Here is a 113,194-nt window from a genome sequence, read left to right on the forward strand (position 1 = left end):
GGCGCCTCTGGGGCAGATGGTCTTTCTGACGCTGGGTAATCTGGTCGGCATCCCCATCACCATGTCCATTTATGCGGGCCTGACGGGCCTTTTTGCTCTGTCGATTTTCTCTACGGGATTGCTGGGCATGAATGCCAAGGATCCGACTCCCGAAATGGGACGAAAGCAAAAGTCGGGCTAGCCGGATTTGAACCGGCGACATCCTGCACCCAAAGCAGGCGCGCTACCAAGCTGCGCTATAGCCCGGCGCCCATCGCTGTCACTGCATGGGCACAATGTATCAATATAGCACACGGTCGGGTCCCGGCTGGTCCTGCGAGGATGAGCAGGGAGCGCGAACAGCTCTGCGCCTGCGGTTACCATGGTGACCATGACAGTGGAAGAGATATGGGCGGCACCGCAGGCTGATGGCCCCTTGGATGCAACGGTGACCATACCGGGGAGCAAGTCCCTCTCGAACAGGTATCTGATCCTGGCGACCCTGGGAAGTCGTCCGGTCAGGCTGACTGGTCTGCTCAGATCGCGTGATACGGACCTGATGATTGGGGCCCTGGAGGCCCTCGGCGTGGATTGTCGGGTTGATCCGGACGACCCTACGAATGTAACGGTCATTCCACCGTCAGGCGGACGTTTCCGTGGCGGCGCCCGGGTAGACTGCGGACTGGCTGGAACCGTCATGCGCTTCGTGCCGGGCCTAGCCATGCTGGCTGATGGCCCCACGCACTTCGATGGAGACCAGCAGGCCTATCGGCGTCCCATGAGGCCTCTCTTGGACGGCCTGACCCAGCTGGGAGCCAAGATCGAGTACCTAGGCCAGGAGGGCTTCCTGCCCTTTGTGCTCACACCCCCGAATCGCCTGGTGGGCAGGGAGGTGACCATAGACTCCTCGGCATCCTCGCAGTTCATTTCCGGCCTCCTGCTGCTGGCTGCCAGAGCTGATGGCACTATGACCATCGTCCACTCTGGTCAGCATCTGCCCAGTCTTCCGCACATCGCCATGACTGTTGAGGATCTGCATCAGGCTGGAGTCCAGGTTCAGGCCAATCCTGATCGTTGCAAGTGGAGCGTTGAAGGCAGGGGATCTGCTGGGACGCAGCTGCCCGATCGGGTCCAGGTGGAGCCCGACCTGTCGAATGTGGCTCCCTTCCTGGGAGCAGCCCTGATAGGAGGCGGGCAAGTCAGTGTGCCCAACTGGCCAGAACGGACCACACAGCCAGGTGGCTTGCTGCCCGGGTATCTGAAAACTATGGGCGCGAAGGTAGACATGGTTCCCGACGGTAAGGGTAGCGCCACCTGTCGGGTGACCGGGGGGGAAGCCATTCATGGACTCGGCGACTTCGACCTGTCCCCAGCAGGGGAGATCGTTCCCTCGATTGCGGCCATCCTGGTCTTTGCCGATGGGCCCAGCCGCCTGCACGGCATTGACCACCTGCGCGGTCATGAGACCAATCGGCTGAAGGCACTGGCCACCGAAATCACCAGAATAGGCGGCCAGGCCCGTGAGCTGGACGATGGCCTGGCCATCGAGCCCGTGCCTGTGCACAGTATGCATGGGGCCGTCATGGAGACCTATGCCGATCATCGCATGGCCACCTTTGCCGCCATGATCGGGCTCAAGATACCTGGCATCCGAGTGCGTAATATCGGCACCACGGCCAAGACCATGCCCGACTTCCCGGGTATGTGGAAGCGGATGCTGGCAGACGAGGGTCAAGGCTGAGCTACAGCGATTCGAGCGAAAGGAGCCGTGTTATGAGCGTCGAAGCTGAAAGGCAGACCTGGCAGGAGGATCTGGACCTGGCCATCGCCATGGTTGACCAGGCGGATCAGGTCACCATGGGCTACTTCAAGTCGCCGGATCTTCACGTGGAACGCAAGTCGGACAATACCCCGGTCACCCAGGCTGACAGGGAGGCGGAGGCGGTGATTCGTCGCGTGCTGGCTCGGGCTAGGCCGGACGATACCATCTATGCCGAGGAGCTGGGAAAGCAGGAGTCCAACGGCAGGCGGTGGATCATCGATCCGATTGACGGGACCAAGAACTATGTGCGCGGGGTCCCCGTCTGGGCGACCCTGATCGGCTTGGAGGTAGACCACCAGATGGTAGTCGGCGCGGTATCGGCCCCCATGCTGGGCACCCGTTGGTATGCTGCGCAGGGTCAGGGAGCCTACATGGCGCGCCAGGGCGAGGCCCCCAAGGCCATCCACGTATCAAGAGTGGATCGGATGGAAGACGCTTCCATGTCCTTGTCGTCGCTGACAGGGTGGAAGGCCATAGGCCGCCGGGAGCGGCTTCTCGACCTGACTGACCGGATCTGGCGTCTGCGCGGATTCGGCGACTTCTGGCAGTACATGCTCCTGGCCCAGGGTGCCATTGATCTGGCGGCCGAACCGGAGCTGGACCTCTATGACATGGGTGCCCTGGTCCCCATCGTGACCGAGGCAGGCGGCAGCTTTACCGATCTGGCAGGCAACCCGGGTCCATGGGGTGGCAATGGTCTAGCTAGCAACGGTCTTCTGCACAAGGAGGCATTGGCGGCTTTGGGGGACTGACCTAAACGATATATAGAAAAAGGTCGGTGACCACATGCATTGCTGTGGTCACCGGCCTCTTTCTGCTCCTAGGACCAGGTTCCTAGAACCAAACCTTGAACTCAATCATCCCTTATTCAATCATCAATCAGATTGAGGGGACAGGTCCGGTTAACGGTCAGGCCTGGAACTTGTTGCCGTAGGCATCGCCCTGGCTGGCGACGACCTCGGCCTGGCGGGCGATGGAGAGCTCCTCGTTGGTGGGGATGACGCAGACGGCGACCGTGCTGTCAGGAGCGGAGATGATCCGGGCCTCCTTGGACCGCTGGTCGTTCTTCTCCTGGTCCAGCTTCACGCCGAAGGGCACCAGCTGCTCGATGACCCGGCGGCGCACAATCTCATCGTTTTCGCCCACGCCGGCCGTGAAAGTAATGGCATCCAGGCCGCCCATCTGGGCCGTGTAGTTGCCGATGTAGCCGACGATGCGGTGAACGTAGATGTCCAGGGCCAGCTTGGCATCCTCGTCGCCCTCGGCGATCAGCTTGTGGACCTCGCGCATGTCGCCATGGCCGGTCAGGCCGGTCATGCCGGAGCGCTTGTTGAAGAGGGTGTCCAGCTCATCCACGCTCATGTGGGCGTTGCGGATCAGGTGGAAGACAACGGCAGGGTCGATGTCGCCGGTGCGCCCGCCCATGACCAGGCCCTCCAGAGGGGTCAGGCCCATGGAGGTCTCGACGGGATGCCCGGAGACCTGTGCCGAAGCGGAAGCCCCGTTGCCGATGTGCAGGACAATCTGCCGCAGGCCCTCTGCAGGCTTGCCCAGCAGGCCGGGAACCAGCTGGCCAACGTACTGGTGGCTGGTGCCATGGGCGCCGTAGCGACGGATGTGGTACTGCTTGGCGATGTCCTTGTTGAGGGCGTAGGTGGAGGCCTTCTTGGGCAGTTCGAAGAAGAAGGAGGAATCGAAGACGAAGACCTGGGGGGTCTGCGGCATCAGTCGGCTCATGACCTCGGCGCCTTCAGCCTCGGGTCCGTTGTGCAGGGGGGCCAGCACGGCCAGATCCTTGACCTGGCTCAGGGTCTTCTTGGTCAGGAGAGCGGGCTTGGGGAAGATGGCTCCACCCTGGACGACACGGTGGCCGACGGCGATGATGCCGGCCTTGTCCAGATCAGGGCCATACTCCTTGAAGAAGCCCAGGACACGCTTGAGCCCGACCTCATGGTCGTGGATGGGCTCCTCAAGCTCGTGTTTTTCGCCGTTGACCTCATGCTTGTAGTGGCCGTCGGTGGGCTCGCCGATCTTCTCGACCAGACCCGAGGCCAGGCTCTGACTGGTCTCCAGATCGACCAGCTGGTACTTGATCGAGCTTGAACCCGAATTGATGACTAGGACGGTTTTCGCCATTGGGGCATCCTCCTGATGTGCTTGTATAGAGCCAGTGCTCCTCAATCAGTCTTCAAGATTACTCGTCGGCCCTTACAAGCCGCGGTATATAGCCAGGCCGACATGGTTTTGGGGCTGCTACCGGAACCTTCTAGAGATAGGATCCAGCAGCAGCCCCAGAGGTTCATAAAGACCTTATAGGGACGGCGATCAGTCCTGGGCCTCGACGGCGGTCAGAGCCACGGTGTTGATGATGTCAGCCACCAGAGCGCCGCGCGAGAGGTCGTTAACCGGCTTGTTCAGCCCCTGCAGGACCGGTCCGATGGCCAGGGCACCCGAGGTGCGTTGTACGGCCTTGTAACCGATGTTGCCGGCGCTCAGGCTGGGGAAGACGAAGACGTTGACCGTTCCGGCGACCGGATCGCCCTTGGCCTTGGTGGCCGCCACAGTGGGGGACCAGGCCGCGTCGAACTGGATGGGGCCCACGATGGGCAGGTCCGGCGCCTTCTCCTTGGCCAGGCGGGTGGCCTCTTCCACCAGGTCCACATCCGGGCCCTTGCCTGATCCCAGGGTGGAGTAGGAGAGCATGCCTACTCGCGGTTCCACGCTGAAGGAGCGGGCCGTCTGGGCCGACTGAATGGCTATGTCAGCCAGCTGTTCGGATGACGGGTTGAGATTGATGGCGCAGTCGGCGAAGACCGCCACATGGTCGGGGAAGCACATGAGGAATGCTCCGGATACCAGCGAGGCACCCGGCTTGGTCTTGATCACCTGTAGGGCTGGGCGGACCGTATTGGCGGTTGAGTTGATGGAGCCGGACACCAGGCCGTCGGCCTTGCCAAGCACCACCAGCATGGTGCCGAAGTAGGAGGGATCGGCCAGCTGCTTGCGCGCTTGCTCCGGGGTCATGCCCTTCTTGGCGCGCAGCTGGCAGAGGCGATCGACCATGGGTGCCAGCACCTGCTCGTCGTCCATGGGCTGGAAGGAGGCCTTGTCCAGGTTGTTGAGGCCAAGCTCCTTGCCGCGGGCCAGAATGGAATCCTTGTCTCCCACGATGATCAGGTCAACGATGTTGCGGGCCAGCAGGTAGTCGGCCGCCTTGATGATGCGGTCCTCGCCGCCTTCGGGCAGGACAATGGTCTTCCTGTTGGCCTTGGCCTTGGCCAGCAGATCGTTCTGGAAGGCTACAGGCGTGGTGGCCTTGGGGCTGGCAGCGTCGGCGGCCTTCAGCACCTGGTCGACGTCCACCTCCTGCTGGAATGTCTGGCTGGTGGCCTGGCGGGCCTGATCGGCGGACGGATCCGTGTCGAAGTCCATCTTGGAGACGGTCCAGGTCGGCAGATCATACTCTTGGAAGGCCCGAGCAAGAGGTGCCTTCTGCTCAGACTGGCATCCGGTGATGAAGATCCCGGCAAGCACGGCTCCCTGGGCCTCGATGGTCCGGCGGCAGGCAGCCACGGTCTTCATGACCTGGCCGGGTTCCCTGCCGATGGTGCAGACGGCCAGCATGACCGGGGACCTCAGGTCGGCGGCGATCTGTGCATTGAGAGCAAACAGGCCGGGGTCGAAGAGCTTTGAGGCATCGCTGCCCACGATCAGGACGCGCTCTGGATGGGTGGCCTCCACCAGACCGTCATAGGCGTTGAGGACATCGGCCCGGGTCTGCATGGTGTCCTCAGTGGCGTGCCCAGGGCACTTGCCACGGCAGATCTCCGGATCCGTGCCGGGGAATGAACTGGCTGCAACCAGTTCCGGGGTCAATGGGTGCTTCCTGCAGGCGATTGGCCTGAATACGGCCGTTTTGGCTTTGGCGCTCAGGGCCTTGGTCAGGCCGTAGGCCACGACATTGCGGCCGTTGGCGGCTTCTGGGCTGATGATGGTGATGCTTGCAAGACTCACTGTGTCTTCTCCTGTCCGGATGTGGTTGCCTTGATGACTGCTTTGTTCACAACCTTGTCCAGTATACAGAAACCGCCCGCCATGCGGGCTGCGCATGACGGGCGGTTTCAGGGTCGGATCAGCGTATCACTCGTTGTCTCCGGCGGTCGCGGCGGTGGCGGAGATGGTCTCCTGGCCGGCGCGGTTGGCATCGGGCCAGACCCAATCGGTGTAATCGGGGTGGTCGTAGCCCTTGTCCACGGCGAACTGGAAGGCCTCGTCGCGGAACTTGGTCCACTTGTCGATCTGGTCGGCGTACTTGCCGGCATCCACCAGCTTCAGGGCGGAGGCGGCCAGGCACCAACGATCCATGTTGTTGACGCGCACCATGTCGAATGGCGTGGTGGTGGAGCCCTGCTCCTCGTAGCCGTGCACGGAGAAGTTGTCGTGGTTGGGACGTCCGTGGATCAGGCGGTAGATGGAGCCGGGGTAGGCGTGGAAGGCGAACAGGACCGGCTTGTCCTTGCTGAAGAGCTCGGTGAACTCCTCGTCGGACAGGGCCTGATCGTTCTCCTCGGTGTCCTGGATCTTCAGCAGGTCGACCACGTTGACGAACTGAACCTTGAGGCCCAGCTTCTGCAGCATGTCGTCGGCGGCCAGGGCCTCCTGGGTGGGGATGTCGCCCGCGGTGGCGATGACGACATCAGCATCCTCGGCATCCTTGGCGTTGGAGGCCCAATCCCAGCGGGCGGCCCCCTTCTCCAGCTCGGCGGCGGCCTCGTCCACGCTCTGGTAGGTGGCGGCGGGCTGCTTGCCGGCGAAGATGGCGTTGATGCAGTTGGTCGACTTGTAGCAACGCTCGCCCACGTTCAGCAGCATGTTGGCATCGGCGGGGAAGTAGATGTTGACCACGTGATCGTTGTTGAAGTTCTTGTTCAGCAGGATGTCGACGAAGCCGGGATCCTGGTGGGAGAACCCGTTGTGGTCCTGACGCCAGACGTGCGAGGTGACCAGGAGGTTCAGTCCGGCGATGGGCTTGCGCCACGGGATTTCGCGGACGGTGGCCTCCAGCCACTTGGCGTGTTGGTTGATCATGGAGTCGATGACGTGCACGAAGGACTCGTAGGAGCTCCAGATGCCGTGGCGCCCGGTCAGCAGGTATCCCTCCAGGAAGCCTTCCATCTGGTGCTCGGAGAGCTGCTCGATGACCTGGCCGGTGTGGGCCATATGCTCGTCGGTCAGCTCCGACAGGTAGTCGGCATCCCACTGCTTGTTGGTCACTTCGTAGGCAGCGGCCAGACGGTTGGAAGCCGTCTCATCGGGCCCGAAGATGCGGAAGTCGGTGGGGTTCTTGGCCAGTACGTCGCGGGTGTAGTAGCCCAGGACGCGGGTGGCCTCGGTGGCGCCCCAGCCGTGGCCGTGCTTCTTGATGTCGATCTCGTAGTCGTGGATGTCAGGCAGCTCCAGCGGCTTGAGCAGCCGGCCGCCGTTGGCGTTGGGGTTCTCGCCGATGCGCAGGTCGCCCTTGGGCATGAAGCTGGTGACCTCGGGACGCAGGGTGCCCTTCTCGTCGAAGAGCTCCTCGGGCTTGTAGGAGGCCAGCCAGTTCTTGAGGATCTGGAAGTGGGCCTCGGTGTCGCGGGCGGAGGTCAGCGGCACCTGGTGGGCGCGCCAGGATCCCTCGGTCTTCTTGCCGTCGATGAACTTGGGGCAGGTCCAGCCCTTGGGTGTGCGGAAGATGATCATGGGGTAGAAGGGACGGGTCATGTCGTCGGTTTCGGCCCGGGCCTTGATGTCGCAGATCTTGTCGAAGACGGTCTCCAGCATGTCGGCGAAGCGGCGGTGGATGGACAGATGGTCCTCGTCGTCGAACCCTGCAACGAACTCGAAGGGCTCATAGCCCATGCCATGGAAGTACTCATGCAGCTCCTCGTCGGAGATGCGCGAGAGGATGGTCGGGTTGGCGATCTTGTAGCCGTTCAGGTGCAGAATGGGCAGGACGATGCCGTCGGTGCGGGGGTTGACCAGCTTGTTGGACTGCCAGCCGGTGGCCAGAGGGCCGGTCTCGGCCTCGCCGTCGCCCACGATGCAGGGTACGAAGAGGCTGGGGTTGTTCATGATGGCGCCATAGGCGTGGGAGAGGGCATAGCCCAGCTCGCCGCCCTCGTGAATGGATCCGGGGGTCTCAGGCGCGAAGTGGGAGGGGATGCCGCCCGGGTAGGAGAACTGGCGGAAGAACTTCTGCAGGCCGGCCTCATCGTTGGTGATCTTGGGGTAGTACTCGCTGTAGGTGCCATCCAGGTAGGACTGCGAGGTGCCGGCGGGGCCGCCGTGGCCGGGGCCCATGATGATCACGGTGTTCTGCTGATGGTCGGCGATCAGACGGTTGATATGGCCCAGCAGGAAGTTCAGGCCGGGGGTGGTGCCCCAGTGGCCGACCAGACGATGCTTGACATCCTCCCGAGTGAAGGGCTCCTTCATCAGGGGGTTGCTGCGAAGATAAATCTGTCCGATGGAAAGATAGTTGGCCGCCCGCCAATACTTGTCGACGGCCTCGAGGGTCTCCTCGGCGATTGGGGTCTCCAGCTTCGCCCAAGGGGTGCCGATAACAGGATTCGTCATGTGTACTCCTGCACTATAGTGCGATTGTTTATTTACTTCGGTTACGGGCTCGTACGGTGTCATTTCAGGCATCCGTCGGGTTCGTACCCAATGCCTACATGGTACGTGAACGAGCAGACTTTTCTGAACGTTTTCTTGCAGTGTGTGTTCGCTCTTGTGAGAAAATGCGAGGGAATTGTCTGCTTGCAGACAGGAATTTCCGCCGGGGGTGCCGATGAGGGCTCAATGACGGTAGCATTGTCGAAAACTGCAACCATACTGGACTTGTCCGAGAGCGTTGAATCGTCGCTTCCGGACATCCGTGGCAGATACAGCATACATATATATAAGGAGTCTTATGGCACAGGGTCCCGTCCTGGTGGTCGATTTCGGTGCGCAGTACGCCCAGCTGATCGCTCGTCGAGTCAGGGAGGCGGGGGTCTACTCCGAGCTGGTGCCTCATTCGATGAGCCTGGATCAGATGCTGGCCAAGGATCCAAAGGCGGTCATCCTCTCCGGCGGACCGGCCTCCGTCTACGTGGACGGGGCGCCGACCATCGACAAGAGGATTTTCGAGGCGGGTGTGCCCGTGCTGGGCATCTGCTACGGCTTCCAGGTCATGGCCCATGAGCTGGGCGGCGAGGTGGACAAGGCGGCCCTGGGGGAGTACGGCAAGACCGAGGCCTTCATCGACAGCGCCAAGGGAATACTGCAGGATTCGCCGGCGCGGCAGGATGTATGGATGAGCCATGGCGTCGCCGTCAACCGTGCGCCCGAAGGCTTTGAGGTTTTGGCGCATACCGAGGGTGCTCCGGTGGCGGCCATGCAGGATCCTTCCCGGGGGCTGTACGGGGTCCAGTGGCATCCCGAGGTCACCAACACCCCTCTGGGGCAGGACCTGATCGACCGCTTCCTGCATCAGTGCGCCGGACTGCCGTCGGATTGGAACGCCTCGGGTATCATCGAGCAGCAGGTGGAGAAGATCCGTCGCACGGTGGGTGACGACCAGGTCATCTGCGGCCTGTCGGGCGGCGTAGATTCAGCCGTGGCGGCCGCTCTGGTCCACCGGGCCGTCGGCGACCAGCTGACCTGCGTCTTCGTGGATCATGGGCTCTTGCGTAAGGGGGAGGCCGAGCAGGTCAAGCATGATTTTGTGGCCGCCACTGGCATCAAGCTGATCGCCGTGGATGCCTCGCAGGACTTCCTGACTGCCCTCAAGGGCGTTTCCGAGCCTGAGCGCAAGCGCAAAATCATCGGCGAGAAGTTCATCCGCACCTTTGAAAAGGCCCAGCGGCAGGTGATCGAGGAAGCCGGCAAGACCGGCAAGGAGGTCAAGTTCCTGGTGCAGGGCACGCTCTATCCGGACGTAGTCGAGTCCGGCGGCGGAGACGGAGCGGCCAATATCAAATCCCACCACAACGTGGGCGGTCTGCCCAAGGATGTCAAGTTCAAGCTGATCGAGCCCCTGCGCACCCTCTTCAAGGATGAGGTCCGGGCCATCGGCACCGAACTGGGCCTGCCTGACCAGATCGTCTGGCGTCAGCCTTTCCCGGGCCCCGGTCTGGGCATCCGCATCATCGGCGAGATCACCCAGGAACGCTTGGAGACCTTGCGTGAGGCCGATGCGATTGCCCGTGAAGAGCTGTCCAAGGCTGGGCTGGATCGGCAGATCTGGCAGTGCCCGGTGGTGTTGCTGGCCAATGTGCATTCAGTAGGTGTGCAGGGCGACGAGCGTACCTATGGTTCGCCGATCGTGCTGCGTCCGGTCTCTTCCGAGGATGCCATGACTGCCGACTGGACCCGTCTGCCCTACGACGTGCTGGCCACCATCTCCACGCGCATTACCAACGAGTGCCCGGGCATCAACCGCGTGGTCCTGGACTGCACCTCCAAGCCTCCGGCAACCATCGAGTGGGAGTAGGCTGATAGGGTTTTGACCTGCATTTTTGAGTGCCGCACTGTGCCGCTGAGTTTCGTTTCGTACGAGAGTCATGGCAAAGCCGCCAGCGATGTTGGTGAGTAAATACGATAACCGAGCCTCCGTTCCCGCGTTGGGACGGAGGCTTTTTCTTTGTCGTTTTACTCCCTTTCACCTGCGATTTCGCAATTTACTCCCCCGTGTTTCAAGACGGCAAGGCACGGTGCGGCATTCGGAGGAACGGGAGTAAGGATTCATCCCAAGTGAGTAGACGCGCGATTTTTGTCTCCGAGAGCCAAACGGGGCCGTTTCGGGGCCTGTGAAACTCAAATCGAACTCAATAGGCTTTTCGGCGGTCTTCTCACAGCGTTTTCCCAGGTGGTTAATGGGGAGTAAAGAATCTCGCCGCCTCAATGAAAACGGGAGTAACCAGGGGAAATGCCGCGGCGTACTGCCGCGTGCCGCCGTGTAAGCCACCGCGTCATTTACTCCCCAGGTGCGCCGGAAATGCCTTGGCATGCAATGGGGAGTAAAAACTCAGCTTACGCAGGCCCGAGCGGCGCTCGCCGCCTGGTCCACCGTCCTGATTCGGTTGCGTTGATCGCGAAATGCGGAGAGCCGCTACAGCGAGGCTTTCCAGTCCTCGTATTCGTCGGCGTCGATCTTGCCGTTTTCGAGCTGCGCGCGCTTCTCTGCCCACAGTTCGATCGCCATCGCGGCTTTGGGCGCGTGCGGCGCCTTGGGGTTCAGGGAGAGGCCCGTGCCGTCGGCTGCGGGCACGATGCCGAAGGAGTCCTCGAGCCGCACGAGCAGCGACATGAGGTCGCCCGCAGTCTCGACGCCGTAATCCTTGAGGGCGTTGACGGACACGCCGAGCGCCGCGGAGATGGACTCGAGCAGCTCGGGCTTCACGGCGCGGATGCCGCTCTCGTAGTGGCGCACGGCCCCCTCGGTCAGGCCGACCGCCTCGGCGAGCTGCGCCTGCGTCATGCCGCGCGACTTGCGGTACCGCCTTATGTTCTCGCCTACGGACATGAGCCCTCCTCCTGGAATTACGTACCAGCACATCTTATCAGCGTACGCAAATGTACGCAATTCTATTGACAGTACAGATATGTACGTTTACTCTGAATCTGTGAAACGTACGTATCCGTACGCCATTGATTGGAGGAGCCATGGACGAGAAGGTGGCGAAGACGCCGAGGCCGCACATGCTGGACGCCGACGAGGTCGCGGAGCTGCTGAGGATCAAGAAAGGCAGCGCCTACGAGGTGATCAGGAAGATAAACGCCGAGCAGGAGGCGCGCGGGCGCGTGGTCATCCGCGGGCGCGTTCGAAGCGACGTCTTCGACGCCCTGTACTTCCCGGAGGTGGACTGACATGCCCGTGTACAAGGACGACGGCAACGGCACGTTCTACGTGCAGTGCTACTACCGCGACGCCCGCGGCTCGAAGCGCCACAAGACGAAGCGCGGCTTCTCCTCCGAGGTGGAGGCCGCAGTGTGGGAGAGCCAGTTCAAGAGCCTTAACGGCGGGGCCATGGACATGACGTTCTCCGAGTTCGTCGAGGTGTACGCCTCCGAGGTGAAGCCGCGCATACGCGAGCACACGTGGATCACCAAGGAGTACATCATCAACGACAAGCTCGTGCCGTTCTTCGGGGACATGCGCATGTGCGACGTGAGGCCGATCGACGTCATCAGGTGGCAAAACGAGCTCACCGAGCACCGGGACGCCGACGGGAAGCCCTGGGCACCGACGTACCTGCGCACAGTGAACAACCAGCTCAACGCCATCTTCAACCACGCCGAGCGCTACTACGGCCTCAGCGACAACCCGGTGCGCAGGGTCGACAAGATAGGCTCGAAGAAGGGCGGCGAGATGCAGTTCTGGACCAAGGACGAGTACCTGAGGTTCAGCGAGGCCGTCATGGACAAGCCTCTCTCATTCCACGCCTTCGAGCTGCTTTACTGGACGGGCATACGCTGCGGCGAGCTCCTGGCGCTCACGCCGTCCGACTTCATGCTGGAGAGCTCGCGGCTGCGCATCAACAAGTCGTACCAGAGCCTCAACGGCGTTGACACCGTGACCGACCCCAAGACGCCCAAGTCCGTGCGCACGATCGTCATGCCCGCCTTCCTGCGCGACGAGATGGCGGACTTCATCGAGATGCGCGACGACGTCGCCCCCGACGAGCGCCTGTTCGCCGTGACCAAGCACTTCCTGGCCCACGAGATGGAGCGCGGGTGCAAGGCGTCGGGCGTGAAGCGCATCCGCATACACGACATACGCCACAGCCATGTGAGCCTGCTGATAGAGATGGGCTTCTCCGCGCTGGCCATCGCCGAGCGCATGGGCCACGAGGCGGTGGACATCACCTACCGCTACGCGCACCTGTTCCCCACGAAGCAGGACGAGATGGCCGCCGCGCTCGACGGGGCGAGGGGGTAAGAAGGATGCCGTGCGAGAACAGCGCCCGCAAGCGCAGCAAGACGATGGCGTTCCGCTGCACGCCCGAGGAGCGCAAGCTCATATGCGAGATGGCAGCCTGGAGCGGCATGAACAGGCAGGACTACATCATCGCCAAGCTCACCGATACCCAGGTCGAGGTGAGGCCCTCCGTGAGCGTGCAGAAGGCACTGAGGGACTCGATGGCGGAATTGGCCAAGGAGGTGCGGCTGGCGGCCTCCTACGGCGAGCTGAGCGAGTCCCTGCAACAGAGAATTGAGCACGTGATGAGGTTCTTCCTAGCGCTCGGCGAGCCTCTTGACGCGCCGACGGAAGAGACATCGCCACGAACTACGTTTTTGGAAGAGCCGGTTCCATCCGTCATCGATGCGGGTTCCGACACCGCAAGCATCTTCGAGATGGGACGCAGGTAGGGCCTAGCGCCAGACCTCCAACGCCTTGTCCGCAAGCCATTCGGCGCGATCGGCGATATCGCCCTCGTTCCAAGACTCCTTCTCTAGGGCGCCGGCCATGGTCGCAAGGCCGGCGGCGCAGAGGGCAAGGCCGTCCTTGTATCCCTTTCCCTGCTTCTTGGTGGGCCAATCGGCATCGCGGATGGAGGCGTTGAGCGAATGCGTGATGATGGCGAGGTTGCCGAGCGTGAGGAGCTTCCGGTCCCTTCGCGTGGCAGCCTCATCGTCGAGGGCTCCCCATTTGTTGCGCCACTTCTTGGGCATCATGTGCTCGAGGGTGTCTGGTTGAACCCGAGCAGGGCCGTGCTGCTCATGCCCGGACGAATGGCGCTTTCCAGCAGATAGAGGACGCCCTTGGACTGGAGGTTGTACAGACACGATTCCTCGAATGCCGCTCGAACCTCGGCGTCGCCGGGCATGTACGTCGTCGCCTCGTCATTGGCTTCGAGAGCCTTCCTCAGCGCCTCCGCGTCCTTCACCTCGTTCAAGATCAGCGAGGTGAACAGCCTGTTGTAGTTCTTCGTGGTCGCCTGAACCAGCATTCGGCGGACGATGTAGCTCTCAAGCAGGGCGTAGATCTTAGATTCCTCGCTCGAAGACTCCGCGTTCTTTCGAACGTAGAGCACGTACGGGATGAGCGTCGAGTTCTTGAGGCCGAATATCAGCACGTTCAGGCGCTCGACGCCGGAAGCGGAGGGGATGTCCGCGTCGCAGTAGCCAGGGTCGAACGTGGACTCGAACGCCTCGGCATACGCCTTCATGTTGTCGAGAATCTCGACCTTGTCGCCGTTGCAGTACCTGCCGATGAAATCCTTGTAGGACTGGAAGAGGTTCGAAGTACGCGAATAGAAGAGCTTGTCCTCGGTCGTGACGCCACGCCTCTTGTCCTGGACCAGAATCTGGAGGAACGCGTCGAAGAAGAGGTCGACGAGCGTGCGCTTGATGCGCCCGGTAACGATCTCCTGCTCCCAATACTCCCTCTTCTCAGCCGTGGGCTCGAAGACGTCTTCCCAGCACTCCTTGAACGCCTGCTCGTTCTCGCGGTTGAAGAAGTAGTTCTTAAGGAGCTCCGCCGTCGTCAGGCGCACCCCGAGCGAGTTGATGGTGTCGAATATCTGCTGCTCGTCCTCGCCCTCGGTAAGATCGATGCAGACGAACTGGACGTTCGACTTGATCGTGTTCCTGTCGACCTTCTCCGGGTCGATATTCTTGAGGAAGTAGTTGTAGGCAAGGACGATGGCCGAGGAGCCCTCGAGGGGTTCGCAGCCCGTGGCGCTGACGACCTTTTCGAAATCCTGCCGGTCGTACTTGCCGTGCCGCAAGGCGACATCGCCGGTCTCCAGGACGAAATCTCGCTCAAACAAATTGTTGGTGCCGTTTTTTGCACAGAGTGCCTTGAAGAAGATGACCATGGTCGTGAGTCGCTGCTGGCCGTCGATGACGGTGCGAACCTCGGAGACCTCGGACCAGGTGTTGCCGGAGGAGGCCTGCTTCAGGATGATGGAGCCCAGGAAATAGGGCCGCTTCGAGGCCGTGACGAACTCCATGTCGCCGAGGAAACGCTCCCATTGCTCTTCTCCCCAGACGTACGCCCTTTGGTAAAAAGGTATTTCGAGCAGGCGCGATCCGTTGAACACGCCGCTTATCGTTGCTTTTCCTGCATCCATCCTTAAAGCCCTATCTATCCTTTGCGGTTATTGCTGGCGGGGTCAATTTTATCAATACGCTGCTTGACCCTTTAATGTTCCCGGTCCTTGCCGTCTTCTCCCCAGAAGGTGCTCGAAGATGATGCGCAGGTCCTCGTCATCAAGGCAGCCGCCCTCGAGGCAGCCACGGTCGATGGTATCGATCATCGTCTGCCCCTTCTTCTTCGAGCGGTCGTAGATCACTGTGTCGAGGGATAGCTCCCTGCCGTCGCGCGTGAACATCTCGTGCATGAATTCGGCACTGTTCGCTTGACTTCAATCGCGTACCGCGTGCTCGAGCGGGCCGCTTCCCCTCGATATGGCGACATCCCAATGCTCGCAGTTAAGCAGAAGAAGTCGGTTCATGAACTCGACGCCCGAAAAACCGAGTCTCGCAAACGGCGGAAATAGAGGGTCATCTGAAAAGACCGCAGCATACTCACTGCTCAACGGCATATACGCGAGATGAAAATCGTACGAGTCGTCCTCGGGCCCGATGATGAACATAGGCATCGACGTCGTAACGAACCCTGAGCCGACGGGTGCCCTAAGGATGGAGAAGCTCTTCTCAAAAAAAGCCTTTCGAATACGGTTAACTGGCACAATATCATCGTTGGAGAAGAGCATGGTTGCGGCGGCGGCAAGCTCGACCACCGCTTGGGAATCCCCGCGCCAATCCGACCAATCGAGCAAGCCGAGCTCATAGGGTGTCAGATGAACGTTTCTGAGCAGCTCTTCGGCAGTCTCGCGTGACCATTTCTTGTCGACGCGCATACTGATAGGGTGCCGGACGATGATATTTGCTGCCAGCTCGCAAACGGCGGCTTTCCCATCAGAATACCCTTCGTCTTCGCACTGGTCTTCTTTCTGGCGTTCCAAAAAGCGATCGTAAAGCGGCGCGATGCGGCTCTCGAGCTCAGATAGCTTAACCTCGATGAGGTTCTGCGCATAGAATCTGTCTGTCGCATCGCCTGTCGCATCGGCATGCTCGACCTCATAAAGATCGCGCATGCTGCAAAGGTTCTCGCAATTCGTGCGGAAGAAGGAGCCCTTCTGTCTGCTGTAGGCATGAAGCTGCCCGGAGGAATCCGCGAAATGGCGCAGGTAGAACCGCGGCACCCAGTGCTGCTTTCGCGTCATCTTTCCGGGCAGCTTCGACATCCTAAGCCTTCACCGCCTCGTATTGGTAGGTCGTGCGCACGTTGTAATGGAAGTCGTTTCCGAGGTCCAGCGCCTCGAAGTGCTTCTTGGCGCAGCCGATCTTGATCTTCTCCGCGTCGCGCAGGGCGGGCTCGCCGTTCTTGCCGCCCTTGGTCTCGGTCACGAAGTACACGCGGCGCTCGCCGTCGGCCTCCTCGACGTACGCCCAGTCGGGGTTGTAACTGCCGAGCGGCGTGTCGATCTTGAACGCTGAGGGCAATTTCGCGAACACGAGAACCTCCTCCTGCTTGTCTAGAGCCTCGGCAAAGGAGCGCTCGACCCCCGCCGAGTCGTAGACCACGTAGTTGTACAGGCTCTTGCTCGTCATGTCCGGCTTCCACGCGTTCTGCCCAAGGTAGGCCGTGTAGTCGTCAAGCTCGAGGTCGCGCATGGTGTACCACTCGTCCTCGGGAAGGCGCACGTACTTGATGCCCTGGGCGATGAGGTCGTTCTTCACGCGGTTGATCTTGTCGCCGACCTGCGCGAGGAAGGTCGCGGGGTCGATCTCGAACTCGTCGAGGCGGCTGCAGCCCTCGAGGATCGCCTTGATGGTGCCGCGGGTGAGCCCGACGGCGTCCTGCAGCTCTGCGATCGGGTCGGGAAGGTCGTATTTCACCTTTCCCGAAACGGACACCACGGAGGTGCCCGTGCCCTCGGCGCTCACGCCCGCGTCGTCGATGCCCAGCGAGGCACGCTCGCTCGTCACCTGGGGCGGGCGCACGGCGAGCATGCCGTCGACAGCTTCGATGGCATGTTCGATGAGCTTGCCGGAGTCGACCTCGACCTGGAAGCGCGTGCGCTGGCGGATGCGGTCCCACAGGGCCTGGAACGCAGGGTCGAGCGTGACGTCCTTCTGCAGCTCGACCGAGACCTCCTTGGCCTTGTCACGGATCTGGACCCTCTGGGACTTGTGGATGATGATCGCCTCGACCTGCTCCTTGGCAGGCTCGAGCTCGGCGGGGAGCTCGACCTTGCCCTCCTCGGCGGCCGCCTTCAGCTCGGGCGTCACCGCGCCCTTGTCGTCGACCATGCCGGTCGCGACGAGGTGGTCGTAGACCTGCTTGGACTTCTCGTAGCCCAGGCGCTCCTCGACGCCATCATCGCCCTTGACCGTGACCTTCGTGAAGCTCTCCGGAGTGATGACGCCGAACTTGAAGTCCTCAGCCTCAAGCTCCTTCTGCAGGCCGTTGGCGAAGTCGTCGTAGCTCTCGTTCGCGATGACGGTGAGCACGTTCGCCTCTGGGTCGTACAGGCGCTCGCCATCCTGGTTCACGCACAGGCGCAGACCGCGGCCGATCTTCTGGCGCTTGGTCAGGTTGTCCTTTGTCTCGACGAGCGTGCAGATCTGGAACACGTTGGGGTTGTCCCAGCCCTCCTTGAGCGCGGAGTGGCTGAAGACGAAAGAGACGTCCTTGTCCGCGTCCTTGCCGTCCGGGAAGGAGATGAGCGTCTCCTTCTTCTGCATGATGAGCTCGAAGGCCCCGGCGTCGTCGGCGGTGCCGGCGGCTCCCTTGGAGTCCTTGAACTTGCCCTTCTTGTCCTTGGCGAAGTATCCCTGGTGCACGGCGTGGGGGTCGCGCACCAGCGGGGCGCCGACGGCTTCGTAGCACTCGAGCCACGTGCCCTTGCCGATCCCCGCCGCCTTTGCGATGCGACGAGGCGCCTTCGAGTTCAGGGCACCTGCGTACTCCTCCTCAAACATCAGGGCGTACAGGCCGCCGTGGACTTCGGGCTCGTAGACGCGGTATCGGTCGACGCGGTCGATGAAGAAGAGCGAGAGCACCTTCACGCCGCGCGGCCACAGCTCGAACTGGCGGGCCAGGTGGTCCTCGATGGTGCGGCGGATCTGCGCGCGCTTGACGACCTCCTCGTTGACGTCGCCCAGCGCCTCGCCGAGCTCGAGCACCTCGCCGTTCTGGAACTCTATGAACTCGTCGCCCACTGCGGCGCCGATGTTGTTGACCACCCAGCCGCTCTCGTAGTCGCTGTTCTCGCCGCTCTTCTGGTAGAGGTCGTTGCCGGTCTTCACCGTGACGGCCTTGCGCTTCTGCGTGCCGTCGGCCTGGCGCACGTCGATGGACACCTTGGCGGAGAACGGGTCGGACTTGACGGACTCGAGCCTCACGTACGCGCCGTTGAGGTTCGCCTCGGCCTTGATCGAGTCCACGCAGATGCCCTTCACCAGGTGGCGCTCGAAGGCGTCGACCGGCGTGAGGCGGTAGATCATGTTGTAGGCCTGCTTGTGCGTGGCCGAGTAGCGCAGCACGAACAGCGGGTTCAGGCTCTTGATGGCGGCCTTGGCCTGCTTGGTGTTGTCGACGCTCTGGGGCTCGTCGATGATGACGACGGGCTTGCAGGCGCTCACGAGCTCGCGAGGGCTGAAGCCGCCGGTGAGCTTCTCGCTGGGACGGTGGAAGAGGTTGCCCTCCTTCGCGGTGCCATCCTTCTCGAGGCCCTTGTTGAACGCGTCGATGTTGATGACCATGACCTGGATGGAGCTCGACGTGGCGAAGTTACCCACCGGCCCCATGTCCTTCGAGTCGTACACGAAGTAGTCGAGCGGCGTGCGGTCGTAGAGCGTCTCGAAGTGCCTGCGGGTGGTCTGGAGGCTCTTGAGGACGCCCTCGCGGATGGCCACGCTCGGCACGACGATAACGAACTTGGTGATGCCGTAGCGGCGGTTTAGCTCGTAGATGGAGCGGATGTAGACGTAGGTCTTGCCGGTGCCGGTCTCCATCTCGACGGTGAAGTCTCGCAGGCGCCCATCGGTGAGGACGTCGGTTGCCGGGAGGCAGCCCTCCTCCTGCACGGCGTGCAGGTTGTCGAGGAGCTGGCCCGGCGCCACGCGAAGCTCGTTGCCGTGGCCGACCATGAGCTCGCCGATTGCCGTCTGGCCTTTGCGGCCGGAATCGGCGGAGAATACGCTGCCAATAAATTGTTGTCCGCGGAACAGGTCGCAGGTTGCTTCGATGGCCTCCAGCTGGTGCTGCTGGTCGGATGAGAACTTGAACTCGAGCGCCGCCATGCTAGACCGTCCTCAATTCGATCTCACAGCCCATGCGCTCGCCGGCGTGCTTGAAGATCTGCACGGCGTTGAGCTTGAGGGTGTCGTCGAGGACGGAATCGAGGATGAGAACGCGCCTGGGCTCCATGTCGGCGATGGCCTCGAGCGCCTCAATGGTGAGGCCTCGGGACATGCAGCAGACGAGCTCGTCGCAAGCGACGGACCAGATGGGATAGCCCGCGGCTTCAGACTTCTCGACGGGCAGCGTGAGCTCGAGGCCCCATTTGAGCATCATCTCGAAGACGATATCCATATCGGAGCGATCGGGCTTGACCACGTCGAAGAGGAGCTGACCGGGCTCGGGCTTCTCAATGCCGGACTCATCGAGCTCGAACACACGGAAGCCGATGTCGGGAAGCTGCTTGGGTCCCTCGCCAAGCTTGAGTTGACGGTTGGATTCCTCGAGCTCGGTTTTGATTTTGTCGCCTGCGCGGCGAATGCGTCCTTCGCCTATGTCGCAGAGAGTCTCATACCCGTCCTTGTAGGCGTCGCGTTTCGGGTCACAAGGCTCTGGAAGCTGGACAAGGATAAACTGATAGCGATCATCTTTTCCGAGCTCCTGCAGGAACATGGCATGGGCGGTCGATGCTGAGCCTGAGAAAAAATCAAGCACAATATCACCCGTGCTTAAATGCTCATGTACGGTAAAGAAGCAAGCAACCGAAAACAATAGATAGACCGCCAGCACTACACTATTCCGAACCAAAGACCAAAAGATAAGCATTTTGAGAAAATCTAAACTTTTGGATTTTCCTACAATGCCGACTACGGCGGAATCCCTCCCACTCCTTATATATTTCTTTCTGTATACATTGAATTTGTATTTAGTAAAATGCAGACAACACCACGGATCGGCTTTTGGCTGGACAATTCCAACCAAACACCGCAGCAGACAGTAGAAACCATTCTGAACGTTAGGAAGCCGGTATGATTGTTACATATAAGGGGAAGAAAAATTTCTTTTAGATACTTGTTTTCCTAAAACTGATGTGATATAATAATTCAAGTCCAGAAAAGGAGTAAAAAATATGCGGCAAGGTATTCTTAAATAAAACTATAATCAAATAGTGGGAACAAAGGATTATGATAGTCCATTTTGTAGGGGCTTAGTTTTTTGTACCCAATTTAAGAATACTTTTGCCTTATCAATTTTGACATATCCCCAAAAACAGCACTCACAAACAGGTGTATGCTGCATATGTGTATGTCCGCAAATTATCATCCCCAGTGGTAAAAGTATTTTACTGCTGGGGATTTTTATGCCCTTCGGGGCAGTAAAGGGAGGACAATCACATGAAAATAATCAATATTGGAATTCTTGCCCATGTAGACGCTGGAAAGACGACCTTGACGGAGAGCCTGCTATATGCCAGCGGAGCCATTTCAGAACCGGGGAGCGTCGAAAAAGGGACAACGAGGACGGACACCATGTTTTTGGAGCGGCAGCGTGGGATTACCATTCAAGCGGCAGTCACTTCCTTCCAGTGGCACAGATGTAAAGTCAACATTGTGGATACGCCCGGCCACATGGATTTTTTGGCGGAGGTGTACCGCTCTTTGGCTGTTTTAGATGGGGCCATCTTGGTGATCTCCGCTAAAGATGGCGTGCAGGCCCAGACCCGTATTCTGTTCCATGCCCTGCGGAAAATGAACATTCCCACCGTTATCTTTATCAACAAGATCGACCAGGCTGGCGTTGATTTGCAGAGCGTGGTTCAGTCTGTTCGGGATAAGCTCTCCGCCGATATTATCATCAAGCAGACGGTGTCGCTGTCCCCGGAAATAGTCCTGGAGGAAAATACCGACATAGAAGCATGGGATGCGGTCATCGAAAATAACGATAAATTATTGGAAAAGTATATCGCAGGAGAACCAATCAGCCGGGAAAAACTTGTGCGGGAGGAACAGCGGCGGGTTCAAGACGCCTCCCTGTTCCCGGTCTATTATGGCAGCGCCAAAAAGGGCCTTGGCATTCAACCGTTGATGGATGCGGTGACAGGGCTGTTCCAACCGATTGGGGAACAGGGGAGCGCCGCCCTATGCGGCAGCGTTTTCAAGGTGGAGTATACAGATTGCGGCCAGCGGCGTGTCTATCTACGGCTATACAGCGGAACGCTGCGCCTGCGGGATACGGTGGCCCTGGCCGGGAGAGAAAAGCTGAAAATCACAGAGATGCGTATTCCATCCAAAGGGGAAATTGTTCGGACAGACACCGCTTATCCGGGTGAAATTGTTATCCTTCCCAGCGACAGCGTGAGGTTAAACGATGTATTAGGGGACCCAACCCGGCTCCCTCGTAAAAGGTGGCGTGAGGACCCCCTCCCCATGCTGCGGACGTCGATTGCGCCGAAAACGGCAGCGCAAAGAGAACGGCTGCTGGACGCTCTTACGCAACTTGCGGATACTGACCCGCTTTTGCGCTGCGAGGTGGATTCCATCACCCATGAGATCATTCTTTCTTTTTTGGGCCGGGTGCAGTTGGAGGTTGTTTCCGCTTTGCTGTCGGAAAAATACAAGCTTGAAACAGTGGTAAAGGAACCCACCGTCATTTATATGGAGCGGCCGCTCAAAGCAGCCAGCCACACCATCCATATCGAGGTGCCGCCCAACCCGTTTTGGGCATCCATCGGACTGTCTGTTACACCACTCCCGCTTGGCTCCGGTGTACAATACGAGAGCCGGGTTTCGCTGGGATACTTGAACCAGAGTTTTCAAAACGCTGTCAGGGATGGTATCCGTTACGGGCTGGAGCAGGGCTTGTTCGGCTGGAACGTAACGGACTGTAAGATTTGCTTTGAATACGGGCTTTATTACAGTCCGGTCAGCACGCCGGCGGACTTCCGCTCATTGGCCCCGATTGTATTGGAACAGGCATTGAAGGAATCAGGGACGCAACTGCTGGAACCTTATCTCTCCTTCACCCTCTATGCGCCCCGGGAATATCTTTCCAGGGCTTATCATGATGCACCGAAATACTGTGCCACCATCGAAACGGTCCAGGTAAAAAAGGATGAAGTTGTCTTTACTGGCGAGATTCCCGCCCGCTGTATACAGGCATACCGTACTGATCTGGCCTTTTACACCAACGGGCAGAGCGTATGCCTTACAGAACTGAAAGGGTATCAGGCCGCTGTCGGCAAGCCAGTCATCCAGCCCCGCCGTCCAAACAGCCGCCTGGACAAGGTGCGCTATATGTTTCAGAAGATAATGTAACGTCTTGCGCAATGCAAGCGTTCATTGCTGGCTATTGCGAAATATCATTGATAAAATCAGTATCAGAGAGGAGAAACTATTTTGAACCAGGAACAGACGAATAGAACCGCAAGCAGGACTGTTATATCTGCGGCAGCTACAAGAAGCGTACCCGTGACTGTACGGCACACTTTATCCGCACCGACCTTTTGACGGCGGGCGTGCTTTCCAATCTCCGGCAAGTGACGGAATACGCCGCCAGGCATGAGAGCCGCTTTGTAAAGCTGCTCATCCAGCAGAACGAAATCGGCGGCAAGAGAAAGACCGCCGCAGCCACGAAGCAGCTTGAACAGGCCCAGACACGCATTGCCGAAGTGAACCGCATTATCAAGCGGCTGTATGAGGACAATGTAAGCGGCAAAATCAGCGACGAGCGTTTCATGGAGCTGTCGGCGGACTATGAGCAGGAGCAGCGGGAACTGAAAGACCGGGCTGCCGCTTTGCAGGAGGAACTTTCCAAGTCGCAGGCCGCCACCGTCAACGCCGAGAAATTCATGGGGATTGTGAGAAAGCACCTTGCTTTTGAAGAATTGACCCCCACCCTCTTGCGGGAAATGATTGAGAAAATCGTCGTGCATGAGTGCAGCTATGACGAGAACGGCACCCGCAGGCAGGACATTGAGATTTATTACAGCTTTGTCGGCAAGATAGACTTGCCGGAAGCCTAACGCCTGACCTATCCGACACAGCCCTAAGTGCCGGATAGGAACGGCAAAATTTTTTACACTTCTATTACTTCTTTATCGCACATTAGCAGATTCGCAAGGGTTATCAGGCGCTGAAGTAGTTTCGTCGGTTTCGGTCCATCGAAATAGCCCTTTCCGTCAAATAGAGATACGAGCTCCTTGGCGCCTTCCTGGCTGTGACCCACTTCTTTGTAAAACATGATTGAAGTTGGAGCCATTCCATCATATTTGAGCTCTGTTAGGAAACGCTTGATGCAAGGGACGCTGTCGCCGTTTGGGCCAAACCAAATGCGGTTATCCTGGAGTCTCTCGCGAAACGCGTTTCGCGAGAGCCTCCAGCAGCGTCCTGCTGGAGGCTCTACAACACGCCCCGAGGGCGTTGTGATTGGATAGTCGGAATCTGGGCTGTAAGTCTTTACACTGAGGTCGCTTGGCTTCCAAACGCCTCGAGGGTCGTTGTCTGGATTCTTGTAGCGGGCGTTTGCCTCGTCTGTTCTCGGCAGGCGTCCAATCACAAAGCGCTCAATGGATTTGGCGTATACGAGAACATAATCATGGCTATTTGAAACGTATTTGGCGTCATTCTTGGGCGAGTAAGCTCGTTCCCAGATTAGCTGAGAAACGAAATTTGCCTCTCCGAACACCTCGTCACAGAGGATGCGCAAATTGCGGTCTTCGTTATCGTCAATCGAAATGAAAATGACGCCATCGTCGGTTAGGAGCTCTCGAGCCAGTCTCAACCTAGGGTACATCATCGAGCACCAGTCGCTATGGTAGCGGCCACTTGTGTCGGCGTTGGACTGGCCGGCGAGTCCCGCCTGCTCCTTATAGTTATCGACAGAGTTGCCGAAATTGTCCTTGTAGACAAAGTCGTGACCCGTGTTGTAGGGTGGGTCGATGTAGATCATCTTGACCTTGCCGTGGTAGCCGCGCTGTAGGAGCTTCAGCACCTCGAGATTGTCGCCTTCGATATAAATGTTGTCCGAGTCGAAGGACCCATCCTCTCCATCGCGGCTGCGGCTTTTCTCGATACGGGGACGCAAAGTAGCAGTGCTGGACATCTGCGACTGGCGGATGGCATCGGCCTTGCCGGGCCACGTGAACGCATAGCGCTCCAGGCCCTCGTCTACCTCGTCGCCAAGCTCCAGCCGCAGTTTGTCGAAGTCGATTCCGCTCTCGGAGAACACTTCGGGCATCAGCTCCTTGAGCTTATTCAGGCGGTCGTCAATAAGACTCTCCGATTCAAGAGTCATCTTTTCTATCTCGCCCATGAGGTCTCCTCCTAGGAAAGTTGAGATTTGATTAGTTGAACTATGTAGGGCATGGCGGCAATAAAAACGTCGGTGCCCTTGCCGGCAAGCCAGCTCAGGAGTTTGTCAAGCTTGCTGCCCCGTTTGCTTTTATCTTTTGTGTTGAGATCGCCCATCATCCCTTTGAGCAGCGTCTTCTCGTCATCGGAAAGCGTTGTCTCTGGCAATTTGTCAATCTGTTCAAAGGTTGCCTCTAACGTGACCTGTACGTTGCTCGTGGCGGATGCCGTGAGGCTGACGCTAGCGCCCTGCGCTTCGGCGATTTTCAGCTTACGGAGCTCCTCATCACGGAAATGCTTCAGTTTGTCGATACGTAGTTGCGTCTGTTCATCGTTGAAATCATTGCGATTGGAAGACCCATAGGAATAGGAGGCTAGTCCGTCCGTGTAGGAGTCGTAGCCCCTCGCGTTTGCGTAGACGTAGTCGATTGAGTCGTATACGGCTTTGAGCTCGTCGTCTTTCACGCCCTCTTCAAGAGCTTGCTCCAGTCTCCTGATATGCTGCGTTATAGTTGCGCAGAATGCGGCACCGAACGCTTTGTCGTCTGAGTCTTCCCGCTTTAGGCGCAGCTTCTGGAGAATCATCCCTAGGTCGCTTTTCGAGTAGCGAAATGAGCTTGAGGAATTGATATATTTTAAAGCCTCGGGGTTAGTGTAGTCGAGGTCGAAGACCTGCATGATTTCACGGCAGAGCGCATCAACATCCTCATCTGCAGCATCACTCAAAAGGCGCGCCGCTCGCAAAATATACTCATCTAGAACGGCCATTGCAGATCTCCTTTATCTCATCGGCGACCGCCCTCAGGCGTCGCTCCTCTTCCTTCATTTCCATCCTCAGCTTCGCGGACTCGTTGAGCGTTATGTCCTTCGACCGCCGCTGCTCCTTCAGCCGCTTGACGGAGGCTCCCATCTCATCGTAGCGCGACGTGAGGGCGATCAGCTTTTCCCGGTCTCGAGCGGGGCATACGGGGTAGAACCCCAGGCCGCCAATCGCGCGGGACAGCGCTACGGTGCGCGACAGGTCGACCAGGTACTCCCAGAGGTCGCCCTGCGAGAGCCGCCCGAATGCCAGCGCGCCTAGGAAGTCCGCGTATTCTGAACGGCCAGGATCGAACGCGCCCGTCGACTCGACTCGGTCGACGACCGTCGCGCCCTGCTCGGCCTGGCTCCTCCGCGTGAGGGCGACCGATATGCACGCGCAGCCGCCCGCCTCGACCAGGAGCACCGTCGGGTTCGGGAAGCACTTGTGCACGAGCTCCGCCACCTCGGCCACCGCCATGGTCCCGGCTGTCATCTCGCAACGGAGGAAGACGACGCTCTGCACGTTGCGCTCGTCGTCCTCGTACGGCGGGATGCGCGTCGTGGACTTCTGGACCGTGGCGAAGTGCTCGAGGCGCGCGACCTTGTCGAGCCTCTTCTGCTCGGTCTTGGTGAGCATGGCCTGCTTGACGAGCACCGTCTTGGGAATGCGGCGGCATCCCGCGAGCGCCGCTTCGGGCAGGCGCAGGATTCCGTTCCAGTCGATGCCGCTCATCGCAGCACCGCGAAACATACCAACGAGTAGTCGTTGAAGCCCATGACGGTGCCGCTGCCGACCTCTCCCAGGCTGAACAGGCTCTCGATGCCTTTGTCCTGCTGCGTTCCGGTGATGGCCGCAACGACATCGTCAAGCAGGTCGGTGTAGGCGTCCATCCTCGTCCCGTCGCGGGTCTCGCGGTTGAACTCGCGGCACAGCTTAGCGATGGGCTCGGGATGCCCAGAGCAGACGGCGCGCATGATGTCGAGCGCCGGCTTGGGCTGGGTGTGCTTCGTCATGACCTCGCCGTCGGCCGACACGTACACCACGTAGTACGGGAAGACAGGGTTCGTGTCCCTGGGATCGTTGCCCTCGTCGTTCTGCTTGAGGCAGAAGACCACGCCTGGCTTCACGTCGCTGCGAAGCTCGTCGGGGATGGGGGCCACGGCGTGCAGTCCCGCCGGCGAGTTCTCCAACGCGCCGGGATGCTCCTTGGCGTAGCGCTGGAGCTCCACGCGGAAGTCGTCGAAGGCGAAATCCGTGATCGAGATGCCGCCCGAGATGTCCTCGAGGTCGAGCACCTCGCTCTTGAGCTGCTGGAGCTGCCGGCGACGGTACTTGAGGTCGTTCATCTCTCCATTGCCCTTGGCCTCCAGCACGTTCTCCTCGCCGGTTGCCGACGCGTCGAGCAGCGCCATGCGCCCCTTCACGCGGCCCTCGAGCTGGATGTACTCGTCGAGCGCGATGTCCGGCCAGAAGTTGACCAGCTGGATCTGGGAGTTCTTCGATCCCAGGCGGTCGATGCGGCCGAAGCGCTGGATGATACGCACGGGGTTCCAGTGGATGTCGTAGTTCACCAGGCAGTCGCAGTCCTGCAGGTTCTGGCCCTCGGAGATGCAGTCCGTCGCGAAGACGACGTCGATCTCGCCGAGCTCCCGCTGGCTCTCCGGCAGCTCCTTTGAGACGGGAGAGAACCTCGCGAGGATGTTCTCGAAGGTGGTCCTGGGAAGCTTCAGCGAGTAGGTCCGGTTGGAGCTGCCCGCCACCTCGGCGCACTCGATTCCGAGCTCGCGCTTCAGCCAGGGCGCCAGCTGCTCGAAAAGGTACGCCGTCGTGTCGGCGAACGCGCTGAACACCAGCACCTTGCGGTTGCCGGGGTTGTACGGCTCGCTGACCTTGCCCGCGATGAAGTCGCGCAGCTTCACGAGCTTGGCGTCGCGCTCGGGCGTCACCGCGTCGGCATAGGTTAGCAGGGCCCGGAGCACCTGGATGTCGAAGTCGAGGTCCTGGCCCAGGCGCAGGGCGTCGACGTCTCGCAGGTCGACTCGCACCTTGCCGCCGGCCTCGAACTCCTCGGCATCGTCGTCGTCGAACCCGTCCTCGAGGCCCTCGGTGCCGTAGGCGACCCCCGACGCGTCGGCGTCGAGCCTCGCGCGCAGGTCGACGCAGCCGTCGAGGATTCGTCGCAGCGTGATGCGGAAGCTGTTCACGGAGGACTCCATGCGCTTGAGGACGTTGACGCGCATGAGGTTGGCCACCGCCGTCGTGCGGTGGACCTGGCTCTCGAAGTCCTTGCCCCACGTGTCCCCGTAGCGGTCCTCGTACTTGCGGCGCTGGTCGGCGCGCACGTAGGAGAGCACCTGGTACTGGGCGAACGTGAGCTGGGCGATCATGTCGTTGAGCACGGCAATCGGCGGCAGCTCGCCTTCTAGGTCAATGGGCGTCTGAAACGACAGGGGCGGCCGGCGCGCCGGGAAGGTACCGCTCGCGGCGCCGTAGTACTTCGTGATGTGCTTGCGGCTGCGCGCGATGGTCAGCACGTCGAGCAGCTTGAAGTAGTCGGCGTTCACCGCGTTCACGAAGCTCTCGGTCGTGCGCTCGGAGTCGGAGAGCTTGCTCCACTCGTTGAACCTCTGCTGGGCGACGCGCGTCACGTGGGTGATCGACGGGATGCCATCGGTATCGGCGAGGTACGCGTCGTCTCCCTCGGTGATGAGCTCGATCTGGTTTCGCAGGTCGAGCAGGCGGTTGTTCACCGGGGTGGCAGAGAGCATGAGCACCTTCGTGCGCTGGCCCGACTTGATGACGTCCTCGATGAGGCGCGTGTAGCGGTCGGTCTTGTCCGCGTCGGTGCTCTTGTTCCTGAAGTTGTGGCTCTCGTCGATGACGAGGAGGTCGAAGTGGCCCCAGCGCAGGTGCTCGAGGTCCACCTCGCCGCTCATGCCGTGGTAGCGCGACAGGTCGGTGTGGTTGAGCACCGTGTAGCTGAAGCGGTCGTCGGCCAGCGGGTTGCGGTCGTCGTTGTCCTGCGTCCACAGGGTCCAGTTGTCCCGCAGGCGCTTCGGGCACAGCACGAGGATGCGGTCGTTGCGCTCCTGGTAGTACTTCATGACGGCGAGCGCCTCGTAGGTCTTGCCCAGGCCCACCGAGTCGGCGATGATGCAGCCCTTGTACTTCTCCAGCTTGCGGATGGCGCCCACGACGGCGTCCTTCTGGAAGTCGTAGAGCTTGCTCCAGACCACGGACTCCTCGAACTTGAGGCCGGGGCGGATGCCGTTGTCCTCGTCGTCCTCCATGAAGTCGCGGAACAGGTGGTACAGGGTCAGGAAATAGATGAACTCGGGCGGGTTCTCGCGGTAGAGCGTCTCGACCTGGGCGGCCACCTGCGCGGTGACCTCCTCGACCATGGCAGGGTTGTCCCAGACCGACTCGAACATCATCTTGAGGCCGACGGCCTCGGTCGCGTTCTCGAAATGGCTCACGCAGGTCACGGTTCCCGGACGGCGCTCGTAGCCGAGGCCCTCCTGCGTGAAGTTCGCGGCGGCGCCCATGAAGGCGTGGTCGTCGCCGGATGGGTTCTCCACCACGTAGGTGCCGCCCGGCTGAATGGCGCCGGACGTCTTGGCGGACTTGAAGACGCCCTTCTCGCGGATCCACTCGGCGCATTCGCGGGCGAGCGCGCGTTGGTTTAGGTTGTTGCGCAGCGTGAGCTCGAGCCCCGAGCCGCCGACGCCGACCTCGCGCGCGCGGCGGGCTACCTCGAACTCGCGCGGCTCCTTCGAGTCGGCCATGCGCTTGATGAAGGTGGGCTCGCTGAACAGGAAGCGCACCTCGTCGACCTTGGAGAGCTCCTCTTTGAGCTCCCCGTAGGCGAACACGGTGAAATACGAGCTGATTATCGACAACTTCGCGCCGTCGTCGATGGATTCGCCGAGGGCGTCTCCCAGGCGCTCCGCGCCGACGTTGCTTAGCGACTTCACGCCTCTATGCCCCCTTTTTCGCGAGCTCTTCGATCATGCAGGTGCGCACGAAGGCGGAGAAGCTCATGCCCCGCAGGGCCGCCTCCTCCTTCGCCGCGTCGCGCAGGGTGTCGGGGATGCGCAGGGTCACGGAGACCTGGTCGCCGTCCACCAGGAAGCTTCTGATCTCGGTCTCGTCGGGATTGCTCTTGATGAGCTCCTTGTAGCTGTCGGGCATCTGCGCTCCCATCGCTCGAAATGCAATACAAATGCGTTTGCAGCATTATAACGCGACGGCACGCGGCGGCACTGGGAATGCGAGGACAGCCGATGTCCAGGCTTTATATGAGCGCGGACGGCGATGGACGCCCTGATCGGGCTTGGATGGCCGCTTTCGTTCGGGTCCTCATCTCTCGTTTTCGCGAGGTTTGGCGTTTGCCCATTCCTCGGCGTAGAGAACCTCGTTCTGAGCCTCCAAGATTCGCGCGGCGTCGCCGATGCGCTCGGCGCACCTCTCACTTATCGACTTCAGGGCCAGAATCCCCTCGACGTCGAGCGGGTCCAGCTGGTCGGCATGCGCCAGGGACTCGAGCAGCTGGTCCAGGCCCCTCGCCAGCCTCCCGGCATCGCACACGGCATCGATGAGCTCGATGCGCTCCAACTTCTCTTCGTGGCTCAACATCAGCTCGCCTCCTTCTCTCAACGGACGTGTCGCGCAGCACCGTAGCCGTTCCATGCGGAGAACCATCTCGCCGCCCGCGGTCCCGTGCGCATATCGGCCGCAAGCGGCACGGGAAAGCCGTCCGTCCCGACTCATGCCGCGGCGCCGCGACTCGGGAACCCGCCTCCGTCCCCGCCACGACGTCGTCGTCAATCCCCGCGGGAGCCCAGCAACCGCCGATGGGCCGCATCCCATGCCCGGAGGGTCTCGGCGCCCACGCCGGATTCCATGCCGCACGCCTGCGCCCCTTTGATCCGAATACCCGCCCCGGCGCTCCTTGGACGCGCAGGGTCGCACGCCGGCAGGCGGCCAGCAAGGGCCGCGACACTTTTTCGGGTTCTTCGCCCCATGCGCTCCGCGCGCGAACAACGCGAAAAACTGCCGTCGGGAGACTTCTATTTCCATGCCCGACTTCGCTTCCTCCCTTGCAGGCACGCCCGCGCTGCATGCGACTCACGCGGCGCAAGGCACGCCACAGGGGCGGGCCTCAGAGTCTAAGGAGCAAGACATGAACGACATGAAGGAAAAGGCGATGGGCGCGGTCAAGGCCTTCCTCGAGCGCAAGGGCTACGAGATCGTCGACGAGGCCTGGCAGGGACCCGAGGGCATCGGCGGGATCGACCTCGTGGCGGTGGACGAGGACGGGACCCTGGTCTTCGTCGACGCCACGGTCCGGATCGGGACGGACGGCTTCCCCGAGGCCCACAGGGCGCGCGGGCTGCGCGAGGCGCTGGCGGCGAGGTGGCTCGCCGGCAACGGCGACGACTACGCCGACACCCCGGTCCGCTTCGACGAGGTGGCGATGATGGTCGTCAAGGAGAACCGCGCACTCCTTCGCCACCACATCAACTGCTTCGGCGAGATGGAGCCGCTCTCCTAGGCGGCGCGCCCGGCCCCGGGCTCCCGGGGCCGGGCTTTCCCCCGAAACCGGCCCCTGTACCACGAAAACGTACATATACGTACGTTTTCGTGGTACACTCCGCTTGTCGGACAAATCCGTACGGTTTTGTCCCGACGCTCCGAGACTCGGGGCGCGCCGGACCGGATGCGGCGAGGCGCGCCCCACGCTAGAGAGGACGCGACCCATGCGCACGATAGCCATTTCCAACTACAAGGGCGGCGTCGGCAAGACGACGACCGCCGTCAACCTGGCGGCCATCTTCGCCGCCAGGGGCCTTCGGACCCTGCTCGTCGACCTCGACCCGCAGGCGTCTGCCACCGACTTCTTCGGCCTCTACGACCGCGCCGCCTCCGAGCGCCGCACCTCGGTCGAGCTGCTCTACGGCGGCGCGCCCGTGGAAGAGGTCGCTTACGCCGCCGGGGAGGGCCTCGACGTGGTGGCCTCGACCATCGACCTCGTCGACCAGAACGAGATGCTCCTGCGCGAGCAGCGCCTCAAGTTCGCCCTCGACGACGCCTCGGGCTCCTACGACGTCTGCCTCATCGACTGCAGCCCCGTGATGCGCAGGCTCGCCTTCAACGCCTACCTCGCCGCAACGGAGGGCGGCATGGTCGTCATCCCCGTGAAGCTCGACTCCACCGTGATGCGCGGCACGGCGCTCACCGTGGAGGCGACGCGCTCCATCGCGGACGCTCTGCGCATGCCCACGCCCAGATGGAAGATACTGCGCACCTGCGTGCCCGGCCGCATGACCAACGCCGAGGCCACGGGCGCGGCCGTGCTCGACGGGTTCTTCCCGGGCGAGCAGTTCGAGACGGTCATCCACGCGAGCAGCAAGGTCTGCGAGGGCAGCTGGCAATGGAAGCCGGTGGCGGCCTTCGAGCCGGGGAGCCGCCCCGCACGCGACTACGAAGCTCTCGCCGACGAGGTGTCCCGTGAGCTCGCCTAGCCAGGTGGCCGCGGGCTTCACCATCACGGGGCTTCTCGACGGCGCGTCGCGCACCCGCGGGCGCTACCCGGTGTCCGAGATAGCGGTGGCCGACATCGCCGACCACCCGGCGAACGCCGCCTACTCCATGGACCCAACGGGGATAGCCGAGCTCGCCGAGTCCATACGCGAGGACGGCCTCACCGACCTGCCGCTCGTGCGCAAGGTCGGCGACGGCTCGTGGCAGATGGTCTCCGGGCACCGGCGCAAGGCCGCCTACGCGCTGCTCGCCAAGGACGACCCCGCCTACGAGAAGATGCCCTGCCGCGTGATAGAGGGCATCGACGACGAGCGGGCGGTGACGCTGCTCCACGCCGCGAACTACTTCACCCGCGCGCTCACCGTGACCGAGCGCGCCGCAGCGACCGAGGCGCTCAGGGGCGACGCCGTGCGCCTGCGCTCCGAGGACCCGTCGCTTTCCGGCATGCGCGTCGACGACGTGAAGGCCGCCATCATCGAGCGGCAGACGGGCCGCAAGGTCTCCGGCAAGACCATCGCGCGCGAGGAGAGGCTTGCCCGCCGCATCGCCGAGGACCTCTCGCCCGAGTGGGCCGCCGAGGCCGACCGCGGCAACCTCAGCGCCGAGGCGGTGCGCACGCTCGCGGGCATGCCGAAGGAGCGCCAGGCGGAGATGCACGCCGCGATGGAGCCCTGGCGGCGCACCAAGCGCGAGCTCTCCGACTACGTGAGGAGCGAGGGCAAGACGCAGGCAGGCCCCGACGGCCGCATCGCGAAGGCCGCGAGGCTCGTCGCCGACTTCCTGGAGAGCCCGCCCGAGAGCCCGAGCCCGGCCGACCTCTCGCTGCTGCGGGAGATGGCGCTCATGACCGCGCCCTACACGGATGCGGGCACCGATGCCCGAAAGCGCCGCAGAAGGGCCTCAGGCCCGAAATCCAGCAAGTAGCCTATGGCGTCCGACATCGCGTCGGGCGTCCATAGCACTTGGGGACCGGGCGGCCTCGGACCCGTCATGCCGCGGGCCGTTCGGGAGCCCGCTTTCGCGAGGCCCGGTCCCAGAGGCGGCGCCCGAGCCGGGCCGCCGCCTGCGGGGGATCCCCCGCACCCCTAGAGAGACGCGCCCGCCGCGCGGCGGGCCCGAGGAAAGGAATCCGCCATGGAAGAGGAAGCCGGCGCCGCCAAAGGCAAGGAGCGCCGCGTCACGTTCCGCATGGAGGGAGGCGACTACGACGCGCTCTGCGAGCGGTGCGAGCGTGCCGGCCTCAGCAAGTCGGAGTACCTGCGCTACCTCGTTCGCATACCGCTGTCGACGGAGGCCAACGCGGGAGACGAGCACCGCATACTCGTGGACCGCAGAGCCCTGTGGGCGATGTCGCGAGAGCTCACGAAGTGGGGCTACCACTACAACCAGGCCGTGCACGCGATGAACCTCATCAACTTCCACGCCCGCCACGGGCACGTCGACCGCGACCTCGTCGCGGATAGCATCCCGACGATCGAGCGCGAGCTCGCCGACGTGAACGCCGCGGCCCGAGAGATGGCGGCGGAGCTCGGTCGCATCGGCGCCGACTCGCTCGTGGAGGGCTCGCCATGCCGATCCTGAAGCCGATAAGCGGCCACGGCTCGACGGGCGGCATCCGCCGCTACCTCGAGAAGGGAGGCCGCGCCCTGGCGCGCGACCTGTTCAACCTGAGCTACGACGAGCGCGACGCCGGCGCGCTGGGGGAAGACGCCAAGGAGGCCTGCGCCTGGGACGCCGAGATGGACGCCACGCGCGCCGCGTTCGGCACGGACGCACCCTGGAGGGGCAAGCCCGCGCGCACGTTCAAGCACTTCGTGCTCTCGCCGGACCCCGGCGACGACATCGACCTGGCGACGCTGCGCGAGCTCGCGTGCTCGTGGGCGCTCAGGCACTTCGACGACCACGAGATCGCCATCGTCTACCACGACGACAACGCCCGCGGCATACCGCACGCGCACATCGTCGTGAACAACGCCAACCTCCGCACCGGCTACCGCATGCAGACCCAGCACCCCGAGGACCTCAACCGAGACCTGCAGGACATGGCGCGCGAGCGCGGGCTGTCGGGGCTCTCCAACGACCGGGCGCCCGAATCTCCGTCGAAGGCGCGCGGGCGGGCAGGTGCGGGCGGGCCCAGGAGCCGCAGGAGCGTCTACCTGGGCCGGGCCGAGAAGGAGATCATGCGCTCGGGCGGCTACTCGTGGGTCGGCGACATCCGCGCCCGCGTCGCGCTCGCCAAGACCACGGCGCGCGACGAGGCGGAGTTCTTCGGCATCCTCGACGCCCTGGGCGTGCACGTCGCCGACAACTCGGCCAAGGCGCGGCGGGACGACTGGGTGTTCAGCCTGGCGGAGGAACCGTCCAAGAAGGTAACCGGCGAGCGCCTGGGGTTCGTCTACGGCAAGGAGATGCTGCGCCGGCGCTTCGAGCGCGAAGGCGCCTACCGCCCCACGGACGCGAGCGCCGCGCGGATCCGCGAGGCCGCCGAGCGAGCCCTCGAGCTCAACGACCTCTCGGAGCTGAGCAGGCTCTCCTCGGCGCTCGAGACGTGCGCGAAGTTCGACGTCGAGTCCATCGAGGAGTTCGGGCTCAGGATGGCGACGCTCGAGCGGCGCGGCCAGGCGGGCGGCGAGGGATACCGTCGCCTCGAGGCCGCCCGCGCCTACATGGCCGAGAACGGGCTCATGCCGCTCAAGACCCGCTACGGGGACGGTGAAGGGCGCGACGATGCCAGCGGCAATTCGCGCCAGTGCCACCGAGCGGACGAGCAACAGCGCATCCTCGCCGCCGAGCGGCAGCGGGCCCAGCAGGACCAGCGCAGGGAGAGGGGCCGGAGATGATGGTGAGGATAGAGTACGAGGGCGGCAGGACGACGCTGTTCGACACGCTCTCGTTCACGGAGGGGTCGCCGTTCTCCGGCGCGAACATGCTCACGGAGTTCGAGCTCGAGATGCGGGAGGAGCCCGAGAAGGGGCTCTGGCTCACGGCGAACTGGCACCAGGTGCGCGACGACTGGCGCGCCGACGCGCCCGCGGACGGGATACCGGCCGCGCGCAGGTCCCGTGGCTGGCGCTTCATGCTGGCCTCGGAGGCCGAGCTGGGGCGAGCCCGCCGCGTCCTGCTCGACGGCGACGAGGCGTTCGCCCGGGTGCGGGGCTTCCTGTGCGACGCGGCCGCGATCGGCGCCTGCTACCGCGAGCACGTGGGCCCTCCCTCAAAACCGCTGAAATCGCAGATAAGGGACCTGCAGCGCGCTCTGGGGAGGGCAGAGGTCCCGGGCGTGCCCGACGAGCTGGCGAGGCTGCTCGCGCAAGAGAAGGAGGAGGGCGCCGACGAGGGCGCCCGCAAGGTCAAGGAAGATTGGGGTGACGTCGATGAAGAGGCTTGGTAGGTTCCTCATGGCGGCGCTTAAGGTCACGCTGGGCTTTTTCGTCTGGCTGTTCCGTGCCGTGTTCAAGTGGGTGATGTGAGAAGAGGCGGGCAATTGCCCGCCTCTTTCCGTTGTGCGATTTCGATTTCCCACGGCTAGTCCCGGTCGTCGTCGCCGGCTGCGCAGCAGGCGTAGGCCGTGAGCGTGAGGAGCCCCATGAGGAGCCCTATTCCGAAGGGCGCGAATCCCATCCTTCCACCTCCTTCGCGTAGACGACGGTGCGCGAGTTGCTCGTCTGGTAGCTGCACGTCACGAAGGCCCAGGCCTGCGCGATGTCCGCCGGCTCTTCCAGGACGACCTCGCACCGGGACAATTTGTCCCCGAGGTAGGCGGCGAGCTCCGCCGCGTCGGCGAAGTCGGTCCGCTTGCCCTCCGAGCTCGCGTCGACCACGTCGGCCGCGAAGACCTTGAGCTCGATCGCCTTCTCGCGGGTGTAGATCCGGATGGTGCGGTGCCCCTCGGCGAAGTCGCGCGACGAGTACTGCGCGAGCGGCGCGAACATGGTGCCGTCGGACATGTGGTGCCCGTAGACGATGACGAGCGGGCTCTCGGCACCCTGCGCGCACCCGGCATCTATGTAGGGAGCGCCCCACGCGGATCTTTCGCCGCCGGCGTCGTGCGTGAGGTAGAAGTCGGGCGATTCGGGCCGGCCCTGGACGATCGGGTAGTCGACGGTCGTGCCCGGCACGCGCACCCAAGCGACGACGGAGGCGGGAAGGGCGTCCCAGTCGATGCCGCCTCCCGTCTCTTGAGCCTCCATTGTCGCGTCCTCTTCCGCAGTAGGCACCTCGTGCACCTCGTAAGGGTTCCTCTCGGACAGCGGCAGGACGGCGAGCGCCCCCATCGCCAGCAACGCCACGGCAATGGCGAGCGCCGTGGCGGCTTTCCCTTTGTTCATGTCCTCCCCCGTTCGCAGGGGAGGCCCCGGGCGAGCGCCCAGGGCCTCCGGTTCGGTATCGATGCGGCGCCGCTACTCTTCCGGCTCTTCGTCTGCCGCGTCCTTGCTTGCGCCGGCCGTCTTGCGCTTGCGGTACGCGAGCGCCCCGCCCGCACCCGCCGCAGCTGCCAGAGCGATGCCCGCGGCCACGGCGTAGCCGGTGCCGTCGGGGGCGTCGGCCCCGGTCTTGGCGTAGGGCTCCTCGGGGACCTCGGGCGTGCCGGGGTTGTCCACGACGACGCTCTGCTCGGCGGAGTCGATGTCCTCGTGGGCCGCCACGACGTTGCCGGCGGAGTCCAGGACCTTCTCGAAGACGACGAGCTCGTCTCCCTCGGCCAGGCCCTCGGTGTCGAACTCGAAGGTCACCTCGACGGTGCCGGAGGGTGCCTCGGGCTCGAAGGGCGTGCGCGCGGTCACCTCGTTGCCGTCCTTGTCGAGGAACGGCTCTCCGGTGCCCTTGTCCATGAGCGTGCCCACGGCGATGTAGGTCTCGCCGGGGACGAGGCCCTTGTAGGCCACCGTGTCGATGACCTTGGCCTTGCCGGCCTCGATGACCTGGTCGCCGTCGGCGGCGTCGGCCGCCTGCGTGCCCACCTCGACGGCGACGTGGACTGTCTGGCCCTCGTCGGAGAGGTCCGCGTGCGACGCCACCTCGGCCTCGTCCTTGCGTAGGCTCTCGAACGCGACCAGGTCGCGGCCGCCGAGCAGGCTCGCGTCGAAGGCGATCTCGACGTCCTGGCTGCCGGTCGAGAGCGCGGGGGCGAACTCGGCCTTGGCCTCCACGGGCACGCCCGAGGCGTCGGCCACGGGCTCGCCGGTCGCCTTGTCGACGAGGGTGGCCGAGAGCTCGTACTCCTCGCCGGCCTTCAGGCCCTCGTAGGCGACGGTGTCGACGACCTTGGCCTCGGCGTCGGCCGAGACGTCCTTGTCGCCGTCCGCCCCGTCCTTTGCCGTGGTGGAGATGCGCGGGCCCTCCTGGTCGTCGAGGCCCATCCACACGGCCTTCGCGACCGTCGAGTCGCGATCGACCCAGAAGCTCCTCGTGATGAGCTCGAGGCCCTCGTTGGCATCGCAGCGCAGCTCGGTCATGGTGTAGGCGCCGTACGGCAGGGCCGCCAGCGAGTCGTCGACCGGCGCCGAGGAGCCGTCCTTGCCGAGCGAGAACCAGATGCCGGCCTTCGGGTCCATTTCGGCGGGCTCGATCGGACCCTCATGGCCGAGCAGGGCGTCGTTGGCGTTGGTGTCCCTCGAGTGCCTGTTCCAGCTGCTCGCGGTCGACGCGTCGCCGTTGCGGTCCGTGACCAGCACGTGAGTCTCGCCGGTGGCCGCGTTCTCGATGGCGAACGGGACCATGAGGCCGGCGTTGTCGGACTCGCTCTTCTTGGAGAGCTCGAGGTCGTTGCGCACCACCTGGTCGCGGAACTCGAGCGCGGCGCCGTCCGCGGAGGCGCTCACGATCTCGCCGCCGGTGCGGACCTCGAAGGTGCGGGGCTCGCCGTCGGTCAGCAGGTAGCTCCCGTTCGTCGCCGTCTCCCGCACGTCGTAGGTCCCGTACGGCAGTGCGTCGGCCGCGGTCTGCGCGGTGTAGGCGCCGGCCTCGTCGTTCCATGCGGTGGTCAGCGTGGCCACGGCTTCGCCCGGCTCGCGCCATTCGCCGTCAACGAGGACCTTGTGCGCCGAGCGGTTCGTGACGGTGAACTCGATCCCGTCGAGGCCGGGGTGCTCGCCAGGCGCCTCCTTGTGGCCGCTGCCCGCGAGCGCCTCGGACGCCTGCAGCTCCTTGTCGGACTTGGTCACCTGCACGCCGCCGCGGAAGACCTCGTCGGTCACGGGGTCGCCCGTGAGGTCGCGCATCTCGTCGGCCTTCACGGTGAACGTGACGGAGGCGTCGCTGGCGTCGTAGCCCTCGGGCGCGCCGGACTCGACGATGCGGTAATTGCCCGCGGGGAGGGTGTCGGCGCCGGTCGCGGCGACGTGCGACCCGTCCTCGGGCGCGGTCTTTATCGTGGCGCATACCTCGCCGTCGGCGTAGTACTTGCCGCCGACCAGCACGTAGCGGCCGGTCTCGTTAACGACGGAGAAGCTCGCGCCGTCGAGCGAGGCGTCGCCCTGGGGCTCCGCGCCCGCCTCGGAGTCCGTTTTGGCGACCTTGACTCCGCCCGTGGACCAGCTGAAGCTCACGAGCGTCTGAGAGCCGCCGCCGGTCCTGACGCAGAATGCCTCGAACCCGGCGGATACCTTGCCGGCGCCCGCCTTCATCTTGGCGAAGGTCCCGCCGATCAGCTCGGATTTCGCCCAGGAGGCGAACTCGGCGCTCGTGCCGTGCGTGGCAGCCGACTCGGACCCAGAGTAGGCGTAGGCGATGAGCACATGGCTCGCCGCGGCGTACTTCGCGTCGTCCCAGCCGCCGCCGTCGTACCAGCTGCCCGGGAACATCGACGCGTCGAAGCCGGGAGAGCCGAACGAGTACCAGATCGCCGCTGTCACGTCGCCGCTCGGCACGGGGCTCGTCGAGTAGGAGCCCGGCGCGGGCGTCGGGGACGAGGGCTCGGCGCAGTAGGCGATGTTCCCGTCGGCGCTCATCCACGTGGTGGCGAAGCCGCCGTAGGGGATCTTGCCGCCGATGGACACGTCTACCGTGCTCGGCGCGGCGTAGGCGGGCGAGGCCGCCACGGAGGCGAGCAGCGCCCCCGCCGCCAGGATGAGCGCCATGGCGCATCGGAGGAGCTTTTCCTGCAGGGTGCAGTCTTTCGCTGCGTTCATCTTTCCGCCTCCCTATCTCTCGACGCTTCGCTGTGCGCGGGGCGCCTCGTGCTCGGCGGCGCGGCTCGCCTGGCGGGCGTGCTCGGCGCGCTCCGCGAGGTAGCGCGAGCGCCCTGCGTCAACGGCCTCCTTGAGCTGCGCGGGCATGACCTTCACGGTGTCCTTGACCGCGCGGCCGTCCTCGTCGAGCTCGGGCTGGCCGTCCGGGCCCATCACCGTCTTCCTCAGCCACACCTCGCGGTTCGCGAGCAGCGGTATGTCCCGGAAGTCGGCCCCCTTGAAGCGGCTCTCGTTCACGAACATGGGGCTGAACTCGTAGCCTCCCACGTCCACGCCGTCGACGACGGTGCCCTTGGGAAGGGTCGCCGAGTTGAAGGTCCTGGTCTCGCCGGTCGCGCGGTCGGTGTACTCGATGCCCTCGCGCACGAAGCTCTTGTGCAGCGAGAGGTACACGTTCTTCCTCTCTTCCATGTCTTTCCTCCTTTTCGTTTTCAATCGGTCCTTGTCTTCATCCGCCGGGACGCGTGCCCCGGCGCGGTGCCCCTATCTCATGGCGACCGCCCCCTTCCTCGCTTTTCCGCTAGAAGCCGCTCACGATGTCGCGCGCCCAGGAGCCGCTCTTCACGAGGGCCAGGATGAGCAGCACGCACATGGCCAGGTACTGCAGCGCGTAGGTGAGCCCGTTTGCGACCGCGTCGGCCGGGGTGCCCGTCCCGGGGTTCGCCCCGGTGAGCCCGCCGAGCACGAGCGGGAACGATATGAGCAGCACGAGGATGATGACGCCGGCGATGCAGACCGCCCCGAAGCTCTTCAGGTAGCCAAGGCCTATCTGGCGCGTGGCGTCCATGCCGAGGAACGCCAGCGGGATCGGGGCGAACGCGGCCATGATGTAGAGCTGGAGCGCGCGGGCCCAGCAGACCACGAGGGCGACGACGTAGGCCGCCAGCACCACGACCCAGCTGATGAGGCTCACGACGAGCATGGCGATGAGCGACGGGATGTCGTCGTCGGTGGTGACGACGGACACCTCGGGCAGGTCGAGCGCGCCTCCGGCGCCGAAGAGCGCCTCGACTCGGTCGATGGCGAGCCCGCAGACCTCGTAGATCGACGCCATCAGGTCGAAGCTGTTCTGTATGAGGAACAGGAACACGGCGAAGAACACGAGGAGGAAAACGACCTCCTTGACGCCGGGAAGGCTCTGGCTGCCGTCCATGCGCTGGGAGATCTCGACGAGCTTCAGGGTGAAGACCAGGCCGAGCACCCCGCACCCGATCGGCAGGATGGCAACCTGCCATACGCCCCGGGCGACGTCGTGCATGGTCAGGTCGCTCGAGCTCGTGAGCATGTGCGCGAAGTCGGCCGAGAGGATCCCGTTCGCGCCGATCGACCCGAGCACGCCCGTCTGAGCCTTGAACATCCAGTTGCAGCAGTCGCGCAGAAGGCCGCACAGCCAATCGTTGACGTCCCCGGCTATGTCGGCGTATGCCGGCTGCGCGGGGACGAGCAGGAGCGCGCAGAGGGCGAACGCCGCCGCGGCGGAGATGGCGAACGCCCTGCGGCGCTGCGCCTTGAGCGCCCGCACGGCTACATCGCCTCCAGCGAGCCGCCGCGCGAGACCACGGTGACCACCGTCGAGGCGGGGTCGTCGAGCGTGAAGGTCGTCGACGCGACGTTCCCGGCGTAGTCGAGCCACACCTCCTTGTCCCAGGTGGCTCCCGCCGCCTGCGGGGACACCTCCGCCGCCTTCCCGGCGACGGCCTCCTCGATGGCGGCGGCATCCGCGCCCAGCGCCTCGGAGAGGCGGTCGTCGGTGCCGGTCACGGAGAACGCTCCGTCTTGCGCCTTCTGGGGCACGTAGGCCTGCGTCAGGAGGTCGCATGCCAGGGTGCGGGCGTCCCCGTCGCCCGAGACCTGGATGAGCGAGAGCCCTCCCGCCTTGTCGCCGGTTCCCTTGACCTCGATGGGCACGCTGAGCACGCCGCCGGCCTCGGAGGGCTCCTCGGCCGAGAAGAACCAGGCGCGCTCGGTGCCGCCCGCGCTCTCCACCATGGCGCCCTCGACGATCCGCAGCGTGGCTGTCGGGTCGTCGGCGCCCGTCCATGCGGTGTTCCAGAGCGCCTCGGCGCCCGAGGCGGCCTTCCCGGTTGCCGCGTCGGCGCCTGCAGCCGCGGGCTGCTCTTGCTCCTGGGGACTATCCTGCGCGCCTTCCTGCGGGGCGATGGCGCAGCGCGCCGCGCCCGCGCCGAGCGCCACGGTGAGCGCGCCTGCCGCGACGGCGGCCATGACCCTTGACTTTCCCTGCATTGGTTTCTCCTATCTCGCGGTGAGCGCGCAGCTGAAGCTGCCGATGCCGCTCGCTATGCGGCACACGTCGCCCGTTCGCGGCTCGTGTATGTACCTGTCGTCGCCGATGTAGATGGCCACGTGGCCCGAGCGGTAGAGGATGTCGCCGGGCTTCGCCTCCGAGAGCGGTATGCGCCTGAGCTCCTCGTACTGGGAACCCGTGTAGTGGCTTATGCGGATGCCCGCCTGCGCGTAGCAGTACTGCGTGAGCCCGCTGCAGTCGAGCGCCTTGCCGGGGGTCGAGCCTCCCCACACGTAGGGCACGCCGAGCTGGCTGTACGCCGCCTCGACGATCGCGTTCCCGTTCGCGGTCGAGTCCTTCAGGTCCTCGACCGTCATGGAGTCGAGCCGGTAGAGGCCCCATTGCGCCATGATCGACTTCAGGGACTCGACGTAGGACGAGTCGGTCGCCCAGCCGGCGTCCTTGAGCCCCTCGGCCATCCTGTCCGAGTCGTGCCTCTCGATCGCCTCCCGGATGAGGGCGTTGCCCGAGTAGCGCTCCGCCTGCAGGAAGACCCTGCTGCGGAAGCGGATGCACTCGGCGTCGCCGGTGAAGCGGATGAAGCTCGCCGTGATCTGGGTGTGCTCGCCGGGCACGTACTCCTCGCTGGTGGCCCAGTTCGCCTTGCCGGCCACCTCGGGGCAGCCCGCGTAGCCCGACCACCACTTCATGCCGAAGAGGTTGTGGTCGCGCTCTGCGAGCTGGCTCATGCGGTCGCCCTGGCCGGACTCCTGGATGATCTGCGCGATGGTGCAGCCCGCCGGGTGCCCGTACTCCTCCTGGCACTCGAGCGCCGCCTCGACCATCTCGTAGGTGATGTAGGGCGGCAGCCCCTCGAGGCCCTGCTTGGAGGCCGCGTCGTCCCAGAAGCCGAACAGCGCGCTCAGCAGCTGCGCGACGGCGAGCGCGCAGGCGACGAAGGCCACGATGCCGGCCACCGCCCCGAGCAGGGCGGGCGCTGCGCCCGAGACCGCGCCCGCGATCGCGGAGGCGGCGCCCTTCGACCCCGCGGCTCGGGCCGCCTCGCCCGACGCCTGCGCGGCCGCCTGGGCCGCCTGGTGCTTGGCCGGGGCGGTCGCGCCGGCTGCCTCGGGGCCGCGCGCGCCTCCCTTTGGGGCGCCGAGCGCGGTCGCCGCCTTGCGGCTGCCTTGGGCTGCTTTCTTCGCCTTCCTCTGCCGCAGCCTTCCCGCGGCCTTCTTGGCCGCACGCCCCGCGTCGTACATGCCCGAGGCGCCCTCGAGCTCCTCCGAGTCGTCGAGCTGGGAGACGGCCTCCCGGGCGATCGCCAGCTTCGCCGCATCGACGCGCGAGCGCATCGCGGCCGCCGCGCGCCGGTCGCCGGCTGGTTGGGACAATTTGTCCCCGAGCCCGCCTTCCGGCGCGTCGGGCCTGGAAGGGCGCCCCTTCGCCGTTGCGGCGGGGCCTCCCGCCTCGTCGAGCGGGCCGGCACCCTCCGAGACGTTTCCCAGGGCGTCGCGCTCGGTCTCCGCGACGTCGCCCGCGGTGAGCACGTCGCGGCGCTGCGCCCCGACCACCTCGAGCATCCCGCCGCCCTCGCTCGGGCCGGCCATTCCTATTCCTCCGCCTCTCGCGCCGCCCGGCGCATCTCGCGCTCGGCGACCTCTGCGGGCTTGGTGTTCCACAGGTCGTAGAGCGGGCCTTTCGGGAAGTCGTCGGTGATGGGCACGCGGATCCCGGCGCTGATGAGCAGGCCCTCGCCGGGCTTGACGGCGTCGCCGATGTAGCCGCGCTCCGTGGCGGAGAGCTGGAGCATCTCCGCCCATGCGTCGAGGTCGGCGGTGGACTGCTTGTGCAGCAGGAAGAACTCGGAGTTGAGCACCATGTCGCGGGCCTCGGCGTTGGCCAGCATGTGGCTCGTGTTCTGGCTGATGCCGGTGCAGATGAGGCCGAACTTGCGCCCCTCGCGCCACAGGCGGGCGAAGTACTCGACCACCGTCGGGTGCGCGAAGAGGCTCTGCACCTCGTCGATGTAGAGCCAGGTGTAGTTGGGGCGCGGCGGCGTTACCATCACGCGGTTGCGCACCATCTCGAGCGCCGTGATCATGCCGAACACGCGCATGTTCTGGCCGAGGCCGTGCATGTCGATGTTGGTGATGCGGTTGTCGAGCGCCACGTTGCTCTGGCCGTTGAAGAAGGAGAACGCGCCCTTCACGTAGCGCTCGTAGCGCAGCGCGATGTCGGCGGCCTCGGGCTCGGGCTGAGCGAGCAGCGCCGCGTGGAAGTCGCCGAGCGTGGGCAGGCGGCCGTCCCTCGCGCACTCCCGGTACGCCTCGTCGACGCAGCGGGCGATGATCGAGCGGTCGCGCTCCGGCAGGCCCTCGCGGCCCTCGGCCATGAGCGCGCTCGAGAGCGCGAGCACCGCGTCGGTCTTGTACGCGAGCTTGGCGGCGTCGGCGCGGTCCGCGACGTCGGCGGTGTCGAGGGGGTTGAGCACCGCCGAGCATCCCGGGGCGAGCTCGACGTTCGCACCGCCGAGCGCGCCGACGAGGTTGCCGTACTCGCCGGCCGGGTCGAAGATCACGACCTCGTCCTCGGGGTGCGCGAGCACGGTGTTGGTTATCTCGCGCTTCACCGAGAAGCTCTTGCCCGATCCGGGCTTGCCGCACACGAAGCCCATGGGGCTCGCCAGGCGCTTGCGGTCGCACAGCACCAGGTTCCCGCTCTCCCTGGACTGCCCGTAGTAGCCTCCGCCCGCCTCGTCGAGGCTCTGGCTGGCGAAGGGCATCTGCATGGCCACCTGCCCCGTGGTGAGGTAGCGGCTCACGGTGACGTGGTTGTCCCCGAGCGGGAGCACCGAGTTGAGAGCCTGGCGCTGCCGGAAGTGGAGCGGCTCGAGGCCGATCGTGCAGCCCTGCGCGACGCTCGTCACCTGCTGGACGCGGCGGTCGAGCTCCTCGAGGCTGTCGGCCCAGGTGTAGACGAGGCCCGTGTAGACGAACAGGCGCTCGGACTTGTTGCGCAGGAAGTCGAGCAGCTCCTCGGCCTCCTCCTTCGAGAAGCGCAGCTCGGGCGGCAGGATCTGGTAGTCGTAGCCCTTCTTCACGGCGCTCATCTGCTCGTCGATGATCTCCTTGTCCATCCAGTCGATCTGGCGCTTCACGAGCGCGAGCGCCTCGCTCTGCGCGATGGGCTGCACGTGCAGCGTCACGTTGAGCGGCAGCGGCAGGTCGATGATGGAGGCGAGGTAGGTCTCCTCGATGACTGACCCGAAGCTGCGCACCGCGAGCACCGCGCCGTAGCGCCCGTCGCTGCGGAAGCAGTCGGACCTGCCCTCGGGCTTGAAGTCGAGCGTGGAGGGCATGACGAAGTCCTTCGTGCGCGCTCCCGACGTCGGGGACAATTTGTCCCAGGAGAACTCGAAGCGCGACCCCGGGCGCAGCTGCCCCTGCAAAAGCTCGAGCCTCTCGACGCCGTCGAGGGCGCGCGACGAGCAGCGTATGCGCGCGAGCGTCTGCTCCACGTCGCCCCGGATGCGCGCGAGCTTGGGCACCGCGGCGTCGACGTCGTCGGCGCCCACGGCGTAGGTCAGGTAGCGGTGGCGCACGAGGTTCGAGACGCCCTCGCGCATCTTGTCGTTGAGGATCCGGTTGTACTCTTCGGCGAGCCCGGCGGTGGCGCGCTCCCCGGGCTCGAAGAAGACCTTGCGGCCGACCTCGTCGGCGGGGATGGGCGCGTTCACTACCTGGAGCTGCACGTGGGAGTCCGCCGGGAAGTAGTTGAACAGCGAGCTCATCACGGTGAAGGCCGTCTCGCGCGCCTCCTTGCGCGCGGACTGGTAGCTGATGTCGGAGAACTCGACCGTCTGGCTGAACACCCCGGGCATCACCTGGGCGATGCCGTCCCTGTACATGGCGTCGTAGCCGACGTAGGCGGCCATCTCGCGCGAGCGGTCGCGCTCCCGGCGGCGCCTCTGCCGCTCGGCCTCCGCGCCCTTCGAGGCGTCCTTGCGCCCGCCCGTGCCGCCGAGGAGCAGCCCGAGGGTGCTCGGGCGCTTCGGCCTATTCTCCTTGTTGCTTCTTGCTCGGCTCATAGAGCTCGGCTCCTTTCTTCCTTGCCCTGCGCCTCGCGCGACGTCCCGGGCGGCCCGGGCGCGGCGAGCCCTCGGGGAGGCTCCCGGCGAGGCAGGGCTCGTACGCGAGCAGCTGCGGGGAGAGCTCGTGTGCCGCCAAAAGCGGCAGCAGCTCCTCGGCGCGCATGCCGAAGGGCCGCCAGAACCCGGCGAGCCAGAACGGCATGCTGCAGAGCATGATCGGGAAGGCCGCGTCCGCGACGTCGGCGTGCAGGCCCAGGTGGACGAAGGCCGCCGCCCCGACCGCGCTGCCGAAGCCGAGCGACACGCATGCGAGCGTGCGCAGGCTCATCTTCCCGACGATCTTCTCCTCGTACTCCCCGATGTCCTTCTGCACCGGTATCCGGAGCGCCATCCGCGACGCCCCCTATGCCGGCAGCCAGGACGTGTCCAGCTGCCCGAAGTAGACCGACGCGGCGATGATGATCGCGCCGCCGGCGATGGTGGAAATGGCGGTCGCGATCTGCGGGCCGCCCTGCTGCTCCCTGATGGCCAGGCCGAGCGAGACCGCTCCCCACACGACCAGGAAGCCGCCGAGGAAGGTCACGCAGCCCGACACGAGCTTGATGACGTTTGCGAGCATGCTGCTCTCCTTTGCTTTCGGTTGACGATGTTCCTTGCTGCTCCTCCCCCGCGGCGGGGGAGGCCCGCGCCCTCCGCGGCCCCGTCACGAGGCGCCGTCCTTCCGCCTGCGGTACTCCGCGAAGTCGAACGGGCCGCGGCGCGTGGCCTCCTCGAGCAGGCGCGAGCGCGGGTGGCGCTCGAGCCGGTACTTCCGGTCCATGAGCGGCATGCACCCGTTCACGAGCACGAGCGCGTCCTCGCGCGGCATGCGCGCCACCTCGGCGGGCTGTATGAGGTCGCGCTCGGAGATGCCGCGGTTCACGGTCCGGGTCCAGCCGGCGCCCCGCGAGTCGCTCTGCGTCTCGCTCGCCACCGTCTGCTTGCCGGCCATCTTGCTGATCTCCTCGTTGGTCTCGTTCGCCTTGCCGCCCAGGTAGAGCAGCGTGTCGCAGGCGTTCACGATGGTCTCGGCGTTGTTGTCGCCGTAGGTCTCCTTCAGCTGCGAGAGCGACTGGGCGATCATCGAGACGGCGATGTTCCTGCTGCGGGTGACGGCGATGGTCCGCTCGAAGTCGGGTATGCGCCCGATGTTGGCGAACTCGTCGAAGACGAAGTGCACCGTCGTGGGCAGCGAGCCGCCGTGCGCCTCGAGCGCCTCGGCGCAAAGCGCGCTCACGGCCGTATCCATGAGCAGGGCGAACAGGAAGTCGAAGGTCGAGTCGGTGTCGCTCATAGACGCGAAGAGCGCGACCTTGGCGCCCTCGTCGCCCATGTGGGCGAGGTCGAGCTCGTCTTTGGAGGTGAGGTCGCGCACGGCGCGGATGGAAAGCGGCTTCAGGCGGACGTTGCAGCTCGAGAGCATCGACTTCATGGTGTCGCCGGCGGCCACGCGGAACTCGCGGTAGCTCGCGAGCGCGAAGTCGTCGGGCGGCGCGGGCTCGCGGACCTTGACCCACTCCCACGCGCCGTCCTCCTCGGAAAAGCCGCGCAGCGATCCGCCCTCCGCCGAGGCGCCGCCGCGCCTGACGTAGCGCTCGCCGGTCTCCAGCTCGCGGAACACCATGTCGAGCGGGCTCATGTAGCCTGGGTCGTCGCGGGCGTCGGCGAGCGAGAGCAGCGTGAGCAGCCCGTCGAGGTTTCGGTCGGCGGGCTCGCAGTGCATGACGAGGTAGGCCGTGAGCGCGGTGTAGACCAGGCGCTCGGCCTTCTCCCAGTAGGGGTCGCCCTTGTGGTCGGCGTCGCCCTCGGTGTTGGCGACGATGCCGCGGGCGAAGCGGATGACGCCCGCCTCGTCGCGTATGTAGGCTATGGGGTTGAAGCGCATGGAGCGCGTGAAGTCGATGGTGTCGAACGCGCGGATCTCGTAGCCGAGCTCCGCCAGCGCGCTGCCCATCTCGCGGATGAGCGTGCCCTTCGGGTCGGTCACGAAGAAGCTGGCGTTGGCCTGCAGGAGGTTCGGCTTGACGTAGTAGCGCGTCTTGCCGGTGCCGGGTCCTCCCACCACGAGCACGTTGTCGTTGGTGTCGGTGGAGAGGTCGAACCTGCGGCTCACGAGGCGGATGCGCGCGTTGTCGGTGAGGATGATGTTGTTGTCGGGGTCCTTGGGGTCGCCGAAGGGCGCGATGTCCTTGCGCGTGGCCCACCTGGAGCTACCGTGCTCCTCGCCGTCGCGCCGGGCCCCCTTGGTCCCCAGTGAGCGGGCCCAGGCGAGGAGCGCGCCGCACGCGCAGGCGGTCCCGGCGCACAGGGGAACCGCCTCCGCGGAGAAGACGCGCCCCGCGCGGAGCGCCGCGGGGATCGCCGCCATGGCGGCCTCCGGGTCGAGGATCGGGCTCGTGCCCGACGCCGCGATTGCCGCGGCCGCGAAGTCTCCCGCGGCGAACGCCGCCGCGGCCAGCGCGGCCGCCGCCTGCCACCTCATCTCTCGGGCCCCTCGATCTGGCGCGGGCCGCGGTCCCGGCCGATGCCCTGGCTGTGGGCCCTCGACGCCTCGCGCGCCCGCTCGGCGCGCTCCGCCAGCCGCTCGGGCGCCTGGCGCCTCTCGGCGATCTCGGAGAGCCGCTCCCTTGCGCGATCGGCGGCCTTTCCCGTCTCTTGCTCCAGCTGGCGGAAGGCCTCGTCGACCTCGGGGGCGTCCTCCACCTTGAAGAGCAGCCAGTCGCGGCCCTCGCCGGGGATGATGTGGTGCTCGACCGACGCGGCGCGCAGCTTGTCGGAGACGACCTCCTTGATCGTCGCGTACTCGGGAAGCCCAGAGAGCTCCTCGAGGCTGAGCTTCGCGTAGGCCGGCACGCCGTCGGCCGCGATGGGCTCGGCGCGCCCGCCGGCGATGGTCCCGCGGATTCCCGCGAGGCGCTCGGAGAGCTCCCTCGCGCTGCGCGCCATTGCCTCGGCGCCGGCCTCCTGGCCGATCCTCAGCATCCAGTCGAGCAGCTTGCCGCCCGCCTCGTCCCCGTAGTCGCTCGCCATCCCGCGCCTCCCTTCCAGTCGAGATGAAAAAGGGCGCCTTCGCGCCCCGGTCGTCCCTATTCGACCCCGACGGCCCTCTCGCGCGCCATTGGGGCGCGGGCTTCCTGCCCGGCGTGCGCGCGGCTCGCCTCGCGGGCGGACGCGGCGCGCTGCGCCAGCGGCTCGGGAGCCTTCTCGTGCAGATGGGCCCACTCGCCGCTGCGGCACTGCTCCGGCGTCGCCTCGCACATGTCGCGCATGGCGCGCTCGAACCGCTCGGGCTCCTGGGCGATGGCGCCGAAGCTCCAGCTCTCGAAGCCGGTCCACGCGTCGCCGTCGCGCTTGAGCGTCCACCACTCGTCGCCGCCGTTCACCTGCTGGATGAACGCGAGGTCGCGGTAGCAGAACCCCTGGCGTATGGCCCAGTTGCCCGAGCCGAGCGCCTCGCGGAGCCTGTCGACGCTGTCCGTGCGGGAGAACTCGTAGGGGTACTCCTCGAGGAACGGGTCGTCCTGCCAGTCGAAGCCGCCGACCTTGAGCCAGCCGTTCTCCTGGCACTTCTCCACGAGCCCGTCGTGCTCGCGGCCGGTTATCCTCTCGAAGCCGTCCATGGGCCCTCCGCCTTTCGTTTGTTGCTTGGCGGGCGGCGTCCTCGCGATGGGGGCACGGTGCGAGTCGGAGCAGGCGTGCGTGCCGGCGCGTCGGCGCCGCCCAAGACGTGTATAGCGATTTCGATTGCGGCGGGCATCGGGGCCGCCTGCGATGGGTCGAGCTGGGTCGAGCCGTCCGCGCCTCCACGGGAAGCGCACAAGCTAGCCGAGGCGGCGCCTGTCCCTTCCGCCCAGGTAGACGGTCCTGCAGGTCTGGGAGATCCTGCTCGCGATCGCCTCTGCCGTGACGCGCTCGCCGCGCCTTGCGAGCCTGTCCGCCAGCGCGCCCGGCGCGTAGTTCGACGTGACGATGGTCGGGCGCATGTCCTCGTAGCGCGCATCGAGCACGCTGAACACGGTGCCGACGGACCATTCCGTCGCGTCCTCCTTGCCGAGGTCGTCGAGCACGAGGACGTCGCACTTGGCGTACCGCGCGACGGCGGCCTCGGTGCCGCCCTCGTCGAACGTGGCCTTCACGCGCTCGAGCATGCCCTTGGCCGTCGTGAAGGCGACGTCGTAGCCGGCCTCGGCGAACAGCCTGGCCATGGCGGAGGCGGCGTGCGTCTTGCCGGCGCCGACGCCCCCGTGTATGTAGAGCCCGGCGCCCCCGTTGCCCGCGAACGAGGCGATGTACTCGGCGAACTCGGGGCGGTCGGCCTCGGCGGCCCAGTAGCGCCTGGGGATGCCCGCGCGCGAGAGCGCCTTCTCCCGGCGGGCGGCCTCCTCCTTGGCGGCGAGGGCCGCGCGCCTTCGCGCCTCGGACTCCCGCTCGCTGGCTGCGCCCTCGCACGGGCAGGGGGCGGCGGAGACCCAGGCGACCCTGCCCGCCAGCGCCGCGCCGAGCGGATCGAGGGCGGCGCCGCAGTGCGGGCACGCCCTCGGCTCCGGCTCGTCGAAGGAGAGCCCGGCCGCACGGGCCTGCTCCAGGGTGATGAGTCCCGCTCGGTCCATCGGGCGCCCCTTCCTTATCTTCTGAAGTCCTTGTTGTCCCTTTTGCTTATTGGGTGGCATATCGTCAGGGGTTTCCCTGTCATCTCGTCAGGGGTTCGGGCTGCGAACCCTGACGGTTCGTCACCCTTGTTCTCGGCGAACCCTGTCATTTCGTCACCCTTTCGCGCCGGGAACCCTGACGAATCGTCAGGGGTTGCCAGCGCTCCGGGCGGCAGCCTCTCGCGCACGATGCGGTACCGCTTGGTGGCGTGCCCGCGCGCCGGGGCGTGCACGCCGCATTCCTCGATGAGGCCCCGGTCGAGCAGGTCGCGGATGGCGCGGTGGACGCTGCGCTCCTGCACGTTGAGGAATCGTGCCAGGCCACCCTTGCTCTCGAAGTAGCCGCACCCGGCGTCGCAGAAGCCGAAGATGCGCGCGTAGACGAGCAGGGGAAGGCCGGAGAGGCCCAGGTCCGCCATCATGAAGTGCCGTACCGCCGTGAACTCGCGCGGGGAGGGGCCGTCGCGTCCCCTCGGGCCTGCGGCTGCCATCGGCGCTAATCCCTTCTGGGCGAGCCGACGATGCTGTTCCGCTCGACCCATGCGACGAGCTCGTCGTGCAGAACGATGCCGTCGCGCGTCTTGCCGCCGATGTAGCGGATCGGGAACGGGTCGTCGGGGTCCTTGGCGAGCCGGTACATTGCGTCGCGGCTGATGCGCAGCATCGCGCACGCCTCGTCGGCGCCGAATATCGCGTTGGTCGATGCGATGAGCCTCACCTGGCTCCTGCTAATGCTCTTGGTCATGGTCGTCCTCGAGCTCCTTTCGTCTCGAGGCTCCCTCGCGTGCCCGGCCGCGGGCGGCTCCCGGGGCGGTCGCCGCCGTCATTTCCTGCCGCTCCTCGACTCGATGTAGGCGTCCACTGACGCCCTCGACACCAGGAGCTTCCTTCCGAGCCTGTACGAGTCGATCTCTCCCGACCAGATGAGGTCGTACGCCTTGTTTCGGCTCGCCCTCATGTACTCCTGCATCTCGATCACCGTCATCCATTCGTCCCGATCTCGGCTTCCCTCGGGCGCGGCGCATTCGGCTGTGCGTGCCATGGTTCCTCCAATCTTCCCGTGCGGCACCGCGCGAGGACACCGCACGACACCGTGTGCCTTTTCGTCTGCACGACGATTGAACCGCCTGATGGCGATTGGTGAGCACGGCAGGAGCGGAGACGGGTCGAAGTGGGTCGAGCTGGTCGTGCCTTCACGAAACGGCCATGAGCCGCGTGCCTTAGCTCGCGGCTAAGTCCCTGAAAAGTAAAAGGCACCCATGCGGGCGCCTGCCTAGTAGCTGGAGTTGTTCGGTTGTGGTCGGAATGCTCGTCTTCCGCGGTGCTGTCGTCCGGGGTCCGGCATCTGTCGTTCGCCTCTTCTGTCGTGTTTGATGTTGCGTGTTCTGCGAGCGACCTTGTGCAGGTTCTTCAACCCGTTGCCCCAGGTGCACCCGGATAAATGGTACCCATCCGTTGGGACACGACCTGCTGTGGTTGTCATTTCGGACGAATGGGAGCAGACGAACGGCGCGAGGATGCGAGCCGAATTCGAGTTAGTCAATATTGGCTTTTGAATCGGACCGATTGGGATTGCCTCATTGCCGGCAGCTCTTCGAGTCCAATCGTGAAATAGCTGCATCCAGTGCGGCTTTGTAGCCCTCTGATGCTGCTTCGTAATCTTGGATATAGGATTCTAGGTCGGAGGCGACGGCATTCGGGAAGCTCTCGACCCACCGTTTCCCCTTAGGCTTCGCCAGCCTCACCGCGCCGTCCATCCCGAATAGCCACCTGTAAAAGGTCGGAGACGGCATCACGCTGACGCAGGCGTAGCCGATGACGTTTCTTTCGTCGCTCTCGTCGATGTGACAGAATTTGAGGTCGTGGCCGAACCTTTCGTAAACGTACTTGGCATGAGTGCCGGATACTTCCAGGAACAGCTTTCTGGCGGTGCCCGAGCCGAACATGTCGACCCGCTGGCGCGTGTCCGCGACCACGCGCGTCCTCAGCGCCTCTACCTTATCCCGATCCGACACCGGTTTTCCTGTGATAACTAGGTCTGTGATGTCGTCTAGTCGATGGAAGTGGGGGATGGGAAAGCCGCTTTCATCGAGATGCATACTCTCGAGATAGTAACGGCCGAAGCTGAACACGATCGCAACCGGGTCCTCCTCATAGAACCCGACTTTTACGGTGGGTCCGCTCATCAGGTGAACCTGCTTCTTGAAGGCGACCTTTTCGTTCATCCGGATTGCTCGGGATACGGCATGGAGGACGCCAAAAAACATATCAGTGTCTTTACCGGCTTTGCGGTCGACAAACACGGTTTCTATGCTTTCGTCAACGTCGTAGTCGGAGGAGAAAACGAGCACCTTCGAGGAAATTGCTTCCTTCTGCGCCTCGCCGATGAAGGAGCTTGTCCCCACTACGTCGGAAATCAGGATTGCCTCCTCGGATGACAAGGGCTTGTTTATAGCTCTGAACCCAATGTTCTCACCGTGGCTTGGTATCGCTACGCGGATTCCCATTGGCATGCTTTCGCTTATCTGGTGGAGGTCCTTGAGAATGGCATTCTCCGACGTCGGCCTCTCGGAGCAAATGCCTATGACGCGCGCGATTTCCGATGCGGATATGCCCGTCCTCTCATCGGTGAAGCGGACGAGGAGGTCGAGAACGGACAGGATCCTGCTTCTCGATGTGCCGCTCGCCGCGAATCCGGCTTCCTTTAACTCGGAGATCTCCTCCTCGGTGAATGTCCTAGACATTGCAGGTCCTCCATAAACAGCTTTATTGCCTATGAAATTGTAGGCAATCCAAACCAGTCAGAGGAGACGAAATTCCGATGACGGTTGAAAATAAGGGTCGAAGCAATGGAAGAGAGAGTAGGGAGCCAACTATGAACGACGCCGGACGGGCGGTGAACGCCCCGACGATTTCGTCAGCCGATGCCGTAGCGGAGGCGGCGTGCGATAACGGAAGGAGGATCCTCGGCTTTTCGCCGGAGCAGCTGATCGCCGCTTGCGGTCTGGCCTTGATGGGCATCGCTGTTTTAGTCGGGTCGAACTACAGCCTCTCTATCGCCAAAGGTGATTTCAGGCTTGATCTGCGCCCTGCGTGCTAGGCGATGCGCCCACGCGGAAGCAACAACCGCTGTTGTGGGACGCGGCGTCGTCGACGCGTGACGCGCCCCAAGGAATTAACTCTCGATTCGAATGATAGGAGACGATATGGAATGCAATGATTTCCCCGAAGTTGGCACCAGGTTGACGTACGGGGAGGCGATCCCCGTTTACGATCGCTTCGAGCGGTCGATGCTCGAGAAGGCGTACGGGGCCGGGCTCCTGCCCGCGGTGGGGCTGTACGACCTGCTCTGGCAGCTTGAGTCGCTCGCGCAGAAGTTCGGAATCGAGGGCAAGGGGGGCCTTCTCAAGGCTCAAGAAGGAGATTCGGTCGTTTTCGAGCGAGAGGACCGCTCTGGCGAACGGGGTGAACGGCGAGAGGTTCTACCTTTTGCAGAACCAATCGGCGCTCAAGCAGCATGATGAGACTCATCTTTTCAAGGTCGGAATCGACGGAAACAAGCTTGCTGATGACCTCGACGAAGCTCTCGAGCTGCTTTCGAAAGAGGCCTCAAAGAGCGACGAGTACGGCGATACGTATTCGCGCGACTGGATGGAGCGAGCTTCCGACAAGCAAGAAAAAGACCCTTTCTTGAAATGGGCCGGAATCGGGTTTTGCGCGATGATGGTCTGCCTCGGAATCTCGATGCTCGTCCATTCGGTCTTCCAGATCGGCTTCTGCTCCAAGTGGTTTCTCTGATGCGGAAGCTGGCAACTAGGACGACCGTCGTTCAGGTCATCAACTCATAGACGCGTCAACGTGGGGCTTCTCGTTTCGTCGATAGATGACGGAGATGTTTGACCTGCGAATTTGCCACCAGCGTGCAAGCCACGGCGCTGCCTCACCTGCGGTTACGGACTGGTGGCTTGCGCCCGGGAAGGCATGAACCCTACGGACATTCCTCGCGCTCCCGCCCTTAAAACCGGCCACGATGGTCTTTAGGGCGGGAGCGCGAGGTCCACGCCCTGGGTTCGAAGTCACTCTGCGCTCGTGTCCCCAAGGTAATTTCCGTCTCTGTAGATGACCTTTTGAGGCCCCATGAGCTTCAGCCCCTCACCGCAGATAATCAGCATCCCTTGTTCAACCAATGAGGGAAGACGGTCAGTTGGGTACGAGATATCGTAACGCTTATGCGATCCGATTCTCTTGAAGTACACACCCGAGAACGATTGGGCTTTTCCATATCGGTCGGGATCGGATTCTTCGTCGTCGGGGCAAGCAAACAAGGCGGCCTCGGGGGAATCGTCGCCATCGAGATAAAAAACGGGAAACTCAAGAGGATTGCCTTTAGGAACGGCCGCCGATGCCACGTAGTTGCAGAGCTTCCACTCCTCGCTTTTCTGCACGCAATCGCTTTCGATGCCGAGGAGGCTTCGCATTTCAGTATCGATGCTGTAAGAACCTAGGACTAAGTAGAAAGCCAAGAGGACTGACGACCGGGCGCTTTCCATCTCGGTCCAATCGTAGAGATTGTCTTTGTGAGCAATGCCGTTCCTCATCGTTCGAGCGCTTTGGAGTGCGCGAATTATCGACTCGTACGTATCCTCGCTTATCGCCGTATCGAGAAGGTCTTCATTGCGGCTGTACAGCTGCTGCTTCTCGCAAACATAGTCGCCGAAGAACCTTGTGAGCCTACCGAGGTCTAAGACATATTCGAAACCATCCGTGAAAAGCTCATCGTTGATTTCGATTTCTCCGTCCTTGACTTCTATGTGTCGCGATTTGTCGGGAACGCCATCTCTTTTCGCAGGCAGGTAGTAAGGGTTTTCTCCGAGCTTTTTGCCGTAGTAAATACGCCTACTCTTCGATTTCGAAGTCTTATGTATGGCGTAAAGAAATCTGTACAGGAATTGTTCGAGCGATTTGAAGTACTCCAACGCGATGGGGGCGAAATCTATGCATCCTGCATGCGTTAAAGAATCCCTTAGCCATTCTGCGGTCTGGAAGCTTACTGCGAAATCCGTGTCACCGGTCAACGCCGAGTATCTGCCGTCTACGACAAAGCTCTTGTCTATGGCCATTCTCTGTTCGGACCCCAATTCCACGTCTGGTTTGTAGCCGATCAGACGGTCTCGGATGTCTCTCCTGAAATGGCCCATGCGCAAATGGTTAAGCGATTTGGTTATGCTCAAGCCATAGTAGGAACGCGCTTTCTGCCTAAGCTCAACCACAGCCTCCTCGAATTTGTCGAACTCCTCTTGTGGAAAGAACAGGCGGAAGAACTCTTTAACCGAGATGTAGGGCGTAGCGTCCTTCACCGACTCGTAATTGAGAACCTCCCTCTTCGCTCCGTCCATAACCAAAGAGACGTAGGTGATTTTCGATACCCCAAAGTTTTCCCTCAGCGAATCCTCAAGCTCTTTCGGGAGACTCTGGTCTAATCCAGGTTCCTTGAATACAAAAACGCTCGGGGAGCCATCGACATCCACCTTGATTATGCGGACCACCCTCTTGCTCGCTTTGAGGACGGTCGGCCCGGCTAGGCCGTCTTTTGGGAGATATTGGTAAGCATCGCTTCTGCGAACGCGGGCACGTAGTGTTATGTATCCATATTCTGTAAGAAGCATGGAAATCGACTCGCAAATCAGTCGATACATGCACTCATTGGCTCTGTCCATGATGAAGGTATAGTTAAGCCGTTCGGACCCTGAGACATTGCATAGATTTTCAGGTATTAAAGAGGTTCCTCCCCTCGACTCGGAATAGCCGCTTTCATCCCTCCAGCCATCTCGAATTTTCTTCAACTCGCTTAAGCCTTCTCCAAGAAGGAATTCTTTGTAGATCGGTTCGCTATTCATCCAATACCTCGTTTTCTCTGCGTGTTTACAGCCTTGCACGAGCGAATCGCTCCCATAGGCGTATCGCGGACCGCATATGAAAAAGGAGGCTACGGAGGCGGGCCAAAAGTGCTGGCTCGGGCCATGCCGCCGTCACCTATATTTTCAGGCTCCATTGCCTGCGTTGGATGGCATTATCTCACCGCGTTGCCTCGGGAGCCATCCCGTGCGGCGGACAAAGGCAAACCCAGGGGCAGTTAGTGGAGAAGCCGCTATTAGGCCCCTAATCGCGAAAGCGGTTCAACTCATGAGTAAGCCACCTGAGACTACTCACTTTTCCCACGAATGGCGAAGGGTCGCGACCTGGGGTTTTGCAAATGGCGCGCAAACCACCCGCGCTGATTCACTTACGATTGCAGCTGGCGGCTTGCGGGTTAAAGGGCGGTTGAGTTTCAAAACGGGCGCTTTCGGCGCTATTGAGCCTCCAAAGTCGGCCCGCTGCACTCTTTGGGACAAAAATAAAAACTCAAAGCCCTGAGTTCGAAAAAAGTATTTGAAGTTGTCCCGACTTTTGTCCCCGAAGCCGACGAAGCGCGACATGGCGTTACCTGGCGGCACTCGATTCGAGACGGCACCGAAAACTGGATGCAACTGGAATGACGGGACATCAGAACTGCTGCCATCGAGTGGGAGTGAGCATCTGGGCCGACAAGTCGTACGGCAATACGTCAAAAACAGTATGGTCATATGGCATGTCGGCTTATCCGGTTATCTTCTGACTACTCGAACGCCGATGGTCGATTGAAGAGCTTGGGTGCTGTAATCCGTCGTTTACTGCTTGGTGATGGCCGCGTTGATCCGGTCAACCAGCTCGCGGGGATGTTCCACCCCGAGCACCAGCCGATCATAGTGCTCGTCCTTGAGTTGGATGACGATGGGGCTTTCCGGTCGGGTGACATTCCAGAATGTCTTTTCCCCATGCTCAATGTATGTGCCGGCCCATTTACCGGGAACATGAAGGCCGGGCGAACGCAGCCCCTTGGCATCATCAAGAATGCCCGGATCCTCGCTCGCACCCAGAACATGCTCGAGCGGCACCACCAGTTTCCCTTTGAACGACCACATCTTATCCAAGCCCTGCGGTTCAACTTCCAGCGTCCGCCCGACAATTGCCACCTTGTTGTTCATGACTTGCTTCTTTCATTATCAGACTGAAACCGAATATGTGCACGCTGCAGCAGCGTCTCGCCAAGGAGCGTGGCGACATCAACGGTCACAGCATTGGTATCGTCAGATTCCGAGCTGGACAGCTTCGCAAGGTAATCCCTGACCAGCCCACGAACCTCAAGATCATGATCTGACAGCTCCATGAGTGCCACCAATACCAGATTGAGCACTCCTGAATCGCCCGACTCAGAATCCGTTGCATCACGTAGCGCGGCCACGAACATGCCACGCTTGCTGCCGAAGGCACCGTAGAGGCTGCCCCGGAGCAGACCCGTGGCCTTGACGAGGGCATCAATCGAAGTGCCCTCATAGCCATGCTCCAGGAAAACCTCGCGGGCACGGGCAAGGACCTCATCATTATCGAAACTTCTCTTGCGACCCATGCTCGCTAAGATAGCATTAGTTGACTAATCAGTCAAGAATGATAAGTGGTCATTTGATGAACGCCTTCAGCAAGCGTTCATATTCCCGCAACTATTCCTTGGCCACTGGTTCGATTCGTGTTCCGCCCTTGCCGTCCGGATTGGCCATGAGTATGCGTGTCGGCTTGTCCTTCTGGACTGTGCAGAAGGTGAATTCCACGTTGGTGGCGACCCCCCATTCACCTCTCTTGTTGAGAGCGATCATGGAGATCTCGCCTACCTTGCCGTAGCGGTTCCTCAGGAGGTCGTCAAATTTGTAGACTGCGGAATCACAGGCTTCCTGCGGGCTCAAGCCGCTTCCCATCAGGGCGACGATCCGATAGGAGAGGCACCCTTTCATGATGTCTTCTCCCAGCCCGGTGGCGGCCGCCCCTCCGATGGCGCTGTCCACATAAAAGCCCGAGCCGGGCAGGGGAGAATCGCCTACTCTGCCAGGTTCCTTCATGAAGAGCCCCGATGTTGATGTGCCGGCAGCCATCGAACCATGCGCATCCAAGGAGATGGTCCCGACAGTATCGTGCCCTCGATAGGGACCGGCAGACTCCGGTGTTGTGGTCTTGGCGGCTTCCAGCTCCCAGCGCTCTCTGGCCCTATCCGTCAGCATATTGCGCATTTCGAACCCGCTGACCTGGGCGTAACGGGTCGCCCCCTGCCCGACCAGAAAGCTGCTGGTATGGCGCCGGCTCAGCTGCCTGGCCACAGATATGGGATGGAGTACATGCTGGATGCCGGCCACGGCGCCCATTGCCATGCTGTTCCCGTCCATGAAGGCGGCGTCCATCTCCATCTCACCTTCCCGGTTGGGCAAAGCTCCATAACCGACGGAGGTGTAATCGGGGTTGGCCTCAACCTCTCGGATCAGCGCCTCGACAGCATCACCCGCCTGGCCACCCTCCTCAAGACCGGAACTTGACTTGACCATCCCTTCATAGGCCATCCGCCATGTAGCAATAGAGGCCCAGGTGGATTGATCGTGGATGACTATCTGTGGGGATGAATCACTCATTTCCTTGGTTCTTTCTGTCGGTGCAGTCGTTGACTGCTCTTGGGTGGAGCACAAAACTTTTTTAGAGCAGAAGAGCAGGCGAGACCTCAGCCGGTCGATGAATGATCGAGCTGATGGACCATGCTCCTGAGGGGACAGCCGTCAGTAGCGGGCTTACCTCGCCCGCATGCAGACAGCAACGATGTCCTCTGCCTTATCTCTTCTGTCAATGATAATTAATAAAGATACTTTTGTTTCGGAATGTCTTGCCAGCGTTCCAATTGCTTTATCGGCGTTAGCTTTTGCGTACATCCCTTAAGGCTGATTTAAAAGGCCGAGGTCCAACAATTTGTTTGGTGATCGCTGGACGGCAGATCCGGCCGATTCGGCGGGACGCGACACTTTGGACATGTATAGTTTCCAATTTGATATATACTATTAACAAACTATTGTCTCTTGAAATAGTTGAGGACCAAGACGGTCCATGGAATTGAGTTGTTTGCAGTACATGAGTGAATCAATCGCTCGCCATCGCGAAGGGCATGCGATGACAGTTCCGAGGAAGGGACTTTCATGGAGTCGAAAGAGCAACAGGTGAACACCAGTTCACCGATTTTGATGCTGGGCATCTTGTCCATATCGTTCCTGATGTCGGTTTCCAACGCCGTCTCAGGGACTATCCCGTTGATGAAGCAGTACTTTTCCAACATCTCGGAGGCCAACGTCGAGCTGCTGGTCGTCATCCCCACAGGTGGCGTCCTGCTGGGGACCGTGGTCAGCGGCCTGATATCCAATAAGCTGGGCAAGAAGTACACGGTCCTTTTGGGGCTCATCGTCTCCTTGGTCTTTGGCGTCATTCCAGCATTCTTCTACAATTATCCGGCCATATTCCTGTCGAGGGCCATGTTCGGCGTGGGCATGGGCATCTTCACCCCACTGAGCGTCTCCTACATCACCGATGTCTTCCCTGAGAAAATCAGGAACAGGCTTCTGGGTTGGAGGAACTCCGTCGGCGCCATCGGCGACTCGATCATGCTCTTCATTGCAGGATTCCTGATCAACATCTCCTGGCACGCCACCTATCTGGTCTTCCTCTTCCTGATCGTGCCCATTGTCCTTGTTTCCCTTTTCGTCCCCAAGCGGCTTGATCGGGTCATTGTGGAGGATGGCAAGGAGGTCGAGGAGGACACCTCCATCAAGCCGTCCACCAACGGCGGCGTTATCCAGCTGGCTATCCTCTTCCTCTTCGTCTGCCTCTTCTATTCGGCTATCTCCCTGAAGCTGGCCAGCCATATGGTCGATTCACATATAGGCTCTGCAGCTGATGCCACCAGGATCTTCGGCTTCCTGGTGCTCTGCTCGATCGTTTCAGGCATCGCCTTCGAACAGCTCGCCAAGTGGTGCGGACGATACACCGTCTTCATCTTCGAGGTTTTGACGGCAGTGGTCATGATCGCCATGCCCTTCACCAACTCCATTCCGGTCTTGCTGGTTCTGGTCTTGGTGGCAGGGTTCTGCAACGGCATCATCAACCCGGCCCTGACGGCACGCATGGTGGCCTATTCGCCCAAGGGCTCCATGAACCTGACCACTTCGATAATCCTGATCGGCATCAACATCGGCTCCCTGGTGGCTCCCTACTTCTTCCAGGCACTGGGCGGGGTGCTTGGCAAGAATGACCCAGGTTTCATGATCATGTGTGCAGGGGTCTGCTACGTGATTCTGGCCCTTTACGATGCCTTCGTCGTCAAGAAGGACAAGCTGACCATCTGAGGCGGTCATGGCAATTCGTGTCAATCAACAGAAACAGAGGTAAATAATGAGCGATACCGTGGAATGGTTCAAACAGGCCAAATACGGCATGATGATTCACTGGGGTCTCTATTCACTCCTGGGAGGGGAGTACCAGGGGAAGTCGTCAAGCAACTATGCGGAATGGATCCAATCCAAGCTCCAGATCCCCAACAAGGAGTACGAACGCCTGACCCAGGCCTTCAACCCCATTTATTTTGACGCTGATGCCATAGTTGACCTGGCCAAGCGTTGCGGCATGCAGTACCTGGTCGTCACTACAAAGCATCATGACGGCTTCGCCATGTACCGGTCGCTGGTGGATCCCTACAACGTCTATGACGCGACGCCGTTCCATAGGGATGTGATCGGCGAGCTGTCTTTGGCCTGCCGCAAGGCTGGCCTGCGATTTGGTCTCTACTATTCGCAGGATCTGGACTGGCATGAACCGGATGGCGGCGGATACCTCTCGAACGACATCGAGACTGCAGGCACCACCTGGGACAACAGCTGGGACTTCACAGGGGAGAAGAACTACGACCGGGCATTCGAGCACAAGATCATGCCGCAGATCGAAGAGATCATGAGCAACTATGGGGAGATATCTGTTGCCTGGTTTGATGTTCCCATGACCCTCAGCGACGAGCAGAGCCAGACCATTTACGATACGGTCAAGCGTCTGCAGCCTGACTGCTTGATCAATTCCAGGCTGGGCAACGGCCGCTACGACTATGTCTCTCTAGGGGACAACGAGATTCCCGAAGATTCGGACGCCAGCGACAAGGCCGCCTCGGATGGCAATGTTGACTACAACTCGATCGAAGGATTCAAGCCCTCAAAGCTTGGCCTCTACGAGACCGCCGGGACCATCAACGATTCCTGGGGATTCTCCTACCATGACCAAAATTGGAAGAGCCCGCAAACCATTCACGATTACAAGGCCCATCTGAACAAGTACGGCATCAACTACCTGCTCAACGTCGGTCTGGATGGATTGGGACGCGTCCCTATGGCTGCTGAGCAGGCACTCCTGGGAGCGCGAGCTCTGGAGGCCTAAAGAAAACTGAATTCTGTGAATCAGCCAGAGGGTCTTGTCGGAAGGATGCCATTCCAATCCGACAAGGCTCTTTGCTGGCTGCTTGTTGAGCTTCACAGTCTGGCGACTTCACAAAATCGGACTTGTGTGTTTGGGGGTCTATGGAGCCTATAAGTTCAATCATACGTATAGCGGTACTTTGACAACTGTGAAAGCTGATGTTTGATGAATACCGTGTTTGCGCGAACCTTTATTTTGGAAGGAATTTAATTGCTTTCGCTACAACAGAGGTGATTGTCCTACCGTTTTTTGCGACGAGACCACCTGCTGCCAACAAGCCTCCGCCGATGGTGCTTATGTTTTTCTTCGCATGATCTGCGCTTTTTCTTCGCATGATCTGCGCTGTCTTTTCTTTTTGCTAAACAGCGAGCGCAGTATATGCCATCCGGGTTATCGATAAAAGTGTGGCATCCATGGGATTTGCATACGGCCATCAGTTTTGAGCCGCATTTTGGGCAGTAATCATAGTCTTTTTTATATTTGTCGTTCTTTTTGTAAGAGTCGCATTCCTGGTTGGTGCAGCCTCTAACGCTCTTCATGGCTCTCATCCTTTTCATCAGATACCTTAAGGTACAGGTGCTTCTCAGGCAATGCTAGGGCCTCGCTTAGATTGGAAACATCAAGCTGAAGTGCGGCTCGAGATCGCCAAATTCCCTGTTCTGTTCCTGTATCAGAGCGATCGCATTCCGCTAGAAGGCCCGCATTGTCTCCCACAGTCGTCTTTATGAAGTGCGAATATGTTTCCAGGGATTTCGCCATGGCCTTGGGCTCTCCTTGCTCGCAAAAAATGGCTGCTCTGGCAATCGACGCCTGGTGTATGGCAGGAAAGCAGCTGTTGATGCTGTCCATTCTTTCATCGATGCGTTTTGTGCGTTTGCCTTTTTCATGCTCATAGTCGCCATTAGCGAGATATTTCACGTCAGACTCCATCTTCAGCTCGAGCTGGGCCTCTGCGTCCGATAGAGCGCGTAAGGACTGAGACACAAGGAGCTTTCTCAGAGAGTCGTCATCAACTTCACGAGCCTGCAGATAAAGGCGCATGCCGCTCTGTAGGAGGCCGAGCCTATCGCTCTGCTGCCCCTCGAGGACTTCCTGCACGCGCACATCTATGACTGCAATCTGGTGGGCGATGTCTTCAAGCTGACCTTGGATTGCCCTGAGTTGTATAGCGTTCGCCGCTTGAACGGGATCAATTCCCCCGCTGAAATCCTCGCGCTTGATGGGCAATTTCCTTCCATATCGCCCGTTAGAATCCAAAAGCTGGGCAAAGGTATTGCCTGTTCTATCGGCAGTCAGTTTGATGTCACCATTAGCGATGGCGTCGAGCGTATTTTTTGGAGCATCTACCACCAGGCGAAAATCACTATTCCTGGCCTTATATGCCAAGGCGAATCCGGAGGATTCGCGTTCCAGTGCATGAACTATGTCTTTAATGGCGGCATTGCTTTTATTGACGCCATTCCTTATTCCGTTCAGGAAAAATGCCAAAGGCGAGTCCGGATCGGCGTTGAGCTCAGATTCTTCAGGCTTCAATGAAACCCCCTATCGAAGGACATGCTGGCTGCACGCTAATACATGACGATAATTAATTAGATTATAACTGTCCATTGCTCGAAGGCGCTTAAAGCAACTGCTTTGTTTGGAAGTAGTCAGAAACTCAACCAAATATCAACGAATAGGCATGGCAAGGTACTTGCAATGCCCCAAGCCAACGTCGTTCACATGGCTGTTCCGGACAATGCCAGCCTTGGCAGGGAAATCGAGGTACATCAGACTGTTGGTATTTCACAATAGCTAGGCCAGTACTTGACTTCGGCGAGCTTAAACTTCGTGCATGTATCTGGCTTCAATGTAAACACCGCTCTGGGTACGTAGTTTTAGCGTTTACAGGTCCTTGGCATGGACCATCAGGTAGTCCCAGGCACGGGCAGGGAGCAGGGCATGAAGGGCGACCAGAGGTTTGGCTCCAAAGCCCAGAAGGTAGCGTGGACGGGGATGGCGTACCGTCGAAGCACGGACGATGGCCTTGGCAATGGTTGATGGTCGGGTCAAATGCCTGCTGGAGTAAAGCTTGCGCAATCCAGCAGCAGCTTGGAACCCTGACTTTCGATAGGCACTCTTGCGGGTGACCTTCTGAAGATGGTCGGCGGCGATTGCGCCCCAGTTGGTGGCGATGGCTCCAGGCTCGATCAGGACCACGTCGATGCCGAAGGGGCGGGTTTCCATGCGTAAAGCGTCGCTGAAGGCTTCAAGGGCGTACTTGGTGGCATGGTACCAGGCACCCATGTAGGTGACCATTCGGCCAGCCATGGATGAGGTATTGACGATTCGGCCGCTTCCGGCTCGGCGCATGGCTGGCAGCACCAGCTGGGTCAATCGGGCGAGTCCGAAGAGGTTGACTTCGAATTGTCGACGGACCTCGTCAATAGAGACCCGCTCGACCGGACCATAGGAGCCGTAGCCGGCGTTGTTGACCAGCAGGTCGACACGCTTTGCCCTCTGCAGAATTCGTGCGACGGCCTTCTCAATGGAGGCAGAATCGGTCAGGTCCATCTGCACGGCTGTCACCCCCTTGTCAGCCAGGGGCTTCAATCGTTCGACTCGTCGTCCTGCCGCATATACCTGGTATCCATGATCGGCGAGCAGGCCAGCGGTTTCATACCCGATGCCGCTAGTGGCTCCAGTGACCAGCGCCACTCGATTGGTCATACTTATCACCCCTTCTGGCAGGTGTCTGTGAATCGTGGCGCCTGCTTTGCTTTGAGGCACAGTATATGACAGCATTTCGTTGCAAGGACATAAAAAAGCCAGACGCGGGCGGTCTACCCGTCCACGCCTGGCAATGCGACCATAGCGAATACCTTATGCCTGCACCCTTTCCAGCAGGAGGTCTTTGAGCTCGGCGGCTGTTGGATAAGCTTTCTGGGTACCGCGGCGTGTGACGCTGATTGCAGCGTATCTGTTGGCGTGGCCCAGAGCTGTTGGCACATCCTCGCCCTGCGTGTAGTAGTGGGCGAAAGAGCCGATGAAGGCATCGCCGGCGCCAGTGGTATCCACGGCTTCAACCGTGACTGCAGGCACCAGCAGCTCCTGGTCGGCGCTGACCCATAGGGCGCCCTTGCCGCCCATGGTGACAATCAGGTTGCCTACTCCGCGCCTTACCAAGTTCCGTGCTGCGGCCTTGATCTCATCCAATGTCCCTGTGGGCATTCCTGTGAGCGTGGCCAGCTCGGTCTCATTCGGTGCGAAGAAGGCCACTCTGGAGACATAGTCGATGTTCAGATCATCATTTGCTGGAGCAGGGTTCAGCAGTACAGGCACGCCGTAGTCCTCTGCCAGTTCAATGGCATGGTAGTTGGTCTCCAAGGCGATCTCCTGTTGGAGAACGACCAGTTTCGATCCCTTGATCAGGTCTTTTTTATCGTCCAAGGCGGCAGGCGTGAGCTGTTTGTTGGCGCCTTTGACGATCAGGATCCGATTGTCGCCGCTGGTGTCCACAAAGATCGGCGCCACGCCGCTGCTTCCATCGGCGATGCCGATTCCATCAGAGCTGATGCCGTTGCTGCGGTAGTTCTCCAGCTGCTGTCTGCCGAATTCGTCCCTGCCGACCATGGTGATGAAGTTGACCTGTGAACCCAGGCGGGCGGCGGCGATGGCCTGGTTGGCCCCCTTGCCGCCGAATCCCATCTCGAATTCAGGAGCTTCCACAGTCTCTCCTTCCACCGGCATGCGATCGACAAAGGTGGTCAGCTCATACATATTGGAGCCGATGACGGTGATGTCAGCCATGATGTCCTTTACCTTTCCAGGCCGGTGGTTACCAGGAATGAGCGTGTTTCCTGGGGCTTCAGGTGGATCAGGGTGCCTGCCTTCTCAGCGGCGGCGCGGCCCTCGGGTGTGCTGGTGCCGGGCAGTGCAAAGGCCGCCACCTGTTGATCGGCGTTGTACAGGATCCAGCGGGTGACGATGGGGAATTGCTCCGTGCTGAACCGTGTCAGGAAGTTGTGTTCGGCATTCAGATGGAGCCGGAACTCGGCCACATCCGTGAACTTGGTCAGGTTCTGGGAGAAGAAGACGATCTCAGGATCGTAGTGGCTCTCGTCGTTCAGGTTGTTGATCAGATCACCGCTGGCCTTGAGCTCTTCGTTGTAGGCCAGCCACTGCGGGGTGGGATGGACGTGGGCGGGAACGGTCTGGCGCAGACGGAAAGCCTCGTCAGGCACGTTCTGTTCCATATGCCCATCATGCACGTAGGCATAGTTCATATGGCACATGTATTGCAGAGGCATGGTCTGGTAGTTGGAGAGGTTGGTGACCTCCAGGCCGATGTCGAAAAGACCGGAATCCGTGTGCAATGTTACGGATGGCCTACTCAGGTAGTGGTCGCCGAACCCTTTGACATATTCGAATTGCCCATGTATTGACATGGTCCCATCTCCGAATTCCAGCCAGGCACTGTCCATGCGGCTGGTCGGGGCCTCGCCGTGGAGTTGGTAGTCGTCCTCCGGGGCCGGGGTTCCGCCGCCAAGGAGTCCTGACGTGAACTGGAAGCAGCCGTAGGTATCTGCTATGGCCGTGCCGGGAAGGGGCTGCGAAAACATGTCCTTCATCTTTAGGCTGATGGAGTCGAAGACCGCATCCCAGATGATCAGGCCCATGTAAGGCAGGACGGTGAGCTGGCCGCGGGAGTTCTCCAGACGGACCGCTTCAACTCCTGATGGGTAGGTGAAGGTGACGGCTTTGAAATCGTCGTCCTCATAGAGGGTGAATTCGGCCGGGCCGAACATATCATGATTGAGGTGAAGCTGTTGCATGATTGGTTTTCCTTTCATTGGTTTTTCTGAGCGCCTTCAGCCTTGAAAGCGCGCATCTTTGCTGTGGAATAGACGCAGACGACCGCGAAGCAGACCACATCGACGAGGAAGGACAGGGACATGTTCGAGATGTCCGCGACGAATCCCTGCGCTACAGGGATGAAGGCCCCGCCCACGATGGACATGACGATGATGGCTCCCGCTGTTTCCGTATGGCGTTTGTCGGTCACCGTATCCAAGGTCTGCGAGTAGATGGTGGCCCAGCAGGGTCCGAACAGGCCCGAGACGATGATGGCCGCATAGACGGCGCTCATGTTGCGCACCAGGAGGATGTAGACCAGGGCAGCCAATCCGAATGCCGAGAACCACTGCAGGACCCGGGAGGGGTGCATGGACTTCATCATGAAGTTGGCGATCACCTTGCCTACGAAGAAGGCGACATAGCTGTAGATCATGAAAGTCGATGCCGAACGTTCATTGATTGAGGTATTGAGCTCCATGGCTAATCTGATGGTGAAGGACCATACAGCCGTCTGCATTCCTATATACATGAATTCGGTGAAAATTCCCCAAAGGAAGCGGCGATTGTGCGCAAGATAGGCCAGTGTCTCGCCGATGCGCGCCTGAGGCTGCTGCTTGGTGGAATCCACCCTGGGCTTGCCTGAAGGGAACTGCGTCAATGCGAAAAGCACTAGGGCGACCAGCAGGACGAAGATGATGTATTTGTAAGGCAACAGCGTATGTTGAAGGGCGCGCTCGCCGAAGGTGATGCGGGCCTGTCCGTGAAGCCCTTCCATCTGCTTTTCCAGGCTCTGGCCTGCACCGAAGATCAGGTATTTGCCCAGCAATATGCCCGCTATGGCGCCGAGCGGGTAAAAAGTCTCAGAGATGTTAAGCCGCAGAGTGGCATACTTCTTAGGTCCCATGAGGGAGCTGAAGGTGTTGGCCGAGGTCTCCAGGAAGCTTAAACCGCAGGCCAAGGCGAACAGGGCGATCAGGAAGAAGCCGTAGGTGGCCATGCGCGAGGCTGGGAAGAAAATCGAACAGCCGATGGTGTACAGCGAAAGGCCGATCATGATGGCGACCTTGTATGAGGTCTTCTTGATGATGAGTGAAGCCGGTATGGCGATCAGAAAGTAGCCCAGATAAAAGGCTGTCTGTACAAAGGCGCTGGCGACATTGGACAGGGTGAAGATGGTCTTGAACTGGGTTATGAGTATGTCATTGAGACTGGCGGCCGCTCCCCAAAGGGGGAATAGACAGGAGAGCAGGATGTACTGGAGCATCGGCGTCCTGTCCAGGTATCCATCATCCAATTCCTGCGCGCGCAGTCTGAATGGATGAAAGGATGCTTTTGGACGCTTCTGTAAGGTTGTTGATTGCATGAACCCCTCCTTGGGTTTGCATTCGGTGGCCGCCGCATTGCGTGTGCCGAGAATATTAAGAGTCGGTCCGGGGGGCCGGCCCCCGGACGCCGATGTCAGGCCTTGCCGATGATGGCCATGCTGGAGCTGGTGCCCAGCCGTTCCACACCTGCCTTGATCAGGGCCTCAGCCTCTTGCCTGGTGTGGATGCCGCCGGCGGCCTTGATGTGAATTCTGTCGCCGACTGCTTGTTTGATGACTTCGATGTCGTGCACACTGGCGCCACGGCTGGCGAATCCAGTGGATGTTTTGACGAAATCAGCGCCTGCGTCGGCCACCAGCCTGCTGGCCCGCGCGATCTGCTTATCGTCAAGCAGAGCTGTCTCGATGATGACCTTGATGACTTTTCCTGCCTGATGCACGGTCTCGACGACTGCACGAATATCCTTGGCAACGAGCTCCTCTCGACCGCCCGTCATTTCGCCGATGTTGATCACCATATCCAGCTCATCGGCTCCGTTTGCGATGGCTTCCCGGCTTTCGGCGACCTTGCTGGCTGTGGTGTTGGCACCCAGGGGGAAGCCGATGACGCAGGCAGTCAGGACATCCGAACCTTTGACCCGCTCATGGACGTGGGAAACCCAGTAGGGATTGACCATGACCGAATAGAAATGATTGTTCAGGGCTTCGTCGATGACCTGGTCGATCTGAGCGAGTGTTGCCTCCGGCTTGAGCAGCGTGTGATCGATGAGGCGATTGATCTGCATGATTGTTACCTCCTTGTGGGCATCACTGTAACAGTCAATGCACGGAAGTAAAATGCTAAAATGAACATATGTTCAAAAACTGAAGCTCGAATATCACATGACGTGACGCTGTCATTGGCTGCTGTTTCCGCACGACTAGGAGAAGAGGAAGTTTCATGATCGACGATGAACAGCATAGGAATCAAGCTGTCACAGTCTGTCACTGGTATTACGAGGAGGGCTTGGGTCAAAACGCCATCGCCCGCAGACTGGGCGTTTCTCGCCCGACGGTTTCGCGTCTTCTGGCCTACGCCAGGCAAGAAGGGCTTGTTCGGGTTATCATCGCGGACCCTCATGCTGATTTGCAATCCCTGGCCAGAAAACTCAAAGTGACTTTCGGCCTGCGAGATGTCAGGCTGTCATATGATTCGACCGGTGACGAAGAGGCCATCAGAGATAGACTAGGCGCGGTTACAGCGGATTATCTGGCGGAGATTGTCGGCGATCACGACCGTTTGGGGATCAGCTGGGGGAGGACCCTCAAGGCTGTAGCCGATCATCTGCGACCTAATGAGCACAAGGATGTATCGGTGGTGCAGCTCAAGGGAAGTGTCTCCGCATCTGACTTCAACAACTATGCCGCGGATATCGCCCTGAAATTCGGCATGGCCTTCGGCACCACCACTACTGTGCTGCCCTTGCCGGTCATTTTCGACAATGCCTTGACTCGGGACATTGTGCTCAAGGATCGTTTCATAGACGAGATCGTTCGTCAGGGGGAACGGACCGATATCGCCGTGTTTACCTGCGGAACCGTTCGTGACGATGCCATGCTTTTCAAACTGGGATATCTCTCCCGCAGAGAGATCACCATGCTGCAGCATAAGGCTGTCGGCGATGTGCTTTCACGATTCATAGCTGCCGACGGCTCCATTGCGGATGATGGCATTAACGCGAGAACGGTGGGGATACAGCTTGATCGGTTGCGCAAGAAGCCATGTTCCATATTGGTGGCGGGAGGGCCTTCCAAGATAGCATCCATGCGTGCGGTGCTTCTGGGCGGCTATGCCAATGTGCTGATTACGGATTCGCAGGCTGCCATGCGTCTGCTTGAGGAATGAGCGGGTCTGTGCAATTAAGGGGGTTACGCCGTCTGGTGTGGCTCTTCAGATGCCTATCGCGTCCATAATCACGCAATGGCTTGGTCAAATAATGGTCGCCTTTTTGGATTGCTGAAACTTCGCTGTACGCTAATTGCTAATGCTGATTGTAGATTCCGCAGGAGGTTTCAGCATGCAGGGCACACGATTTACCTATTGGTGGCACGGATTCGATCTGTGACGCCGCGTGCCTTGTAGGAACGGTTGCACGGATCGGAACCCACCGGCCCTGCAGTCGTCGACAGCATTTCCCGTGCATCGTCACCGCATAGTCGGTAGGGCAGCACCAGCGACAATGGTTGTAATAACCGCATGGGAAAGGACAAGCCAATGACATTGGCGGATCATATGAATGCCAGGGTCAAAGCTCTGGCGCCGAGCGACATTCTCGAGTTCAACAAGGAGATTGCCGGAATAGACGGCATCGTGAAGTTGACCCTGGGGGAGCCGGACTTCTTCACCCCTGAGCACGTCAAGCAGGCGGGCATTCAGGCCATCCAGGACAACCACAGTCATTACACCGAGAGTCGCGGTATGCCCAGCCTTCGCCGGGCGGCGGCCGACTATCTCCACGCCAAGTACGGGCTGGACTACGACCCCGACACGCAAATGGTGATTACAGCCGGAGCCACCGGGGGTATCTTCTCGGGCCTGACCGCCATGATCAACCCGGGGGACACGGTCATCCTGCCCACGCCCATCTTCCCTCTCTACATCCCCATTGCCCAGCTGAGCGGTGCCAGGACCGTCTTCGTCGATACCTCCGATGACGGCTTCATTCTCAAGCCGGACAAGCTGGAGGCCGCCATCGAAAACAGCGATGGTCCGGTCAAGGCCCTGGTGCTCAACTATCCGACCAATCCCACCGGGGTGACCTATGCCCGAGAGGATCTGGAGGCTCTGGCCCAGGTGGCGCGCAAGCACGGCTTCTTCGTGCTCAGCGATGAAATCTACGCCGAGCTGACCTACCAGGGTACCCATGTGTCCATGGGCACCATCCTGCCCGAGCAGACGGTCGTGCTTGGCGGGGTTTCCAAATCCCATGCCATGACTGGATGGCGGGTCGGCATCGCCGCTGGCCCCGCCGACGTTATTGACCAGATCAGCAAGGTCAACGAGTTCAGCATCACTTCGGTAACCACCAATGCCCAGTATGCGGCCCAGGAGGCTCTGACCAAGGGGATGAATGACACGGATCCGATGCGCGAGGCCTACCGCAAGCGGCGGGACTATCTGGTCAAGGCCCTGCCCGAGGTCGGTCTGGACGTCATCGATCCCAAGGGCGCCTTCTACATTTTCGCCCGGTTGCCCGAGGGCATGCGCGACAGCTGGAGCTTCGTCTACGACCTGGCTCGAAAAGCCAAGGTGGCGGTAATCCCAGGAGCAAGCTTCGGGCCTGGGGGAGAAGGCTACGTCCGCATCTCCTACGCAGCCTCCATGGAGGATCTGCATACCGCCGTGGAGCGGATTGGCGACTACATGCGTGAAAATCGCAGCTGATATCTCTGACGATTCAAATTACAACCATCAACGAAGACAGTTACCAAGGACTAGAAAATGACCAGCATTCTCATGTATTCAGTACGACCCGACGAGCAGGAGGCCATTCAGGCCTGGGCGCAAGCCAATGACATTCAGGTGGATACCACTGACCACGATCTGGGTATGAACACCGTGGACATGATCAAGGGTTACGACGGCATCGTCATCCAGCAGCACGCGGCCCTGCCCGAGCCGGAGCTCTACCAGCGGCTCAAGGACTATGGCCTCAAGCAGCTGACCCTGCGGATCACCGGCTATGACATCGTCAACCTGCAGGCCGCTCGGGAGAACGGGCTGGTCGTGACCAACGTGCCTGCCTACTCGCCCCGGTCGGTCTCCGAACTGGTCCTGGCCCAGGTCATGCGCCTGGTCCGGCATCTGGGGGAGGCCAGCGCTCGCGAGGCCAAGGACGACTATACCTGGGATGGGCTTCAGGCCCATGAGATCCACAACCTGACCGTGGGGATCATCGGAGCCGGCAAGATCGGATCGGCCGTGGCCAGGATCTTCCGGGCCCTGGGCTCCACCGTCATCGCCAACGATCCGGTTCACCGCCCCGAGCTGGCAGACACCCTGGATTACGTGGACCTGCCCACCATTTTGAAGCGGGCCGACATCGTCACCGTCCATACGCCGCTGGACGAGACTACCCACCATCTGATCAACGCGAAGGCCCTGGATGCCATGAAGCCCTCGGCCTTCCTGGTCAACGCCGCCCGCGGCCCCATTGTGGACACCCCGGCGCTGATTGAGGCCCTGCAAACCAAGTCCATCGCCGGTGCAGCCATCGATACCATCGAGGGGGAGGCTGGCATCTTCGAAAAGGACCTGAGTGGAGCCAGGGTCGGCAACCAGGCCTTGGAGACCCTCAAGGCCATGCCCAATGTGGAGGTTTCACCCCACATCGGCTTCTACACCGATGCCGCTGTGAACGCCATGGTCAACATCTCACTGAATGACGTCAAGACCATTCTGGAGGGCGGCACCAGCGAGCATCAGGTGGACTGACGCTATGTTTCCGCGACCCGGACCGGGCGCCGGCCTGCTCAGGCGGGATTGTGCGCAAAGGTGATGGTGCCCTGGTCCGGGTCCATGTTTTCCACAATGGCCAGGGACTTGAGGTTGTAGCCCTCTTTGCGCAGGGTACGGCCGCCCTCCTGGAAGCCCTTCTCCACGGCGATGCCGATGCCTTCAATGACGACCTTGGCATCATGGCAGATGTCGATCAGACCGTGCAGGGCGTTGCCCTTGGCCAGGAAGTCATCAAGGATCAGCACATGCTCGCCCTCCGTAAGGAAGCGCTTGGCCACAATGACGGGGTACTCGCGCTGCTTGGTGAAGGAGTAGATGCGGGCCGTGTACTGGTCGCCGTCAAGGTTGATGGACTGGGTCTTCTTGGCGAAGACCACCGGCACGTCGCCGAAGTGGCGGGCGGCCAGGCAGGCGATGCCGATGCCGGATGCCTCAATGGTCAGAATCTTGTCGATCCTGTGACCAGCGAATAGGCGGGCCCATTCAGCGCCCATGTGGTCAAAGAGCCGCACGTCGCACTGATGGTTGAGGAAGGCGTCCACCTTGAGTACATTGCCAGGCTTGACCGTGCCTTGGCGGCGGATTCGCTCCTCGAGTTCCTGCATGTCATCGTCCTTGTCGTCATGAATGCGGGGCCCCTGTGGTCCCGGCGGATAGACACCAAGATAACCCGGTTCTGGGACTGTGGTCAGGCCGCCCTGATCCGCCAGGTTTCACCTCCAGCGGATTGGAGTGTCTTCCTGGCGTGTCAGCCCGTCAATCCGCGGATTCAAGGTCCTGACTGTTACAGTGAAAATTGACCGCATTGGTCGCGCATCGTCGCGGTGCGTTAAAGGACCTAAGGAGGACCATATGGGGATTCTGGATGATGCAAAGGATGCCATGAAGTCTGCCGGCGAGAAGATTTCCGACGTCGCAGGCGATGTAAAGGACACCGTTATGGACAAGGCATCCGATGCCAAGGATGCCGTTGCCGACAAGATGGGCGACGCCAAGGACGCTGCCCAGGACAAGGCATCCGATGCCAAGGACGCCGCTTCGGACAAGATGGACCAGGCCAAGGCCGATGTCAAGGTGGGCAAGGCAAAGGCTGAGCAGGGCGCCACTGAGGCCGCCAACAACGCCAAGGACCAAATGCGCAACTGACTGGGTCATCTGACTTCCCCGATTTACCCCCGTTCGCTTTCCCCGTCGAAAGCGGACGGGATTTTTATATCTGCTGGCTGACCCCTGAGCCAAGGTCGATGACACCGCTTTGTGGTAGAAATAGTTGGTTGCCGGGTGTGCGCCATCCGGCCTGTGACGGTGACCGAGACCAGATGGCAAGAGGTGGCTTGTGAACGAGGAACCGGACTTGATCCAGCGCAGCGCCAAGGAGCTGCTCAAGGGGCTCAACGATCAGCAGGCCGAGGCTGTTCAATACCAGGGGCCGGCCCTGCTGATCGGGGCAGGCGCAGGCTCTGGCAAGACCCGAGTGCTGACCCGCAGGATCGCCTGGATTCTCAGTCAGTTCGGCGCCTGGCCCAGCCAGATCTTGGCCATCACCTTCACCAACAAGGCAGCTTCCGAGATGCGCGAGCGTCTGCGTCGGCTGATCGGACCCGTGGCCGACCGCATGTGGGTGTCCACATTCCACTCGGCCTGCGTGCGCATTCTGAGGAGGGATGGCAAGGAGATCGGTCTGCGATCGGGCTTCACCATCTACGATACGGCCGATTCCGAGCGCCTGATCAAACTGATTGGCAAGGACCTCAACATCGATCTGAAGCGTTACACGCCCAGAAACATTTTGAGCCACATATCCGACTACAAGAACAACCTGCAGGATTGGCGCACGCAGCTGCAGGAGTATGCCCCCGACTACCGGCCCGGGCAGCGCGGCCAGCAGATTACCGCCCGCTTCGGCAACGAGGAGGAGCTCTACTCCGTGATCTACGCCGAGTACGAGCATCGGCTGGCTCAGGCCAACGCCGTCGATTTCGACGATTTGATTGTGCGCACCGTCCAGCTGCTCCAGCAATCCCCGATGGTGGCGCAGTATTACCACCATCGCTTCCGCTACGTGCTGGTGGACGAGTACCAGGACACCAACCATGCCCAGTATGTGCTCATGCGCGAGCTTGCCGGTGCCGATGCAGGCAAGCAGGAGCAGGCCTGGATCACCGTGGTGGGGGATTCGGATCAGTCCATCTATGCCTTCCGAGGGGCCGATATCAGCAACATCAGGGACTTTGAGAAGGACTTCCCTGGGGCCCGGACCATCCTCCTGGAGCAGAACTACCGTTCAACCCAGACCATTCTGGATGCAGCCAATGCCATCATTGTCAAAAATGAAGGCCGCAAGCCCAAGAAGCTCTGGACCGCCCTGGGCAAGGGGGAGCCCATCGTGGGCTACGCAGCCGACAACGCCCAGCAGGAGGCCGCCTGGATCGCCACCGAGATCGCCAGACTGCGCAGCGAGGAGGGCATTCCCTACTCCGACATGGCCATCATGTACCGGGCCAACGCCCAGTCCCGCGCCCTGGAGGAGGGGCTGATCAACGCCGGTCTGCCTTATCAATTGGTGGGCGGGACCCGCTTCTACGAGCGCAAGGAGATCAAGGACGCCCTGGCCTACCTGCACGCCATCGCCAATCCCCAGGACGACGTGAACATGCGTCGGATACTCAACGTGCCCAAGCGGGGCCTGGCCGCACGTGCCGAGGCGGCGGCGACCTCCTATGCGGATCTGCATCAGGTCTCCTTCTGGGAGGGGGTGCAGCATATTGAGGAAGTGCCCGGAGCTTCCACGCTGATGGTCAAGCGGATGAAGACCTTCAGGGATCTGATCAGCTCCCTGACCGACTTTGCCTCTGAGCACGATGCCAAGCCATCGCAGATTGTTGAGAAGGTCCTGGAGGAGTCCGGCATGTTGGACGAGCTTCGCAAGTCCGTTGACCCGCAGGATGCCTCTCGGCTGGAGAACCTTGGCCAGCTGCAGTCTGTGGCTGCCGAGTTCGAGCAGAAGACTCCTGACGCTACGCTGGCGGGCTTCCTGGAGACCACGGCACTGGTGGCCGATTCAGACCAGCTGCCAGGCTTGGGCGACGACTCAGGCAAAGTGACCCTGATGACCCTGCACACGGCCAAGGGCCTGGAGTACCCGGTGGTCTTTCTGACTGGCATGGAGCAGGGAACCTTCCCTCACTCCCGCTGCCTCGAGGATGCCGACGAGATGCAGGAAGAGCGTCGGCTGGCCTATGTGGGCGTGACCCGTGCCAAGAGACGTCTTTACCTGACGCGGGCGGCCGTCCGCTCACAGTGGGGGCAGGTCAATGAGATGCTGCCCAGCCAGTTCCTGGACGACATCCCTGACGAGCTGATTGACTGGAAGCGTCGGCAGGCGGGCAATGAGCGGATGCGCGCAGGCTGGGACCTTGGTGACGACGAGGACGAATTCGGCGGCTTCGAGGATGAAAGCGATAGCCGTGCATTCGGTCATCGTTCATTCGGCGGGTTCGGCTCCGGCTCCGGTTTTGGCTCTTCCCATAATGTGCATGGGCGCTCGCGGACCTCCTCGCAGCGGCCGTTCGGATCATCCGGATATGGCTCTCGTAGCTCCTCTTCCAGAAGCGGAAGAGTTACGACCAGGCACAGCACAGCAAGCTCATCGTCATCCGCACGCACTGGCAGGGCCTCGGGCCAGCCCAAGTCGAATGGCCTGTCCATTCAGGACTTCTCTTTGGGCGACAGGGTGGCCCACGATCAGTATGGCCTGGGCAAGGTGGTCGATATTCAGGACAAGGGGCACAACTCGGTCTTGACCGTGGACTTCGGTTCCGAGGGAACCAAGAGGCTGATGCTGCGCTTGGCACCGATAGAAAAACTCTGAACGATCGAGACTCGGAGCCTGTCCAGGGACGAGACCGCCGAAACTATACACTCATGACTCTTGCGAGGACAGCCATTCCACGGCTAACTGGGTGCGGTTGGCCAGGTTGGTCTTGGCCAGGATGGCTGAGATGTGATTGCGGACAGTGCCCTCGCTGAGGCAGAGCCGCCTGGCGATGGCTTGGTTGTCGAGGCCGCCGGCCACCAGAGCGACGATTTCGCGTTCGCGGTCGGTCAGTGTTTGGAAGCGCCGGGGAACAGGCTCAGCCGGATTCTTTTGCGACTGTTTGTCCTTATTGCCTAGTGACAGATTAGCCACGGCCTCAGCTCCAAGAACCGTCTGTCCCGCCATGACGGCTTGCAGAGCCGGCACCACTGAAGCCACGTCCTGCTTGATCACATACCCCTTGGCGCCCAAGGCCAGGGCGCGTGAAATATATTCCTTGTCTGCAAAGGTGGTTAGAAAGAGCACACGGGCAGCCGAATCCATGGCGATGATGCGTTCCGCCGCCTCCAGACCATCCATGCCAGGCATCTGCACATCAAGCAACAGAACGTCTGGCTTTCCTCCAGCTGCCTGAAAACTCTCGAGGGCTGACTGGCCGTCACCGGCAGTCCAGAGCACATCTGCAGTACCGGTTGCCGTCAAAATCGTTGACAGGGATGAGCAGACGATCGGATCATCATCAGCGATAGCGACTTTCATGCCATTACCTTCCTACCCTCTTCATGCTCGGCTGGGGTGTGGTCGAACCAAGGCTCCTTAGGCAAGGATACGAAGACCTTCCATCCTTGCTGGTTGGGGCCGCTGTTGGCCGTGCCGCCCAAGGCCCTGGCCCTGGCCTCCATATCGGCCAACCCCATGCCGCGATGGAGCTCTGGCTTCTTTAAGTGCGAGCTGTCAGGCTGCGATTGCTGAATCCCGCCGTCGTCCTGCACCACCATCTGCCAGAAGGCTGGGAGGTCGCGCAGGATAACCTGCGCTGACTTGGCTGAAGAATGGCGGACCGTATTGGTAAGGGCCTCGCGAACAATGGTGGCCAAGCAACGGCACACTGGTGCAGGCGCTGCCTCAATGCCATTGTTCAGATCGACCTGCAGCTGCCCCGTCGAAGCTTCGGAGCTGGCTTCCTGCATCTGGGATGCGAAGTCAGTGCCCTCATCCTCCAAGTCATGCACGGAACGACGAATTGTGGTCATGGCCTCGTCCAAGGTCTTGCCGACACTGTCCAGTAGCTGCTCGGCACTCTGATCACCCTTGCTTTGAGCCACCACGCAGCCAGCCTGGATCTGCACGATGGCACGGGTGAGCTGGTGTCCCACATTGTCGTGAATGTCTCGGGCGATTCGGGTCCGCTCGGATAAGTGTGCCATCCGGGTCGCCTGGGCCCTCTCCTCGTCCAGGTCGTTGATGCGGCCGCGCAGTTGGCGAATCTGGTAGCGCTCGGTGTCTTCAATCTGCCATACACGCTCCTTAGCCTCCGCCAAGCGCGCACATGCCAGACCGCCGCCTTGCGCCAGTGCTGATGTCAACAAAGTCAGCAGCGCATAGCGCTGGGTGAAGCCTCTGAACAGTATGAGGTCAGTGATGGCAGGTATCAGCCAGAAGAATGCCGGCAACAAGTCCAAGAGCAGCCTTGAGTCCTTGGCCAGGGAGTCTTTCATGCCGACTGATCCGGCAGTCGGGACTATGGCTCCGAGTCCAACTCCCGCCTCGAAAGCCAGCGCTGGCAAAAAGAAAAGCCAGACTGGTATGAATGTTGCCAAAAGCGACACCAGGGCACCACCCAACATGGAACCTGGCGCTGGCAACGTCCATTCACACAGGGCTCCTACTGCTACCGAGGCCAAGAGGCCAGCGATCAGGGTTGCTGAAACCCCTGAACCATACCATGATCCGCATAAGGCCCCCAGACCAACCAGGGCCAGCCAGCCAGCTATCCTGCCCATGAATGTCTCCTCGCCCTGTTGCTCTATTGTCCTAAATAGTAATTGGCGGACTACCCGTTCCTGCGCCGATCCACAGGCGGGAGCACCCATGACAGATGTCATTAATCTGATTCGAGCATTTACAATTTTGATGACAACTGTCACGGTGTTGGGCCAGCTGCAGCTGGGATGATGGAATCATGAACAGTTCACATGAGCAAGAGCCGGCCTTGAAGGTCAGCGCATTGGTGAAGCGCTACGGTGACACGGTGGCCTTGGACCACTTCGACATGGAAGTCGGTCGTGGCGAGGTATTCGGACTGCTCGGCCCTAACGGTTCAGGCAAGTCAACTGCCATCAACTGCATCCTGGCCTTGCTCAGCTTTGAATCGGGAACGGTTCGCATATTCGGGCAGGAGATGACCCCGACCTCCTACGATCTCAAAAGTCATATCGGCGTGGTTCCACAGAATGTGGCCGTCTTCAATGAACTGAGCGTTCAGGAGAACATCGACTATTTCTGCTCCCTCTACGTGCCCAAGAAGGCCGACCGCAAGGACCTGGTCGAGCAGGCCATCGACTTCGTGGGGCTGGGCGATTTCCGCAAGTTCCGCCCGGGCAAACTGTCGGGCGGCCTGCTGCGCAGGCTCAACATCGCCTGTGGCATCGCCCACCAGCCCGACCTCATCTTTTTCGATGAGCCCACCGTCGCCGTTGATCCCCAGAGCCGAAACGCCATCCTGGAGGGCATCGAACGGCTGAACGACCAGGGGGCCACCGTGGTTTACACCAGTCATTACATGGAGGAGGTGGAGCAGATCTGTACGCGGATCATGATTATGGACCATGGCCGTCAGATTGCCCTAGGCGCGGCTGAGGAACTCAAGGGCATGGTCCAGGCCGGTGAGCAGGTCACCGTCGAGACTCTGGACCTGCAGGAGTCCACACTGGCCAAAATCCGCGCCCTGCCTCTGGCTCAATCTGTCGACTATGACGGCAAGGAGCTGGTCATCCGCTGCCGCCAGGGCGAGCACAACCTGCAGGACGTGTTGACGGTCCTGGAATCCACCCAGACCAGCTACGGCCACCTGACCAGCCGTCCGCCATCCCTCAACGACGTTTTCCTGGAGCTGACCGGCAAGGAACTGCGTGACTGAGCGCGGTCCATAGGCTCAATTGCCGTAAGGAGCACATATCTATGTGGAACTCATTCCTGATCAACGTCAAGACCTCGATACGCAACACCTCCTCCCTTTTCTGGGTCCTGGCCTTTCCGGTCATTCTGGCCGCTCTGATGCTGGGCATCATGGGCAACCTGCAAGACGGCTACACTGCCGAGGCACAGCATTTCGCCATAGTCTCGGACAGCAACTGGAAAGCCAGCCCAGGTGCTGACGAGCTGGTTTCCTCACTATCGAAGAAACCCAAGGCTGGGTCCGACGACACTCAGCTGCTTATCCCGACGACGGTGGCTACCAAGGCCGAAGCAGACACGCGTCTGGATAGCCGGAAAGACATCGGATACCTGTACGCGGGCTCTGACGGTCTGGTCAACATGGTCCTGTGCGACCGTGAAGCAGCCAGCATCCAATCCGATTCAACCGCTTCCGAAGGCATAGCGGTCTCCATTCTCTCCGCTTCGCTGGGCAGCTTCAACCAAGCAAAATCCGCAAGGTCTACCAAATCCTCACCGAGTACTCAAATTCTGGTGCGATCCGGCGGACAGACCTACACCAAGCAAATCCGCCTGACGCACATCCACCCTTCGATGACCGCGCCCTACTTCTTCGCTGTGCTCGCTATGGCCTGTCTTATCGGTGCCAGCACCGCAGCTGAGATGATTGCCAGGACTCAGCCCAACCTTTCAGCCTTGGGAGCCCGACGGGCCAGTTCTCCCAGCCCCAAGTGGCGGCAGGCAGCGGGTGCCTTTCTGGCCTCCTGGCTCTTCTCCGCAGTCAGCCTCCTAGTCGCCTATATCTTCGTCCGAACAGTCTGCGGCGTGCAAATCGGCGGTCGTGACCCGATAGCACTCATAGCCATCGCCGTGGGCACCTTTATGGCTACCGCTTTCGGCTCTATGATGGGTGCGATTCCCAAACTCCCCATCGAAACGAAGGTTGGTTTGGTCGTCGGCATCGACTGCACCCTGAGTGCCTTTATCGGCCTCTATGGCAGCTTGGCTATGGACCTCAACAATGCCATACAGGAACGCGCTCCGGTCCTGCACCTGATCAACCCCGTCAAGCAGGTCTCCAACCTTTTCTACGACATCGTCTACTACGACAGCCTGGCACCCTTCGCCCGCACCTGCGGCATCCTGGTCATTATGGCCGCCATCTTCCTGGCTGCCTGTGGTCTGCTCCTAAGGAAACAACGGTATGAATACTTGTAAAACAGCACTGCGCGTCATCTGGGCGCATAAGTTCTACCTCCTCCTGTATCTGGTGGGCATGAGCCTGATCATGATTGTCATCGGTTCCACGAATATGCAGGCCGCGGTGCGTGCCAATGCCTCAAGCTCGGTTGGGCGCTTCGAACCCGCACGTGCGAAGGTAGCCGTCATCAACAGGGATTGCGGTGACCAGGTCGGTTGCGAGCTGGGCCGGGGTCTGGAGCAGTATCTGGGCAAGTCGGCCCAGCTGGTGACAGTCGAAGATAGGCCACAGGCTTTGCAGGACGCAAATGTATCCGGCAAAAGCGATTTGACCATTATCATCCCAGCCGGATATGGGCAACGCTTCCTTGAGGCGCTTGAAGACACTGCTGCCCAAGCTCCCAGCGGCGGTAAGACGCTTGGTTTTCCGAAAGTTGAAACGGCGGCCTCCTATAATTCCAGCCGTGGCAGTCTGGCACAACTGCAGGTGGACAGCTATTTTGATGCTCTTCGTTTTGCTGTGCTTGCAGGTCGAGGACAAAACGGCTCGATGGAGCTGCATTCGTCGGCAGTGTTCAAGGATGCGGCCGCCTATGCAGTGGCCCACTATGCCGACAACCAGCCACATGTGGGCATCCATGCCAGCCCAAAGGGCGACAATAGAGCACTGTCGGAAGGCTTCGCTACGACAGTTGGCCTGGCTGCCTTTCCCTTGATGACAGCGCTGACGGTCAGCGTCGCCACGCTCTTCGCCGCGTTCAGCTCTCCTGACCGACGTCGGCGCCTGCTTGCCTCCCCAATGCGATCAAGCAGTCTGAATGGACAGGAGCTCACGGCAGCCCTCATCCTGGCAGGCATCTCCTGGGCCTACTATGTGGCACTCGTTGCCTTCAGTATGGCGGCTTCTGGGGTGTCCTTGGCTTCACTGGGCTGGGGGAGGGTGCTGCTGAGCTTTGTCGCCATGCTGATATTCGCGGTATCGGCGGCATCCTTCGGATTCATGCTTGCTCAGTTCAATCCTTCCTCTTCGCTCATAAACTCTGTAGGCGTCATCTTCGGCCTGGTGGTTATGTTCACCTCCGGGTCAAGTACCGGCGGCAGCCTGCCTCCGGTCATGCAGACCATCGGTAAACTGACTCCGGGCTGGTGGTACAACACCGCTGTCCAATCAATAGTGGATGCAAGTGCGGCAGATTTGGCCTCCTGGGGTCTTCCGCTTACTGTGGTTGCCTTGTTCGCACTGGCCTATTCCTGCGTTGGTCTCATGGTCTCCCGCCTGACACGCACCCGGGCCACCCTGGTCGCTCCTGCTGGCTCCGATCCTAGTATGATCGGGTAGCTTACCTGCATTCATATAATCTTCAGGCCAGACCCATCGCTGTCCAATCTGTCGACGGTTTTGCTCGCGGTAAGTTACCGAATATAAAATTATTATTGAATAATAGAGCCAGCTGAAGTTTTAGATAGCGCCAAAGCCAAATGCAGTACAACTGAAGAAGTAGATGACATGAACATACTTGTTATTCAAGGATCACCCTATGAAGGTAGTTTTAGCCATGCCAACGCCCAGGCTTACGCACTAACTGCCCGGCGTAAGGGTCACGCGGTCGAGATGATCGACCTCAGCCAAGAAGACTTCGACCCGGTGCTTCGTTACGGCTATGCCAAGCACATGGAGGACGAATCAGCACCTAAGCGTTATCAAAGCATGGTTGCCCGAGCCGATCATCTGGTCTTTGTCTTCCCCATTTGGTGGGCAGGTGAACCAGCCATCCTCAAGGGCTGGTTGGATAGGGTACTCACGCCACAATTTGCCTACCGGTACGGGAGCAGTCTCAAATCGGAGGGACTGCTCAAGGGCAAGACGGCGCAAATCATCAGCAGCAGCCATGGGCCGGCCTTCGTCTCCAAGATGCATGGTTCCACCGTGACCCGATGGAAGTATTCCATCCTAAAATTCTGCGGTATCAAATTTACTGGGGCCAGCATTCTGGGCCGCATCGACTCGAAGGTTGATACGCCTGGACGCCGCAAGGCCTTCACTCGGAAGATTTGCAAGACAGTGCCTTCAGCAAAGTAAGACCTGTCAGCCTTTAAGCGATGGACCTTTGACCGTCAATGACGAAAAGCGCTGGCGCGGCATTCAAAGGGCATACGCCATGCCAGTCATTCGTCCGGTTTCATGGCCAGCCTGGCGATCAGACATGTCAGCAGTGTCACCATGACCACTCCAGTGATGATCAGGGTCATGGGGCAGTGGTCGATCAGCGGGCCGAAGGCGGCTTGTCCCAGCGGAATCGCACACATGCATAGACTATTGGTCAGCCCTATCACCTTGCCTATCAGCCTTGCAGGGGTATGAATCTGCTCATAGGACAGGGAAGTGATGCTGACCGTCTGCACTATTCCCGCTGCCAGAGCTATGCATCCGGTTACCAGTGCGAAGAGGACATGAGTAGGCGAATGCAGAAGCAGTCCTGCTGCAATGGGCAGGAGAACCAGGGCGCTGGCCGAGAGCAGCATGGGTATTCGTTGCAGATTGAACCAGGCTGGACGGATGGACACCAAGACGGCTCCAAGCAGGCTTCCGCAGGCCAGTATTCCTTCGGCCAGCCCCTGCATGGCATTGCTCAGGCCCAGCGTGCGAGTGACCATATAGGGCAGGGCCACGTTGATGTAGGAGGCAAAGATCAAGTTGGCCGCCAGGCTGAGTCCTATGACCACTTTGAGGTTGCCATGCCTGACCAGAAATTGTGCAGCCGCTTTGGCATCCGCGGCCAGATGGCTCACCAGTGCTCTTGGGCCTTGGGAGGAGCCCTGTGCTGGTTCGGGAATACTGACGGCGATCCTGATCCAGACAGCAGAAATAAGACAGACCAAGGCGGCAATCCCGACCGCTTGCATGATTCCGAAGAATCCCATGACCATGCCGGCCAACACTGGTCCGATCATTCCTACGAGGGAGATCGCCTGGGAAACCAGGGCTGATGCACGGGTCAGGTCTTTTCTGTCTACCAGGCAGTGAAGGGCTGCTTGCACCGTTGGGCTGTAACAGGCCCTATAGGCGTTGACCAGCATCATGCAGGCCACGGTCAAAAAAACGGGGTCGATTTTGTGGCCGATCAGAATGTACAAGAAGGCGGTCAATGCCGACAGAATGTCCAGCACTGCCATGGTGGACTGCTTGTGCAGTCGGTCAGCCAGAGCTCCGCCCAGGGGGGTCAGGAGTATGGATGGAAGGACGGCCAGAGCGGATGCCATGCCATAGAGGGATGCCGATCCTGAGATGTTGAGCAGATGAAGGGGAAGGGCGAAGACCAAGCATGTCTGCCCCTAGATTGGAGAGAATCTCAGTCGTCAGAAGAGCAATGAACGGCGGTGCCAGCAACCCTTTGCCTGAGGTTTGGTTGTGAGCGAGCGGGTTCATATGCTCCCCTCGCCTTCGGTCTTTTCATTGCCGCCCCCTTTGGCATCGGTGCCGAAGGAGGCCAGCAGGTCGGAGAACCCTTGGCCCTCCAGGGGGATGCCCAGGCCCTGCAGGATAGAGAAAAAGCAAGCGGCTCTGGTGCGCAGTTCCGCCTGTGTTCCCCTACGAAAGAAGGGAAGGAGCCACATATTAGCCAGCAGGCGGAAGATCTCTGCAGTTTGTTCGACGTGGTCCACATGCATTGAACCGTCCTGGTTGCCCTGCTTGATCAGGTCGACAAAGTCGTCCCGCTCATCCACCAAGGCGGTGAATTCCATGCCGATCATCTTAGGATTGGCCTTTGGGTTGAATTCGCGGAACATCAGATCCGCGGCCTCCAGCCTCTTTCGCGCCCGCTCGGGAGAGAAGAGCGACTGCAGCTGCTTCAAAGCCGTGTCTTGCTTCGACCGGGCATGGGCCTTGCTGGTCGTCTCGCTCACAGTGTTCATCAATCTATTGGCCACAGCGTCGAAGAGGTCTTCCTTGGACTGGTAGTGATGGTAAACAGCTCCCTTGCTCAAGCCTCCTGTTGCATTGATGATGTCCTGCATGCTGGTTTTGTCGTAGCCTTGGCGGGTGAAGAGCTCGGTAGCGGCTTTGATGATTCGCTCTTGCGTCAGTTCAGGGTGAGCATTGCGGGCCATAGGCGTCTTCCTTTCAGGTCGATGACGATAGGTCATCGTCGGTTGGTTGGGGGAGTCTGCTTGTCATGACTCGATATCATACCGACCGTTGGTATGAATATATCACAACATACTCTTTGCCCCAGGTCGGGCACATGTGGTTTAATGAACACTTGGTTTGCGCATTTGTGCGCAAATCTATCTGGAGTCTCAGCCCATCAATGGGTCGGCGGCCGCAAGGTCGTTCGTGCTTGGCACGGTGAAGCATTGGAGAGGCCTGACTCGACGGTTTCGGCCGTCTTCGTTCAGATAACGACAGAAGCAAGTAAGGATTGCATCAATGACTAACATTCAGCGTGCGCGTCGCCAGGTCCGCCTGTCCCGCGCTCTGGGCATCGCCCTGACCCCCAAGGCCCAGCGCCTGTTCGAAAAGCGCCCCTATGGCCCAGGCGAACACGGCCGCAGCCGCCGTCGCACCGAGTCCGACTACGCTGTCCGTCTGCGCGAGAAGCAGAGGCTGCGCGCCCAGTACGGCGTCTCCGAGAAGCAGCTGCGTGCCGCCTACGAGCGGGGCACCCACGAGTCCGGCCAGACCGGTGCAGCCATGCTTCGCGAGCTGGAGTGCCGCCTGGACAACCTGGTCCTGCGCGCCGGCATCGCACGCACCACGGCCCAGGCTCGTCAGTACGTGGTCCACCGCCATATCCTGGTCGACGGCAACATCGTGGACCGTCCTTCCTACAGGGTCAAGCCCGGTCAGACCATTCAGGTCAAGCCCAAGAGCCAGACCATGGTACCCTTCCAGATCGCCGCAGAAGGCGTCCATAGGGACGTGCTGCCTGCAGTCCCCGGCTACCTGGACGTGGACCTGGCCTCCCTGAAGGCCACCCTGGTCCGCAAGCCTGAACCGGAGGAGATCCCGGTTCAGGTCAACATTCAGTATGTGGTCGAGTTCTACGCTCGCTGACCGCGAAAAATCTCGGGGCCCCGGTTCGTCCGGGGCTCTTTGCATGTCAGGTTCTGCCGCCCCTGTTGGGATTCGCGTGGGATAATGGGGTCATGTTGCTCCATCTGTATGCTGTCCGCCATGGACAGACTTATTTCAACCGTTACAACCGTCTCCAGGGCTGGTCCAACTCGCCCTTGACCTCATCGGGGCTCGAGGATGCTGATCGTGCGGGCCAAAGATTGAGCAAAGTGAGCTTTGCGGCCGCCTACTGCTCGGACACTACACGCGCCCAGGAGACAGTCCGCAGAATCCTGGACCAGAACCAGTCGGAGAACAAGCCTGAGCCGGTCAGCGACAGTCACTTCCGCGAGCAGTTCTATGGCTATTTCGAGGGGCAGGACATGGCCTTGGCCTGGTGGGCTGCAGGCGCGCCACATGGAGCAGGAACCTACCAGCAGATTGTGGACCAGTTCGGTCTGGCCGCCACCAGGGACTTCCTCAAGGAGGCCGACCCCTTTGGCGATGCGGAGTCCGACAGCGAGTACTGGACGCGCATTGCCGGCGGATTCGCCCTGATTGCAGCCGATCCGCATCTGAAAGATGGCGACCGCGTCCTGCTGATCTCGCACGGCAACACCCTGCTCAGTCTGGTCAACCGCTTCGGCGGCGGTCGTTACGACACCAGCTGCCGCCCGAGCAACGGAAGCGTCACAATATTCGACTTTGATACGGAAGCCCCCTTTGAGCGCGCCCTGCAGGTTCAGTCCTTCAACCGCTGAATCGGCTTCAACCGGCCGGTCGTGGCCTAGTCTGATAGACGGTGCGTGCTAGCGTTGTCCCCAGTATCGTACCAATGGAAGAGAGGTAGCAGATGGGCGTAGGAGAGATTGCCGGCCTGATAGCGGCCATTGCTTTCGCTATCCTGGCGGGGTTTCTAATCTATCCCCTGATTCGTCTGGGGAAGCTCTTCGACCAGTTGGCGCAGACCATCAAGCAGGCGGGCGACCATGTGGTGCCCACCCTGGACGAGTCCGCCAGCACGGTCACTCAGCTCAACCAGACCCTGACCGACATCAATCGCATCTCCGCAGCGGCCTCGACCACGGCAGGCAACGTCGGCGCCCTGACCGATCTGTATGGATCAATGCTGGGCAAGCCGGTCATCAAAGTGGCAGCCTTCCTCTATGCCCTGCGCAAGACGATCTCGTCATTCCTTTCAGGTAGTCGCGACAACGCCGAATCCAATCCCTCCACAGCAAAAAAGACCAATGACGGTCAAGGGAACGAGGGGAGGACCCGCTGATGTTCAAACGGATCTTCTGGATGGGGCTGGGCGTCACGGCAGGCGTGGTCCTGGTGACCAAGGCAGAGGCCTATGTGAGGGCCAATACCCCGAAGCGTGCGAGGGAATTCGTGCTGGGTGAGGACCAGGACCAGGTAGCCTCACGGACCCTGTCCGGTCTGGTGCGCCAGTTCACCCAGACAATGCACCAGCGGCAGGACGAGCTGGGCCGACGCTATCTGGACCGTTTCCAGGGCTGAGCCCGGGGCGGACAGGCCAAGGCAGACGCGCCTGGCCGGTATAAAATCACCATATTCAGCTAAGAGTCCGGAGTGAGGGCGACCTGCTCGCACCCCGTATAACCGAGTCATTTAGACAACCCGTAATCCCCTCGGTGTTTGCCGGGTCTGAAGGAGCAGAAGCAGCATGCGCACATCGGAAATCGCCAAGCGTTTCCTCGATTATTTCCAGGGCAAGGATCATCTGGTGGTTCCCTCCGCCTCCTTGATCTCGCCCAATCCCACCACGCTCTTCACCATCGCCGGCATGGTTCCCTTCATCCCCTACCTGCTGGGGGAGCAGACCCCGCCCAAGAACCGCATGGCCAGCAATCAGAAGTGCGTGCGTACCCTGGACATTGATGAGGTGGGTAAGACCACCCGTCACGGCACCTTCTTCCAGATGCTGGGCAACTTTTCCTTCGGCGACTACTTCAAGGAGGAGGCCATCCACTATGCCTGGGATCTGCTGACCAAGCCCCAGGACCAGGGCGGCTACGGCTTCGACCCCGAAACGATCTGGGTCACCACCTACACCGACGATGACGAGGCTCGTTCACTGTGGAAGAACGAGGGTTTCGACCCAGAGCACATGGAAATCCTGGGCATGGAGGACAACTTCTGGACAACCGGCGGCCCCGGCCCCGGCGGACCGTGCTCCGAGATCTACGTGGATCGCGGCCCTGCCTATGGCAAGGAGGGCGGCCCCTCGGCAGACGAGAACCGATACATCGAGATCTGGGATCTGGTCTTCGAAAACTACGAGGTGGACAATGTCCGATCCAAGACCGACCTGCACATCGTGGGCGAGCTGGAGCACAAGAACATCGACACCGGTGCCGGACTGGAGCGTCTGGCCTACCTGCTTCAGGGCAAGCAGAACATCTATGAGACCGACGAGGTCTACCCTGTCATCCAGGCGGCCGAGAGCCTGTCTGGTCGGCACTACGGCGACGACGCCCAGGATGACGTGCGCTTCCGTGTGGTGGCCGACCATGTCCGCTCGGCCCTGATGATCATGAGCGACGGAGTCCGCCCCAGCAACGTCGGTCGTGGCTACGTGCTGCGTCGTCTGCTGCGCCGGACCATCCGCTCCATGAAGATGCTGGGCGTGGACCAGGAGGTTCTGCCCCAGCTCTTCCCAGTCTCCAAGGAGGCCATGGCCCCCAGCTATCCGGAGCTGAACGACACCTTCTCTGATGTGTCCGAATCGGCCTATGGCGAGGAGCTGTCCTTCCGCCGGACCTTGGACAAGGGAACCACCCTTCTGGATACTGCCGTCAACAAGGCCAAAAGCGGGAAGGGCGAACCTGAGGTGTCCGGCAAGGATGCCTTCACTCTGCACGACACTTATGGGTTCCCCATCGAGCTGACCCTGGAGATGGCTGCCGAACAGGGAGTCAAGGTCGATCAGGACGAGTTCCGGAAGCTCATGAACGAGCAGAAGTCCAGGGCTCGCGCCGATGCTATGAAGAAGCGGCACAACGTGGACCTGAGCGTCTACGACGATATGCGCAAGAGTCTGGCCGAGCCTCAGGTCTTCCTGGGCTACACTGACTTTTCCAGCCGGTCAACCGTCCTGGGCATCATCCAGGAGGGCAAGGGAGCGGTTCCGGCTGTCAAGGCACCTGCCCAGGTTGAGGTGATTCTGGACCGCTCGCCCTTCTATGCCGAGGCCGGCGGTCAGCTAGCCGATCAGGGTGAGATACTGGCCGACGATGGGGCCGTCCTTGAAGTGGACGACGTGCAGAAGCCCATCAAGGGGTTGACCATCCACCGTTGTCGGCTGACCGAAGGGACGCTGACCCTGCAGGCCAAGGTCACGGCCACCATCGACCGGAACCGGCGCGGCGCCATCGCCCGCTCACACACCGCAACGCACATGGTCCACAAGGCCTTGCGAGAGGAACTGGGTCCCCAAGCCACGCAGCGCGGTTCTGAGGATGCGCCCAACAGGCTGCGTTTCGACTTCCAGTGGTCGCAGGCCCCCAGCCGCCAGGCCATGGATGCGGTGGAATCCCGCGTCAACGACCGCCTGCGAGACAACCTGGCCGTGACCACGCAGGAGATGAAGTACGACGATGCCATCGCCCTGGGCGCCATGCACCTGTTCGGGGAGAAGTATGGCGACGTGGTCCGTGTGGTCTCCATTGGCGAGGACGGCTGGAGTCGTGAGCTCTGCGGGGGAACCCATGTGGACCATGTGGGCAAGATCGGCGCGGTCTCCATCATGTCCGAGGCCTCGGTGGGCACCGGCGTTCGTCGTGTTGATGCCGTAGTGGGTCAGGGGGCATACGAGTACAACGCCCGTGAGCACGCCCTGGTCTCGCAGCTCTCAGACAAGCTCAACGCCCGCCCTGACGAGCTTGAGTCCAGGATCTCTGCCCTGCTGGCCAAGCTCAAGGAGTCCGATCGCCGACTGGCAGCAACCTATGAGCAGCAGATGTCCCAGGCTGTGCCAGAGCTGGCCAACCATGCTCTGCACGCCCCAGGCGAGGTCAAGATCGCCTCTCGGAATATGGCGCATTTTGGCTCGGTCGATGCTCTGCGCAAGACGGTAACCGACCTGCGGGCCCGCATGGGCGATGAATACCCGGTTGTGGTTGCTTTGGCCGGTGTCAGCGAGGATGAGAAGCCTGTCATCTTTGTAGCAACCAATCAGGCTGCACGTGACCGCGGTCTTAGGGCCGGCGACCTGGTCAGGACGGCATCCAAGGTCCTGGGAGGCGGCGGTGGTGGCAAGCCTGACTTCGCCCAGGGTGGTGGCCAGGATGCTTCAGCCATTGATCGGGCCTTGAAAGCCCTAAGCGATCAGGTCCGAGAGGGCTGAGCCTCCCGTGCGATTACAGACAGGCGCGTGGCTGGGGGTGGATCTTGGCGAAGCCAGGGTGGGTCTGGCCCTGTCGGACCCTGAGCTGACCCTGGCCTTCCCCGTTGGCAACATCAGGGTTCAGGGCGATTACTTCCAGACCTTGGACCAGGTGGAAGACCTGATCATTAATAAATGCGTGTCCAGGGTCGTAGTCGGTTACCCCCTGCTCCTGAGCGGCCAGGCTGGTCGCAGCGCTAAAAAGGCGGTCCGTTGGGTGCGCGCCCTGACTGGACGTCTGCAGAAGGCCGCTCAGGATGCTGGCATCGCCCCCGATCAGCTGCCCAGTGTAGTATTGCTAGACGAACGATTGACGACCGTCAGCGCCCATCGTCAGCTATACGATGCCCGTGTTGACGGGCGAAAACATCGTCCTATGGTCGATCAGCAGTCCGCTGTTGTACTGCTACAGTCGGCCCTGGATGACCAACGTGTCGACAAGGAGTGGTAATTGGCCGACGACATGCAGGAATTCTTCCAGGACAAGGTCCAGTGGGTTGCCGATGGGCAGGCACCGGTTTCCATCATGCCGCCGCGTCCTCCTCGTTCACGTCGTGAGATGCGCCGTCGGCGTGAAAGGCACAAGCGCCGTCAGCGGATTATGGTTCTCCTCATCGCTTTGGCCGTGGTGGTTGCTGCCTCCTGCGTGGTGATTCTGGTGGGCGGGCTACGCCATGGAACTCCCAGGATCGTAGCCACCAAGGAAGTCGCCCCTGATTATCCCGGCCCTGGTGGAGCGCCGGTGGAGTTCACGGTCGAGAGCGGCCAGGGGGCTGATCAGGTCGGTGCCAACTTGGTCAAGGCTGGAGTGGTCAAGTCCACGGAGGCCTTTTTGCACGCCATCACCAGCGCCCAATCCGAGTCCAGGCTGGTGCCCGGCACCTTCGATCTGCGTCTGCGGATGAAAGCCTCCGATGTCGTGACCATTCTGACTGACCGGAACAAGGCCGGAGGCTTCCTACAGGTAAGGGCCGGCGAGCGGGTACGTGATGTGATTGCCAGGGCCGCTCAGCTCTCTGGGGTGCCGCAGAGCGAATTCGATGCCTTGGTTCAAGCCAAGGGGGATGGGATTCTGCCCCAGGAGGCCCAGGGAGGCTTTGAAGGTTGGCTGCAGCCCGGGGAGTACGATGTGCGCAAGGCCGGGTCGGCCAAGGCCATCCTGACCAACCTGGTCTCCAAGCGTATTGAGCATCTGGATCAGCTGGGCGTACCCGGAGGTCAGGAACGGCAGACCATCCTGAATACAGCCTCGATTACCGAAGCCGAGGTCAACAAATCGGAATACTACGGCAAGGTGGCAAGGGTCATCGACAACCGCTTGGCCAAGGGAATGCCCTTGGGCATGGACAGCACGGTGGCCTACTCCAACAACGTCTCGGCCTTGAAGCTGACCGATGCCATGCTGCAGAACGCCGACGACCCCTACAACACCAGGGTCCACCAGGGCCTGCCTCCAGGCCCCATCGGCAGCCCGGGAGACGAGGCCATCCAGGCGGCCATGCACCCGGAGTCGGGCAACTGGCTCTATTTCGTGACCGTCAACATGGACACGGGGGAGACCAGGTTCAGCGACAACCAGGATCAGTTCAACCGAGATGTCAAGGAATACAAGGCCTGGGAATCAAAGCACAACGAGCAGAACAATTAGCACCATTTTCTTGGAATTTGAGGATCCCAACCCCGGTCAGGCGCTTGCCGGCTCTAGATGGCATCAATGGCCAGGGCCACTGCCGCTGCTGCGAGGATGACCGGGACATAGGCCAGCGAGAGAGGGTTGTTCGTTCTGGCCGACCTGCGGCGACGAGCCAACCAGACCAGAGCCAGGGAAACCAGCCCCAGCAGGCCCATCATCAGCCACCAGACCAGAATGGTCGTCCATCCCAGGACAGACAGGCTCAGGGCGACCAGACCTGTAGCCGTCACGTCGCCCAGTCCCAGAGCGCCGGGTCGGATTAGGGCCAGCAGGAGCTGAAGTCCCGCACATGCCAGAGTCAGCAGCAGGCACTGCGCCAGTAGCGTCGGACGGCCCTTGATCAGGGAAAAGACCAGCAGGGTCACGGTCTGCAGCACCAGCCCGAAGAGCACCAGAAGACGTGGGACTCGCCGGGAGCGGATGTCTATCAGGGCCAGGAGGAGGGCGGTCAGCAGTCCCGGCGCTGGGATGAGGTAGACCATCTTCTAAGATAATCATACGTAGCCCTAACCTGGCAAACGAGGAACAAACGAGGAGCTTGAATATGTTGCGCTGGCAGACGGCAGGGGAATCCCACGGAGAGGCCTTGGTGGCCATGATGGAGGGTCTGCCCGCCGGTGTCGCCGTGTCCACCAAGGATATCGAATCGGCCTTGGCCCGTCGTCGGCTGGGCTATGGCCGTGGGGCCAGGATGGGATTTGAGCAGGACAAGGTGCGACTGCTGACCGGAGTCAGACATGGACGGACGCTCGGTTCACCAGTGGCCGTCGAGATCGGCAACACGGAGTGGCTCAAGTGGGAGCGGATCATGAGCGTGGACGAGCTGCCTGCCGATCAGGAGCCCCCGGCGACCGGTCGCAACGCCCCTCTGACCAGGCCCAGGCCAGGCCATGCCGATCTGACTGGCATGCGCAAGTACGGGTTTACGGATGCGCGTCCAGTCCTTGAGCGCTCATCTGCCAGGGAGACCGCCTCCAGGGTGGCCTTAGGATCGGTGGCTGCCGACTTCCTGCAGCAGGCCCTGGGCATACGGACCGTTTCCCACGTCATCTCCATAGCCGGGGTCGGGCTGGAGGGGCATGAGGCCACGCCCGGCCCTGAAGACGGACCCGCCCTGGATGCCTCTCCGGTCAGGACCTTGGACAAGGACGCTGAGAAGCGGATGGTGGCCAGGATCGACCAGATCAAGAAGGACGGCGACACCGCCGGTGGGGTCTTCGAGGTCATCGCTTATGGCGTGCCTGCAGGACTGGGCACTTATGTGGAGGACGACCGGCGTCTGGATGCGGCCTTGGCCAGCGCCTTCATGGGCATTCAGGCCATCAAGGGCGTGGAGATCGGTGATGGATTCAGCGAGGCTGATCGCCCCGGATCACAGGCCCATGACGAGATGGAGCCCGGTCCTGACGGCACCATCCGCAGACTCAGCAACCACGCGGGCGGCCTGGAGGGTGGCACATCCAACGGCCAGCCCATCAGGGTGAGGGCCGCCATGAAGCCTATCTCTTCGGTGCCCCGAGCCCTGCGGACGGTGGATGTGGCCACCGGCCAGCCTGCCCAGGCTATCCATCAGCGTTCCGACGTGACTGCAGTGCCTGCCGCCGCAGTGATCGGCGAAGCCATGATGAACCTGACGCTGGCACGATTCGCCTTGGAGAAGTTCGGCGGCGACTCGCTCGAGGAGGTTCGGCGCAACGCCCAGGCCTACCTCCAGTCCTGGCCCGAGCATCTGCGGTAGGGGGCGGTCTTGCATGATTGAAAGCAGCAGCATGCCCAAGGCCGTCGTCATCGGCATGCCCGGTGCGGGCAAGACCCGTCTGGGCAGGGAGACGGCCGCCCTGATCAAGGTGCCCTTCCGGGATACGGACCAATGCGTCGAGGAAGAAGCAGGTCTGTCGGTCAGCGAGATCTTCGACAGCCAGGGCGAGCAGGTCTTCCGCGGTATGGAGACCAGGACGGTCCTGGGCCTCTTGAAGGATTTTCCCAGCGGCATCCTGTCCCTGGGAGGCGGTGCTCCCATGAGCATCGAGGTCTTCCAGGCGCTGCAGGACTATCGGCGGGCTGGCGGTGCTGTGGTCTACCTGCAGATCGACCCTGAGGAGGGGATCAGCCGAGCGGCTCACTCGGATCGTCGTCCCCTTCTTCGCGGCGGCGCATCGGAGCGCTGGATGGCTCTCTATCGTGAGCGTCGCAGCGTCTACCAGGGGCTGGCTACCATCACCCTCAAATCCAGGAACACCACCCCCTGGGCCCTAGCCCGACGGCTAGCCGATGCCTTGACTGAGCGGGTGGTTCACGTCAGCGGTCCCTATCCCTATGATGTGAGGATCGGCACCGGGGTGACCGTGCGACTGCATGAGCTGCTTGGCGACCAGACCATGAGGGTGGCCCTGATTCACACCCAGCCGGTCCAGCGTCATTCCGACCATGCCCGGGCCCTGCTTCGCCAGGCCGGGTATCAGGTGGTGGATTTGACCATTCCGGACGCGGAGGCAGGCAAGACCATCCAGGTCAGCCAGGGTATCTGGGAGCGCTTGGCCACCGAGGGCTTCACCCGTTCCGACGCGGTTGTGGGATTGGGAGGGGGAGCGGCCACAGACCAGGCCGGGTTTATCGCCGCTACTTGGATGCGCGGCATCCGCTATGTGAACTGCCCCACCTCCCTGCTGGCTATGGTTGATGCCTCCACCGGAGGTAAGACCGGCATCAACATGGAGCAGGGCAAGAATCTGGTCGGCAGCTTCTACACCCCTGCCGGCGTCCTGGCTGATCTGCGGACTCTGCGGACCCTGCCCAACGAGATCTTCGTAGAGGGCCTGGGAGAAGTGGCCAAGTCCGGTTTCATCATGGACGGAGGTATTCTGCGTGAGCTGGAGGAGCGGGCTGACTGCCTGCGAGCCTTCGACGGACAGGAGTCTGACCAGTGGCTGGGCACGGTGGTCCAGGATCTGATCGAACGCACCGTGGAGGTCAAGGCCCGGCACGTCTCAGTGGATCTCAAAGAGTCCGGCTTGCGGGAGTTCCTCAACTATGGCCACACCTTGGGCCACGCCATCGAGAAGATCGAACACTTCACCTGGCGGCATGGTCAGGCCGTCTCAGTGGGCATGGTCTTCGCGGCCGAGTTGGCCAGGATCACCGGCCATCTGGATCAGGAGGCGGTCGACTACCACCGGCAGCTTCTGTCTTCCCTGGGCCTTAGAACCTGGTGGGATGGTGGCGATTTCGACCATGTGCTGACCCTTATGCATCGGGACAAAAAGGCCCGTGGCAACAAGTTGCGGTTTATCATTCTTGATGGTTTGGGCAAACCCACCCACCTGGACGACCCGCCGGTCTCGGCGCTCAAGGAGGCCTTCCAGGCCATACGCAAGGAGGAATGACAAATGGCGGAAGCCGACAAGGGCAGGCAGACGGTTCTGGTGGTCAACGGACCCAACCTGGGTCGGCTGGGTGTGCGCGACCCTGATGTCTACGGTCGTCAGGATCTGGAGACACTGACCCGGGACTGCGAACAATGGGGTCAGCAGCTGGGCCTGGATGTTCAGGTGCTGCAATCGGACGACGAGGGCCAGGTCATCTGTTGGATGCATCAGGCGGTAGACCAGGGCAGCGCGGTGGTACTCAACCCGGCGGCCTTTACCCACTACAGCTATGGACTTGCCGATGCCGCCGTCCAGGTCACCCAGGCAGGGCTGCCACTGATGGAGGTTCATATTTCCAATCCTTCATCCCGGGAGGCCTTCCGCCGACGCAGCGTCATCTCGCCGGTGGCCACCGGCACCATCACCGGCCTGGGCTTCTACGGCTACCGGCTGGCCTTGGAGGCAGTGGCTCACCTGCAGGAGAGCGCATGAGAGACAGCGGAGAGATCGGCAAGAAGCTCTCTGCACCGCCCAAGGCCATCCTTGTCCGCGGCGCCAGGGTTCACAACCTGCGCGATCTGGATGTCGACGTTCCTTTGAATCATCTGGTGGGCATCGCCGGGGTCTCGGGCTCCGGAAAGTCCTCCCTGGCTCTGGGGGTCCTCTATGCCGAGGGCTCACGGCGCTACCTGGAATCCCTGTCCACCTACACCAGGAGGCGGATGACCCAGGCCCAGCGCCCTCAGGTGGACTCGGTGCGTTTCCTGCCCCCCGCATTGGCCCTGCGTCAACGCCCGGGCGTGGGCGGCATGCGCTCCACCTTCGGCACCGCCACCGAGCTGCTTAACGTGCTCAGGCTGATGTTTTCCCGGCTGGCCAGCCACGTCTGCCCCAATGGCCATCGGCAGGAGCCCACCCTGGCAGTGGCAGCCGAGATGACCATCAGCTGCCCTATTTGCGGTGCAAAGGTGGAGCCTCCCAGCGCCGAGGAGCTGGCCTTCAACTCCCTGGGGGCCTGCCCTGCCTGCCAAGGGACCGGGACCGTGCGCGAGGTGGACGACGCCACCCTGGTTCCCGATGGCAGCCTGACCATCGACCAAGGGGCCGTGGTGCCATGGCGGACCTTCGGCTTCAACGTCCAGCCCGACATCGTGCGCGAGTTCGGAGTCCGCACCGACGTGCCCTGGCGGGATCTGACCGATCGGGAACGAAAGATCGTCTTCGAGGGGCCAGCCGAGAAGAAGCACATCACCATTACTTCAATCAAGGGTGTCCATGAGCTGGACTTCACCTTCCGCAACGCACGGCTGACCGTGACCGAGGAGCTCAAGAGAGCCAACGACGACAAGCGCCTGGCCAAGGTGGCCAAGTTCCTGACCGAACGGACCTGCCCGGACTGCAAGGGCACCCGGCTCAACCAGCGGGCGCGTCTGCCCGAGATCAACGGAGACAACCTAGCCGAGGTCACCTCCTGGCCTCTTGATCGGGTGCTGGACTGGGGTCGGAAGCTGCCGCCCACGCTGCCTGAACCTATGCGGCCCATGGCGTCGGCCCTCTGCAAGACCCTGGATGAGATGGGCAGGCGACTGATTCAGTTGGGACTGAGCTACCTGACCCTGGACCGCTCCAGCGCCTCCCTGTCTACCGGGGAGCGGCAGCGGGCCCAGCTGGCCAGGGCTGTGCGCAATGAGACCACTGGCGTGCTCTATGTGCTGGACGAGCCCTCGACCGGCCTGCATCCTGCCAACCTGGAGGGGCTTACAGGGGTCATGCGCGACCTGCTGGCCGACGGCAATTCGGTGGTTTTCGTCGACCACGACGTCAAGGTTCTGCAATCAGCCGACTATCTGATCGAAATGGGTCCCGGAGCAGGGGAGCGCGGCGGCAGGATTTTGGCCCATGGAGCCCCTGAGCAGATCGCTGCAGACCCGGACTCGCGTATTGCCGGTTTTCTGGATGGACGCGAGCCTGTTCTGGTACGGGACCGGCATCCCATGCCTGCAGAGAATGAGTGGATCCGTATGCAATCAGGACCCATTCACACAGTCCACCCTCTCGTTCTAGCCATTCCCCGTGGGTGCATGACGGCAGTGACCGGTGTATCCGGCTCAGGAAAGACAACCATGATCCTGGAGTCTCTGGTCCCGGCTTTGCAGGCCCGCATTCAGGGCGACCCCATGCCCAAGCATGTACACAGCCTGGAACCAGCGGGCATCGACAGGGTCCGGCTGGTGGACTCCTCGCCCATAGGCATCAACGTGCGCTCCACGGTGGCCACTTACTCGGGGCTGATGGTCCGGCTGCGTCGCCTCTTCGCGGCCACTGACCAGGCGAAAAAGGACAAGTTGGGCATCTCTGCATTCTCCTATAACACCGGATCCCTGCGCTGCCCCCAGTGTGACGGGACCGGGCAGATCAGCCTGGATGTGCAGTTCCTGCCTGACATCCCCATCACCTGCCCTAGCTGCCATGGTCGTCGATACCGTCCGGAGGCCGAGCACTACCGTTTGTCCACGCCGGCCCACGCGGAGCCGATGAGTCTGCCCGATCTGCTAGCCATGGAGGTGGGCCGTGCCCTGGAGGTCTTCGCACAGGGCCGCGAGTACACAGCCATCCGCCGAGGCTTGCAGACATTGAAGGACCTGGGCTTGGACTACCTGACCCTGGGGGAGGACACCCCCTCCCTGTCTGGAGGGGAGGCCCAGCGGCTGAAGCTGTCCAACGAGTTGGGCCGTAGGCAGAATGGCTCCATGTTCGTTCTCGATGAGCCCACCACAGGCCTGCATCCCTTGGATGTGCGCGTCCTGATCGGAGTACTGGAGCGCCTGGTCAGCAAGGAGGCCACGGTGGTCTTCATCGAACACGATCTGGACATGATCGCCAACGCCGACTATGTGGTCGATATGGGTCCGGGGGGCGGCGATCGAGGCGGAAGAATCGTGGCCCAAGGGGACCCGGAATCCGTGGCTCGCAACCCGGATTCGGTGACCGGCCGCTACCTGGCCGACCACCTGCATTTGAGCCGTCCTTGAATCAGTCAGTCCTCCTCGAGTGTTGGCCGGTTTCTGGTCGCTCCCGCCTGATAGGCTGAAGTTCCATGGTCAGAGAACATGGAAATCCGCAAGGGCATATTACCAAACACATTTTCGTCACCGGCGGCGTGGTCTCTTCGCTGGGCAAGGGACTGACCGCATCATCTCTGGGTCGTCTACTGAGAAGCCGTGGAATCCGCGTTCTTCAACAGAAGCTGGATCCCTACATCAACGTCGATCCAGGGACCATGAACCCCTTCCAACACGGCGAGGTCTATGTGACCGAGGATGGGGCCGAAACCGACCTGGACATCGGCCATTACGAGCGTTTCACCGACGTCTTCCTCTCCCAGAAGGCCAATGTAACTACCGGCCAGATCTACCAGTCCGTTCTGCGCAAAGAGCGGGCGGGGGAGTACCTGGGCCAGTGCGTCCAGGTCATTCCCCATGTGACCAATGAAATCAAGAGCCGCATGCGGGCCCAGGCCAGTGACGATGTGGATGTAATCATCACCGAGATCGGAGGGACTGTGGGCGACATCGAGTCACAGCCCTTCATGGAGGCCGCTCGCGAGGTTCGTCGGGACATCGGTCCGGACAACTGCATGTTCGTTCATGTCTCGCTGGTGCCCTATGTGGCAGCCGCCCACGAGCTGAAGACCAAGCCCACCCAGCACTCGGTCATGGCCCTGCGCCAGCTGGGCATCGCCCCCGATGCCTTGGTGTTGCGCTCTGACAGGCCGCTCAACCAGGGCATCAAGGACAAGATCTCCCTGATGTGCGACGTGGATGCCGAGGGCGTGGTCAACTGCGTGGATGCGCCCAGCATCTACGACGTGCCCAAGATCCTCTATAAGGAGGGTCTGGATACCTACGTGGTGCGCAAGCTGGGGCTGCCCTTCCACGACGTCGACTGGAACGAGTGGGAGGACCTGCTGGACCGGGTCCACAACCCCCGTACCAAGGTGACCGTCGCCATCGTGGGCAAGTACATCGACCTGCCTGACGCCTACCTGTCGGTCATCGAAGCTCTGAAGGCCGGCGGCTTCGCCAATCGGTCCCAGGTCCAGGTCAAGCTGGTGGCAGCCGACACCTGCGAGACCATGGATGGCGCCCGCAAGGCCCTGGAGGGCGTTGACGGCATCGTGGTTCCCGGAGGCTTCGGCATCCGTGGCATCGAGGGCAAGATTGGCGCTTTGCGCTACGCCCGTGAGACCGGCCTGCCCGCCTTGGGACTCTGCCTGGGTCTGCAGTCCATGGTCATCGAATTCGCCCGTCACGTCCTGGAGCTGGAGGATGCCAACTCCTCGGAGTTCGAGCCTGACTGCGAGAACCCGGTCATCGCCACCATGGAGGAGCAGAAGGAAATCGTGGCCGGCCATGGCGACATGGGCCACACCATGCGGCTGGGCGCCTACCCGGCAGTGCTCAAGCCCGACTCCCTGGTAGCCCGGCTCTATGGCTCCACTGAGATCTCAGAACGCCACCGCCACCGCTATGAGGTCAACGTGGCCTACAAGGAGCGGCTGGACAAGGCCGGCCTGCACATCTCAGGCACCAGCCCGGACGGGCAGCTGACCGAGTTCGTGGAGCTTTCCCAGGACCAGCACCCCTTCTATGTGGGCACCCAGGCCCACCCGGAGTTCAAGTCCCGGCCCACCAAGCCGCATCCTCTCTTCACCGGCCTGGTCAAGGCCAGCCTGGAGCACGGAGGCCAGGAGGCGGCCTGAAGTCAATTCCTTTCGGACTCTTCCGGTAAGATCGCCCGTTTCCCTCTTATAGGGAAGCGGGCGATTGTCCATATCGGCGCTTTCGCCGAAAGGAAGGGTCGGATTCCTTAGAGAGCGTAAGCCCGGGTCTGGCGGTTCACCAGTGCCACGGTTATCCTGTAAAGGTGTGATCGGCCGCATATGGTGGCCGTGCGTGTGTTAGGAGGTCTCAGCTCGTGGACAGCACCTCGCAGCGGACAGACACATCGCGGGATGTGGAAATGAGCCAATATGTGGCCGACCGCTCCCGCGTCAATGAAGAAAAAATCAAAAAAGACGACCAGATCATCTCCGAGTTCGGCGACTACACCTATGGCTGGCACGACTCCGATGATGCCGGTCGCAACGCTCACAAGGGCATCGACGAGGACGTGGTCCGGGCCATCTCGGCCGACAAGGGCGAGCCTGACTGGATGCTGCAGATGCGACTCGAGGGCTATCGGGCTTTCATGGACAAGCCCATGCCCAAGTGGGGCGTGGATTTAAGCGGGTTCGATGCCGACGACTTCAAGTACTACGTCAAGCCCTTGAAGGAGCAGGCCAAGGATTGGAAGGAACTGCCCGACGACATCCGCACTACTTACGACCGGCTGGGCATCCCCGAGGCCGAGAAGAAGCGGCTGGTCTCCGGTGTAGCCGCCCAGTACGAGTCCGAGGTCATCTACAATTCCATCCGTGACGACCTGCGCAAACAGGGGGTTATCTTCCTGGATACGGATACGGCCCTGAAAGAGTACCCGGACCTCTTCCGCAAGTACTTTGCCACGGTCATTCCCCCGGACGACAACAAGTTCGCCGCCTTGAACACGGCGGCCTGGTCGGGTGGCTCCTTCGTCTACGTGCCCAAGGGAGTACATGTGGACATCCCCCTGCAGGCCTACTTCCGGATCAACACGCCCAACATGGGCCAATTCGAGCGCACGCTGATCATCGCCGACGAGGGTTCCTACGTCCATTACGTGGAGGGCTGCACGGCCCCCATCTACTCCACCGACTCCCTGCATGCGGCCAATGTGGAAATCGTGGTCGAGCCTCACGCCCGTGTGCGCTACACGACGGTCCAGAACTGGTCCAACAACGTCTACAACCTGGTCACCCAGCGTGCCTATGTACGCGAGGGCGGCACCATGGAGTGGGTGGACGGCAACATCGGGTCCAAGGCGACCATGAAGTACCCGGCCTGCATCCTTGCCGAGCCCTACGCCAAGGCCGAGACCCTCTCCCTGGGCTTCGCCGGCAAGGGACAATACCAGGACACGGGCGCCAAGATGATTCACCTGGCACCCCACACCTCCTCAACCATTGTCTCCAAGTCCATCTCCCGCAACGGGGGAAGGGCCGCATACCGGGGCCTGGTCAAGATCATCAAGGGTGCCGAGAAGTCCTCTTCTTCGGTGGTCTGCGACGCCCTGCTGGTGGACGACTACTCCCGGTCGGACACCTACCCGCACGTGGACGTTCGCGAGGACGACGTGTCCATGGCCCACGAGGCCACCGTCTCCAAGGTCTCCGAGGACCAGCTCTTCTACCTGATGAGCCGCGGTCTGGAGGAGAAGGAAGCCATGGGCATGATCGTGCGGGGGTTTGTGGAGCCTATCTCCCGGCAGCTGCCCATGGAGTACGCGTTGGAGCTCAACCGCTTGGTCGAATTGCAGATGGAGGGTTCGGTAGGCTGATGTCACAGAAGAGCGAAATAACCATTCCGCATGCGGATCCCAAGGACCCATACGCTTTCCCGGCAACCATGCCGTCCAGCGCCGACAAGGAGCCCCGCTCCTTCAATCCTGACGACTTCCCCATGCCCACCCGCAAGCAGGATGACTGGCGGTTCACCCCCATCGACCGAATGGAGGAGTTCTTCGCTGTCTTCAAGCCCAGCGGTCTGACCAGGGTCTCGGTCACCATGATCGACGGGTCCGTCCCTCCCGCAGATCAGGTCAGCTTCAGCCAGATTCCCATGGCTCAGGCTCCCTGCGGCACTGTCCTCAAGCCCAGCGACCGAGCGGCAGCCGTGGAGTGGGCGAGCGGCAAGCAGGCGACTGTGGTCAACCTCAGAGGCACCTTGGATCAGCCCGTGCTGGTCCGTGTCAATGGCGGCGGCCCCGAGTTGGATGCCTTCCACTTGGTCATCAAGGCAGAGGCGGGCACCAAGGCCGATCTGGTGGTCGAGCACCAGGGCCAGGCACGTCTGGCTGAGGGCGTTGAAATCGACATCGGTGACAAATCGCAGATGTCGACCACCTTCATCCAGGAGTGGGACAAGGGCAGCAAGCATGTAGGCAACCATCGCATTCACCTGGGAGCCGAGGCCTCCCTGCGTCACTCTGTAGTCAGCCTGGGCGGCGATGTCGTGCGGCTGCGCATGGACCAGGACTTCGGCGGCGAGCAGGGCGACCTGAACATGTTGGGTATCTACTTCGTCGACCCCGGTCAGCACATGGAGCACAGGACCATGGTGGTGCACAACCATCCCAACTGCAAGTCCCGCGTGGTCTACAAGGGGGCCCTGGATGGAATCGGCGCGCACACCACCTGGGTGGGTAATGCGCTCATTCAGCCCACCGCGCCTGGAACCGACTCCTACGAGCTCAACCGGAATCTGGTGTTGACCCCTGGGGCCATCGCGGATTCCGAGCCCAACCTGGAGATCGAGAACGGCGACATCATCGGGGCAGGCCATGCCAGTTCGGTTGGGCGCTTCGACGACGAGGAGCTCTTCTACCTGCAGTCCCGCGGCATCCCCGAGCAGGAGGCCCGCAAGCTGGTGGTTCGAGGCTTCTTCGGAGAACTGGTGGAGGAGATTGACGTCCCCAGCGTCTCCGGGCACCTGATGGGGGTCATCGACCGCAGGCTGGCGGCCGGCGAGGATCAAGAGATGCAGCACGTTTTGGAGGAGAACTGACATGTCCACATTGGAAATCAAGGATCTGCACGTCTCAGTGGAGACCAAGGAGGGTCGCAAGCAGATCCTCAAGGGGGCCACGCTGACCGTCCACTCCGGTGAAACCCACGCCATCATGGGGCCCAACGGGTCGGGCAAGTCCACCCTGGCCTATACATTGGCCGGCCATCCCAAGTATGAGGTGGATTCGGGCCAGGCCCTGCTGGATGGGCAGGATCTGCTCAAGATGACCCCGGACGAGCGGGCCAAGGCAGGGCTCTTCCTGGCCATGCAGTACCCGGTAGAGGTGCCTGGCGTGTCCATGACCAACTTCCTGCGTACTGCCAAGACCGAGGTCGACGGCAAGGCCCCGGCCATCCGCCAGTGGACCAAGGATCTGAATGATGCCATGAAGCGGCTGCGCATGGATCCCAAGTTCGCCCGGCGCTCGGTAAACGAAGGCTTCTCCGGCGGCGAGAAGAAGCGGGCCGAGGTCCTGCAGCTGGAGCTCCTCAAACCTAAGTTCGCCATCCTGGACGAAACCGACTCCGGGCTTGACGTGGACGCTCTGCGCATCGTCTCCGAAGGGGTCAACAGGGCCAAAGGGAAAACCGGCATGGGCGTGCTCATGGTCACCCATTACACCAGGATTCTCAAGTATATCCAGCCTGACATCGTCCACGTTTTCGCCGACGGTCGCTTTGTGAAGACCGGCGGTCCCGAGCTGGCCGACACCCTGGAGGAGACCGGGTACGACCAGTACCTGCCAGAGGGTGCCGACTCCGAATCGGCCCTGGCCTGAGGATAAGAGAAGAGGTCCGCAATGGTCATTGATGACAGCATTCGGCAGCAGTTTCCGATTCTGGACCAGCAGGTGCATGGCCACCCCTTGGTTTATCTGGACTCGGCTGCCACTGCCCAGAAGCCCCTGGCGGTCATCGATGCCGTTCGGGACTTCTACCTGAAGGACAATGCCGGGGTGCACCGGGGCGCCCACGAACTGGCTGCCCGCAGTACCATGGCCTTCGAGCATGCACGCTCACGCGTGGCCGCCTTGGTCGGCGCAGAAGGCCAGGAGGGCGGCGAGGAGATTGTCGTCACCGCCGGGGCCACGGCTGCTCTGAACCTGCTGGCCACCGCCTTCGGCAATGCCAGCCTGGGTCGTGGAGGCAAGGCGGCACGTAGATTCGCCCTGAAGCCCGGGGATGAGGTCGTGGTCAGCAAGGCCGAGCATCACTCGGTTCTCCTGCCCTTCCAGGAGCTCTGCTACCGGACTGGGGCAGTCCTCAAGAGTTTCGATCTGGACCCGGATGGCCGTGTTCTGGCCGATACCGCCGACCAGGTCATTACCGAGCGGACCAAGGTGGTCGCCGTCACCCACGTCAGCAATGTGACCGGCGCCATTACTGACATCAAGCCCATTGTCCGCCGTGCCCATCAGGTGGGCGCCCTGGTGGTGCTGGACGTATGCCAGTCGGTGCCTCATCTGCCTATCGATCTGCACGCCATGGACGTGGACTTCGCTGCTTGGAGTGCGCATAAGATGTATGGCCCCACCGGCGTGGGCTTCCTCTATGGCCGCCGAGAGCTGCTTGAGGCCTTACCACCGGCGTCATTCGGCGGATCCATGGTGGAGCTGGCCTATCTGGACCGTCCAGCCAGCTATATGGATCCGCCAGCCCGGTTTGAGGCTGGCACCCAGCCGGTTGCACAGATGATTGGCGCTGGCGTAGCTGCCGATTGGCTGATGGATCTGGGCATGGAGAACGTGGCTGAACACGAGAAGGCCATCGCCATTGGTCTGTTGAGGGTGGGGGAGTTGGATGGGGTACGTATCCTAGGGCGGACCACTCCAGAGGACCGGATCGGCACGGTCGCCTTCGACGTGCAGGGGGTCCATCCCCACGACGTGGGCCAGTATGTGGATTCGCGCGGTATTGCCATCCGCGTAGGACACCATTGCGCTCAGCCGGTCCATCGACACTTCGGTCTGATGGCCTCCAACCGGGCCTCGACCGGTGTTTACAATACTGTGGCCGACACGGATGCCCTGCTGGATGCCGTTTCCGGAGTCCGCAGGTTCTTCCGGGTGGCGTGAGGGTCTTCACCGGCAGCGCATCGACGGTTTTGGCTAAGACATGCTGGTAGGTTTAAGGACATGGCAGATTTCGGGATGGATGACGAGGATCTGGAGCAGATGTACCAGGAGGTGATCCTGGACGCGGCAAGGGATCCTCACGGGCGTGTAGGGGATCAGGCTGATGGGGGAGAAGACTCTGACGGCGACGGCGTGACCATCAGGGTGGAGCACGAGGCCTGCCTGGCTGCCGAGTCCCATCAGTTCAATCCCACATGCGGGGATCAGGCAACCATTCATGTGGAGGTGGCGCCTGGCGAGCAGGGCGGCCCCGACCTCATCCAGCGAATCGTCTGGCAAGGTTCAGGCTGCTCCATCAGCCAGGCCAGCCTGTCCATCATGGTGGATCTGGTCCAGGGGCAGACCGTTGACCATGCCATGGACCTGGCTGCTGACTTCCGCAAGCTTATGGAATCGCGCGGAGCTGGCATCGAGGATGAGAAGGCGCAAGATGCCCTTGGCGATGCCATGGTCTTCCAGGGCGTGTCCAAGTATCCCATGCGAATCAAGTGCGCCCTCCTGGGCTGGGAGGGTATGAAGGCCTCGGTGGCCCAGGCCCTGTCAGCTGGGCGGGTGGGCGACAAAGCTGTGAAGGAGGAGCAGGCATGAGCGGCAACACGAATCTGGTGCCCGAACCCCAGGACTCCATCCTGGCCTCGGTGGGCAGGGCCATCAGCGATCCAGGCACGGCACAGGCCTTGGCTGGCAATCCCCTGGGCGCAGAAACGGTTCTGAAGTCGGCCGAGGGAGGTTCCATGCGTCAGGTCGATGGTCAGGCGAACAAGGAGTCTGATTTGGCCAAGGCCGGCGATCAGCGCGCCGACCAGACTGCCCCTGAAGTCTCCCCCGAGGGTGAGTCAGCGGACCAAGGCTCGAATGACCAAACTTCGGCTAGCGAGCAGGTCACCAATAGCGAGAAAACAGTTGACCAGAATGCCGCTGATGCTCAGGCCGCCGTTGAGGAGGCCATCCCTCTCAAGGCCGTCGACGACATCGGCCGGGCCACCGCCGAGGATGTCAGGGAGGCCCTGCACCAGGTCATCGATCCCGAGCTGGGTATTGATGTGGTCGACCTAGGTCTGGTCTATGGCATAGAAATCGACGAACTGGGAAGGGCCATCATCACCATGACCCTGACCACGCCAGCCTGCCCGCTGACAGACCTGATTGAGGACCAGTGCGCCAGTGTCCTGGCGGGCCTGGTCGAGGAGTTCCGCATTGACTGGACCTGGTCGCCGCGTTGGACCCTGGACATGATCACGCCTGAGGGTCGTGAGCAGCTGGCCGCCATCGGCTTCAACTTCGAGAACATGCCCACCTATCAGTGAGGCCATCTGCCAGGTAGGTCGTTTCAGGTCCTTCCATGCGAATATACTGATGATTCCGGTCCGCCGTGACCGGCACGGCGCATGAGAGAAAGCACAGTGAAATGGCATTGACCATGGGCTGGAAACTGCATGGCGACGGGAAAACATTGGCTCCGGGCGAGGTAGTAGAACCGGATGAGCGACTCACATGGCCACGTACGGCCGGGATCGGTGCCCAGCACGTCATCGCCATGTTCGGTTCCACTTTCCTAGTCCCTATTCTGACCGGATTCGACCCCTCCACTACCCTCTTCTTCACGGCCATGTCTACGGCCCTCTTCCTTCTTATCAACCGTAACCGTCTGCCCTCCTACCTGGGCAGCTCTTTCGGTTTCATCGCCCCGGTCCTGGCAGTGACCACCGCCCACAAGGGTCTTGCTGTGGCCTCCTTCGGGATCATGGTCACCGGCGCCTTGCTCTTCCTGATTGGCCTGATTGTCCACTTCGCAGGCTCGCGATGGATCGATATGATCATGCCCCCGGTGGTCAACGGCGCCATCGTGGCCATCATCGGCTTCAATCTGGCCCCCTCGGCCTGGAAGAATTTCAAATCGGCCCCGCTGACCGCCCTGGTCACCCTGGTGGCCGTCATGCTGATAGCCGTGCTCTTCAAGGGCTTGATCGGCCGTCTCAATATTCTTCTGGGCGTCATCGTCGGCTACATCTTTGCGGTCGCCCAGGGCCAGGTCGACTTCGCAGCTGTGGAAAAGGCCGCCTGGTTCGGTCTGCCTCACTTCCACACTCCTCAGGCCGACCCTTCAGTCTTGGCCATGTTCATCCCTGTGGTGCTGGTCCTGGTGGCCGAGAACATCGGTCATGTCAAGTCTGTGGCCCTGATGACCGGGCGCGATTATGACGATCAGATCGGAACCGCCCTTATGGCCGACGGTCTGGGCACTACGCTGGCCGGGCTGGGAGGAGGCTCGGGCACCACCACCTACGCAGAGAACATCGGCGTCATGGCTGCCACCAAGGTCTATTCCACAGCCGCCTACTGGTGCGCCGCCATCTTCGCCTTCCTGCTCTCCCTCTGTCCCAAGTTCGGTGCCGTCATCAACACCATTCCCACCGGCGTTCTGGGCGGGGTCACCACCATGCTCTACGGCATGATCGGCATGCTGGGCATCCGCATATGGGTTGAGAACAAGGTGGACTTCGGCAAATCCGTCAACATGACCGTGGGCGCCGTCGTCATGATCGTGGGCATCGCAGACTTCACCTTCGCAGTGGCTGGAGTCAGCTTCAACGGCATCGCTATTGGCTCTGTGGCTACTCTGGCCATGTATCACGGTCTCAAGGCCATCGGCCGCTGGCGGGGAACTATCGACCCGGACGACTACATCCATGAGGATTCGCAAGCCGTCTCCCAGCAGAGCTGATTGCGCCATGTCCGCCCGGCATTCCCTGGTTGCCTGATGCTCGAACCTTAACTGCTGACAAGTATCGCCTGACGCCAAAGATTGTCCGGTATTAAGTACGCAGCCATGCAGTGAAGAGACTCAGGGCAGCAGGAATTCGCTACGCAGCAGAGGGCTCAGTTGGTTGGTTGTCTTAGTCAGCTGGCAAGGCTCGGCTAGCATGCCTGCTGGGGTCTGGTTGCGTAGAAGGCTACGGCGCTTGATGCAGCCACGTTCAGACTGTCCACGTCGTGGCTCATGGGGATGCGCACGGTCAGGTCCGCCCGGGCGATGGTCCTGTGGCTGAGCCCGTCGCCTTCTGTACCGAATATCAGGGCCAGACGATCGATTTGATCGGGCCCGGGTCTTAGACGCTCGGCCAGATCATCCAGGCTGATGGCATCCCGGTTCAGGGCCATGGCTGCAGTGGTGAAGCCCAAATCGTGCAATTGGCGCATGCCCTGGTCGGGCCAGGCGTGGACGTCGTCGCCACCAATCCTTGTCCAGGGAACCTGAAAGACCGTGCCCATGGAGACTCTCGCGGCCCTTCGGTAAAGGGGATCAGAGCAGGAGGGGGTGACCAGGACCGCATCTACCTGCAGGGCCGCCGCAGAACGCATCAGGGCGCCGATGTTGGTGTGATCAACAATGTTCTCCATGACGGCCACCCGTCTTGCCGAGCGGCAGATATGCTCGACTGTGGGCAGCGGCCAGCGTCTCATGGCCGCCAGCGCGCCCCGATGCAACCGGTAGCCGGTGATGGTCTTGAGCTGTGCGGGGCTGGCTACGTAGACGGGAACGTTGGGCCCGAAGGCAGCGTCCACCTGGTCGAACATGGAATGCATCCCCTCCAGCCAGGTCTCTTCCACCAGGAAGGAGATAGGCTCAACCCCGGCATCCAGGGCGCGGGCGATGACCTTGGGGGACTCGGCGATGAACAGGCCCTTGGCAGGCTCCAGACGATTGCGCAGCTGCGGCTCTGTCAGCCTGGTGTATGCCTCGATTCTTTCATCGTCTATGGAGTCGATTCTCATCTTGAGCACGCCTGCAGCTCCTTTTCCCGGTCCTGAGAACAGCATAGGCGGCGCAACCGAAAACATCCGGTCGCGCCGCCTAAGGCAGTTGAAATTCAGCTCAGGTAAGCTATCACTGCCTCTCTTGTGCAGCCTGACTATCGGCGGCAGCAATGCGCTTTGCGATGTCGCCCTGAGGGCCAAGCTCCGGCAGCAGCAGGACGAAGACATCGGAGAGCAGGAAGATCATGCTTTCCAGCCCCAGGTTGAGCACGTAGTTGCCCTTGCTGATCGAGGAGATGATGATAGGCAACAGGAAGGCGCAGAGAAGACCAACAGTGCTGACCAGACCACCGGCGCTTCCGGCATACTTGCCGCGAATCTCAGGCAGGGCGAAGGGCATGGCCTGGACGATGGGGCCGTTTATGGCACCAAAGGCGCCTGAAATGAACATGATGCAGCAGAGCAAACCCACAACAGGGGCCTTCTTCAGCATCAGCACCACTGCCCAGAAGTAGACCATGAGCGCCGTACCCACTAGAATGGTGGCGAAGAGGTAACCCTTCCACTTGCCAAGACGAGAGCTGATCATGGGCCCGACGATGGATCCTGCGATGGAGCCCAGGGCCGCTGCTGAGGCGACAAGACCGGCTGATGTCTTGTTGAAGCCGTTGTTGTTGATCAGCGTTTGGGGAATGAATCCCGCGAAGGCGGTAGATGCAGCCATGGAGCAGCCGTAGCAGAGGGCGATCAGCCAGACATTGCGACTCCGTGCTGCGACGTTAAAGTACTTGAGCGGAGAATCGGTGGCTGGTGGCAGATGCACTCCTTCAGGAGCGTCACGAATCAGAAAGATCCAGAGCAGGCTTGCCACCGTCAGGATGATAGCTGCGCTCAGATAGGAGTTGCGCACCGAGAACCGGGGAGCAACCATTTGGGCCAGAATGACCCCGATGCCGGCCGATCCATAGAAGAATCCCATGGCAATCTGCGTCTGATCGCCGAACCAGACGCTGAAGATCTTGACCAGATTGGCGTTCAAAGCCGCAATGCCGGCCCCCAGCAGGAACATTGAGAGCATCTGCAGCGGGAAGTTGAGGCCGAAGGTCCTGATGTAGGCGCCGACCACGGCTATGGCCAGACCGGTCAGGACTACCTTCTTGGGGCCAACACGGTCACCGATGGTGCCCATGGGGATGCTGAGAAATACTGCAGTCAGCATGGGCATGAGCAGCAGCGTCGAGAATCCGGCTTGGTCGATGTGCAGCATGGGCATCAGGTAGACCGCCAGAGCGGATATCTGGTACTGCATGTAGTTGGACAGGATGCCGATCAGGCAGACCACGGCCGCGATGACCCAGCGGTAATTGGATGATTTTCGAGTGTTCATGTTCTCTCCCTCCACGGTTTACGTGGAACAGGCAGCTTAGTGACGGTCTCCATCCAACAGGCACTCCTCGAATGCCGGACGGAGCAGATCGATGTTCTCCTTGTTGACGTCCCGGCGCAGGTTCCAGCCGTTTTCGTCGATGACCATGGTGTCTGGATGGTCGATGCTGTAGGGCTTCCAGGCATCGCCTACGCCGCTGACAGGATGGCCGGTGGCGGCGAAGGAGCACCAGGCGTCGTTCATCTCGTCCGACAGATGCATGGGCGGCACCTCGCCGGTCAAGGTCTCGGGCAGGTCAGGCCGTTGGGTGTTATGCAGCACGAAGGGCAGTTCAATGGCATGGCATGATCCCATTCCGGGGATCTTGGAGGCGTAGGTGAACAGGTACTGGTAGACGGTGCTGTACTTGGACTGGTACTCGCACATGAGGTTGGTGCCAACCCTGAAGCCGATCTGGTTGGCGTACTCCAAGTAGCGCTCGGCGGGATCTTCTCCTGGGTGGGCCTGCTCCCAGAGCTTCTCGTAGTGTTCGGAGTCCAACTTGCCATCAAAGTGGAAGATAGCCTGGTGGTGCCAGAAGTCAGGCATTTCGTTGCCAAAGTCCTTGAAGTAGAGCTTCCAGTAGGCAAACTCGTCGGCGTTGCAGCCCAGCATGATCTCTACGTCCTTTGCGGCACCGTCCTTGAATGCCTGTAGGGGCTTGGCCGGAAGGTAGTCGCCATCGGTGGTGGGAGCGAAGATCAGCGAGATCTCATGGATGTGCTTGGTAAAGAACTCTCCGGTGAACTTCATCATGATGTCGCCGACAGGCAGGGTCGCCAGCTCCTGGGCAGTCTTGCAACCCATCATCTCCATGAACTCGCGTGCGTAGGGAGCCGTGGAGTCCGGGGTGTTGTAGAGCTGGATGGGGCCGGATTCGCCGATGGCTCTTTGAAAGAGCCCCTTGGCAGCTGGAGCGACGGTCAGCAGCATAGTGGAGCCTGAACCGCATGATTCGCCAAAGAGGGTGACCCGGTCAGGATCTCCGCCGAAAGCGGCGATGTTCTCCTGAATCCACTGCAGGGCGGCGACCTGGTCCATGAGTCCCAGATAGCCTGACTGTCGGTATTCGTCGCCTCCAGGCAATCCGGCCAGGTTCATGTACCCGAAGAGGTTGACCCGGTAGTTGATGGTGACATAGACGACATCGTTGCGCTTGGTGAAGTTGCTTCCGTCGTACATAGGGTCGGACGAACCGCCCTCCACGTATGCGCCGCCGTGGATGAAGACCATGACGGGCAGCCTTTGGGCGCCCTCATGGCCGACCCAGACGTTCAGGGTCAGGCAGTCCTCGCTCTGCTGGCGGCGTGAGGCATACATGACTGGGTCGTATTTTTGCAGGGCGGAATCCCCGAAGTGAGTGCAGTCGTAGTCGCGGTGCTCGGGATCCAGATGCTCCGGGGCCTTCCAGCGGCGTGCGCCCACGGGAGGTTTGGCGTAGGGGATGCCCAGGTAGGCGACAGTCCCCTGAGAGGTGGTGATGCCATGGTAGGTGCCAAATTCTGTGGTGACAGTTGGCATGATTTTCCTTTCCAGGAGGTAATGATCGGTCGGCGGCTGTGTCCCCGTCGACCTTGGATAAATGTCACCCTATGGCCTGGTGTCAGCCGAAGGTCAAATCGGGTGGAAGGGCAGTGTGCAGCTTTGGGTCTGAAGATTCATATAGGGGGCAAAACACTGACAGAACGAGGATTTCAGGCTGATACGATGGATTACGTCCATAAAGATGCAGGGGAGGGGAGTATGGAAAACCCTAGGGTCGGACCAGACCCGTGCAGGAGGCAGCCATGGAAGCCGAGGTAGATGACACAGAGAGCCTGATCGAGGAGGGCTACACCATCCGTCAGACGGCACGCTTGTACGACATCACCACTGAGACCCTGTATTACTACGAGCAGATCGGGCTGGTGGTGCCCCGACGCAATCCGGTCAACGGTTATCGACTTTATGGGCCGAACGACTTTGCTCGGCTCAACGTCATACAGGCCCTTCGGAAGCTGGATTTCAGCCTGGACCGCATAGGACATTACTTGAAAAATCGCACCTTCGATGCCACCCTCTCGCTGATTGACGAGGAGGTGGAACGTGTTGACAGCCAGATGCGGTATTTGGCCTCCATCAAGCGTGGCCTCTTGAGCAGCCTGCAGAAGTATACGCATGCCATGACTTCCATATCCCCGGCACGGACCGTAATCGTCCACCGTCCCTTGCGTCACTGCGCCCTGGTGGCGGACCACATGATCGGCTACGACAGGATACCCTTCGCATTCGCCCACTACACGGCACTGCACCACGAGACGCTGCAGATCCTCAATACGCTGACCTGTTATCAAGTGGATGCTTCACGTCCGGTCAAGGGCTGGTTCCCGCCCAAGGCCATCCTGCTCTACTGCCCCGATCCAGGGTTTAGCGGTGATTATGATCTGCCAGCCGGCACCTATGCCTCCTGCACCTTTGTGGGCAGTTTTGCTCGCTGCAGACAAATCCATGGCAAGATGCTCGAAGATCTAAAGACCATGGGCTACCGTGTGGACGGAGATCCCTTGGAGTTCTGCCTCATCGGCGAATACGAGTCCAATGACTTCGATGAATATGTGAGCAGGATGGAGATCCCTGTAGTCTCCAACGACCTGGAATCGAGTGTCCGGAACGGGAGTTGAACCCGTACGCCTGTATATATATAGGCACTAGCACCTCAAGCTAGCGCGTCTACCATTCCGCCACCCGGACAGGTGCGTAATTGCAACGGAAATAATCATAGCATCTTGGGCGGAATCACGCACTGAGCGATTGGGGGAGCGTGTCGTCATGGAGAGTGCTTTTTCGGCGGCGGGCTGTAGCCTAACACCATGACTGCACCCCTCTTCCTGCTGGATCCCGATCACGATGATTCCCCACTGGCCAGCGATGAGCTCCATGCTGGCTGGCGTCTGACTCTGCCCGAGCACGTTTGTCGCCATGCCTTGGGTTCCATGAGGCTGAGGAACGGGGACCAGCTGGATCTATCAGACGGGAGCGGACTGCGCATCAGCGCCCTGGTCAGAGATGCCTCAACCGGCCTGGTGGAGGTCACCGCTGTGGGCCGGCAGGCGCCTCCCGAGAAAGAACTGATTCTGGTCCAGGCCCTGGCTAAGGGCGGCAGGGACGAGCAAGCCATAGATATGGCCACCCAGATCGGCGTGGATAAAGTGATGCCCTGGCAGGCTGATCGGTCCATAGCCAAATGGAGGCCAGGCCGCAACGACCGGCACTGGCAGGCCGTCTTGGAAGCAGCCACTGAGCAGAGCCGGAGGGCCTACCGTCCTCGGCTGCTGGGCAAGGTGGACAGCCGTGGTCTGGGCGCCTGGTGTCGGAAGGCGACCGATGAGGGAGGTCTGGTCCTGGTGCTGCACCAGGACGCCGACCTTGGTTGGGATGCGGTCCGC

102 protein-coding genes, 2 tRNA genes and 1 pseudogene (2 of these 105 only partly in view) are annotated in these 113,194 nt (G+C 61.4%); 50 read left to right on the forward strand and 55 right to left on the reverse strand.

What is annotated here, in order from left to right:
- A protein-coding gene (locus J3T93_RS02900; RefSeq protein WP_267399817.1) for a hypothetical protein crosses the window boundary here: on the forward strand, positions 1–181 show its final stretch. It extends 218 nt beyond the left edge of the window; only the last 181 of its 399 coding nucleotides appear in the window; its start codon lies beyond the left edge, outside the window; the stop codon is at positions 179–181.
- Here the strand turns inward: J3T93_RS02900 and J3T93_RS02905 are convergent.
- A tRNA-Pro gene (locus J3T93_RS02905) sits at positions 173–246 on the reverse strand. The genes J3T93_RS02900 and J3T93_RS02905 overlap by 9 nt on opposite strands.
- Positions 247–364: 118 nt before the next feature.
- Here J3T93_RS02905 and aroA point away from each other — a divergent pair.
- Complete coding sequence (gene aroA, locus J3T93_RS02910) at positions 365–1,720, forward strand: 3-phosphoshikimate 1-carboxyvinyltransferase (RefSeq protein WP_416378823.1); 1,356 nt, start codon at positions 365–367, stop codon at positions 1,718–1,720.
- A gap of 32 nt (positions 1,721–1,752) precedes the next feature.
- Positions 1,753–2,553, forward strand: a complete 801-nt coding sequence (gene hisN / locus J3T93_RS02915; protein WP_267430455.1) for a histidinol-phosphatase — start codon at positions 1,753–1,755, stop codon at positions 2,551–2,553.
- Between the two features lie 157 nt (positions 2,554–2,710).
- On the opposite strand, the gene J3T93_RS02920 is transcribed toward hisN, so the two are convergent.
- The 3 genes from J3T93_RS02920 to J3T93_RS02930 form a co-directional block, all read right to left on the reverse strand.
- Positions 2,711–3,937: an acetate/propionate family kinase gene (locus J3T93_RS02920; RefSeq protein ID WP_267430456.1), complete on the reverse strand. Its 1,227-nt coding sequence runs from the start codon at positions 3,935–3,937 to the stop codon at positions 2,711–2,713.
- A gap of 189 nt (positions 3,938–4,126) precedes the next feature.
- Positions 4,127–5,815, reverse strand: coding sequence for a phosphate acetyltransferase (gene pta, locus J3T93_RS02925; RefSeq protein WP_267430457.1), 1,689 nt, complete (start codon positions 5,813–5,815; stop codon positions 4,127–4,129).
- Positions 5,816–5,941: 126 nt separating this feature from the next.
- The gene (locus J3T93_RS02930) at positions 5,942–8,416 is read right to left on the reverse strand and encodes a phosphoketolase (RefSeq protein ID WP_045924542.1); all 2,475 of its coding nucleotides are present in this window, start codon (positions 8,414–8,416) and stop codon (positions 5,942–5,944) included.
- Positions 8,417–8,753: 337 nt separating this feature from the next.
- Here J3T93_RS02930 and guaA point away from each other — a divergent pair, with 337 nt between their 5' ends.
- Entirely contained in the window at positions 8,754–10,316 is a 1,563-nt protein-coding gene (gene guaA / locus J3T93_RS02935; RefSeq protein ID WP_267430458.1) for a glutamine-hydrolyzing GMP synthase, read from the forward strand.
- Positions 10,317–10,934: 618 nt separating this feature from the next.
- Here guaA and J3T93_RS02940 read toward each other — a convergent pair.
- Entirely contained in the window at positions 10,935–11,348 is a 414-nt protein-coding gene (locus tag J3T93_RS02940) for a helix-turn-helix domain-containing protein (protein WP_022349661.1), read from the reverse strand.
- 140 nt (positions 11,349–11,488) lie between these two features.
- Here J3T93_RS02940 and J3T93_RS02945 point away from each other — a divergent pair, with 140 nt between their 5' ends.
- From J3T93_RS02945 to J3T93_RS02955, 3 genes are read left to right on the forward strand one after another with little or no spacing between them, the layout of a single operon-like run.
- On the forward strand, positions 11,489–11,692 hold the full coding sequence (locus J3T93_RS02945; RefSeq protein ID WP_006681531.1) for a hypothetical protein: 204 nt from the start codon (positions 11,489–11,491) through the stop codon (positions 11,690–11,692).
- Position 11,693: 1 nt separating this feature from the next.
- Complete coding sequence (locus J3T93_RS02950; protein ID WP_022349660.1) at positions 11,694–12,764, forward strand: site-specific integrase; 1,071 nt, start codon at positions 11,694–11,696, stop codon at positions 12,762–12,764.
- A gap of 5 nt (positions 12,765–12,769) precedes the next feature.
- On the forward strand, positions 12,770–13,195 hold the full coding sequence (locus J3T93_RS02955; protein ID WP_022349659.1) for a plasmid mobilization protein: 426 nt from the start codon (positions 12,770–12,772) through the stop codon (positions 13,193–13,195).
- A gap of 3 nt (positions 13,196–13,198) precedes the next feature.
- Here J3T93_RS02955 and J3T93_RS02960 read toward each other — a convergent pair whose 3' ends face one another.
- From J3T93_RS02960 to J3T93_RS02985, 6 genes are read right to left on the reverse strand one after another with little or no spacing between them, the layout of a single operon-like run.
- Positions 13,199–13,501 carry an HNH endonuclease family protein gene (locus tag J3T93_RS02960; RefSeq protein WP_267430459.1) on the reverse strand — a complete coding sequence of 101 codons (303 nt, stop codon included), beginning with the start codon at positions 13,499–13,501 and terminating at the stop codon, positions 13,199–13,201.
- A complete protein-coding gene (locus J3T93_RS02965; RefSeq protein ID WP_267430460.1) occupies positions 13,498–14,901 on the reverse strand; it encodes a DUF262 domain-containing protein in 1,404 nt (467 codons plus the stop codon). The genes J3T93_RS02960 and J3T93_RS02965 overlap by 4 nt, the downstream gene beginning before the upstream one ends.
- Before the next feature lie 51 nt (positions 14,902–14,952).
- Positions 14,953–15,171: a hypothetical protein gene (locus J3T93_RS02970; RefSeq protein WP_022349657.1), complete on the reverse strand. Its 219-nt coding sequence runs from the start codon at positions 15,169–15,171 to the stop codon at positions 14,953–14,955.
- A gap of 24 nt (positions 15,172–15,195) precedes the next feature.
- Positions 15,196–16,080 (reverse strand): DUF4238 domain-containing protein, encoded by an 885-nt coding sequence (locus J3T93_RS02975; RefSeq protein WP_022349656.1) that lies wholly within the window; start codon positions 16,078–16,080, stop codon positions 15,196–15,198.
- Between the two features lies 1 nt (position 16,081).
- Complete coding sequence (locus J3T93_RS02980) at positions 16,082–19,144, reverse strand: type III restriction-modification system endonuclease (protein WP_033499421.1); 3,063 nt, start codon at positions 19,142–19,144, stop codon at positions 16,082–16,084.
- A 1-nt stretch (position 19,145) separates the two neighbouring features.
- Positions 19,146–19,871 (reverse strand): hypothetical protein, encoded by a 726-nt coding sequence (locus J3T93_RS02985; RefSeq protein ID WP_197702167.1) that lies wholly within the window; start codon positions 19,869–19,871, stop codon positions 19,146–19,148.
- 605 nt (positions 19,872–20,476) lie between these two features.
- On the opposite strand from J3T93_RS02985, the gene tet(W) reads away from it, so the two are divergent.
- Both tet(W) and J3T93_RS02995 read left to right on the forward strand, forming a co-directional pair.
- Positions 20,477–22,396, forward strand: a complete 1,920-nt coding sequence (gene tet(W), locus J3T93_RS02990) for a tetracycline resistance ribosomal protection protein Tet(W) (RefSeq protein WP_000691721.1) — start codon at positions 20,477–20,479, stop codon at positions 22,394–22,396.
- A gap of 107 nt (positions 22,397–22,503) precedes the next feature.
- Positions 22,504–23,103, forward strand: a pseudogene (locus J3T93_RS02995) (DUF4368 domain-containing protein); the annotation flags it as partial.
- Between the two features lie 53 nt (positions 23,104–23,156).
- On the opposite strand, the gene J3T93_RS03000 reads toward J3T93_RS02995, so the two are convergent.
- The 6 genes from J3T93_RS03000 to J3T93_RS03025 all read right to left on the reverse strand — a co-directional run bounded on the left by J3T93_RS03000 (position 23,157) and on the right by J3T93_RS03025 (position 29,867).
- A complete protein-coding gene (locus J3T93_RS03000; RefSeq protein ID WP_197702168.1) occupies positions 23,157–24,392 on the reverse strand; it encodes a site-specific DNA-methyltransferase in 1,236 nt (411 codons plus the stop codon).
- Positions 24,393–24,403: 11 nt separating this feature from the next.
- Positions 24,404–25,198 carry a hypothetical protein gene (locus J3T93_RS03005; RefSeq protein ID WP_033499420.1) on the reverse strand — a complete coding sequence of 265 codons (795 nt, stop codon included), beginning with the start codon at positions 25,196–25,198 and terminating at the stop codon, positions 24,404–24,406.
- On the reverse strand, positions 25,182–25,964 hold the full coding sequence (locus J3T93_RS03010) for a DUF4391 domain-containing protein (protein WP_033499419.1): 783 nt from the start codon (positions 25,962–25,964) through the stop codon (positions 25,182–25,184). The genes J3T93_RS03005 and J3T93_RS03010 overlap by 17 nt, the downstream gene beginning before the upstream one ends.
- A complete protein-coding gene (locus J3T93_RS03015; RefSeq protein WP_033499418.1) occupies positions 25,961–29,206 on the reverse strand; it encodes a helicase-related protein in 3,246 nt (1,081 codons plus the stop codon). Before J3T93_RS03015 ends, J3T93_RS03010 begins: the two co-directional genes overlap by 4 nt.
- 4 nt (positions 29,207–29,210) lie before the next feature.
- Entirely contained in the window at positions 29,211–29,435 is a 225-nt protein-coding gene (locus tag J3T93_RS03020; protein WP_006720139.1) for a YlcI/YnfO family protein, read from the reverse strand.
- A 156-nt stretch (positions 29,436–29,591) separates the two neighbouring features.
- Positions 29,592–29,867 carry a hypothetical protein gene (locus tag J3T93_RS03025; protein ID WP_052118776.1) on the reverse strand — a complete coding sequence of 92 codons (276 nt, stop codon included), beginning with the start codon at positions 29,865–29,867 and terminating at the stop codon, positions 29,592–29,594.
- 547 nt (positions 29,868–30,414) lie between these two features.
- On the opposite strand from J3T93_RS03025, the gene J3T93_RS03030 reads away from it, so the two are divergent.
- From J3T93_RS03030 to J3T93_RS03055, 6 genes are all read left to right on the forward strand, one after another.
- Complete coding sequence (locus J3T93_RS03030) at positions 30,415–30,786, forward strand: YraN family protein (RefSeq protein ID WP_096227021.1); 372 nt, start codon at positions 30,415–30,417, stop codon at positions 30,784–30,786.
- Between the two features lie 205 nt (positions 30,787–30,991).
- Complete coding sequence (locus J3T93_RS03035; protein ID WP_033499416.1) at positions 30,992–31,756, forward strand: ParA family protein; 765 nt, start codon at positions 30,992–30,994, stop codon at positions 31,754–31,756.
- Between the two features lie 4 nt (positions 31,757–31,760).
- Positions 31,761–32,699: a ParB/RepB/Spo0J family partition protein gene (locus J3T93_RS03040; protein WP_234992741.1), complete on the forward strand. Its 939-nt coding sequence runs from the start codon at positions 31,761–31,763 to the stop codon at positions 32,697–32,699.
- Positions 32,700–32,909: 210 nt separating this feature from the next.
- Entirely contained in the window at positions 32,910–33,356 is a 447-nt protein-coding gene (locus J3T93_RS03045; protein ID WP_015540324.1) for a CopG family transcriptional regulator, read from the forward strand.
- Positions 33,344–34,615, forward strand: coding sequence for a relaxase/mobilization nuclease domain-containing protein (locus J3T93_RS03050; protein WP_096227023.1), 1,272 nt, complete (start codon positions 33,344–33,346; stop codon positions 34,613–34,615). Before J3T93_RS03045 ends, J3T93_RS03050 begins: the two co-directional genes overlap by 13 nt.
- Entirely contained in the window at positions 34,612–35,166 is a 555-nt protein-coding gene (locus J3T93_RS03055) for a hypothetical protein (RefSeq protein WP_073293304.1), read from the forward strand. The genes J3T93_RS03050 and J3T93_RS03055 overlap by 4 nt, the downstream gene beginning before the upstream one ends.
- 205 nt (positions 35,167–35,371) lie before the next feature.
- Here the strand turns inward: J3T93_RS03055 and J3T93_RS03060 are convergent, their stop codons facing one another.
- From J3T93_RS03060 to J3T93_RS03140, 17 genes are all read right to left on the reverse strand, one after another.
- A complete protein-coding gene (locus tag J3T93_RS03060) occupies positions 35,372–36,103 on the reverse strand; it encodes a class B sortase (RefSeq protein ID WP_071128194.1) in 732 nt (243 codons plus the stop codon).
- Positions 36,104–36,175: 72 nt separating this feature from the next.
- The gene (locus J3T93_RS03065) at positions 36,176–38,905 is read right to left on the reverse strand and encodes a VaFE repeat-containing surface-anchored protein (RefSeq protein ID WP_267430461.1); all 2,730 of its coding nucleotides are present in this window, start codon (positions 38,903–38,905) and stop codon (positions 36,176–36,178) included.
- A 12-nt stretch (positions 38,906–38,917) separates the two neighbouring features.
- Entirely contained in the window at positions 38,918–39,376 is a 459-nt protein-coding gene (locus J3T93_RS03070; protein WP_073293310.1) for a DNA gyrase, read from the reverse strand.
- Positions 39,377–39,485: 109 nt separating this feature from the next.
- Positions 39,486–40,487 carry a hypothetical protein gene (locus tag J3T93_RS03075; RefSeq protein ID WP_198187154.1) on the reverse strand — a complete coding sequence of 334 codons (1,002 nt, stop codon included), beginning with the start codon at positions 40,485–40,487 and terminating at the stop codon, positions 39,486–39,488.
- 2 nt (positions 40,488–40,489) lie between these two features.
- Positions 40,490–41,188: a hypothetical protein gene (locus J3T93_RS03080; protein ID WP_198187153.1), complete on the reverse strand. Its 699-nt coding sequence runs from the start codon at positions 41,186–41,188 to the stop codon at positions 40,490–40,492.
- 30 nt (positions 41,189–41,218) lie between these two features.
- On the reverse strand, positions 41,219–42,820 hold the full coding sequence (locus tag J3T93_RS03085; RefSeq protein WP_198187152.1) for an NlpC/P60 family protein: 1,602 nt from the start codon (positions 42,818–42,820) through the stop codon (positions 41,219–41,221).
- A 2-nt stretch (positions 42,821–42,822) separates the two neighbouring features.
- The gene (locus J3T93_RS03090) at positions 42,823–45,300 is read right to left on the reverse strand and encodes a VirB4-like conjugal transfer ATPase, CD1110 family (protein WP_267430463.1); all 2,478 of its coding nucleotides are present in this window, start codon (positions 45,298–45,300) and stop codon (positions 42,823–42,825) included.
- Positions 45,269–45,694 carry a PrgI family protein gene (locus J3T93_RS03095; RefSeq protein ID WP_073293314.1) on the reverse strand — a complete coding sequence of 142 codons (426 nt, stop codon included), beginning with the start codon at positions 45,692–45,694 and terminating at the stop codon, positions 45,269–45,271. The genes J3T93_RS03090 and J3T93_RS03095 overlap by 32 nt, the downstream gene beginning before the upstream one ends.
- Positions 45,695–45,706: 12 nt before the next feature.
- The gene (locus J3T93_RS03100) at positions 45,707–45,922 is read right to left on the reverse strand and encodes a hypothetical protein (protein ID WP_006234636.1); all 216 of its coding nucleotides are present in this window, start codon (positions 45,920–45,922) and stop codon (positions 45,707–45,709) included.
- Between the two features lie 84 nt (positions 45,923–46,006).
- Positions 46,007–47,824 (reverse strand): VirD4-like conjugal transfer protein, CD1115 family, encoded by a 1,818-nt coding sequence (locus J3T93_RS03105; RefSeq protein WP_096227025.1) that lies wholly within the window; start codon positions 47,822–47,824, stop codon positions 46,007–46,009.
- Positions 47,821–48,372, reverse strand: a complete 552-nt coding sequence (locus J3T93_RS03110; RefSeq protein ID WP_051923562.1) for a hypothetical protein — start codon at positions 48,370–48,372, stop codon at positions 47,821–47,823. Before J3T93_RS03110 ends, J3T93_RS03105 begins: the two co-directional genes overlap by 4 nt.
- A gap of 56 nt (positions 48,373–48,428) precedes the next feature.
- The gene (locus J3T93_RS03115) at positions 48,429–48,962 is read right to left on the reverse strand and encodes a peptide ABC transporter substrate-binding protein (RefSeq protein WP_198187151.1); all 534 of its coding nucleotides are present in this window, start codon (positions 48,960–48,962) and stop codon (positions 48,429–48,431) included.
- A 201-nt stretch (positions 48,963–49,163) separates the two neighbouring features.
- The gene (locus tag J3T93_RS03120) at positions 49,164–49,952 is read right to left on the reverse strand and encodes an ATP-binding protein (protein WP_033500214.1); all 789 of its coding nucleotides are present in this window, start codon (positions 49,950–49,952) and stop codon (positions 49,164–49,166) included.
- Between the two features lie 14 nt (positions 49,953–49,966).
- Positions 49,967–50,482, reverse strand: coding sequence for a hypothetical protein (locus J3T93_RS03125; RefSeq protein WP_096227027.1), 516 nt, complete (start codon positions 50,480–50,482; stop codon positions 49,967–49,969).
- Between the two features lie 5 nt (positions 50,483–50,487).
- Positions 50,488–50,736, reverse strand: coding sequence for a helix-turn-helix transcriptional regulator (locus J3T93_RS03130; RefSeq protein ID WP_096227028.1), 249 nt, complete (start codon positions 50,734–50,736; stop codon positions 50,488–50,490).
- A gap of 78 nt (positions 50,737–50,814) precedes the next feature.
- Positions 50,815–51,033 (reverse strand): helix-turn-helix domain-containing protein, encoded by a 219-nt coding sequence (locus J3T93_RS03135; protein ID WP_096227029.1) that lies wholly within the window; start codon positions 51,031–51,033, stop codon positions 50,815–50,817.
- A 535-nt stretch (positions 51,034–51,568) separates the two neighbouring features.
- Entirely contained in the window at positions 51,569–52,735 is a 1,167-nt protein-coding gene (locus J3T93_RS03140) for a WYL domain-containing protein (RefSeq protein ID WP_096227030.1), read from the reverse strand.
- Positions 52,736–52,866: 131 nt separating this feature from the next.
- Between J3T93_RS03140 and J3T93_RS03145 the strand changes: the two genes are divergently transcribed.
- The 3 genes from J3T93_RS03145 to J3T93_RS03155 all read left to right on the forward strand — a co-directional run bounded on the left by J3T93_RS03145 (position 52,867) and on the right by J3T93_RS03155 (position 53,789).
- On the forward strand, positions 52,867–53,091 hold the full coding sequence (locus J3T93_RS03145; protein WP_096227031.1) for a hypothetical protein: 225 nt from the start codon (positions 52,867–52,869) through the stop codon (positions 53,089–53,091).
- Between the two features lie 106 nt (positions 53,092–53,197).
- Positions 53,198–53,512 carry a hypothetical protein gene (locus J3T93_RS03150; RefSeq protein ID WP_123649857.1) on the forward strand — a complete coding sequence of 105 codons (315 nt, stop codon included), beginning with the start codon at positions 53,198–53,200 and terminating at the stop codon, positions 53,510–53,512.
- On the forward strand, positions 53,481–53,789 hold the full coding sequence (locus J3T93_RS03155) for a hypothetical protein (RefSeq protein WP_096227033.1): 309 nt from the start codon (positions 53,481–53,483) through the stop codon (positions 53,787–53,789). The genes J3T93_RS03150 and J3T93_RS03155 overlap by 32 nt, the downstream gene beginning before the upstream one ends.
- Positions 53,790–54,067: 278 nt before the next feature.
- On the opposite strand, the gene J3T93_RS03160 is transcribed toward J3T93_RS03155, so the two are convergent.
- The 5 genes from J3T93_RS03160 to J3T93_RS03180 form a co-directional block, all read right to left on the reverse strand.
- Complete coding sequence (locus J3T93_RS03160; protein WP_123649856.1) at positions 54,068–55,888, reverse strand: hypothetical protein; 1,821 nt, start codon at positions 55,886–55,888, stop codon at positions 54,068–54,070.
- Between the two features lie 309 nt (positions 55,889–56,197).
- On the reverse strand, positions 56,198–56,467 hold the full coding sequence (locus J3T93_RS03165; protein WP_267430477.1) for a hypothetical protein: 270 nt from the start codon (positions 56,465–56,467) through the stop codon (positions 56,198–56,200).
- 231 nt (positions 56,468–56,698) lie between these two features.
- Positions 56,699–57,055 carry a hypothetical protein gene (locus tag J3T93_RS03170; protein ID WP_267430478.1) on the reverse strand — a complete coding sequence of 119 codons (357 nt, stop codon included), beginning with the start codon at positions 57,053–57,055 and terminating at the stop codon, positions 56,699–56,701.
- Positions 57,052–57,477, reverse strand: a complete 426-nt coding sequence (locus tag J3T93_RS03175) for a helix-turn-helix domain-containing protein (protein ID WP_267430479.1) — start codon at positions 57,475–57,477, stop codon at positions 57,052–57,054. Before J3T93_RS03175 ends, J3T93_RS03170 begins: the two co-directional genes overlap by 4 nt.
- Positions 57,478–57,568: 91 nt before the next feature.
- Entirely contained in the window at positions 57,569–58,522 is a 954-nt protein-coding gene (locus J3T93_RS03180; RefSeq protein WP_267430481.1) for a N(4)-(beta-N-acetylglucosaminyl)-L-asparaginase, read from the reverse strand.
- A gap of 552 nt (positions 58,523–59,074) precedes the next feature.
- On the opposite strand from J3T93_RS03180, the gene J3T93_RS03185 reads away from it, so the two are divergent.
- Both J3T93_RS03185 and J3T93_RS03190 read left to right on the forward strand, forming a co-directional pair.
- Positions 59,075–60,274, forward strand: coding sequence for an MFS transporter (locus tag J3T93_RS03185; RefSeq protein WP_267430482.1), 1,200 nt, complete (start codon positions 59,075–59,077; stop codon positions 60,272–60,274).
- Positions 60,275–60,320: 46 nt separating this feature from the next.
- Positions 60,321–61,349: an alpha-L-fucosidase gene (locus J3T93_RS03190; RefSeq protein WP_024627374.1), complete on the forward strand. Its 1,029-nt coding sequence runs from the start codon at positions 60,321–60,323 to the stop codon at positions 61,347–61,349.
- A gap of 564 nt (positions 61,350–61,913) precedes the next feature.
- Here J3T93_RS03190 and J3T93_RS03195 read toward each other — a convergent pair.
- The 6 genes from J3T93_RS03195 to deoC all read right to left on the reverse strand — a co-directional run bounded on the left by J3T93_RS03195 (position 61,914) and on the right by deoC (position 68,333).
- Positions 61,914–62,921 carry a hypothetical protein gene (locus tag J3T93_RS03195; protein WP_267430483.1) on the reverse strand — a complete coding sequence of 336 codons (1,008 nt, stop codon included), beginning with the start codon at positions 62,919–62,921 and terminating at the stop codon, positions 61,914–61,916.
- A 351-nt stretch (positions 62,922–63,272) separates the two neighbouring features.
- Complete coding sequence (locus J3T93_RS03200; protein ID WP_267430484.1) at positions 63,273–64,097, reverse strand: oxidoreductase; 825 nt, start codon at positions 64,095–64,097, stop codon at positions 63,273–63,275.
- Between the two features lie 153 nt (positions 64,098–64,250).
- The gene (rbsK, locus tag J3T93_RS03205; RefSeq protein WP_267430485.1) at positions 64,251–65,177 is read right to left on the reverse strand and encodes a ribokinase; all 927 of its coding nucleotides are present in this window, start codon (positions 65,175–65,177) and stop codon (positions 64,251–64,253) included.
- 8 nt (positions 65,178–65,185) lie between these two features.
- A complete protein-coding gene (locus J3T93_RS03210; RefSeq protein ID WP_267430486.1) occupies positions 65,186–66,202 on the reverse strand; it encodes an aldose 1-epimerase family protein in 1,017 nt (338 codons plus the stop codon).
- A 14-nt stretch (positions 66,203–66,216) separates the two neighbouring features.
- A complete protein-coding gene (gene fucP / locus J3T93_RS03215; RefSeq protein ID WP_267430488.1) occupies positions 66,217–67,587 on the reverse strand; it encodes an L-fucose:H+ symporter permease in 1,371 nt (456 codons plus the stop codon).
- Positions 67,588–67,682: 95 nt separating this feature from the next.
- Positions 67,683–68,333, reverse strand: a complete 651-nt coding sequence (gene deoC, locus J3T93_RS03220) for a deoxyribose-phosphate aldolase (RefSeq protein ID WP_267430489.1) — start codon at positions 68,331–68,333, stop codon at positions 67,683–67,685.
- Positions 68,334–68,488: 155 nt separating this feature from the next.
- Here deoC and J3T93_RS03225 point away from each other — a divergent pair, with 155 nt between their 5' ends.
- From J3T93_RS03225 to J3T93_RS03235, 3 genes are all read left to right on the forward strand, one after another.
- Positions 68,489–69,433 (forward strand): sugar-binding transcriptional regulator, encoded by a 945-nt coding sequence (locus J3T93_RS03225; RefSeq protein WP_267430490.1) that lies wholly within the window; start codon positions 68,489–68,491, stop codon positions 69,431–69,433.
- Positions 69,434–69,802: 369 nt separating this feature from the next.
- Positions 69,803–70,972, forward strand: a complete 1,170-nt coding sequence (locus tag J3T93_RS03230) for an aminotransferase class I/II-fold pyridoxal phosphate-dependent enzyme (protein WP_267430491.1) — start codon at positions 69,803–69,805, stop codon at positions 70,970–70,972.
- A 57-nt stretch (positions 70,973–71,029) separates the two neighbouring features.
- Positions 71,030–72,022, forward strand: coding sequence for a D-2-hydroxyacid dehydrogenase (locus tag J3T93_RS03235; protein ID WP_267430492.1), 993 nt, complete (start codon positions 71,030–71,032; stop codon positions 72,020–72,022).
- Between the two features lie 38 nt (positions 72,023–72,060).
- Here J3T93_RS03235 and J3T93_RS03240 read toward each other — a convergent pair whose 3' ends face one another.
- On the reverse strand, positions 72,061–72,651 hold the full coding sequence (locus J3T93_RS03240) for a xanthine phosphoribosyltransferase (protein WP_220235920.1): 591 nt from the start codon (positions 72,649–72,651) through the stop codon (positions 72,061–72,063).
- A 247-nt stretch (positions 72,652–72,898) separates the two neighbouring features.
- On the opposite strand from J3T93_RS03240, the gene J3T93_RS03245 reads away from it, so the two are divergent.
- The gene (locus J3T93_RS03245; protein WP_220235919.1) at positions 72,899–73,192 is read left to right on the forward strand and encodes a hypothetical protein; all 294 of its coding nucleotides are present in this window, start codon (positions 72,899–72,901) and stop codon (positions 73,190–73,192) included.
- Between the two features lie 190 nt (positions 73,193–73,382).
- Complete coding sequence (locus J3T93_RS03250) at positions 73,383–75,917, forward strand: UvrD-helicase domain-containing protein (protein ID WP_267430493.1); 2,535 nt, start codon at positions 73,383–73,385, stop codon at positions 75,915–75,917.
- Between the two features lie 51 nt (positions 75,918–75,968).
- Here the strand turns inward: J3T93_RS03250 and J3T93_RS03255 are convergent, their stop codons facing one another.
- Complete coding sequence (locus tag J3T93_RS03255; protein ID WP_267399854.1) at positions 75,969–76,622, reverse strand: response regulator transcription factor; 654 nt, start codon at positions 76,620–76,622, stop codon at positions 75,969–75,971.
- Complete coding sequence (locus tag J3T93_RS03260) at positions 76,619–77,866, reverse strand: sensor histidine kinase (RefSeq protein ID WP_267399855.1); 1,248 nt, start codon at positions 77,864–77,866, stop codon at positions 76,619–76,621. Before J3T93_RS03260 ends, J3T93_RS03255 begins: the two co-directional genes overlap by 4 nt.
- Positions 77,867–78,045: 179 nt before the next feature.
- On the opposite strand from J3T93_RS03260, the gene J3T93_RS03265 reads away from it, so the two are divergent.
- The 4 genes from J3T93_RS03265 (at position 78,046) to J3T93_RS03280 (ending at position 82,299) form a co-directional block, all read left to right on the forward strand.
- Complete coding sequence (locus J3T93_RS03265; protein WP_220235915.1) at positions 78,046–79,002, forward strand: ABC transporter ATP-binding protein; 957 nt, start codon at positions 78,046–78,048, stop codon at positions 79,000–79,002.
- A 41-nt stretch (positions 79,003–79,043) separates the two neighbouring features.
- Complete coding sequence (locus J3T93_RS03270) at positions 79,044–80,237, forward strand: ABC transporter permease (protein ID WP_267399857.1); 1,194 nt, start codon at positions 79,044–79,046, stop codon at positions 80,235–80,237.
- A complete protein-coding gene (locus tag J3T93_RS03275; protein ID WP_267399858.1) occupies positions 80,224–81,558 on the forward strand; it encodes an ABC transporter permease in 1,335 nt (444 codons plus the stop codon). Before J3T93_RS03270 ends, J3T93_RS03275 begins: the two co-directional genes overlap by 14 nt.
- Positions 81,559–81,726: 168 nt before the next feature.
- Positions 81,727–82,299, forward strand: coding sequence for an NAD(P)H-dependent oxidoreductase (locus J3T93_RS03280; RefSeq protein WP_267399859.1), 573 nt, complete (start codon positions 81,727–81,729; stop codon positions 82,297–82,299).
- Between the two features lie 86 nt (positions 82,300–82,385).
- On the opposite strand, the gene J3T93_RS03285 is transcribed toward J3T93_RS03280, so the two are convergent.
- Both J3T93_RS03285 and J3T93_RS03290 read right to left on the reverse strand, forming a co-directional pair.
- The gene (locus tag J3T93_RS03285; protein WP_267430494.1) at positions 82,386–83,540 is read right to left on the reverse strand and encodes an MFS transporter; all 1,155 of its coding nucleotides are present in this window, start codon (positions 83,538–83,540) and stop codon (positions 82,386–82,388) included.
- Between the two features lie 102 nt (positions 83,541–83,642).
- Entirely contained in the window at positions 83,643–84,329 is a 687-nt protein-coding gene (locus tag J3T93_RS03290; RefSeq protein WP_267399862.1) for a TetR/AcrR family transcriptional regulator, read from the reverse strand.
- Positions 84,330–84,648: 319 nt separating this feature from the next.
- Between J3T93_RS03290 and rpsD the strand changes: the two genes are divergently transcribed.
- The 7 genes from rpsD (at position 84,649) to mltG (ending at position 91,334) form a co-directional block, all read left to right on the forward strand.
- Entirely contained in the window at positions 84,649–85,275 is a 627-nt protein-coding gene (gene rpsD / locus J3T93_RS03295; protein WP_220235909.1) for a 30S ribosomal protein S4, read from the forward strand.
- Between the two features lie 92 nt (positions 85,276–85,367).
- The gene (locus J3T93_RS03300; RefSeq protein ID WP_267399867.1) at positions 85,368–86,036 is read left to right on the forward strand and encodes a histidine phosphatase family protein; all 669 of its coding nucleotides are present in this window, start codon (positions 85,368–85,370) and stop codon (positions 86,034–86,036) included.
- Positions 86,037–86,128: 92 nt separating this feature from the next.
- On the forward strand, positions 86,129–86,560 hold the full coding sequence (locus J3T93_RS03305; RefSeq protein ID WP_267399868.1) for a DUF948 domain-containing protein: 432 nt from the start codon (positions 86,129–86,131) through the stop codon (positions 86,558–86,560).
- Positions 86,560–86,799: a hypothetical protein gene (locus J3T93_RS03310; RefSeq protein WP_267399869.1), complete on the forward strand. Its 240-nt coding sequence runs from the start codon at positions 86,560–86,562 to the stop codon at positions 86,797–86,799. Before J3T93_RS03305 ends, J3T93_RS03310 begins: the two co-directional genes overlap by 1 nt.
- A gap of 166 nt (positions 86,800–86,965) precedes the next feature.
- On the forward strand, positions 86,966–89,647 hold the full coding sequence (alaS, locus tag J3T93_RS03315) for an alanine--tRNA ligase (protein ID WP_267430495.1): 2,682 nt from the start codon (positions 86,966–86,968) through the stop codon (positions 89,645–89,647).
- A gap of 7 nt (positions 89,648–89,654) precedes the next feature.
- The gene (gene ruvX, locus J3T93_RS03320; protein ID WP_267430496.1) at positions 89,655–90,137 is read left to right on the forward strand and encodes a Holliday junction resolvase RuvX; all 483 of its coding nucleotides are present in this window, start codon (positions 89,655–89,657) and stop codon (positions 90,135–90,137) included.
- Positions 90,138–91,334, forward strand: a complete 1,197-nt coding sequence (gene mltG / locus J3T93_RS03325; protein WP_267399872.1) for an endolytic transglycosylase MltG — start codon at positions 90,138–90,140, stop codon at positions 91,332–91,334.
- Positions 91,335–91,387: 53 nt separating this feature from the next.
- Here the strand turns inward: mltG and J3T93_RS03330 are convergent, their stop codons facing one another.
- The gene (locus J3T93_RS03330; protein ID WP_267399873.1) at positions 91,388–91,861 is read right to left on the reverse strand and encodes a prepilin peptidase; all 474 of its coding nucleotides are present in this window, start codon (positions 91,859–91,861) and stop codon (positions 91,388–91,390) included.
- A 62-nt stretch (positions 91,862–91,923) separates the two neighbouring features.
- Here J3T93_RS03330 and aroC point away from each other — a divergent pair, with 62 nt between their 5' ends.
- The 12 genes from aroC (at position 91,924) to J3T93_RS03390 (ending at position 107,309) form a co-directional block, all read left to right on the forward strand.
- Positions 91,924–93,117 (forward strand): chorismate synthase, encoded by a 1,194-nt coding sequence (aroC, locus tag J3T93_RS03335; RefSeq protein ID WP_220235903.1) that lies wholly within the window; start codon positions 91,924–91,926, stop codon positions 93,115–93,117.
- A 13-nt stretch (positions 93,118–93,130) separates the two neighbouring features.
- Entirely contained in the window at positions 93,131–94,762 is a 1,632-nt protein-coding gene (locus J3T93_RS03340; RefSeq protein WP_267430497.1) for a bifunctional shikimate kinase/3-dehydroquinate synthase, read from the forward strand.
- 3 nt (positions 94,763–94,765) lie between these two features.
- Positions 94,766–95,236, forward strand: a complete 471-nt coding sequence (gene aroQ, locus J3T93_RS03345) for a type II 3-dehydroquinate dehydratase (RefSeq protein WP_220235901.1) — start codon at positions 94,766–94,768, stop codon at positions 95,234–95,236.
- A complete protein-coding gene (locus tag J3T93_RS03350; RefSeq protein WP_267430498.1) occupies positions 95,233–97,776 on the forward strand; it encodes an excinuclease ABC subunit UvrA in 2,544 nt (847 codons plus the stop codon). The genes aroQ and J3T93_RS03350 overlap by 4 nt, the downstream gene beginning before the upstream one ends.
- Positions 97,777–97,841: 65 nt before the next feature.
- On the forward strand, positions 97,842–99,506 hold the full coding sequence (locus J3T93_RS03355) for a CTP synthase (protein ID WP_220235899.1): 1,665 nt from the start codon (positions 97,842–97,844) through the stop codon (positions 99,504–99,506).
- A 260-nt stretch (positions 99,507–99,766) separates the two neighbouring features.
- Positions 99,767–101,221 (forward strand): Fe-S cluster assembly protein SufB, encoded by a 1,455-nt coding sequence (sufB, locus tag J3T93_RS03360; RefSeq protein ID WP_267400251.1) that lies wholly within the window; start codon positions 99,767–99,769, stop codon positions 101,219–101,221.
- On the forward strand, positions 101,221–102,447 hold the full coding sequence (sufD, locus tag J3T93_RS03365) for a Fe-S cluster assembly protein SufD (RefSeq protein ID WP_267399878.1): 1,227 nt from the start codon (positions 101,221–101,223) through the stop codon (positions 102,445–102,447). The genes sufB and sufD overlap by 1 nt, the downstream gene beginning before the upstream one ends.
- Before the next feature lies 1 nt (position 102,448).
- Positions 102,449–103,228: a Fe-S cluster assembly ATPase SufC gene (sufC, locus tag J3T93_RS03370; protein WP_220235897.1), complete on the forward strand. Its 780-nt coding sequence runs from the start codon at positions 102,449–102,451 to the stop codon at positions 103,226–103,228.
- Between the two features lie 21 nt (positions 103,229–103,249).
- On the forward strand, positions 103,250–104,524 hold the full coding sequence (locus J3T93_RS03375) for a SufS family cysteine desulfurase (protein WP_267430499.1): 1,275 nt from the start codon (positions 103,250–103,252) through the stop codon (positions 104,522–104,524).
- A 60-nt stretch (positions 104,525–104,584) separates the two neighbouring features.
- Positions 104,585–105,172 (forward strand): Fe-S cluster assembly sulfur transfer protein SufU, encoded by a 588-nt coding sequence (gene sufU, locus J3T93_RS03380; protein WP_267399880.1) that lies wholly within the window; start codon positions 104,585–104,587, stop codon positions 105,170–105,172.
- Positions 105,169–105,891, forward strand: coding sequence for a metal-sulfur cluster assembly factor (locus tag J3T93_RS03385; RefSeq protein WP_267430500.1), 723 nt, complete (start codon positions 105,169–105,171; stop codon positions 105,889–105,891). Before sufU ends, J3T93_RS03385 begins: the two co-directional genes overlap by 4 nt.
- A 101-nt stretch (positions 105,892–105,992) precedes the next feature.
- Entirely contained in the window at positions 105,993–107,309 is a 1,317-nt protein-coding gene (locus tag J3T93_RS03390) for a uracil-xanthine permease family protein (RefSeq protein WP_267399881.1), read from the forward strand.
- A gap of 194 nt (positions 107,310–107,503) precedes the next feature.
- On the opposite strand, the gene J3T93_RS03395 is transcribed toward J3T93_RS03390, so the two are convergent.
- The 3 genes from J3T93_RS03395 to J3T93_RS03405 all read right to left on the reverse strand — a co-directional run bounded on the left by J3T93_RS03395 (position 107,504) and on the right by J3T93_RS03405 (position 111,290).
- Entirely contained in the window at positions 107,504–108,361 is an 858-nt protein-coding gene (locus J3T93_RS03395) for a TrmH family RNA methyltransferase (RefSeq protein WP_416378824.1), read from the reverse strand.
- A 112-nt stretch (positions 108,362–108,473) separates the two neighbouring features.
- Positions 108,474–109,730 (reverse strand): MFS transporter, encoded by a 1,257-nt coding sequence (locus J3T93_RS03400; RefSeq protein WP_267399883.1) that lies wholly within the window; start codon positions 109,728–109,730, stop codon positions 108,474–108,476.
- Positions 109,731–109,766: 36 nt separating this feature from the next.
- Entirely contained in the window at positions 109,767–111,290 is a 1,524-nt protein-coding gene (locus tag J3T93_RS03405; RefSeq protein WP_267430502.1) for a carboxylesterase/lipase family protein, read from the reverse strand.
- Positions 111,291–111,556: 266 nt separating this feature from the next.
- On the opposite strand from J3T93_RS03405, the gene J3T93_RS03410 reads away from it, so the two are divergent.
- On the forward strand, positions 111,557–112,429 hold the full coding sequence (locus J3T93_RS03410) for a MerR family transcriptional regulator (RefSeq protein ID WP_267399886.1): 873 nt from the start codon (positions 111,557–111,559) through the stop codon (positions 112,427–112,429).
- On the opposite strand, the gene J3T93_RS03415 is transcribed toward J3T93_RS03410, so the two are convergent.
- Positions 112,411–112,499 (reverse strand) — tRNA-Leu (locus J3T93_RS03415). The two genes, J3T93_RS03410 and J3T93_RS03415, sit on opposite strands and share 19 nt — an antisense overlap.
- Before the next feature lie 119 nt (positions 112,500–112,618).
- Here J3T93_RS03415 and J3T93_RS03420 point away from each other — a divergent pair.
- Positions 112,619–113,194, forward strand: partial view of a 16S rRNA (uracil(1498)-N(3))-methyltransferase gene (locus J3T93_RS03420; protein WP_267399887.1) — the 5' portion only. Its footprint extends 225 nt past the window's final position; only the first 576 of its 801 coding nucleotides appear in the window; the start codon lies at positions 112,619–112,621; its stop codon lies off the right edge, out of view.

It is taken from the genome of Bifidobacterium sp. B4111, from assembly GCF_026537235.1.
In the GTDB taxonomy this organism is placed as follows: domain Bacteria; phylum Actinomycetota; class Actinomycetes; order Actinomycetales; family Bifidobacteriaceae; genus Bombiscardovia.

What these genes read in the sequence shown, in the direction of transcription:
- sufC (WP_220235897.1), top strand. Translation starts at nt 102,449, where the DNA reads ATGTCCACATTGGAAATCAAGGATCTGCACGTCTCAGTGGAGACCAAG.
- J3T93_RS02930 (WP_045924542.1), bottom strand. Translation starts at nt 8,416, where the DNA reads ATGACGAATCCTGTTATCGGCACCCCTTGGGCGAAGCTGGAGACCCCA.
- J3T93_RS03275 (WP_267399858.1), top strand. Translation starts at nt 80,224, where the DNA reads ATGAATACTTGTAAAACAGCACTGCGCGTCATCTGGGCGCATAAGTTC.
- deoC (WP_267430489.1), bottom strand. Translation starts at nt 68,333, where the DNA reads ATGCAGATCAATCGCCTCATCGATCACACGCTGCTCAAGCCGGAGGCA.
- J3T93_RS03175 (WP_267430479.1), bottom strand. Translation starts at nt 57,477, where the DNA reads ATGGGTCGCAAGAGAAGTTTCGATAATGATGAGGTCCTTGCCCGTGCC.
- J3T93_RS03035 (WP_033499416.1), top strand. Translation starts at nt 30,992, where the DNA reads ATGCGCACGATAGCCATTTCCAACTACAAGGGCGGCGTCGGCAAGACG.
- J3T93_RS03400 (WP_267399883.1), bottom strand. Translation starts at nt 109,730, where the DNA reads ATGAACACTCGAAAATCATCCAATTACCGCTGGGTCATCGCGGCCGTG.
- J3T93_RS03200 (WP_267430484.1), bottom strand. Translation starts at nt 64,097, where the DNA reads ATGACCAATCGAGTGGCGCTGGTCACTGGAGCCACTAGCGGCATCGGG.
- J3T93_RS03050 (WP_096227023.1), top strand. Translation starts at nt 33,344, where the DNA reads ATGCCGATCCTGAAGCCGATAAGCGGCCACGGCTCGACGGGCGGCATC.
- J3T93_RS03150 (WP_123649857.1), top strand. Translation starts at nt 53,198, where the DNA reads ATGGAATGCAATGATTTCCCCGAAGTTGGCACCAGGTTGACGTACGGG.
- J3T93_RS03395 (WP_416378824.1), bottom strand. Translation starts at nt 108,361, where the DNA reads ATGAGAATCGACTCCATAGACGATGAAAGAATCGAGGCATACACCAGG.
- J3T93_RS02970 (WP_022349657.1), bottom strand. Translation starts at nt 15,171, where the DNA reads ATGCACGAGATGTTCACGCGCGACGGCAGGGAGCTATCCCTCGACACA.
- guaA (WP_267430458.1), top strand. Translation starts at nt 8,754, where the DNA reads ATGGCACAGGGTCCCGTCCTGGTGGTCGATTTCGGTGCGCAGTACGCC.
- J3T93_RS03410 (WP_267399886.1), top strand. Translation starts at nt 111,557, where the DNA reads ATGGAAGCCGAGGTAGATGACACAGAGAGCCTGATCGAGGAGGGCTAC.
- J3T93_RS03080 (WP_198187153.1), bottom strand. Translation starts at nt 41,188, where the DNA reads ATGGCCGCCGTCGCGGCAGGCGCGCTCACCGTGGCGCTCGGCGCGGGC.
- alaS (WP_267430495.1), top strand. Translation starts at nt 86,966, where the DNA reads ATGCGCACATCGGAAATCGCCAAGCGTTTCCTCGATTATTTCCAGGGC.
- J3T93_RS03310 (WP_267399869.1), top strand. Translation starts at nt 86,560, where the DNA reads ATGTTCAAACGGATCTTCTGGATGGGGCTGGGCGTCACGGCAGGCGTG.
- J3T93_RS03000 (WP_197702168.1), bottom strand. Translation starts at nt 24,392, where the DNA reads ATGGGCGAGATAGAAAAGATGACTCTTGAATCGGAGAGTCTTATTGAC.
- sufU (WP_267399880.1), top strand. Translation starts at nt 104,585, where the DNA reads ATGGCAGATTTCGGGATGGATGACGAGGATCTGGAGCAGATGTACCAG.
- J3T93_RS03290 (WP_267399862.1), bottom strand. Translation starts at nt 84,329, where the DNA reads ATGGCCCGCAATGCTCACCCTGAACTGACGCAAGAGCGAATCATCAAA.
- J3T93_RS03090 (WP_267430463.1), bottom strand. Translation starts at nt 45,300, where the DNA reads ATGAGCCGAGCAAGAAGCAACAAGGAGAATAGGCCGAAGCGCCCGAGC.
- aroC (WP_220235903.1), top strand. Translation starts at nt 91,924, where the DNA reads ATGTTGCGCTGGCAGACGGCAGGGGAATCCCACGGAGAGGCCTTGGTG.
- J3T93_RS03225 (WP_267430490.1), top strand. Translation starts at nt 68,489, where the DNA reads ATGATCGACGATGAACAGCATAGGAATCAAGCTGTCACAGTCTGTCAC.
- J3T93_RS03105 (WP_096227025.1), bottom strand. Translation starts at nt 47,824, where the DNA reads ATGAGGTGGCAGGCGGCGGCCGCGCTGGCCGCGGCGGCGTTCGCCGCG.
- J3T93_RS03305 (WP_267399868.1), top strand. Translation starts at nt 86,129, where the DNA reads ATGGGCGTAGGAGAGATTGCCGGCCTGATAGCGGCCATTGCTTTCGCT.
- J3T93_RS03010 (WP_033499419.1), bottom strand. Translation starts at nt 25,964, where the DNA reads ATGAGCGGCATCGACTGGAACGGAATCCTGCGCCTGCCCGAAGCGGCG.
- J3T93_RS03060 (WP_071128194.1), bottom strand. Translation starts at nt 36,103, where the DNA reads ATGAACAAAGGGAAAGCCGCCACGGCGCTCGCCATTGCCGTGGCGTTG.
- J3T93_RS03110 (WP_051923562.1), bottom strand. Translation starts at nt 48,372, where the DNA reads ATGGCGAGCGACTACGGGGACGAGGCGGGCGGCAAGCTGCTCGACTGG.
- sufD (WP_267399878.1), top strand. Translation starts at nt 101,221, where the DNA reads ATGTCACAGAAGAGCGAAATAACCATTCCGCATGCGGATCCCAAGGAC.
- J3T93_RS02920 (WP_267430456.1), bottom strand. Translation starts at nt 3,937, where the DNA reads ATGGCGAAAACCGTCCTAGTCATCAATTCGGGTTCAAGCTCGATCAAG.
- J3T93_RS03240 (WP_220235920.1), bottom strand. Translation starts at nt 72,651, where the DNA reads ATGCAGGAACTCGAGGAGCGAATCCGCCGCCAAGGCACGGTCAAGCCT.
- J3T93_RS03055 (WP_073293304.1), top strand. Translation starts at nt 34,612, where the DNA reads ATGATGGTGAGGATAGAGTACGAGGGCGGCAGGACGACGCTGTTCGAC.
- J3T93_RS02955 (WP_022349659.1), top strand. Translation starts at nt 12,770, where the DNA reads ATGCCGTGCGAGAACAGCGCCCGCAAGCGCAGCAAGACGATGGCGTTC.
- J3T93_RS03185 (WP_267430482.1), top strand. Translation starts at nt 59,075, where the DNA reads ATGGAGTCGAAAGAGCAACAGGTGAACACCAGTTCACCGATTTTGATG.
- J3T93_RS03235 (WP_267430492.1), top strand. Translation starts at nt 71,030, where the DNA reads ATGACCAGCATTCTCATGTATTCAGTACGACCCGACGAGCAGGAGGCC.
- J3T93_RS02950 (WP_022349660.1), top strand. Translation starts at nt 11,694, where the DNA reads ATGCCCGTGTACAAGGACGACGGCAACGGCACGTTCTACGTGCAGTGC.
- J3T93_RS03065 (WP_267430461.1), bottom strand. Translation starts at nt 38,905, where the DNA reads ATGAACGCAGCGAAAGACTGCACCCTGCAGGAAAAGCTCCTCCGATGC.
- J3T93_RS03280 (WP_267399859.1), top strand. Translation starts at nt 81,727, where the DNA reads ATGAACATACTTGTTATTCAAGGATCACCCTATGAAGGTAGTTTTAGC.
- J3T93_RS03260 (WP_267399855.1), bottom strand. Translation starts at nt 77,866, where the DNA reads ATGGGCAGGATAGCTGGCTGGCTGGCCCTGGTTGGTCTGGGGGCCTTA.
- J3T93_RS03045 (WP_015540324.1), top strand. Translation starts at nt 32,910, where the DNA reads ATGGAAGAGGAAGCCGGCGCCGCCAAAGGCAAGGAGCGCCGCGTCACG.
- J3T93_RS03005 (WP_033499420.1), bottom strand. Translation starts at nt 25,198, where the DNA reads ATGGCCGTTCTAGATGAGTATATTTTGCGAGCGGCGCGCCTTTTGAGT.
- J3T93_RS03190 (WP_024627374.1), top strand. Translation starts at nt 60,321, where the DNA reads ATGAGCGATACCGTGGAATGGTTCAAACAGGCCAAATACGGCATGATG.
- J3T93_RS03020 (WP_006720139.1), bottom strand. Translation starts at nt 29,435, where the DNA reads ATGGGAGCGCAGATGCCCGACAGCTACAAGGAGCTCATCAAGAGCAAT.
- J3T93_RS03145 (WP_096227031.1), top strand. Translation starts at nt 52,867, where the DNA reads ATGAACGACGCCGGACGGGCGGTGAACGCCCCGACGATTTCGTCAGCC.
- J3T93_RS03170 (WP_267430478.1), bottom strand. Translation starts at nt 57,055, where the DNA reads ATGAACAACAAGGTGGCAATTGTCGGGCGGACGCTGGAAGTTGAACCG.
- J3T93_RS02980 (WP_033499421.1), bottom strand. Translation starts at nt 19,144, where the DNA reads ATGGCGGCGCTCGAGTTCAAGTTCTCATCCGACCAGCAGCACCAGCTG.
- fucP (WP_267430488.1), bottom strand. Translation starts at nt 67,587, where the DNA reads ATGCAATCAACAACCTTACAGAAGCGTCCAAAAGCATCCTTTCATCCA.
- J3T93_RS03180 (WP_267430481.1), bottom strand. Translation starts at nt 58,522, where the DNA reads ATGAGTGATTCATCCCCACAGATAGTCATCCACGATCAATCCACCTGG.
- J3T93_RS03300 (WP_267399867.1), top strand. Translation starts at nt 85,368, where the DNA reads ATGTTGCTCCATCTGTATGCTGTCCGCCATGGACAGACTTATTTCAAC.
- J3T93_RS03390 (WP_267399881.1), top strand. Translation starts at nt 105,993, where the DNA reads ATGGCATTGACCATGGGCTGGAAACTGCATGGCGACGGGAAAACATTG.
- J3T93_RS03350 (WP_267430498.1), top strand. Translation starts at nt 95,233, where the DNA reads ATGAGAGACAGCGGAGAGATCGGCAAGAAGCTCTCTGCACCGCCCAAG.
- hisN (WP_267430455.1), top strand. Translation starts at nt 1,753, where the DNA reads ATGAGCGTCGAAGCTGAAAGGCAGACCTGGCAGGAGGATCTGGACCTG.
- J3T93_RS03160 (WP_123649856.1), bottom strand. Translation starts at nt 55,888, where the DNA reads ATGAATAGCGAACCGATCTACAAAGAATTCCTTCTTGGAGAAGGCTTA.
- aroQ (WP_220235901.1), top strand. Translation starts at nt 94,766, where the DNA reads ATGGCGGAAGCCGACAAGGGCAGGCAGACGGTTCTGGTGGTCAACGGA.
- J3T93_RS03070 (WP_073293310.1), bottom strand. Translation starts at nt 39,376, where the DNA reads ATGGAAGAGAGGAAGAACGTGTACCTCTCGCTGCACAAGAGCTTCGTG.
- J3T93_RS02975 (WP_022349656.1), bottom strand. Translation starts at nt 16,080, where the DNA reads ATGTCGAAGCTGCCCGGAAAGATGACGCGAAAGCAGCACTGGGTGCCG.
- sufB (WP_267400251.1), top strand. Translation starts at nt 99,767, where the DNA reads ATGAGCCAATATGTGGCCGACCGCTCCCGCGTCAATGAAGAAAAAATC.
- J3T93_RS03355 (WP_220235899.1), top strand. Translation starts at nt 97,842, where the DNA reads ATGGTCAGAGAACATGGAAATCCGCAAGGGCATATTACCAAACACATT.
- J3T93_RS02965 (WP_267430460.1), bottom strand. Translation starts at nt 14,901, where the DNA reads ATGGATGCAGGAAAAGCAACGATAAGCGGCGTGTTCAACGGATCGCGC.
- J3T93_RS03125 (WP_096227027.1), bottom strand. Translation starts at nt 50,482, where the DNA reads ATGGCAGCCGCAGGCCCGAGGGGACGCGACGGCCCCTCCCCGCGCGAG.
- J3T93_RS03340 (WP_267430497.1), top strand. Translation starts at nt 93,131, where the DNA reads ATGATTGAAAGCAGCAGCATGCCCAAGGCCGTCGTCATCGGCATGCCC.
- J3T93_RS03230 (WP_267430491.1), top strand. Translation starts at nt 69,803, where the DNA reads ATGACATTGGCGGATCATATGAATGCCAGGGTCAAAGCTCTGGCGCCG.
- J3T93_RS03025 (WP_052118776.1), bottom strand. Translation starts at nt 29,867, where the DNA reads ATGTTGAGCCACGAAGAGAAGTTGGAGCGCATCGAGCTCATCGATGCC.
- rbsK (WP_267430485.1), bottom strand. Translation starts at nt 65,177, where the DNA reads ATGGCTGACATCACCGTCATCGGCTCCAATATGTATGAGCTGACCACC.
- J3T93_RS03100 (WP_006234636.1), bottom strand. Translation starts at nt 45,922, where the DNA reads ATGCTCGCAAACGTCATCAAGCTCGTGTCGGGCTGCGTGACCTTCCTC.
- J3T93_RS03375 (WP_267430499.1), top strand. Translation starts at nt 103,250, where the DNA reads ATGGTCATTGATGACAGCATTCGGCAGCAGTTTCCGATTCTGGACCAG.
- J3T93_RS03085 (WP_198187152.1), bottom strand. Translation starts at nt 42,820, where the DNA reads ATGGCCGGCCCGAGCGAGGGCGGCGGGATGCTCGAGGTGGTCGGGGCG.
- J3T93_RS03140 (WP_096227030.1), bottom strand. Translation starts at nt 52,735, where the DNA reads ATGTCTAGGACATTCACCGAGGAGGAGATCTCCGAGTTAAAGGAAGCC.
- J3T93_RS02960 (WP_267430459.1), bottom strand. Translation starts at nt 13,501, where the DNA reads ATGATGCCCAAGAAGTGGCGCAACAAATGGGGAGCCCTCGACGATGAG.
- J3T93_RS02945 (WP_006681531.1), top strand. Translation starts at nt 11,489, where the DNA reads ATGGACGAGAAGGTGGCGAAGACGCCGAGGCCGCACATGCTGGACGCC.
- J3T93_RS03030 (WP_096227021.1), top strand. Translation starts at nt 30,415, where the DNA reads ATGAACGACATGAAGGAAAAGGCGATGGGCGCGGTCAAGGCCTTCCTC.
- J3T93_RS03245 (WP_220235919.1), top strand. Translation starts at nt 72,899, where the DNA reads ATGGGGATTCTGGATGATGCAAAGGATGCCATGAAGTCTGCCGGCGAG.
- J3T93_RS03095 (WP_073293314.1), bottom strand. Translation starts at nt 45,694, where the DNA reads ATGGCGCTCCGGATACCGGTGCAGAAGGACATCGGGGAGTACGAGGAG.
- J3T93_RS03135 (WP_096227029.1), bottom strand. Translation starts at nt 51,033, where the DNA reads ATGGCACGCACAGCCGAATGCGCCGCGCCCGAGGGAAGCCGAGATCGG.
- J3T93_RS03385 (WP_267430500.1), top strand. Translation starts at nt 105,169, where the DNA reads ATGAGCGGCAACACGAATCTGGTGCCCGAACCCCAGGACTCCATCCTG.
- J3T93_RS03265 (WP_220235915.1), top strand. Translation starts at nt 78,046, where the DNA reads ATGAACAGTTCACATGAGCAAGAGCCGGCCTTGAAGGTCAGCGCATTG.
- rpsD (WP_220235909.1), top strand. Translation starts at nt 84,649, where the DNA reads ATGACTAACATTCAGCGTGCGCGTCGCCAGGTCCGCCTGTCCCGCGCT.
- J3T93_RS03130 (WP_096227028.1), bottom strand. Translation starts at nt 50,736, where the DNA reads ATGACCAAGAGCATTAGCAGGAGCCAGGTGAGGCTCATCGCATCGACC.
- J3T93_RS02940 (WP_022349661.1), bottom strand. Translation starts at nt 11,348, where the DNA reads ATGTCCGTAGGCGAGAACATAAGGCGGTACCGCAAGTCGCGCGGCATG.
- J3T93_RS03270 (WP_267399857.1), top strand. Translation starts at nt 79,044, where the DNA reads ATGTGGAACTCATTCCTGATCAACGTCAAGACCTCGATACGCAACACC.
- J3T93_RS03210 (WP_267430486.1), bottom strand. Translation starts at nt 66,202, where the DNA reads ATGCAACAGCTTCACCTCAATCATGATATGTTCGGCCCGGCCGAATTC.
- J3T93_RS03405 (WP_267430502.1), bottom strand. Translation starts at nt 111,290, where the DNA reads ATGCCAACTGTCACCACAGAATTTGGCACCTACCATGGCATCACCACC.
- J3T93_RS03115 (WP_198187151.1), bottom strand. Translation starts at nt 48,962, where the DNA reads ATGGACGGCTTCGAGAGGATAACCGGCCGCGAGCACGACGGGCTCGTG.
- J3T93_RS03120 (WP_033500214.1), bottom strand. Translation starts at nt 49,952, where the DNA reads ATGGACCGAGCGGGACTCATCACCCTGGAGCAGGCCCGTGCGGCCGGG.
- J3T93_RS03255 (WP_267399854.1), bottom strand. Translation starts at nt 76,622, where the DNA reads ATGAAAGTCGCTATCGCTGATGATGATCCGATCGTCTGCTCATCCCTG.
- J3T93_RS03165 (WP_267430477.1), bottom strand. Translation starts at nt 56,467, where the DNA reads ATGTCGCGCTTCGTCGGCTTCGGGGACAAAAGTCGGGACAACTTCAAA.
- J3T93_RS03330 (WP_267399873.1), bottom strand. Translation starts at nt 91,861, where the DNA reads ATGGTCTACCTCATCCCAGCGCCGGGACTGCTGACCGCCCTCCTCCTG.